This window comes from Frischella japonica, assembly GCF_014489845.1.
Classification (GTDB): Bacteria; Pseudomonadota; Gammaproteobacteria; order Enterobacterales; family Orbaceae; genus Frischella; species Frischella japonica.
On record NZ_JABURY010000010.1, the window covers coordinates 115343 to 219086 of the forward strand.

Genomic DNA, 103744 nt, shown 5'->3' on the forward strand with positions numbered 1-103744 from the left:
ATCACCATCCAAAAAATTTGAAAATACCACAAATTTATTTACATGCTTAATGTGTTGAATTCTGAACTCTGTAAAATATTTAAGTGAGATTTTATTAATTTTTCTCACTTTTAAAGTATTTTTAATGACAGAATATTTAGTACTATTAACTTAAGTCAGCTATTCGATATTCAATTAGGATTATGGTGCAGTAGACTGTTTTGGTTTATGGAGTTGTTTTAAATTAACGCCTTCAAGTGTTAATAATTGTATTTTAGTATCAATTCCCCCAGCATAACCCGTCAAATTGCCATCACTTCCCACTACGCGGTGGCAGGGAATAATGATGGAAATTGGATTATGTCCGACAGCACCACCAATGGCTTGAGCAGACATCCTTATTTTATTCATTTTTTGTGCCACTTGTTTTGCTATTTCACCATAGGTGATTATGTGTCCATAAGGGATTTGGCACAAAATTTGCCAGACAATTTGGCGAAATTCGCTACCGCTAGGAGCCAAAGCTAGTTGATTAGTAGAAGGAGATTTTCCAGCGAAATAATTATCTAACCACTTTTGAGTATGATTAAAAATTGGTAAATTAGCATTTCTAATTAACACTTGTGTAACTGTTTCACCAAAATATTTTTGATTTTTAATCCACAGTCCGACAAGTTTCTCTTGATGAGCCGCTATTGTAATTAGTCCCACTGGAGAGGGATATTCAGTGGTATAGAACATATTTTTCCTACTTATAAACGATTTTCTAAATAATCATTATTGGCATTTTTAAAACATTCAGTTAACAATTAATTTTATAATACATTTTATGCAAATTGTAAGATAGCCAAAAATGAAAAAGATAAATAGACATAATTAGGCTATTCAAACGTGTTAGCTCTGAATATTTATAAAGTTAAATAAAATGATGCAATAGTTATACCAAAAAAATGATAGTTCACTATTCGCTTTGAATAATAAATGGTAATTTTGTTAATCGCAATAAAATTAGTCTTAATTTAATAAGGTTAATTGATTTATTCAGTAATTAAGATCTATTATTAAGTTAACATAATCAAATTGATTTAGAGTGGGAATGGTTAAACGAAGGAGTTTACAGATATGTTAGCAAATCTAAAATCCAATCGTGCTTGGGATTCTCGTCTTAACGAGAAAAAAAGACGCTGCAATGCGGTAAATAAACTAGCAAATGGTAAAGTTCTTGCCACTGACAGTTTTGTTGAGGCTTTGGAAAAATTAATTGTTGCTGGTGATCGAGTTGTTTTAGAAGGTAATAATCAAAAGCAAGCCGATTTTTTAGCCAGAAAATTAAGCCAAGTTGATCCAAATATTATCCATAATTTACATATGTTAATGCCAAGCATCGGCTTACCTGAACATTTGGATATTTTCGAAAAAGGCATTGCCAAGAAGTTGGACTTTTCGTTTTCTGGTACACAAAGTTTACGAATTTCACAGTTGCTTGCTGATCATATATTAGAGATTGGTGCTATTCACACCTACATTGAACTCTACGCACGATTATTTGTTGATCTTATCCCAAATGTAGCATTAGTTGCTGCTTATAAAGCTGATCGTAATGGTAACCTCTATACAGGTCCAAGCACTGAAGATACGCCTTCAATTGTAGAAGCAACTGCCTTTAAAAATGGAATTGTTATCGCGCAGGTTAATGAATTAGTTGATGATGAAGCAGATTTACCACGGGTTGATATTCCAGCCTCATGGGTTGATTTTGTTGTTGTTGCGGATAAACCTTTTTTCATTGAACCTCTATTTACTCGTGATCCCCGCTTGATTAAACCAATTCATGTTTTAATGGGCATGATGGCTATTAAAGGAATTTATGCCAAGCATCAAGTGAAATCACTTAATCATGGAATAGGTTTTAATACTGCAGCTATTGAATTATTGTTGCCTACTTATGGCGAACAGTTAGGATTAAAAGGTAAAATCTGTCAACACTGGGCGTTAAATCCTCATCCGACGTTGATACCGGCTATCGAATGTGGATGGGTAGAAACCGTTCACTGTTTTGGTGGTGAATTAGGCATGGAGAAATATATGGCTGCCCGTCCTGATATCTTTTTTACTGGACATGATGGTAGTATGCGTTCAAATCGTACGTTGTGTCAATTAGCTGGTCAGTATGGTGTTGATATGTTTGTCGGTTCAACATTACAAGTTGATGGATTAGGTAACTCTTCCACAGTGACTCATGGTCGTTTGTCAGGTTTTGGTGGCGCGCCTAATATGGGACACGATCCTCATGGTCGACGACATGCTACATCAGCGTGGTTAGATATGATGCAAAGTCAAAATCCAGTCGATCGTGGTCATAAATTGGTTGTACAAATGGTTGAAACCTTTCAAGCTGGCGCAAAACCCACGTTTGTTGAACAGTTAGATGCGGTGGAAGTTGGTAAAGAATCAGACATGCCAATTGCGCCAGTGATGATTTATGGTGATGATATTACGCATGTATTAACTGAAGAAGGGATTGCTTATTTATATCAAGCCAAATCGCTGGAGGAGCGTCGGGCGATGGTGGCAGCTGTTGCGGGGATCACCGATATCGGTTTAGGCGTTGATAGTAAAAGGGTAGCGCAGTTCCGTAAAGAAGGTAAAGTGGCATTCCCACAAGATTTAGGCATTCAACCCACTCAGGCACAACGCTCTTTATTGGCGGCCAATAGTATTGCCGATTTAGTTGAATGGTCAGATGGTTTATATGATCCACCAGCAAGATTTAAGAGTTGGTAAGTTGGTTACTCAATAAGAACGAACACGATAAAAAGTAATGGTTATTTATAATGTTACATATGCTATACATAATAAATAGAATATAACGCATCAATTGATTGTAAATCATTTTCATGATTGAAGAGGATGTTATGGAACGAATAGAATTGACTTATCCCGCAACAGAAAAATTGCAACATAAAGCATTGGCTGGGGTTGTAGGATCCGGTGATCTTGAAGCGATGTTTATTCCACATCAAGAAAAAATGCTAAAAATTATCATTAAAACTTCAGTAGATGGCAGTAAGCATCGTTGGCAGAATCTTTTTAATCGCTTTGCATCATTGCATGCTTTGCCAATGGGAACCTTAGAAATAAATGATTTTGCATCAACTCCAGGTGTTGCGAAATTGCGTATTGAGCAAGTTTTTGAGGAGGCTAATTATGCCTAATCGTGATATGAGTTTTATCGAATTAAGTGCGCGGGAGCGTGCTCGTCGAATATTAGATCAAGGGAGTTTCCGTGAATTATTAGATCCCTTTGAAAAAATCACTTCACCTTGGCTTGAACCACAGGGTATTGTACCTGAGTTTGATGACGGTATGGTGGTAGCCAAAGGAAAATTTAATGGCAAGCCTACTGTGATTATAGCTATAGAAGGTGTCTTTCAGGGCGGCAGTATGGGAGAAGTTTCCGGCGCTAAAATGGCTGCCGCGTTGGAGTTAGCGGCAGAAGACAATCGCTCAGGAATTGCAACACAAGCATTATTACTTTTCGAAACGGGTGGGGTAAGGTTACAAGAAGCTAACTTAGGCTTAGCTGCCATTGCTGATATTCATTCCGCAATTGTAGATTTACGTCGTTATGTGCCAGTCATAGGTATCACGGCGGGAACTGTTGGTTGTTTTGGTGGTATGTCGATTGCTGCAGGGCTTTGCAGTTATTTAGTTGTGACACGTGAAGCAAGATTAGGACTGAATGGTCCGCAAGTCATTGAACAAGAAGCGGGCATTGAAGAGTATAATTCGCGCGATCGCCCATTTATATGGAGTATGACCGGGGGGGAAGTGCGTTACAAAAATGGTTTTGCAGATATCATAGTTAAAGATTCTGTGAATGATGTTAAAACAGCAATTATCCAATGTATGAATAAAGGTCTACCAGACACATTGCGTTCGGATGATTATGACTATTATTTGCAGAAATTAAATGCGATTGATACCAGCAAACAAGCTGATGCCACTTTGGTTAAAAATATATTTGGACGAGGAGACAGAAAATGAGTAATACGGTATTAAGTCGCGGTGACTACTGGTTTTCTTTGCTCACAAAGGGCGCAAAAATAAGACGAGGTCAATGTGCTTCAATTAAAGTAGCCGATGGTGATATTTTAGGACAAGTAGCTCGTTTTATTGCTGTTGTACCCGATGCGAAAAATAAATATCCACGAGCCGCACATGGGGAAGTTGGTTTATTAGAGGGTTGGACATTAGCACAAGTCGTTCACGAAGTGATTGAATCAGATAAGCTAAATTCAAATAAAACGGCGATTATTGCCATTATAGATGTCCCAAGTCAGGCTTATGGACGTAGAGAAGAAGCATTTGGTATTCATCAAGCGTTAGCTGGAGCTGCTGGAGCATATGCAAAAGCACGTCTTGCCGGACACCCGATTGTTGGACTTATTGTCGGCAAAGCGATGTCAGGTGCATTTTTGGCGCATGGTTATCAGGCTAATCGCTTGATTGCTTTTGATAATGATGAAGTGATGATTCATGCAATGGGTAAAGAATCAGCAGCGAGAATCACATTACGCTCTGTTACAGCATTGGAAAAATTAGCAGCTTCTATTCCGCCAATGGCGTATGATATTGATAATTATAATAAACTTGGTTTATTATATAAATTATTAACGATTACTAATCCCGATAACGCATCCGACAATGAAATAACACTAGTAAAACAAACTATTAACGATGCAATAACTGATATAATTAAGCATGGTGTAGATCTCAAGTGTCGTTTAGGTGGAAAAGATCGCCATACATCCGTAGTCGTTCGTGAAAAAATGCGTGCACATTGGTAAGCTCGATTTATTGATAATCAATTCAGTTGAAAATCGATAGACCTATTGTTTAAATACAATCTTAATTAGGTGGATGTATGACATATATCATTATCAAAGCGTTATCACCGATTTTTATTATTATGTTACTCGGTTTTTGGGCCGGTAAACGTAAAATGGTTGATAATCAAAACGTTTCTTTGTTGAATGTTTTTGTTATGGATTTTGCACTACCAGCAACGCTGTTTACCGCAACAGTACAGACCCCTTGGCAAGGGATCCTTCAACAATGGTATTTAGTCATCATCATTGTATTAGCAATGTGGATTACGTTTTTCGTCTTTTATTTCATCACTACCAAATATTTTAAAAAAAACGCATCAGATGCGGCGGTATTAACGTTGACCGTTGCTTTACCAAACTACGCTGCATTAGGTCTGCCTATTTTGAATAGTATTGTAGGAGAAACTTCAGCAACATTATTATCTGTAGCTATTTGTATTGCTTGTGGTTCGGTGTTCCTCACGCCATTGTGTCTATTAATTTTAGAACGGGAAAAGGCATTAGCTGACGGGTCTTCACATCATTCAACTTTAACAATGTTACCAAGTTTAATTTGGCGTTCAATGACGAAACCAATTGTACTTTGTCCATTGTTAGGGGTTATTTGCTCGGCATTTAATCTTATTATGCCAGAAATGGTTATTATGGCGATTAAACCTCTTGGATTAGCATCAACCGCCGCAGCTTTATTCTTAACTGGATTGATTTTATCAGCACGTAAGTTAAAAATAAATATGGTCGTTATCGTATCATGTAGTATCAAATTACTGGTTCAACCATTCATTGCTTGGGGGTTAGTTTTATTGTTTGGTGTTGAAGGGAGTTTAGCAATCACTGCTATTTTGGTGATTGCATTTGCCGCTGGTTTCTTTGGCGTGGTATTTGGAAATCGATTTGGTGTTGAGTCTCCCGATGCTGAAGCTACCTTGCTGTTAACATCTCTGCTTAATATTATTACATTACCGCTGTTTATTACATTAACCGTGGGATTATAAAAGGAAATAGCGCTATGGAAGTTCGTCCCCATGATTTAGTTTGGGTTAATGATCCGCAAGCGATAGTGATTGAGAGTGAACTGCCAGAATGGCTCAATCAGATAGATTACCATCAATTACCAATGGTGGTAAGGCGTGAGCAACTTCCCAGACAATTTGTTCCCGTTGGAATTAGGGGGCGGCAGCGAGCAGAGCGTTTAGCTGTTAAAATTAAGTTGCGTAATATTATTCAAGTAGTAACCCCTGAATCATTGATCAATCATGTCGCTATCGGGCAATTACCCTCTCATTTTCGAGATAGTTTGCAGGCTTTGAGAGACTATTTGTCTGGGTGGCAATGGGGTATTACTGGAAGTTGCGGTTATCAAATCGCCAGTGGTATTGTGTCATTATCGACTAAGAGTGATTTAGATTTATTAATACGCTGCCCAATATATACTGACTACAAACAATTAGTTGCAATAAATCAATTTGCGCAACATCAACCGTGTCGGATCGATATACAGATACAAACGCCATATGGTGGATTTGTTTTGAATGAATGGATTAGGGAACAACGTGTTTTGTTGCGTACAGCAACAGGTCCAATTTTAACTCATAATCCCTGGTGTATAGGTAAAGAATATTGAAAGTTTTATTTAGTTTTCCTGGTCAAGGGGCACAATTTGTCAATATGCTCCACCAATTGCCCACATGTGAAATAACGAGTTCTATATTAGATTGCGCTTGCGATACTTTGGATGAGGATGTTTTACTGCTAGATAGTGTCGAAGCGTTACAAACAACACGAGCTGTCCAACTTTGCATCCTGATTACAGGGGTCGTTTATGCGAATATTTTACAGCATAAGGGTGTTCATGCTGATTATAGCTGTGGTTTATCAATCGGTGCATTTTCGGCTGCAGTATTTGCCGGTGCATTAGACTTTAAAGATGCACTTAGATTGGTTTCATTGCGCGGTGAATTGATGCAGCGGGCTTATCCACATGGTTATGGTTTAACATCCATACAGGGTCTTTTACAGGCTCAAGTTAAATCGATTGTTAAACAAGTCAATAGTCAGCAATTTCCTGTTTTCATTGCTAATTATAACGATGAAGACCAATTTGTTATAGCCGGTAGCGAGCAAGCTATGCTAAAAGTTGCAACCATAGCAAAGCAATCAGGTGCACGCAAAGTGACAAAATTAGCGGTTAGTGTGCCATCTCATTGTGAATTAATGGCGAATGCTGCGCAACAATTAGCAAAAGCAATGCAGTCAATTAAATTTAAATTACCACAAATCAGTTATATTAGTAGCAATACTGCACGGTTGCTTACTCAACCCGATAAAATTGCTGAGGATTTAGCATACAATATGGCGCATAGTGTTTACTGGCATGAAACAATGGTTTCAGCTTATGAAAGAGGGGTAAAATTAGCCATTGAAATACCTCCAGGTGCTGTACTAACAGGTTTAACCAAAAAAGTGATGGAGCAAAGTGAAGTGGTTGGATTAAGTCAACTAGGAATTGAGCAAACTATACAATTATTTAATATACTCACTAAAAATTAAGATTGGTGAATTTTTATATTCAAAATATTCAATTAGATTAACTTAGTTGCATCGCTTACTTTGCTTTAATTAAATTATAATTTATCTCTAAACAGTTAAAGGTAAGATATTAGGTGTTTGAGAATACATTTTAATTATTTCCCGCTTATTAAATAAGCGATCAATCTTATCGATAAAATAAAATATTTAATATGTTAAATATTATTTTCGTCTAATTTAGTAAATGGTTTTTCTCAAATATATGATAAAAATAAGCATTTATTTTTTTGATAACTTATAAAGATTTTCACCAAAATATATTATATCAATTGATTTGAATCAAAATATTATATTTTTACCTTTTAAAGTACATAATTTCTTAATTATTCCAAATAAATCTAATTATTTTCTTATAATTGCTATTAATAATTTGTTTTTTAGTATTTTATGCTTTTTTAAAATTATTTAATGTATAAATAGTGATTTTTTTTCAATAGGTTACAGGGAAAAAACTTTTTAATTTCTTGGTAGGATTAACATTTGCTTATTATTTAAATGCATTTATAATTTCATTCAAAAATAAAAATAAATTATTCGAATAAGTATTAAAGGTTCGAATCAAATTTTTAAAATTATTATTAACAGTTGGATTGAAGGAAGTATATTATGATGAAGAGCATTATCTTGGATCGCAAAACCGGTCATGCGCAAGACATAGCCGATAATCTTTACAGCATCGGTAATTCAAAAATTGTGATATTAAATACCGCCCGAAATGATATTTTATCTACCTCTCAAAAAGGCGATCAATTAATTGTTAAATTAAAGTCAGGTCAATCAGTCGTCATAAATGATTTTTTTCATTCAAATAATAACGATAATCGGCTGGTAATTGATGATCAATCTACTGATACGACAGGGTATTGGTGGTTAGAACACCCGGCTCATGATCTAAATTGGGTACAGCTTGATGATCTTGAACCTTTAATGCTGACTTCCGACTCGGAAGGTCATTCCCCCTTGGTTTATTTGGCTGGAGCCGGACTTTTAGCAGCTGGTGGGGTGGCGCTTGGTAGTGGCGGTGGGGGTGGAGGAGGTCATCACCGCAACGATTCAACGCTTACGCCACCGTTGATCTCAACTAACAATTCTTCTGGAATTACGGGAACAGGTATACCAGGTATGGAAATTGTCCTCACTAAACCGGATAATACAACTGAAAGCACTACTGTTGGCACTGATGGAAAATGGGCATTTAATCAACAGGGTAACCCGTTAAACCATGGTGAAACAGGTAAATTTGTAACAAGGGATCCTAATAATATCAATAAAGTAAGTCAGGAAGTTACATCAACTGCAGATACACAAGCGCCGAATGCCCCGATAGTGGAAAGTAATAATGCAGCAGGATTATCAGGAACCGCGGAGCCGAATTCGGAGATCATCTTAACCAAACCAGATAATACAACGGTCTCCGTAAAAACAGATCAGAATGGTTCANNNGGAACCGCGGAGCCGAATTCGGAGATCATCTTAACCAAACCAGATAATACAACGGTCTCCGTAAAAACAGATCAGAATGGTCATTGGAAGTTTGATCCCAACCCATTAGACCATAATACCCAAGGGATTGTGACGGCGACGGATGCGGCGGGTAATACCAGTAACAATGCTGGTACGGGGATTGCCGATAAGATACCACCAACATTACCGACTATACATACGGCTAACATTGCTGGCGTAACAGGAATAGGAGAGCCTGGAACTACGGTCAAGTTAAAAGGGAGCAGCTCTAATATTGAACAAGAAGTTAGAGTTGATGATGATGGCAAGTGGGCACTTAGTTCAAATCCATTCGATGATGGTGAGTATATTTCTGCAAGTGCCGTTGATCAGGCAGGTAACGTAACAATTCCATCTCCAAATGATAGTAATGGAATATTTAATGATGTGACCGCTCCAAATGATCCAAGAATAGAGACTAATACTGACCAAACATTAATAATTGCTTCAACACCCGGTGCAACAATAGTATTAAAAGATTCGAATGGTAACATTATTGCGCAAGAGCAAACGGATAATCGTGGTAAGGCGACATTCGAGCCTAATCCATTCAATCATTCGGGTTCATCGACTGGAACAATAGTTGCGGTAGATGCTGCAGGCAATGAATCCGAAACAATAAGCTATCCTACTAATAATAGTAATCAACAATATTCATCGGCAATCTCTCAAACTATTGAAGGTGATACCGCTGATAATATAATCAATGAAAATGAACACATTAAGGATAAAAGTGATTCAAATGCTGATATGCTTGAAGCAAATAATACCGCGTTAGCGAATCATCATGAGGTTAAAGGTCAAAGTATGTCGATTGATGATTCAAATCCTAAAACTGAAGAATCTGTTGAAGATCCACAGCCCATCGATACGAACGCAAACAATATTGCTGTTGACAACGAACAAGCAATGGCTGACGTGGAAAATAATAAAATAACAACGACAGAGCAAGCACTTGAACAAACTGATGCTGACATGATGACGAATAACACAACTGAACCAAGTGATAAACCCGCAACTAACGCCGTAGTGAATCAACCTGTTATTGACAATATTCATGAAGGCACCGCTGCTGATGATATCTTTAATTTAATCGATGGTACTCAACAAACATTAATTTATAAATTGTTAGATGCAGTAGATGCAACGGGAGGAAATGGTCATGATGTGGTTAATAACTTTACGATAGGTGATGCAACTATTAATAAAGATGCTGATATTATCAATTTAAAAGAATTATTAAATTTCAAAGGTACGGTATCTTTTTATAATGATGATGGAGAACTAAAACTTGATGATAGTTCAAAAGAAATCTTGGACTATATTAGAGTTGATCATGAAGGTAATGATACGATTATTAGTATTGATCGTGATGGATTAGCTGATGGTTATGAATTTACCAAAATATTAACGTTGAAAGATACAGATACTGATTTGCTAACATTGTTGTCGAATCATCAAATTATCTTTTAGTATACTTAACCTATTGTAGATAAACCTTCTTGCCATTGTGAAAGCAAGAGGGTTTTTTTCATTATAATAATAAGAAGGATAAGATTTTGCTTTCTATAAAAAAAATAATGATATTGTTATCGATAGTATTGGTAACACCTTGTATAGCGCAAAAACCACAACTAATGAAAATATCTGGTGAAGAGCCATTTATTTTAGCTAATGAATGCCAAGCAGGTAAATCATCCACTTTAAAAGAACTCACTTTAGTTGATGTTGTTTGCATTGCCGTTCAGCGTTATCCAACAATTGCTTCTGCAATATCAGGTTATCAAGGGCAAATGGATATGATTGATGCTGCACAATCAGGTTATTATCCACAAATTAATTTTGAGATACAGACCAGCAAGTCCAGTGGCATTCGCGATGGCTATGCTAATACACCAAAATTAACTGTGCGCCAAAAACTATATGATTTTGGCAAACAGCATAGTTTTGTTGAGCAATCTAAGGCTGAAGTCGAACGGCAAAGAGGTTATTTACAGCAAGAAATTGATAATGTCATAATTAATTCCAGTAGTATAGCTCTAGAAATACAACGTTTAGAATATATTGAAATAAAAAGTAAATATTTGATACAAGAGATTAAAAAAATATTAGAAATAGCTGCATCACGTGCCAATTCTGGGATCAGTACACATTCGGATTATATTCAGGCAAAATCTCGTTTAGAAGCAGCTGAAGCAAATTTATTTGATATACAAACACAATTGCAAACTGCAAGACGAAAATTGGTGACATATTTAGGTCATAATTATCAAAATAGCAAGATAGTGACAATTGGGGATAAATTTTTCAACCGTACTATTTTAAAATATAAAATTAATGAACAAGAGATCCCTAACTTAATCATAAACCAGGCTTCCTATGCTCTGGCGCAGGCTCAATTGGATGGCGCAAATGCGGGATTACTGCCAACTATTTCAATGGTAGGGTCAATAGAAAAAACATTGCATGGCTATAATCCCAATAATGGTAAATATCACGGCAATTATAATTATGTCGGTTTATCGGTGGAACAAAGTATTTCAAGTGGCGGTGAAAATGTAGCCAAGATTAAATCAGCACAACGAATGCTAAATTCGGCTAGTTACAATATCAAAACTGCAAGATTAGAGTTAAATGATCAAATTGATTCATTGAAATTGAATATTTACGGTATCGAATCGCGTTTAAAAGTTTTAAACGATAGATTAAAAAGTATCAATGAAACACGGATTTTATATCGTGAACAGTATACCTTAGGAAGTCGGCCAATTTTAGATTTACTCAACTCAGAAGAAGAAACATTTCGGGCTGAAGAAAATTTAGTCAATGCTAATCATGACAAATGGTTATACTATCTTCAATATCTTGTTTATACAGGAAATGCACGACAAGTTTTCAAATTAAATTCAATCATTGATAAGATATTAGGGCAGAAGAATGCAGAATAATCCTTATAAGCAATGGTTGGCATGTTTTTTGATTGTAGCCAATCATTATGGTTTAGATGTATCAAAAGAGAGTGCAAAGACATTTGTTGATTGGGGTAATACACTCAATAAAAAACAATTTTTAGTACAGTTAGCAAAACAGTTGGGACTTTCTATTCGATTTCAATCAGTGACCAAAGCCATATTTGATCCCTGGCGGTTACCGTTAGTGATTGACATGGGAAACGACAATATTGGCGTGATCATTAAATCAGATAGCAACAATAAAGTATCGTTGATGATGGCGAACGATGATGGTTTATCGATAGATATCACTTTTAAAGAATTATTGGCTAAAGCCAAACAAGTCATCGTGTTGCGTCCAGAATCTTCAATTCCAGATGCCAGAGTTGACGAATATATCAAACGCCCAGAAAGAAATTGGTTCTGGCAAATCGTTTTAAAAGATTGGAAAAGTTATTTCCATATTATAATCGCTTCCCTATTCGCAAATTTATTAGCATTAGCATCCATTATTTTTTCAATGCAGGTTTATGATCGGGTGATTCCAGCCCAGTCACAATCGACATTATGGGTATTATTTAGTGGTGTGATGATGGCAATTATTTTTGAGTTTTTACTGCGTTTTTCAAGAACGCATGTTTCGGATGCAATTGGAAAAAAAATTGATTTGCAAATTTCTGATAAAGTATTTGGTCGAGCATTGCGGTTACGCAATGATCAGCGTTCTTCTTCGACAGGATCATTTGTTTCTCAATTACGCGAAATCGATCATCTTAGAGAAATAGTTACCTCTACGACAATTAGTGCTATTGCCGATGTGCCGTTTGTCATCGTATTTTTGGTGATTTTGTTTTTTATTGGTGGGCCGCTAACAGTAATAGCTTTGTTCATGATCCCTTTATTAATCTTACCGGGTCTTCTTGCTCAACGAACTTTGGGCAATTTAGCTAGAGAGGGAGTAAGGGAATCGGCTATTCGTAATGCAATCATTATCGAATCGGTTGAGGCGATTGAAGACATTAAATTAATGCGGGCGGAATATCGTTATCAAAACCAATGGAACCATGTCAATACCGTAGCTGCTAGCGTGAGTTTAAAACAACGACGAATTATAAGTTTTCTGGTTTCATGGTCGCATGAACTACAATCTTTAACTTATGCCGCTGTGTTATTAATTGGTGCATATTTAGTCATTCAAGGAGATATTACTACTGGTACATTAGTTGGCAGTTCGATTTTATCATCGCGTTTAATAGGGCCGTTAGGACAATGGACAGGCGTGTTATCGCGATTACAACACGCTAAAGCAGCTTATCATAGTATCAACGAATTGATGTCAAAATCTGTGGATTATCCCGAAAACAGTAATATGTTACATAAACCGAGTATAAAAGGTGATTACGAACTCAATTCGTTAGAGTTAACCTATAATATTAAAGATAAATCCCCTGCTTTAGATATAAAATCACTAAAGATTAATGCTGGTGAACGGATCGCCATTTTAGGTCGTATGGGATCTGGCAAGTCAACACTATTAAATTTATTATGTGGTATGAGTATTGCCAGTAAGGGGGCAGTATATGTTGATCATTCCAATATTCGTAATATTGATCCATCAGATGTGCGTCGTGATATCGCCTTACTGGGACAAAACTCAAGACTATTATTTGGTTCGATTCGCGATAATTTATTAATGGGAAATCCGCAAGCGACGGATCAAGAAATGATAGACGCCATTATGATTTCTGGTGCCTTTCCGGTTATTCAAAAGCATGGAATTGATTATTTAATTAAAGAAGGTGGTCATGGTTTATCCGGTGGACAAAAGCAAACATTATTGTTAGCCAGAATTCTATTAAAAAATCCTAACGTTTTGTTACTTGATGAACCAACTGCGGCAGTAGATGAACTTACTGAAGCGCATATTATTAATTCGTTAGAACAATGGTTAGCAAATCGCACCTTGATTTTATCAACCCATAAACCTGCCTTATTAAAATTGGTTAATCGTATTATTGTATTGGAGCAAGGGAAGATAGTGATCGACGGTTCAAAGGAAGCGGTTTTATCGTATCTAACTAAACAAGGACAAAAAAAGGCCGTAGATGCAGTTGAAGGAAATGAGTTATGAGCAGGAAATCTTTAAATAGTTGGGATATTGTAGAGGGTGGTGCAACAAAAACTAAAGTAATCATCTGGCTTATAACGTTTTTTTTAGTCTGTTTTTTTATTTGGGCCTCAAGTTTTAAATTAGTGGAAGTATCTTCAGGAATCGGTAAAGTGATTGCATCATCGAAAGAACAGGTAATTCAATCCTTAGAAGGGGGAGTTCTCAAACAATTAAACGTTAAAGAAGGGGATTTAGTCGAGCTTAATCAAGTTTTAGCTATTATCGATCCGACCCGAATGGAATCGAGTGTGGGAGAATCACAAGCAAAATTGAAAGCAGCTAAAGCAACGGTTGCTCGATTGCAAGCTGAAGTTAACGAAATGCCATTAGTATTCCCCGAAGATGTTATTAATGATAGCAATTTAGTCAAATATGAAAGTGATCTGTATGACTCCAGACGTAAAGCATTAACTGAATCGATCGAAGGATTACAACAATCACAACAATTAATCTTAGAAGAATTGGAATTAACTGAACCACTGGTGTTGAAAGGGGCGGCAAGCAATGTTGAGATTCTTAGATTGAAACGACAGTTAACTGAACTAAAATCCAAAGAAACTGATATTAAAGGTCAATATATAGTTAAAGCCCGTGAAGAATTAGCTAGAGCAACTGCTGAAGTTGAATCTCAAATGGAAATTTTACGCGGTCGCCAGGATGCTTTAATGAGAACTACAATAGAATCACCCGTTAGAGGTATTGTTAAAAATATCACTATATCGACTTTAGGTGGAGTTATTCCACCTGGTGGACGTTTAATGGAGATAATTCCAGTTGATGAGCGTTTACAGATTGAAGCTCGTATTTCACCAAGAGATATAGCTTATATCCGTGATGGTTTACCTGCTATTGTGCGTATAACTGCTTATGATTATTCAATTTATGGCGCCTTAAATGGCGTAGTTGAAACCATATCACCCGATACGATACAAGATGAGGTAAATCGGGATAATTACTATTATCGGGTTTACATTAAAACTGATAGCGACCAACTCGTCGACAAAAATGGTCGCAGTCATATTATTAAGCCTGGTATGATTGCAACCGTTGATATTCGTACGGGTGAAAAAACGGTTTTAGATTATTTAATCAAACCATTTAATAAAATGGGTGAGGCACTTAGGGAACGTTAATTTAAAATTAAAGGTATGTTAAATTTAGCACAATATTAGTCAAACCAGCCTAATACCCTCTTATATCATTCCTATATTACACAATTATAAAAACGACAGATCATAATACAATATTTATACCTATAGATAATAAGGTATAAATATTGCATAAGTTAATGTAGTGTCGCTAAGGCGATAACTAATTTTTTATAATTTTTATAATTGGGAATTTAAGTTAGCTTATATTTTATCTCAATAAGCAATTTGATTTAATAGCTAGTAGGGATGAATTTATATCACTATTGATGTCTATTTCTTGCTTAAAAGGAATAAATCACTAATAGGGTTATAATTTTTATTTAATAGAAATTCAATTCATCAACAATCACTTTAGTCAGTTATCAGTCTGATATACTGTAGATATTACCGATAACCATCAAGTAAATTAATCATCTAAATTGGAAACTTTATGATGATGAACAATAACGATCAGGGAAGATATAAAATATCTTTAGGTTTATAATGGCTTTTGTCGAAGTTATTACTTTAAGTTTTATGAGAGATTTAAGGGTAAATCTATAATAGGGTGTATTTAATTTTTGATAAATCATAAATGTTTTTAGTGTGACCAGTTAATATGTCGCTATTTCACTGATCACAGTTCATCAATAACGTTTATTTAAAGCTGACTGCATTAAGCAGTGAATGCGGATCTTTTAATAGTTTACCAACAGGGACTGCAAAAGATTCTGCTCGACCAGGTGATGGCGACCATATAACCGCTGTGATAGCATAAGCAATGGCCACGTCTTGCCAATTATCATAAGCATTTTGAACGGGCTCTTTTATTTGGCTAACATAATGCATAAATTCATCATGATTAATGTAGCCACAATTTAACGACCATCGACAAAGATTGACCAAACGTACAGCATCCCATGCCCACAAATTAGTGACAGCCATATAATCAGCAATGTGTTCTTTATAAAGTTCTGGACAATATGAAACGATATTAAGTAATTTTCCTAACATGGCCGGTTTTAGATCATTATCTTTCATAAACTGTTTCAAAATATTTTTATTTTTAAATTGGTAATAAACGATTCCAATATTAGGGATAGTTTCATAAATCGATTTAAAGAAATTATTGGCATGTTCAATTTCTAAATGGTAATGTTTAATTAAGTTTAGTCTTGGTAAATATTTTGTTCTATGACCTTCATTAATTAACCAATTTGCTGTGTCTTTAAAGGTTTCATTGTCGGTAACTCCCCACATGGTTTCAAGGCTTTGTTTTATCCAATCTATGTGAAGATTATTTTTGATATCATTGACATAATCACCGTTATAAGCACTGAGAATCGATCCTAATGCAAGATACCATTGATATTCTTTAGGATAATGACAATCTGTAGAAAAAAATAAATCTTCATTGTAAGGTTCAAAAATTGACATGCCTATTCCTTATTATTTTTTATATAATTTTTTTGATTAAATAATTCGGCAATTATAAAACATTAAATTTGTCGGCAATAGTGGAATTTTATAAAATTATTTTTATATACATTGAACTTATATTAAGTGATTTAATTGTATTAAATTATGCAATTACAGTGATCTACCAAGATGGTTAAAGTTTTTATCAGAAATCGCCCATATTTCCAAGTGCAACAATCTTATAACGGATAATTAATGATGCTAGAAATTTTATTGTACTCATTGGTTAGCCGATATTAAAAGCTACATCAATCTAATGTTTGGCTAATAAATAATAGGTTATTTGTTAAAGCCTGATATCAAGAAGATATAAAATACCGTTTGCCGCATGACGCTGTCTTAATCATCATTTGCCATTGATTAAAAAAAATCACACTATGATAGACAATAGACATTTTTCTTATGAGGGCGATTTATCGCCCATCTTTGTGTTTATTAACTTAAATTAAAATAACTTTATTTATATATCCCCTTCATACCTTCGGGTGTATAACGTTCACCTTTTATACAAATCTGATTTTTCAAATCATTCAGTATCATGACATCTTCTTTTGTTAGCTTAACCGAACAAGCATTGATATTTTCTAGCAAGAATTTTTCTTGTTTTGTTCCAGGAATGGGAACAATACAATCCCATTGCGCAAGTAACCATGCTAAAGCAATCTGACCACTAGTACATTGGTATTTTATGGTCATTGGTTTTATAGCGGTTAAAAGTTGTTTATTATGTTCGATATTGGTATCTAAAAACCTTGGATTAGATTTACGAAAATCACCATCGGCAAAGTCTTTAGCAGATTGATATTTACCGGTTAAAAAACCACGACCAAGCGGAGAATATGGTACTAAGCCAATATCTAACTCTTTTAATAATGGTAAAATATCATCCTCAATATCGCGTGTCCAAAGGGAATATTCGCTTTGGATTACATCGACAGGAAATGTCGAATGTGCACGAATTAATAAGTCGGCAGTTACTTCACAAAGTCCGATATGTTTAATTTTACCTTCTTGTACCAATTTAGCCAACGTTGCCATTGTTTCCTCAATTGGATTTTCAGTATTAATACGATGAATATAAAATAGATCAATTTGTTCAACCCCTAAGCGTTTTAGTGAGGCCTCGCAACAAGATTGTATATAATTAGGTGAATTATTGATGCTTCGTTCATACCCATTTGAATGACTTCTGTCTATACCACATTTTGTTGCGATAATTAATTGTTCTCGTTGGGATGGTGTTAATTGTTTAAGAAAGGAACCAATCAGTAATTCATTTTGACCACGACCATACATATCAGCCGTATCAATCAAGGTTACACCATTATTTATAGCGGTATGCAATAATTTTATTGATTGTTGTTCGTTTGTCGGACCATAGAATTCACTTAATCCCATCGCGCCATATCCTAAAGCGCTAACTTTAAGATTTCTACCTAATGCTCTTTGTGGTATTTTTTTCATCAATATTTCTCCATATTGTCGTTGTAAAAATTAATTTTAAGATTGTAAGTTAAACTTATTGCAACGCATTAATTGACAGGTGATTTGGGTAATATCAATATTTCGTGAATAAAGCCTTCATTATGGATGTAAAAAAAGAAACTAAGATTAACAATCACAAAACATGTTTGTGTACATCCTAATTATTCTTTGTGTATTGCCATATTCATTTCCAACACAAGCAAATTAAACTTATGGTATAAAAGATTATACAAAAAAGACTAAATCCCGAAATACTTATTTAGTGATAGGAAATTTATATCGAAGCATGTGGCAAAATATCATTTATGCCAAAATTAATTTATTATAGTTATGCTGTTTTTTATTTGCTAAGTTGTTATAAAAAAGAGTCAAATCATTTTTAAGAACAAAATAATTGGGATACAAAGTTACTCTCATATGTTATAAAAAGCAGTATTTATTAAAGATAACCAATTGAAATATTTACATATATTTTATTTAACTTTTTGTTATGATAATTAAATCATTAAAGGCTAGATTTAATCAAATAACGCGGCGATTAGCCGCATTATTTAAACAATAGCGAAATAATTATTTTTAATTAATTATTCATTTTAAATATTTTGTAGCCCCCAGTGGCATAAATCACACCACTTATCACCAAAATTGCTCCAATTAATTGTAATAAATCTGGAATTAAGCCAGTGATAAGAGTGAGTAACATAGTGAAAACGGGGACTAAATTAAAAAATATTGATGTATTAGCTGTACCAAGTTGTTTTACACCGACATTCCAAAATAAATATGCTAATACGGATCCGAAAATAGCCATATAAATAAGTATTATGTGGTGATAGAGAGTAATATCGGCAATTTCCTTCACTAAGGTTCCTTGATAAATCGAAAATATGACAATCCCTAATGTGCCAAATAACATCGTAAAACTGGTGGTTTGTAATGGTGTCGAATGGGATATAAATTTTCGACATCCAATAGTATAAATTGCCCAGACTATATTTCCTGACAGAATGATTATATCACCATAATTAAAACGTAATTTCATTATATTATTTATATCGCCATTACTAATCACAAATGCTACCCCGATTAAACTAATAAACATACCAACTCCTTGAGAGAATGAGATATGGTGCTTATTCGCAATTAAGGCTATTAATGCAGTTGTCACTGGGGATGTCGCCATAATGAGCGCGCCATTGATTGGTGAAGTAGTCTGTAATCCTATGAAAAAGGCTAAGTTGAATCCAGTGATGCCACATAAACCAAGTAAAATAAAGGGGAACCAATTCAGTTTAAATGTAATGATATTATCTTTATCCTTAATTATCATAAAAATAAAGATTATTAAAGTAGCAATAATAAAACGTTCTGATGCTGCAGTAAGAGGGGATATTACTGTAACAGCTTGTGCACCAACATTAAAATTAGATCCCCAAAAAAAGGCAGATAATGTCACAAGTAAAAGTGCTATTTTATTTTTTTTCATTTTCATCTCCATTTTGTAACAAAAAGTACCTATAGTTATCTAGGGAATCAATAATATTTTCTAGAGTTATTTTAACTACATAAATATGAATGTTTTTTCTTTTTAGATCAGATAATTAGTAATAAAACTAATTAACAGGCTATGATTTTATTTATATTTCATTTATAGTGCAATAAACAAAATTGTAATATCAAATTTCAAAAATGAAATTATCTATTGATGACTTAGTAATTTTTGTAAAGGTAATTAAAGAAGGAAGTATTGTTAAAGCTTCAGAAAAGCTTTCAATACCCTCACCTACTATAAGTCGACGCTTAACTCAATTGGAAAAAGCGATCGGTGGTCTTTTAATGTATAGAAGTCATCGAAAAATTATGTTGACTGCGTTAGGGCAAATGTATATCACTAAATTTACTAATTTAGTTGAAGAATTTATTGAGACAGCTGAAAATTTAGAGGATTATTATAAAAAATTGTCGGGAACGATTAGAATAACTGCACCAATAAGTTTAACTCATCAATGGTTTGGTAAATGCATTTTTTCATTCATGAGGCAATACCCTGATATCAAAATAGATTTAATAGCAACTAATAAAATTATTGATTTAGCGGATATGAATATTGATATTGCTATCAGAGTTGGGGATCTGAAGGATAGTGATTGGATAGCAAAAAAAATATTATTATCTAAAAATATACTGTGTTCATCAAAAGATTATTTAAATCAAATTCATAACTGTGTTAATCCGGCTGATCTATTGGATAAAAATTTACTTAATATTACCCAGAATTTAAGTTGGTCATTAACCAATACCAATTTACATGAATATTATGAAGTGCGAGCAAACCCATATTTAATTATGGATGATACTGATCTTATTATTGATGCAGCAAAGGAAGGAATGGGGATCTGCTTTGTACCATCTGAGTTTGTAAAAGAAAGTATATCTAATGGTGAATTAGTGCAAATTTTACCTGACTGGGTGGGTAATCCTAGACCTATCTCCCTCATATTTAAAGATAGAACCTACCTGCCAAATCGAGTTAGATTTTTTAAAGAATACATTGAAAATTATGTCAGTTTAAATAAATAGGCTTTTAGACATCGTGGATATTTATAACAAAAAGTTACCTACAGTTAAGCAATTACAGTATTTTGTCGCTGTGTGTGAAGAACGTAGCTTTAGAGGTGCGGCTGAAAAGTTAGGTGTTAGTCAACCGCCACTTTCTGTACAAATTAAGGAGTTAGAAGAAAAGTTAGATGTGATGTTATTTTTAAGAAATTCACATAATGTAGTTTTAACCACAGAAGGAGAAGCGCTTAAGTTAAGAGTAACACGGTTATTAAATGAACTTTGTACAATAACGCATGCGATTAAGACAAAAGATGTTGCAAAGCCCGTATTTGGCACAACTAAAACACTTAGTTTTGACTTTATTCCTAGTATTAAATTATTTTTCTCTAATTTTGGTGAGCAAATCGAAATTTATAAACATAACTACACATCCAAGGAACTTTTACTGGAATTACAAAAAGAAAATATTGATTTCGCGTTAGTTTCCGATTACCCAATGCGGAATCAAAATGACAATTCACTTTTAATACATCGAGAACCATTGCTCTTAGTACTACCAGAAAGCCATCCTTGTAGTCAACAAGAAAAAGTTGATCTTAATGACGTAACCGATTTACCGCTTTTTTGGTTCAGATCCTATTTGAATCCTGTTTTTTATCAGCAGTGTGAACACGTATTTAAAACACTCAATTTTCCACTTATTCGTCGTGCAGAATTACCGGATAGTTTATCTATGTTACTTGAAGTGTCGTTAGGTAAAGGTATGATGCTTTTACCACAGTCAATGGCACAAGCAAAAGTAACGGGTGTGGTATATAAGCAATTAATTAGAAATCAAGATAGAAAATTAAGCATTCCAGTATATCTTATGTGGCGCAAAAATTTGCCAAAAAATTCGCTAAATGATGTGATTATTACTTACTTTCAAGATAAATTATGTGATGTTTAATTTAAACATCGCCTTTTTCAAATGTTGCAAAAGAACAAGTTCAGGCGTCTATCAAATCGACATTAAATACGTGAGATATATAATCCGTATATAATAGTGTAAATTGTTTTTCATTGTCGTAAAGAAACAGCACATCGCTGTTATAACGTCACTATGAGTAATTAGTTTTTTTCTTATTAATTAATATTTAAAGTGTCATGCATTAAATCAATAAAGAATATAAAATTAACATCTCATTTATCATTCGGTACGATTCTATTATTTGATGACTTAGATAATGTTTTTTTGGGTTGGAAAAGCGTTAGATATATTAAGTTACTTGGATAGTAAATGTAGATATATTTAATGACTAGCTCATACATTATGGTATCATTTTTGGAAATTTTTAAAATTTGCAGTAGTTTCGCTATATAGCAAGTTAAAAAAGATTTGCTCATAAATAAGAACTGTTTTAATCAAATTAAAACAACATTAATCGTAAATATTTGCAATTCAAGGTTATCATATTAAGAACAATCATAACGGTAAAATAACATTAACTTAGCTGATGAAAATTATTTAATTTAGCTTTAAAATGATTCACGTTTGTTTAGTATAAAATTGTTCATCTTAACAAGCTTCATCCTTAATAAAAAGGCGATAAAAAATGTTGAAATATAATCTATTGTTTTTATCTTTATTAAGTAGTCTAAGTGCATCCTTATTTGCAGCACAGCAAGATCCTCTGCTAGAACGTTGTCAATCGTTAACCTCTTTGAAGTTTGATGATGCAAAAGTCGTTAAGACAGAATTTATTACCGACCAGTTTATTCCACCCACCGAGTTAGCAGATACTTTACGTGGTGCTAAATCCAATGTGATTGCAAATTTACCGCAAATTTGTCGAGTACAATTAACCATAGAACCGAAGAATAATATTGAAGTATGGTTGCCAATGGCATGGAATCATCGGCTACAAGCAATTGGTGGCGGTGGATTTGCTGGATTTATTCCATTTGATAAACTAGCTGTAGCTGCTAGAGATGGTTATGTTGCTGTAACTACTGATACAGGTCATGCAGGCAGTCTGATGGCAGGTAATTTTGTGCTTAAAGATGCGCAATTACAGGCTGAGTTGATTACAGATTTCGCTTATCGCAGTGTTCATGAAATGACGGTTAAAGCTAAACAAGTCATAGAAGCTTTTTATGGGCAAGGGCCAAGTTATTCGTATTGGAATGGCTGTTCAACCGGTGGGCGTCAAGGCTTGATGGAAGCACAAAGATTTCCAAATGATTATGACGGTTTGTATATTGTGGCACCAGCTATTCAGTGGGATAAATTTGTACCATCAGAATTATGGCCACAAGTAGTGATGCTAGAAGAGTTAGGGCAGCCGATTGATCCTGTCAAGTTAACAAAAGTTCGAGAAGCTATTATTGACTTAGTTGATGAACAGGACGGAATTAAAGATGGATTGGTCAATGATCCGTCAGCGGTAGTGATTAATGATGCTTTCTTACAACAGATAGGTCTTAATGATGCCGAAATTATAGCATTAAGAAAGATCTGGCAAGGTCCAACTAATCAAACCGGACAATCATTGTGGTTTGGACTTGAAACCACGGCGCCTCTTGATGCCTTGGCAGGTAAAGATCCTTTTCTCATAGCAGTTGATTATTTGAAATATTGGATAAAACAAGATATCAATTTCGATTGGAAGACATTGGGTTACGAAGGATTTGAAAATTATTTTAATGAATCGGTTGAGGTATTTAGACCAATAATGGGCACAGATAACGCTGATTTAAGTCAATTTAAAAAATCTGGCGGAAAAATGATTATTTGGCATGGTTGGGATGATCGTCTAATCGCCCCAAAGGGAACTATTCATTACTATAATCATATCGTAAAACTTATGGGTGACCAAAGAAATACTGATGAATTTGTTAGGCTTTATATGGCACCCGGTGTTGATCATTGTAATGGGGGGAGTGGGGCTGATACTATTAATGGATTTGAAGCGCTAGTTAATTGGGTTGAAAAACATCAGGCTCCGACAACACTCATTGCACAGAAGATAGAAAAAGATCAAGTGGTTTTACAACGCCCTATATGCCAATATCCACAACAGACTGTCTATAAAGGTGATGGCGATACCAATGTTCCGACTAACTTTGAATGTAAATAGTTAAAGTTTAAAAAGTTTACTTAGCCTAAATGGTTAGTATCAATTTAGGTTGTTTAATAGGGTGAGCTGTTAACTGTTTTCATGTTATGTTTGATTGACAGTGTGATATTTTTTCAAACCATCGCATTTGGGGATCTTTTCGGTGTTATAATGGTAGTATAAAGTTCATCAAATTAAAATGATAATATGAAAGAGATTAAACAATTACATCAACAAATCGGTTTATCGACGCTTAAGTTTGTTATTTTTTATATCCTTACATTAGGATTTTACGATATGGTTTGGCTTTATTCAGCCAATAATGCATTTGAGAAATGTTTAAATACCAAAGTTAAAAGTGCAACTTACCTAATCATGTATGTTATTGTTTGCGCATGGAGTAATTTTTTTCTGAGTTTTCCTGACGAAGAAAGTTATCAAATTTTTCTAGCTATCGGTGCTTGTTTAAATTTTGTTCAATTCGTTATGGGTTTTATATGGGCAAATTCGGCAAGGTATCAATTAACTTATCACTGTTTAGCAAAACATAATATCCAACTTAAAACTCATACGATTTATGTTTTATTATTCAATTATTTTTATATTAATTATCTAATAAATCACTTAGCTAAACTTGAGTTAACCGAATCGGCATAATATAAGTCAAAAATAACCTAATGACTCAGCATAACACTAAAATAAGTAATCCATAGTAGTGGATTACTTAATAAGGAAATTCCTGTTATAGTCAAATATTGACAAACAAGTATAAAATAAATTATTACCATTTCCCTGTGGTTGATCCTCCGTCAACCACCATGATGGTACCGGTTACAAATTGAGAATCCGTAAGATATAATACGGCATTCACAATATCATTAACATGACCAATCTGATAAGTGGGGGCTAAGGATTTTAATGCCGTTACGATTTCTTGTTCCTTAGAATGCATTGGTGTTTCAATGATGCCAGGCGCAATGCCATTTACCATAATATTATCGGCAGCCAGTTCTAAGGCTAATCCTCTAATAGCACTATTAATACCGCCTTTAATCATAATAGGTAACAAAGCCGGAATGGCAATATTAGGTTGCATTGCGAGTGCGGCTGTAATATTAATAATATGTCCTTGCCGATTTACCTTCATTTGCTTAGCTGCCATTTGAGCAGGATAAAAAAAGCCTTTTAAATTCGTATCGATAAGCCTATTAAGATCCTCAGTGGTATAATCCTGAATCGGTTTAGAAATAAATACTCCTGCATTGTTAACTAAAATATCAACTTTACCAAAATGCTCTTTAGCTTGAGCAAACAAATCACGTGCTGTTTCAGGTTTGGCAATATCTCCTGCAATTAATAGCAAATTAGCTGGATGTTTTAACTGTTTAGCAGCATACTCTAAGCGTATTTTATCTCTTCCATTAGCGATAACATTATATCCACGGTTCAAATAGGCTTGAGTAATTGCAAAACCGATGCCACTTGAGGCGCCAGTAACAATCACCGTTTTTTGGGTACCCATATGATGACTCCTTAATTATGAAGTGATAAATGAGTATAAATGAGATCTATTTTTTAAAAAATAGCGTATGATTTACTTCATTTGTAACACGCTGTAATAAATGAGAAAGAATATGGTTAATTTATTGGATGATGTTCAATTAGGAAGTATTAAATTATTTTGTTTAGTGGCTAAACTTGGCAGCTTTACTGCAGCCGCTCATGAATTAGGTATTACGCCTGCTGCTGTCAGTTTAGCTGTTTCAAGAATTGAGCAACGATTAGGCGTACGTTTATTTATTCGGACTACGCGACAAATACGCTTAACAGATATCGGTCAACAATACTTTGAGCATTGTCAGCGAGCTATCATGTATATCACGGCAGCCGAACAATTAATTGTTAATGAACAAGTCATTCCTTCAGGAACTTTACGGCTAAGTGTTCCAACGGTTTATGCTCATTATCGATTACTTGCTAAGTTACCACTATTTCAGCAAATTTATCCAGCGATTAAAGTCGAGCTTCATATTAGTGATCATAATATTGAATTTACCGATAGTCCATTCGATTTGGCGATCCGCGGAAATAACTTGCCCGATTCAGGATTGATTGCTCACAAACTCGAAGATGCGCAGTTAATTATTGTTGCCACACCAGAGTACCTTCATCGTTATGGTTGTCCGTCACATTATGATCAACTTATAAATCATAATTGTATTCAATATCAATTACCTAGTACTAACAAAAGAGTACCATGGCAATTTTTAGATCAAAATCGATATATTGAATTAGAAACTAATGGCTGCTATTGTTGCCAGGCTGATTTTTCAGCTACACATACCTTAGTTAAATATGGTGGTGGCTTAATGCAAGTATATCGATTTTGTGTCGAAAAAGAATTACAGTCTGGTGAATTGGTAGAAGTGCTAGCTGAATTTGCTGGTGTTACTCGGCCTTTTATGTTGATTTATCCCCATGCGAAGTATATTCCCCTTCGCATGCAAGTATTCATAGATTTTTTACTATCACAGCGAATTACTTTTAAATAATAAGAACTACAAAACTTTGATAAAAACTTATTTTACATTTCGCGATAAGTTGATAAAAACCACAAGTTAACCACTTGTGGTTTAATAACTTAATCAAATTTTTGACTATTTATTTTTTTCAATAGGTTTTAAAGTGTCATAAGTTTGTTTCTTTTGTGCGGGCGTCAATTCATGCGCTTTTTGTTGCGCTGCATGATAAGCATCTTGGGATTTTTCTTTGATGGCATCATATTTTTCATGCGCTTGTTCTTTTACCGAATTATAAGTGTCATTTAATTTTTGCTTATAATCTTGGTTTGTTTTGTTGATTGCATCATTGGTATTATTTGAATTGTTTTTATCACTAAGATTGGATTGTTCTTTTGTTACCGGCTGAACTTGTTGATTATTAGGCTGTTGATTAATAACTTTGTTTACCTCATTTTGTTGAGTAGCTGTATTATTAGAGGTTGGATTAATATTCGTGTTTGGTGTAATAGGCGGTTGTGAATTTGTATTAATACGGTTTGATGAATTATTATCATTAGTTAATTTATCATTACTGGATTTAGTAGCGTCATTATTAGTCTTATCTTTGCTTGAATCAATCATTTGATTAATTTTCTCTTTAGACGCATCATAGGCATCAGAACCAACTTGCTTAATATCTTCAAAGGCATGTTGAGTACTTTCCTTGGCTTTATCTAAAGATTGGTCTACTTTTGAATGATTACTATTATCACAAGCTACAAGTGTAAAAGTAGTAATAGCTAAAATAACAAATTTTTTCATGACGATATAACTCCAGTTTATTTCTTAAAACTTTGGATGAGTGTTTAAGTTCAATCCGCATAGCTTTACAGCTTTATTCATATTAACACTTTGTTTTTTTTAATAAAAGCTGAATAGCTTATCCAAAGTAATCAATTTCGCCTATCACTATAATTTGTTAAATATATGAAAAATATAAAGTTTTTTCTTTTTATGAAAGAAATTCAAGTAATAGCAATGAATTAAGATGGTTATAAAAATAACTAACTATTATTAATTAGATGATTATGTAAGATTTGAATGTTTACTAGCCGTTCAATTTATTGCTCATGATCACAACATGTTGATGGGGAATAATTAATTTTCTTATTCTTAATTATTTGCAAATAACAAAGTGAAAATGATTATTTCATTAATTAAAAAATTTTTGTTATTATAAAAATGATTATTAATCAAATGGTTAATTTAAAATAATAAAAATGATATATAAATCATGCGATCAAAGATTTGCCTCAATCATTTTCTAAAATTAACAATTAATTTAAAAAAAATGGTTAGAATTGCTGTAAAATTGCGTATTAGGAGAACGACATGAGTTTAGCAAATAAATATTTACAACCACTTGGTTGGGTAGCAACCATTACCGCTTTTTTCATGTATGTTTCATATATCCCTCAAATTATTGATAATCTTCATGGCATAAAAACTAATCCAACTCAGCCTTTAGCTGCAACGATAAACTGTTTGTTATGGGTCTGTTATGGTTTATTAAAAGAAAAAAAAGATTGGCCACTTTCGATCGCTAATGCACCAGGGGTTTTTTTTGGCTTATTAGCATTTATTACAGCTATATAGCTGATAATTCCGAGAATAGGGGGGTAAAAAAACTGAATTAATGCTTATAGATTAATTCAGTTTGATTTTTAGATATGTCAAATAACTAACAGGTTTTATGTTCGCTGGATTGAATAAAATTAGCCAAATTTTCTAAACCTATACGAACAAACTTTGGCATTGAATCTAAATCGATAGAGTCCATTAAATTCTTTACACAAAGTCCTAACTCAGTATCTCCTTCAACAAGTAATTTACGTTGGAAAAACAATGTATCAGGATCTTGTCGTCGAGTGGCAATCAAAACGAGATCATTCATATTACCGCTGAAACTCACATCAGCAATTTCTGCTCGGCTTACAATTAGCTTATTATCAATGTTACTAATAAACCAGACTAATTGTAAATCTCTTACTTCGATTTTGAGCCAGCGATTTTCCAAAAAATCTAAATCGCCTTCTTCCAGTGATTGTTGAAATTGTGTTTGTAATAGTTGCTCGATAATTTTTCTTTTTAAAGAAAACGGCACTAATTGTAACGGTTTACTCAATATAAACGGCGTATTTTCAACAACCATTGAATGTATTTTATTTAACATATCATTCCTTTAACAACAAACAATTAAACGCCTCAAACTTTAGTTGCTATCGGTTAGCATCGCTTCGTAGATATCTAAACCAGTACTTAATCGTTCAAATGTTTCTTCAGAAATTTCATTACGAATCTTCAGTTGATACAATGCTGCACGTTCGCTACCAATGGCAACTAGTCGCATACGTCTTTCAAGATTTTCCGCCTCTAAGGATTTTTGCTCAAGCTCTTTTAATCCTGTTCTGCGGCGCAACGATCCAATAACACGTGAACCAACTTCAATAACGATTTCACTATCGATTCCATCTGTATCTGCTAAGATGCTATTTTGCATTTTTTCTAGACTACCGATCGCTTCTTCAGCCATAAAACCTTTCGCATACATTGCTTCATTATCAACTTGGCTATTATTTAAAATCACCTTACCGTGTAGAAGTATTGGTAATACAAATACCGCGACAATTAAAGATAATAAGATCACACCGGTCGCAATGAAAACTAATTCGTAACGACCAATAACCTGAGCTGGGATAGATAGTACCCCAGCTAAGGTGATCGCACCACGAACACCGGCAAAGGTTGAAACCCATAAATCGCGTATAGTATAGTTTTTAAACTCAAGTGGTTTTCTTAGGATAATTGGTAAATTAGGTAATTTTTGCATTGCGAGCAACCATAGAAAACGGGTTGTCATTAAAACTAAATAAACAAAGATTACAATAAAACAGAGTTCCCAAAATTCAATTGCCGAACCATCCACAGTAGTGGCGATAAATGTATCAGAAATAATTTTTGGTAACTGAATACCTAAAAGAATAAAGACAAATCCATTGAATACGAAAGTTAACATTGACCATGTACTTTCAGATTGTAGGCGAATATTGAGTGGCGCATTACGCATAATGCCAGATTGTCTTACGGTCATACCAGCACTGACTGCCGCTAAAATGCCTGAAAAACCAATGTGCTCAGCTATTAAATAAACTGCAAATGGTAGTAAAAATAGTAATACAATCTGTATAGCAGGATCATTTTTAGTTAATAAATTAATTTTTCTTAATAATATTGTATAAATCCAAGTAACCAAAATCCCAGTGGCCAGTCCACCAATGGCAACGAATACAAAAGAAGCCGAAATTTGGAATAAATTGAATTCCATTGTTGGATCGCTTAAAAAAAGTATTGCGAAATTCAAGCAGACTAGACCTGATGCGTCATTCATTAACGCTTCACCTTCAATAATCTCCATTTTACTTTTTTCAATTCTTCCTTGTCCAACAATTCCACCTAAAGCCACAGCATCGGTCGGTGATAATACTGCTGCTAATGCTAATGCAGCGGCTAAAGCAAGATTTGGAACAGGTAAAATCCAATAAAGTATATAACCCAACGCGATTACCGTAATGACGACAAGAACCAACGCTAACCCAACGATTTCTCGTACATTGTGAATAAAGTCTTTTAATATGGTTTTACGACCATCAGCAAAAAGTAGTGGTGGTATGAATAGAACAAGAAAAAGTTCATGATCAAATTCAACATAAAAATTGAATGCAGCCAGAATGCAACCCAGAGCAATTTGCATTAAAGGCAAAGGCACCTGAACTGGCAAAAGTTTAACGACAATTCCTGATAATGAAACTAACAGAATTAAAATAAGAATAGTAGAAAATAGCTCCATGATATCTTTATACATTATTATTGAGGATAATTCATTATAACGTATATGTTAATAAAATTCAGTGAATATCTGATAAAAATTTCATTTTTTAATAAATAATAATCATTATTTTGTAAATTTTTTAACATAATGCTATTGACATTTAAAATATATTATTATGCAACATAAAAATGATGTATTTTCTAAGATTTAATCATAAAATACGTTATTGCAAAACGTCTTTTCATATATCGTAATGATTTCCGCTATTATCAAACCAAAAAATATTGAGTTTGATAATTTTTCAATATCATATGGTTATTATTTTTTAGTAAAAATGTATTTAGCATGAAGGATTGGCATAAAGCTTTTATTTTACATACACGACCTTATAGTGAAACTAGTTTATTAGTAGATTTGTTTGTAGAATCTATGGGGCGGGTAACGACGCTAGCAAAAGGAGCTAGACGTAAACGTTCTGTTCTTAAAGGGTTTTTACAACCATTTACGCCGTTAATTGTACAATTGTCAGGAACCGGTAATGTTAAAACACTTTTACATACCGAAGCCATTTCTTTATCCTTACCTTTATCAGGTGCTGCATTATATAGTGGTTTTTATCTAAATGAATTAATTCATCGTGTCATTATTTCTCAATCAGATACCAGTGAAATTTTTCAAGCTTATTTAGTAAGTTTACAAGAACTTGCACGTAAAATACCGCCGGAACATGTATTAAGAAAATTTGAATTAAATTTATTGGAATTTCTGGGTTATGGAATCGATTTTGAAACATGTTATGCGACGGGAGATAAAATTGTCGAAACGATGACTTATCAATATGTTGCCGAGAGTGGCTTTATCAGTAGTTTAATGCAAAATAGTACTAGTTTTACTGGTAAACATTTGAGAGCATTCGCTAAAAGATCATTTACTGATGAAGATTGCTTAAAAGCGGCTAAAAGATTCACTCGACTCGCATTAAAACCTTATGTTGGCTCTAAGCCATTTAAAAGTCGAGAACTCTTTATGAAATTATAAATTAAAAGCATACTCAAGATAAGTCAAAGTATGCTTAAATTAAATGTTAAAGATATTATTTAATTTCAAACGTTATTCACTATCAATGTCATCGAGTGAATCACCTAAAAGTTGTTCTCTTTGTTGTTGCCTTTTTTCATTAATTGTGCCGCCCGTTGCTAAAAAATCATTACGTTGAAAATAGGCGTTACGCATAAAATTATAGGGATCATTACTACTATTTAATAACTCTTCATATTGAATTGCTTGTGCTCTTGCCTCAATACCATCCAGTAAATAACGTGCAATCGACATTTCCACAGTGAGAGAACTTAATGGTGGATAAAGATAATCAACAAAACTTCCACCATCTTGCCGCAATGTAGCTTGACCATAAAATGGCAGTACGACATAAGGTCCATATGGTACGTCATAATGACCAAGTACTGAACCAAATGTATGTCTATTTCCTTTACTTAATTGTGGGTCTGCCATACTAGCAACATCTAATAATCCGCCAAAACCAAAGACAGTATTTAGCATAAATCGAGCCATATGTGTTCCCGCTTGATGAACATTGCCCTCTAATAAACTATTGACCATGGAAGCGGGTTCCGTAAGATTGCTTGAAACACCACTTATCCCACTTCGGATAGGGGAAGGAATATAATCTTTCCATGCAACGGCAACAGGTCGTAATAAATAAGGATCAAGTATATAGTAATTAAAATCAAACATCTTACTATTAAAGCCTGATAGTGGATCTGAATAATCATTAGATTCAGCATTATAGGTTGCACAACCATTAAGTGTGACTATAACTAATAGTAAACTTAAAATCTTTATTTTCTTCACGCTAACTATCTCATTGTTGCTTAGTTTATTTACATGTGATTTATATTGTAACATTGAGTATAAAATTAATCGAAAATTTTCTGCTATTTCCATCAAGAATAGGTGTTTCCTAACAAGAATAGTTAAATGATTTTTTAGTTAAAAAGTGTTATAGGTAGTCAATAATATAGAATCATTAAATAGATGACAGTAATCGCTTAAGTGATATATTTATTATTAACATCAATAAAAATGCAGTGTTTAAGCATTCAATACATTAAATTTGTTTCAAGTAAGGAAGTAATGATAATCAGCTAAAACTTAAATTTAGCTCGTTTATTTTAAGATGACCTGACGATACTAAACTGCTAAAAACGGGTATCGTTAGGTTATTTTTAAATCGAATTGTGGAAAATGAGAAACGATTTTTAAAATATATTTACTGATATTTTATTAATGAAATAGCTCTTCAACTATCAATAGTATGGTAGGAATAAATAACAAGTTGGGTTTCTACTTAGTTGATGAGCTCCAAGATAACATGAGTATCAATTATTTTAGTTCATATTATAGAAATTAAGAAATTAATGAAAAACTATAAATTATAATTTTTAACATGATTAATCGTAATAAATTGGCAGTGTGTTTTGACCCCAGCAGGAATCGAACCTGCAACTAGCCCTTAGGAGGGGCTCGTTATATCCATTTAACTATGAGGTCGTAGGCGCTCTATTGTAAAGGATTTTAAAAAAAATTCCATTATTTCTTTATCCAAATTAAAACCGATTTGATCTTTATAACGCATAACAAAAAGAGATCGTAAAGAACAATAATGTGTGAATTACCATTTTTCTTGATTTATCATAGGTTCTTTATTCTTCACAAATACTTCACAATATTTTCAATAGTCTTTCATACTTTTCTGATATTTTAGCTAAAAATAATGATGAAAAGGATGAAATGATGAATTCACGTTATAGTTTATTAATTAAAATTGTTACGTTATTTGTTTTGGTAATAGTGATGTTAATTCCGACCCGACTGATTATGGGAATTGTCGATGATCGATTCTATTATCAGAATGAGGTAATCGAATCGGTTAGCCGTAGTAGCAGTGGAGAACAAACTATTGTAGGACCAATTATCGCCATTCCCTATATTGAAACAAATATTTACTATGAAGATTCAAAACAAATAATAAAGCGCACCAGAAATATACACTACATCTTACCTAAGACATTAGATGTGAAAGCTAAAGTTGACGTCGCGCCACGTTATATAGGGATTTATCAAACCCAAAATTATCAATCAGATTTAGAATTTAAGGGAACGTTTGAAGCTACATCCTTTGTGCATGAAGAGAATATTGAACTGGATGAACCTTATGCAGTAGTGCTGATATCCGATACGCGTGGTATTATGCAGATTCCTGTCATGAACATCGATCAAAAAACAATTAACTTTGAGCCGGGAATTAAAGAAAATGGTTTTACGACCAGTTCCCAGCTAGGTGGTATTCATGTTCCAATAAGTTTTAAACAGTTAGAAAACAGCCTCAGTTATAATTTTTCCTTAAAATTACAAGGTATGAACCGATTAGCAATTGTACCGGTTGGACAATCAACGCAATATCAATTAGATGCAAATTGGCCACATCCTAACTTTTTAGGTTTTAGTTTACCAACCAAGCGTCAGATTAATGAAAAAGGGTTTTCTGCTGAATGGCAAAGTACTTGGTACGCAAACAATATCAATAGTTTATTTGCTGAAGATTCGCAAATAAGTGAAGAAAGATATAAAAACAAAGTCTGTGGTTCTTACGTCGACAGTTGCATGCCAATGTTTAAAGCCAGTTTTATTGAACCCGTCGATCAATATCAACTGACAAAACGGGCAATTAAATATGATATATTATTTACTGTGCTAATTTTTGTTAGTTTCTTTATCTTTGAGATTTTAAAACAAATTAAAATTCATCCTGTGCAATATTTACTTGTAGGTATGGCTTTAGCGATTTTCTATCTACTATTGTTAGCAGCTTCCGAGCATATAGGCTTTACGTTAGCTTATATAATAGGGGCATTGGCATGTAGTATATTAATAGGTTTTTATTTATCGGCAGTATTGAAAAGCATCAAATGGAGTTGTGGGTTCACGGTATTTTTACTAACTTTATATGCATGTCTGTACATTGTGATGAATTCTGAAGGTAATTCACTATTATTTGGTACTACTTTATTATTTTTGGTTTTAAGTGGCATCATGATCCTTACTCGCCATATTGATTGGTACTCTGTCGCTAAAATTGATTTAAATAATATTGACAAAGTAACACCTATAAATGAGCAAAGTAATACTAGTCCTGAAAGTAATTAAGGCTGCAATGATTGCCAAAATGAAATAATGATCTTTTCTGATAGGCGTCGTTTTTGCACACAGACGCCTATATCAAATGGTTCAATTAGATTCGATGACCACTCAATGATTCTTTCTCGAATTCTTTCAGGGCTATTTTCCATCACCACTTTTGGTAATAATGCTATCCCACAGCCAACAGCAACCATTGATACAATGGCTTCATGTCCAGCAACGGTAGCATAGATGTGTGGTGTGGTAATTTTGTTATGTTTAAACCATTGATCGATACGATGACGACTCGGTCCATGTTCAGGTAAAATAAATGGAATGTTATGCCAGTCTGGTTGTTTTTGATGCAACATTTCGCTAAATGAACATTTCAATCGAGGAATCAATAACACCATTTCGATTTCACCTAACTTAAAAAATTCAATACTATTTGGAAGCTGCTTAGGTCGACCAGCAATGGCTAAATCCGCATCATTCGATTGAATTTTATCAACCGCATCAGCGGCATCGCCAGTAATCAATTTAATTTCGACTAACGGGTAGAGAGCGCGAAATCTGTCCAAAATATCAGGTAGATGACTGTAAGCAGCCGTTACTGAACAAAATAAAGTTAATTCACCTGATAATTGTTGATTATTTTCTTCAAAGGTTTGCTGTAAATGTTGCAATTCAGTCAAAACATGCTTAGCGAAAATACGAAATTGTTGACCGGCAGGGGTGATTTCTACTGAACGATTATCGCGAATAAATAATTGTTGATTCAGCGATGATTCAATACGTTGAATTTGTCTAGATAAGGTCGAAGGTGTTATATGCATAGCTTTGGCTGCTAAGCCAAAATGCTTTGTGTCACATAAGGTTAGAAACGTTTTTAAATCATGAATATTCATAATCGACTTATTTTAATGTTGCGATAATTGCAATATATTATTCAAAATATATCAATTTTAGCAATAAAAAAATTTCGGTATAGTATGTTAAATTTTTACAACACAGTTAACCTATCTCTTAAATTAAATCATCGATAAGGTTAATGCAAAACAAACATATTGATAAAGGATATAACATGTCAAACTACTTTAACACCTTAAACTGGCGAGAAAAATTAGCGCAATTAGGCAAATGCCGATTTATGGGACGTGATGAATTTGCTTCTGAAGCTGATTTTCTAAAAGGTAAAAAAATTGTCATTGTTGGTTGTGGCGCACAAGGTTTAAACCAAGGTTTAAATATGCGTGATTCAGGTTTAGATATTGCTTATGCGTTACGTAAAGAAGCTATTGCCGAAAAACGAGCATCTTGGAAAAAAGCAACTGAAAATGGTTTTAAAGTAGGTAGTTATGAAGAGCTTATACCAACAGCAGATTTAGTTATTAACTTAACTCCAGATAAACAACATACTGCTGTTGTGCAAGCAGTGCAACCATTAATGAAACAAGGCGCGGCATTAGGTTATTCACATGGATTTAATATCGTTGAAGTTGGTGAAAAAATTCGTTCTGATATCACTGTCGTTATGGTTGCACCAAAATGCCCAGGTACAGAAGTTCGCGAAGAATATAAACGTGGATTTGGTGTTCCAACATTAATAGCTGTACATCCTGCTAATGATCCAAAAGGTGAAGGCTTGGCGATTGCTAAAGCATGGGCAGCAGCTACTGGTGGACATCGTGCAGGTGTATTAGAGTCGTCATTCGTTGCTGAAGTCAAATCGGATTTGATGGGCGAACAAACCATTCTATGTGGTATGTTACAAACTGGCTCATTATTATGTTTTGATAAATTAGTTTCGGAAGGTGTTGATCCTGCTTATGCCTGTAAGTTATTGCAATTTGGTTGGGAAACCATTACTGAAGCTTTAAAACAAGGTGGTATTACATTAATGATGGATCGCCTGTCTAATCCTGCTAAATTACGTGCGAATGCCTTGGCACAAGAGTTAAAAGTGATTATGACAGATCTTTATCGTAAACATATGGATGATATCATTTCTGGTGAATTCTCTCGAACTATGATGGAAGATTGGCATAATAATGATAAAAATTTACTTACCTGGCGTCAGCAAACTGGTGAAACAGGATTTGAAAAAGCGCCTGAATATCAAGGCAAAATTGAAGAACAAACTTATTTTGACCAAGGTGTTGTTCTGATTGCAATGGTAAAAGCAGGTGTTGAATTGGCATTTGAAACTATGACAGAAGCTGGCATTTTAGAAGAATCAGCTTATTATGAATCTTTACATGAATTACCATTAATTGCTAACACTATAGCACGTAAACGTCTTTATGAAATGAATGTGGTTATCTCAGACACTGCTGAATATGGCAACTATTTATTTTCTCATGCTGCTGTTCCATTATTAAAAGAGAAATTTATGCCATTATTACAACCCGGTGATCTAGGTAAAGCGATACCAGAAGGCAGTGTTGATAATGCGCAATTACGGGATGTTAATGAAGCTATCCGTAATCATCCGATTGAGAAAATTGGTCATACTTTACGAAGCTATATGAAAGATATGAAAAAAATTAATGTAGCAGGTTAATTTGATCTAAAAAATAAAAAGGCGTATTAAACGCCTTTTTTATTGCTAGTGATGCTCAATCAACTAAACGTCTGGTGGGGTTTCTACTTCGCTAAAAGTTGATAAAAGTTGTAACAAACGATATTTTGCTTGGACGGCTTTCCCTGATTGTAAATGTAAGCGATCTGCTGTCAGTGGCTCTAATGCTTCCAGACGTTTGAAACGTTGTTCTTTCAGTAAAGTTTCTGAAAGAATTTCGCTGTTCGGAGCTCTCGAATCCAAAGTTAATGCCGATTTACCAGCCAATGCTTTTTGGGGATCATAGCGATATAATGGCCAGAATCCTGATTTGACCAAATCTTTCATCTGTTCGTGTGATTTAGCAAGATCGTAACCATGCTCTTCACATGGACTATAAGCAATAACAAGTGACGGACCATTGTAAGCTTCAGCTTCCTGTAATGCTTTTATCGTTTGATTAAGTTGAGCACCGATAGCAATTTGTGCCACATAAACGTGCCCATACATCATTATACTCACCCCTAAATCTTTACGTGCTTTTTGTTTACCTAAATCAGCAAATTTAGATACTGCCCCCATCGGGGTCGATTTAGACTGTTGACCGCCAGTATTGGAGTAACATTGAGTATCTAATACTAAAATATTAACATTCTCAGTCAAACTCATTACATGATCTAGTCCACCAAAACCAATATCATACGCCCAGCCATCACCACCAATTGCCCAGACAGATTTATCAATCAAATAATCAGCGTGAACTAGTAATTCTCTTGCTTCAGGTGATGCTAATACTGACAATTGACGGCGTAACTGTTCAACTAATTGACGTTTCTCATTTAATGATGTTTCGTTAGATTTTAAGCCAACCACTAAATCAGGTGGAATTTCAGCTGCAACTTGATCTAATAAGCGTAGTACTCGTCGTTTATGTTGATTGTAGGTTAAGCGATAGCCCAAAGCAAATTCAGCATTATCTTCAAACAAGGAGTTTGCCCATGCAGGACCTCGTCCATTACTATCGGTAGTATAAGGGGTAGATGGCATATTCCCACCATAAATCGATGAGCAGCCAGTAGCATTAGCAATCGCCAAGTGATCGCCATATAATTGTGTTAATAATTTAATATAAGGGGTTTCGCCACAACCTGCACATGCACCGGAGTATTCAAATAATGGGGTTAATAATTGTGATGTACGGATATCAATGCGTTCCATGCTATTAGGATCGCGATCGGGAAGCGTAATAAAAAATTCATAATTCTTTTTCTGAGTGACTAAATTATCGATACGAGGAGCCATATTAATGGCTTTAATATCAAAATTATTACGATCACGAGAAGGGCAGACTTCAACACATAGATTACAGCCAGTACAATCTTCTGGGGCGACTTGTAATACATAACGTTGACCTTTCATATCACGCGCTTTCACTTCCAGTGAAGATAAAGTATCGGGTGCTTGTGTTAGTGCTTCCGGGGCTACAACTTTAGCGCGTATGGCGGCATGTGGGCATGCAACTACACAATGATTACATTGGGTACATAATTCTGGCTGCCAAAGTGGAATTGTTTCAGCAATGTTGCGTTTTTCCCATTTAGTTGTGCCGGTTGGCCATGTACCATCCGGCGGGAAGGCCGAAACGGGTAAACTATCGCCAACCCCAGCTAACATTGCCGCAGTCACTGTTTTAACAAAATCTGGAGCATGATCAGGAACAATAGGCGGACGTAATGGACTAGTATGATCTAAACAAGTTAGCGGAATTTGTTCTAACGAATCGACAGCCATATCAATCGCTTGCCAGTTGCGTTCAACTAAGTCCTGTCCCTTACTGCTATATGCTTTAGCTACAACATCTTTCAGTTTTTCAGCAGTAAAATCCTGTTTAAAAATTTCTGCTAAATAGAAGAATGTTGCTTGCATGACAGTATTGATCCGCGCTCCAAGCCCACATTCGCGAGCAATTTTTGCTGCATTTATAATGTAGAATTGGGCATTTTTCTTAATCAGTTCAGCTTGTACTTCTTTTGGCAATCGGTGCCAAACTTCATCTTTATTATAAGGGGTATTCAATAAGAAAATACCACCTTCCTTCAAATGCTCGACAATCTGATATTTATCGATAAATTGATCTTGATGGCAACCAATAAAGTGTGCGCTATCAATCAAGTAAGAAGATTCTATCGGATTTAAACTAACGCGCAAGTGAGAAACCGTTAAGCCACCTGCTTTTTTCGAATCATAAACAAAGTAACCTTGCACATTAAATGGAGTGCTATCACCAATAATTTTAATATTATTTTTAGTCGCAGAAACAGTACCATCACTACCCAATCCATAAAAAAGCGCTTCCAATGCAGATTTTTGGGGAATAGACTGTTTGGGTAACGGTAATGATAATCCTGTAATATCATCATAAATACCAACTGTAAAACGCGGTCGAGGAGAGGCTAATTTTAATTCATCATAAATAGCTAATACACAACGTGGATCAAATTCTTTACTTGATAATCCATATCGGCCACCAATAATTAACGGGAAACATTGCCGTTCATGACGCGAAATAGCTTCAGCAAACGCCGTCATAACATCCAAATATAATGGCTCAGCCAATGCCCCAGGTTCTTTTGTTCGATCCAACACCGCTACTTTTTTAACAGTCTGTGGTATCACGGCCAATAGATGGTGGGCTGAAAAAGGACGATAGAGTCTAACAACCACTACACCAACTTTTTCCTTTTGTGCCAATAAATGATCGACCACTTCATGACACGTACCGATTGCTGAACCCATTAATATAATAATTTGTTCCGCATCCGCCGCTCCATAATATTCAAATGGTTGATAGTTGCGACCGGTTTCTTTAGCAAAAGCTATCATAGCATTGACGACATGCATATAAGTCTGGTCATAATACCGATTCACCGCCTCGCGACATTGGAAAAAAGTATCTGGATTAGCTGATGTTCCTCGAATAAAAGGTTGATCAGGTGTCAAGGCTCTGGCTCGATGCGCGGCAATAGCATCATCAGGTAATAGATTTTTAATCGAATCATCACTTATTGGGGTAATTTTATTAATTTCATGTGAGGTTCGAAAACCATCGAAAAAATGGACAAAAGGGATACGGCTATTTAATGATGCTATTTGTGCAATTAATGCAAAATCTTGAGCTTCTTGTACCGAACTTGAACAAAGCATTGCACAACCTGTTTGACGCACAGCCATTACATCGGAATGATCACCAAAGATAGATAAAGCATGCGTCGCCACAGAACGAGCAGCCACGTGCAAAACAAATGGCGTGAGTTCCCCCGCAATTTTGTATAATGACGGAATCATCAACAATAAACCTTGCGAGGAAGTGAAGGATGTGGCTAGTGCCCCAGTCATCAGAGCGCCATGTACAGTTGAAATGGCACCGGCTTCTGATTGCATTTCGATAACTTTAGGTATATCTCCAAAGATATTTTTCTTGCTAAACTCTGACCATGTATTGGCTTGCTCCGCCATTGAAGAACTCGGGGTAATAGGATATATTGCAATTACTTCGTTAGCGCGATACGCAACCGAAGAAACTGCGCTATTGGCATCAGTTGTAATCATTAAAAAACCTTATATCTACTACTTTGACATTACTCTATAATTTTATCATCAAACATTGTAACAGAAACTCAAAAAACTTTATCTATTTTATCAATTAAAAGATGAATTAATTTTAATTAATCGAGTAGAATTCTAAAGATGTATGTTGAATTAATATTCTTAATAATTGTTAACAATGTCATAAACCCTGTTAATTTTTCGAAAATTAACAAAACTAATCAAGTTTCAAATGATTGTGACTTGATTATTAATTTATTTTATGGCAAAACGTCAATTGCTACTGGATAAATGGTGAGACATAAGTTAGCATTACACCAAAAATTTTTACTTAAAATGACATAATATATTGGGGTTGATATGCGTAGACAATCTTATTTATGGATAATGGCTTTTGCAGCCCTGTTTTTGCTTAATGCGTGTGATGACCAAACGAAGCAGAATCAGGTAAGTCAAAATGTCGAAGTTAAAAAACAAACTATTGTCATTGGATTAGATGATGATTTTCCACCTATGGGGTTTCGTGATCAGAACAATGAATTAGTTGGTTTTGATATTGATTTAGCTCGTGAAGCGGCAAAAAGAGCAGATTTAAATGTAGAATTTAAACCGATTGACTGGTCAGCAAAAGAAGCTGAGCTTAATAGTAAGCGTGTTGATGCATTATGGAATGGTTTAACAATAACTGATTATCGTAAAGAAAATATTCTATTTTCAAAACCTTACATGATTAATCATCAAATTATCGTAGTTAGAGCTGATAGTGATATTCAAACTAAAGCAGATTTAGTAGGAAAAGTAATTGGTTTACAAGATGGTAGCAGTGCATTAGATGCGGTAAATGCGGATCCTATTCATACTAATTTTGCCGAATTAAATCAATATGCCGACAATGTAACGGCATTGTTAGATTTGGCAAATCAACGTCTTGATGCTGTCGTCGTTGATGGAGTCGTTGGACATTATTACGTTGCTAAAAAACCCGATGAATATAGAGTATTAGAAGATAATTTTGGTGAAGAACAATATGGTGTAGGATTTGAGAAGGGTAATGTCGAACTACATCAGAAGATCCAACAAGCATTAACCAGCATGATTAATGACGGAACGGCGGCCCAAATTTCACAAAAATGGTTTGGTACCGACGTCACAAAATAAACCGAAAGTATGGTTTGTTTAAGCGCAGCCCTTATTGGACTGCGTTGTTTTTATAGGACTTTAGATGGATTACTTAGTAAATTTTATAGAACAATTTTGGATAACCCTTAAAGTTAGCACTTTTTATTGTATCGATATATCTCCGCAATTATGGGAAGGAACTAAACTTACCCTAGGGCTATTTATTGTGACTTTATTGTTATCTATTCCTTGTGGTTTAATATTAGCATTATTAAGACTATCGCGGTTAAAATTCATTAGCTTTTTGGTTAATGCTTATATCTGGTTGATGCGTGGCACTCCCTTAATGCTACAAATCTTTTTTATCTATTTTGCCTTGCCGATGTTAGGTATCCGTTTCCAAAGTTTTTCAACCGCTGTAATTGCCTTTACGCTAAATTATGCTGCTTATTTTGCTGAAATTTTCCGTGCTGGAATACAAGGTGTTAATAAAGGTCAGTACGAAGCGGCGAAAACGCTAGGTATGAGCTATGGTCAAACAATGTGGCGGATAGTTTTACCCCAAATGATCAAAAAGATTCTGCCACCCCTGTGTAATGAAACTATTACATTAATCAAAGATACCTCTTTAGTTTATGTTTTGGCTCTACAAGATCTGATGCGTATTGCTTATCAACTCGTGAAACGTGATTTTGATTTATCACCGTTTTTTATTGCCGCAGTATTTTATTTGGCAATGACTTTAATTTTAACGATGCTTTATCAAAGATTGGAGAAATATTATGCCCGTTATGACGACTGATATTATGATTAATGCACAGCAGATTTATAAGTCATTTGGAAATCTTTCAGTATTAAAAGGTGTTAATTTAACCGTAGAAAAATCAGAAGTCGTCGTAATAATCGGATCTTCTGGCTCGGGTAAATCTACTTTACTTCGTTGTATAAATCATTTGGAAAAAATTGATTCAGGATCTATTGCCATAGAGAATGAGCTTATGGTTAAAAATAACGAAGCTAATCAAGCTATTTATCAACCAGAGCAGGAAATTAAACGCATTTGTTCAAAAATGGGCATGGTGTTTCAGCATTTTAATCTTTTCCCGCATATGACTGTTTTGCAGAATATTATTGAAGCTCCGATGACAGTAAAAAAAATGAAGCGTGAAGAGATATTACCTTTAGCGCGTGAATTATTGCAAAAAGTTGGTCTGTCTAATAAAGAAGATAGTTATCCATCCCAACTGTCGGGTGGGCAAAAGCAACGTGTTGCTATTGCCCGAGCACTTGCAATGCAACCCGATATTATGTTATTTGATGAACCTACTTCGGCGCTTGATCCGGAATTAACCGGTGAGGTTTTAAAAACGATGCAAAACCTTGCTGAAGATAAAATCACTATGGTGGTAGTCACTCATGAAATGGGCTTTGCCAGAGCTGTGGCCGATAAAGTCGTGTTTATGGATGGTGGCGTAGTGATAGAGCAGGGCAAACCAGAAGAAGTTCTCGTTAATCCAAAACATCCAAGAACATGTGCATTTTTATCCCGATTTATTGATTAAATCCATCGATATTAAGCAAAATAAACGGAATTGTCTGCAAAAAATGATATTTATTTGCATTATTAAATTTTTATAAATGTTCAAAAAATTTAACAGTTCCTGTTTATTATGTAGACTGAGCTTGAAATAAATAGGCTGTCAGGATATTAATTTTTGAATTGTTTAACTCGCATCTATTTTAATTATTTTTTTTAATGAATCATTTTGCGCTTCTGATTTTATTTTATATTCATAAGTTGATGTAGCGGTTCAATGGGCTCTCAACACTAAAGATATTTAATGCTAAATACAGAACAATATTTGAAGCGAGTTATATCAATATTGTTCGCTATTTGGTTAATATCGTATAATTGAATGTAACTTAATCAGAAATTTTATCCCATCAGATAGATTGAAATAGAGAATAAATCTAGGGAGAATTTAAAATCACCAAAATAATCAAATTTACATCTTAACAATCACCATAATAGCAAAAACAATTATCTAAAAGACAACAATAGGTTTGCACATCAAACCTCTCTTTAGCTAACTATTCATGCCAAAATTTTATTAATTCAGCAAATAAAAAATAGGTTGTATGCTTAAGCGATCAAGGTTGTATTAATGCGAGGAGAATTTTTTATTTATGTAATAAGCAATAATTATTTGACTTAGATGGTGTGTTTAAAAATACACTGTCTTATGCAAGGAAAAAGTTAATTATTATGTATTGCTATGGCAATAAAGCTAATGGTTCATCGATTGTGTTGGTAAGTCATACGTTATCACTGAATATAATGAGGCTAATTATTGAATCAAACCGATTGAGATATTTATAATGCAGTATTTGGTTTGGTGATTAATCAAATAAGAAAGATAAAATACCTAAAGGTCCAAGGAAAAAAAAGATTAAAACAATTAAATTATATATAGCAAAAATGCGAATAAAATATGCCATGGGTGGTGATAGAATTGCTATAAATGAAATAATAAAGCCATATATTACCGAATTTAACAGAAAAGGCGTTCCATAAGATTTATCACGAAATAGCATAAACTCAACATTTGTTGCTATAAATGTCAGAATGAAACAAATTATAATAACCGAAATATGCTCTAATAAATCCCAAAAGGACCAATTTTTGGCTGAAAAATCAATCAAACCTGCCACTAAAAAACTAGGAATAATAATTAAAATCAATAGGATTATTTTTAAACTGACAAGTGACCATTGTTTCATAGGTAATTGAGTGTTTTTTATTTTAAGTTATCTAACAATCGTAATTATTGTACTATATGATACATTTTAAATAAATGTTAGTTGCATTTTTCAATTTATCTGATTAATAACATTAACCTGATTATTTTAAATAATATTAAAATAGTCAAAGTAAATAAACTGAGAAGAGCAGTTCAATGATAAAATTACCAACAGTTTGTATTAGGAGCATTTTAATAAATGCAATTAACAATGGTCGCAAATAAGTTATATACAGTTAGTTGCAAATAATAAACCTATAGCATCGATTATTAAACAGACACTTGTCATATCGATTTAAACTGAATTTAACAAAAATGTGTTTTAATCTTTTTATCAATATTACAAAATAATTCAATTTTTTTTAAATAAAAAAGTTTACACCTTGTTGTTATCATTTTGAGATTTATGATTAACCTATTAAATATAATTAAAAGTAAATAGCTTGATATTATAGCCATTTGAGGTTACAAGTCAGTGACTTTAGCAATACAATAAAAGGAATAAATAAATGCAACAACTTATCTCAGGTCAAAATACTTTATTGCAGAGCCAGCAATTTACGCTTACCGTCGATTATAAAACGAGTAATCAATGGCAACAAAGTAGTATCGATGCAGCAGTTTTTTTGCTTGATCAAAATGATAAAGTCCGTAATGATGAAGATTTTATCTTTTATAATCAACTTGATTCCAAAAATGGTAGTATTCGTTTAAAGAATCAAATGAATGGAGCCTCGATTGAGGTTAATTTAAATCTACTTGATAATACAACTAAAAAGGTTGCTTTTACTCTCGTTATTGATGGTAAAGATACATTAGCCAATCTGCAACAACTCACGCTGACTATCGCAAATCAGTACATTTTTGAGGTATTATTAGATAATCGAACAGAGAAAGCACTTATTCTTGGTCAATGCTATATGCATAATGGGGCATGGAAGTTTCGCGCCTTAGGGCAAGGTTTTAATGGTGGTTTGCGTCCATTAGCGGAGCAATATGGTGTAGAGATCATAGATGAACCGTCTGATGTTAATAGCCAAAGTAAGGCAAATCAAACTACTCCAATACCAAAATTAGAACAAACGTCACCTGTTGATCTCGCTAAAAAACTAGAGAAAAAAGCGCCACATTTGGTTTCATTAATCAAACCAATCACCATCAGCCTCGAAAAACATCAATTAACTCATGTGAAAGCAAGAGTTGCTTTTGTATTAGATGCATCAGGATCTATGCATAGTGAATTTAAAAAAGGTAATGTTCAACAAGTTCTCAATCGTATTGCAGTGCTGGCTGCTCAATTTGATGATGATGGCGCAATGGATTTATGGGGATTTGCCGAAAGACATAAAAAATATCATGATGTGACACTCGACAATGTTGATGGTTATATTGAACGAATTCAAACTGAAGATAGAAAAAAAGGTTTGAGGGGTTCTTTCACCGGAATATTACCTGGATTAGGTGGGGTTAATAACGAACCGCCTGTAATGGATGAGGTTCTTGATACTTTCAAATCGAGTAAAGAGCCAGCATTTATTGTATTTATTACTGATGGTGGTATTTCTAAAAATAGGCAAATAAAACAAATCCTTCAAAAATCCGCTCATTATCCTATTTTCTGGAAGTTTGTTGGTTTAGGTGGGCGGAGTTATGGTATTCTTGAAGATTTTGATGATTTTACCGATCGTATCGTGGATAATACTGATTTCTTTCCAATCGATAATTTCCGCGCTCTATCAGACGAAGAGCTATATGATAAATTGCTGGTCGAATTTAATGACTGGCTAAATAAAGCTAAACAGCTTGGTATACTTAAATAGAGTAACATTGATGTTTTTGTAAGTAGATATTATTTATTATTTAATGGGATAAATGATATCTAGTTTATTTTTAACATACTTGGCTGTCTAAGCTTTACTCGTTCAAAATGTCTATCCATCATAATAAATTGTGTCCGAAAAATATTATGAAATAGTTGCCTATTATTAAAAAATAAATATGCTATGTTAACTATTTTCATTCCGGCAAATTCAAAATATGATAATGAGTCCTTATAGTCTTACTCCTAAGATTGCACAGCAAATTGTAAAAAGAACCATGAAAATTATTGATTGTAATATCAATGTGATGGATGCGCATGGTTGTATTATCGGCAGTGGTGATTTAGAGCGTATTGGAGAATTACATGAAGGAGCGATGTTAGCCATATCTCAAAAACGCATTGTTTCTATTGATACTGCCATGGCAAAACGTTTACAAGGGGTTAAACCGGGGATTAACTTACCTCTAAAACTTAACGATCAAATTGTTGGCGTGATTGGATTAACGGGCGAACCATCTGATATTAGACAATTTGGTGAATTAGTTTGTATGTCAGCTGAAATGATGATGGAGCAAACGCAATTACTTCAAGAACTATCCTATGATAATCGCCTAAAAGAAGAATTAATTATCACGTTGATTGAAAAAGAGGTTTTGCCTGATAGTATGGTTCAGTGGGTAAAACGGTTAGATATTGATCTTGAATTACCTCGCGTTGTTGTAATTATTGAAGTCGATAGTGGACAGCTTGGGATTGGCACAGCAATGAGCGAATTACAGAATTTACAAACGCAAGTGCAGTTAACTAACAAACATTATTTAGTTGCAATAAAATCGATTACAGAATTGGTCATTTTAATTCCGGCACTTAACCGTTATGGTAGATGGGAATTAGAAGAACATAAGAAAAAGCTAGCTAATTTAATCACTATTATAAAAAATAGAACCCAATTAGACATCCGCATTTCTTTAGGCAATTATTTTGATCAACATCCCTATCCACTTGTAAAATCTTACCAAACAGCCAAAACGACCATGCTTATTGGTAAACAGCGTATGCCGGATATCCGTAATTATCATTATCAAGAGTTAATATTACCGGTTTTGTTACATGGTTTAAGTTATGACTGGCAAGCTGAAGAGTTATTATTACCACTTAAAAAATTAAAGATGGGTGATAATAATGGTGTCTTGCAACATACCTTACAGATTTGGTTTAACAATAATGTGCAAAGTGGTGAGACGGCTAATGAGCTGTTTATTCATCGAAATACTTTAGAGTATCGACTAAATAAAATTGCTAAATTGACAGGGTTAAATTTGGCCAAATTTGACGACAGATTGCTGTTATATATTGGCTTACAATTGGATCGAAATGCCTAATAGTTAATAACATTGTCCTTATACATCCCAATAAGAACAATGTTATGATAGAGTTTTATTGCCTACTTATTATAAAAATATTATTGATATTAGGTGATTGGTGCTGGATTGAAAATAGCTAATGGATTATATAATCTCCAATGATCCGACCATGGTTTTTTGCGTCCACTTGCTACGTCTAGAATTAAATGAAATAGTCGCCATCCAATATCTTCAATCGTTGCTTTACCTAAAGCAATATCACCGGCACTAATGTCAATTAAATCAAACCATTGTTCAGCAACAATATTACGACTAGACATTTTAATGACAGGGACCATTGCTAGACCATATGGTGTTCCGCGTCCAGTGGTAAAAACTTGTAGGGTTATTCCTGAGGCCACTTGCTGAGCGCCACAAACAAAATCGCTGGCTGGCGTTGCAGCAAAAATTAACCCTTTTTTAGTTGGACGTTGTCCAGGCGATAATACTTCAACGATAGAACTCGTACCTGATTTGGCAATTGAACCCATTGCTTTTTCGACGATGTTATTTAGACCACCTTTTTTATTTCCTGGCGTCGTGTTCGCACTACGATCAACTTTACCCGCAGCGAGGTAATCGTCATACCATTGCATCTCACGAATAAGTGCCTTACCTACTTCTTCATTAGCTGCTCTTGGCGTGAGTAAATGAATACCATCACGAACTTCAGTTACTTCGGAAAACATCACTGTCGCACCACATCTAACTAATAAATCAGATGCAAATCCAACTGAAGGATTAGATGTTACTCCGGAAAAGGCATCACTACCACCACATTGCATGCCGATGACCAATTCCGAAGCTGGTACTGTTTCTCTTTTACGTTGATTAAGACGTTGTAGATGTTTTTCTGCAACATTTAAGATATGATCAACCATTGCTTTAAAGCCGTGTTCATCTTGTAATGTGACTAAATCATCCTCCAATAATTTAATCGGAATTGTATCTTGAGTACCTTTCAGTAATCTCTCTGGTTGGAGTTTTTCACAACCTAAACTCACCACCATAATTTCTCCACCAAAATTAGGGTTTTTGGCTAGATTGTGAATCGACCGTATTGGTACTATCGCCGCTGGAGCATCAATTGCTACACCACAGCCATAAAGATGGGTTAAAGCTACAACTCCATCAACATTTGGATATTTAGGAAGTAAATCCTGTTCGATAATTTTTGCCACATATTCAACAACACCAGAAACACAGTTAACGCTCATTGTGATGCCCAATATATTACGCGTACCTACTGAACCGTCTGCATTGCGATAGCCTTCGAATGTATAACCATCTAATGGCGGAAGTTCTTGAACTTTCTTGGTTGCGATTGGTAATTCGTTTAACTCTGGAGCATTTGGCATTTCTGTCACGCTTTCATTAATCCAACTGCCTTTTTTAATATTTACTTTAGCATAACCAATGATTTCACCATATCGAATAATGGCATTACCTTGATCAATATTATTTAACGCAACTTTATGACCTTGAGGTATGTGTTCTATTAACTTCAATCCATCAGAAAAAACAGTACCTTTCGGTAATCCGTTGTCATTGACAACAATCGCCACGTTATCAATATCTTTTATTTTTATGTATAGCGGCTTACTGGTATGGCTTTCCATTGTATAACTCCCATTACATACTATAGCTTTTAATTAATTTTTGATCAGTTTCATTATGATAAGTATTACTGATAGATTAGCTATATATTAAATGTGAATAAAATAAATAGCATTGTGAAAAGTTCCAATTTTAATTTTAAAATAGGCTATAAATTTATGAAGTTGAACATAAAATGGTGGATTGCATCACAAAATTGATGCAGTTATCTAAATTTTTGTGAAGAACATAACATTTAATTGTGCATTTGCATATAAATAACTGCTATTTTATCGTTTGTTTTGGTTTTTTACCGATGAAATTTTTAGCATAACTCTCCATACTTATTCCCCATTAGTGGATTACATAGACATATTTGATATCTCTTTATTTTCTACCCAGCCATCTATAAAAAATCAAGATCAACTGTTTATAATCAGTTTAGGAGCTAAAAATGGAAATAAAAAATACAACTCATAGCCCAAAGAAGACCAATGCCAGATGGTTAACGGTCGTTTTTCTCTTTATTGTTACGGCCATTAACTATGGTGATAGAGCGACCTTAGGGATTGCTGGAAAAGCAATGTCAGGTGAACTAGGGTTCGATGCTGCCGCCATGGGATGGGTCATGTCATCATTTGGCATTGCTTATGTAATTGGGCAATTACCTGGTGGTTGGTTATTAGATCGATTCGGTTCGAAACGTGTCTATTTTTGTAGCATTTTATTTTGGTCTATATTTACTCTATTACAAGGAACAGTACATTTTTTTATTGGTGCATGGGCGCTAATTATGCTCTTTACATTCCGTTTTTTAATGGGGTTAGCCGAAGCGCCTTCTTTTCCTGGTAATAGTCGAATTACTGCTGCTTGGTTTCCGTCAAAAGAACGGGCAACAGCGGTAGCAATTTTCAACTCCGCTCAATATTTTGCAACGGTAATCTTTGCGCCAATAATGGGATGGTTAACACACGAATATGGTTGGCAATCTGTGTTCTTCTTTATGGGTGGATTAGGTATATTTATTAGTCTTGTTACGATAATTGCAATTCGTAACCCTAAAGATCATCCTTTAGCTAATCAAGCTGAAGTTGATTACATTGTAGAAGGCGGTGCACTGGTTGATATGGATCAAAAAAAATCTGATGGTAAACAAAGTGGACCAAAATTAACTTACCTAATGCAACTTCTAACTAACCGAATGTTACTTGGAGTCTATTTAGGACAATATTGCATTAACTGTTTAACATTTTTCTTTATCACATGGTTCCCTATTTATCTTAACACCGAACGAGGTATGAATATTAAAGAAGTTGGTTTTGCCGCAGCTATTCCAGCAATTTGTGGATTTGTTGGTGGAATCAGTGGTGGGATTTTTTCCGATTTTCTAATGCGAAAAACGGGTTCTCTCTCTATTGCCCGTAAAACACCGATTATTCTGGGTATGTTATTTTCGATGACTATGATTCTATGTAATTATGTTGATTCAATTGCATTGGTCATTTTATTTATGTCTATGGCTTTCTTCGGTAAGGGCGTGGGGGCATTAGGCTGGGCTGTAATGGCAGACACAGCACCAAAAGAGATGAGCGGTCTAGCCGGTGGATTATTCAACATGTTTGGTAATGCCTCAAGTATCATTTCTCCTATTATTATTGGTTATATCGTAGCTTGGACTGAGCGTTTTGAATGGGCATTAGTTTTTGTTGCCGGTCATGCTTTGGTGGCAGCATTTAGTTACCTTATTATTGTTGGTCCAATTAAACGTATGGAATTAAAGAAATAATAAAAAATTAATCTTTATTTAATATATAGGAGTACCGTCTTATGAATACACAGTCAGTTCCGATAATTAAGTCGATGCAAGTAATTCCGGTTGCTGGTCATGACAGTATGCTAATGAATATTGGCGGTGCCCATGGTCCTTACTTTACACGAAATATTGTTATTTTAACCGATAATGCGGGTCATATTGGTGTTGGGGAAGCGCCTGGCGGGGCAACCATTGAAAATGCGTTAAAAGAAGCGATACCACATGTTGAAGGTAGACCTATTTCAATACTTAACCGTATTGTTAATGATATGCATCAAGGTTACCTAGATGCAGATTATGACACCTTCGGTAAAGGTGCATGGACTTTTGAATTACGCGTCAATGCGGTTGCGGCCTTGGAATCTGCATTATTAGATTTGATGGGACAATTTTTAAATGTTCCAGTCGCCGAATTGCTTGGAGCGGGTAAACAACGTGATGAAGTGACTGTATTAGGCTATCTTTTTTATATCGGCGATGATAAAAAAACCGATCTTAATTATGATCAACCGCAACAACAAGGACATGAATGGTATAACATTCGACGCCGTCAAGCCATGACAGTGGAATCAGTAGTAGAGTTAGCTGAAGTAGCCAAAGATCGTTATGGATTTAAAGATTTCAAAATGAAAGGGGGCGTATTAGCAGGGGAGCAGGAAATTAAAACGGTTATTGAGCTTAAAAAACGTTTCCCTGATGCCAGAATTACGTTAGATCCAAATGGTGGTTGGTTACTAGATGATGCCATTAAATTATGTAAGGGACTCAATCACGTATTAACGTATGCAGAAGATCCCTGTGGGGCTGAACAAGGCTATTCAGGACGTGAAGTTATGGCTGAATTTCGTAGAGCTACAGGATTACCAACGGCAACCAATATGGTCGCCACTAATTGGCGCGAAATGTGTCATTCAATTATGTTACAAGCAGTTGATATCCCACTAGCAGATCCTCATTTTTGGACATTAACTGGCGCTAGTCGTGTTGCTCAACTTTGTGATGAATGGGGATTAACCTGGGGCTGCCATTCAAACAATCATTTTGATATTTCGTTAGCTATGTTTAGCCATGTTGGCGCATCAGCACCAGGTAATCCAACCGCATTAGATACACACTGGATTTGGCAAGAAGGCAAGGAACGTTTAACTAAAGAACCATTAAAAATCGTTAATGGCAAAATCAAATTACCTGATAAACCAGGTTTGGGAATTGAATTAGATATACAACAAGTAAAAAAAGCACACGAACTCTATAAAAAATTACCTAATAGTGCGCGAAATGATGGTATAGCAATGCAATATTTGATTCCCGGTTGGCAGTTTGATCGTAAACGACCTTGTATGATTCGTTAACACAGATTAAAAAAATAAAATTAAGAGGGAAGTATTATGAGTTCTACAACACCTATTGTCACAGAAATGCATGTCTATCCTGTTGCTGGTTATGATAGCATGCTATTAAATTTAAGTGGTGCCCATGCCCCTTACTTTACACGTAATATCGTTATTCTTAAAGATAATTCAGGAAATACCGGCGTAGGTGAAGTACCTTGTGTAGGTTCTGTCACGCAAACACTGCAAGATGCAAAACCATTAGTTATTGGTCAATCCATTGCACAATACAAAAAGGTTATGAATCAAGTCCGTAACCAATTTGCTGATCGAGATGTGGGGGGACGCGGTAATCAAACATTTGACCAACGATCCACTATTCATGTAGTGACAGCTATTGAAGCGGCAATGCTGGATTTATTAGGTAAACATCTTGGTGTTACTGTTGCATCATTATTGGGTGATGGTCAACAGCGTGATGAGGTAGAAATGCTTGGTTATCTATTTTATGTAGGGGACCGCAATAAAACCGATTTACCTTATCAAAGTCAACCTAATGAACAATGTGATTGGTATCGATTACGTCACGAAGAAGCACTAACACCGGAAAAAATCGCTCGATTAGCTGAAGCAACCTATGAAAAATATGGATTTAGAGATTTTAAATTAAAAGGTGGTGTTTTAACTGCTGAACAAGAAGCTGAAGCGGTGATTGCTATAAAGAAAAAATTCCCTGATGCGCGTGTGACCCTTGATCCAAATGGCGGTTGGTTATTAGATGAAGCTATTCGTATAGGTAAATACTTAAAACACACTTTGACTTATGCGGAAGATCCGTGTGGTGCAGAACAAGGCTATTCTGGCCGAGAAATTATGGCTGAATTCCGGAGAGCCACCGGCTTACCTACCGCAACCAATATGATCGCGACAGATTGGCGTCAAATGGCACATACTTTATCATTGCAATCCGTTGATATCCCATTAGCAGATCCTCATTTCTGGACGATGAATGGTTCTGTAAGAGTTGCGCAGTTGTGTCATGAATTTGGATTAACTTGGGGCTCACATTCCAATAATCATTTTGATATCTCTTTAGCCATGTTTACCCAAGTTGGTGCTGCTGCGCCGGGTAACCCAACTGCTCTTGATACCCATTGGATTTGGCAAGAAGGTAATCAAAGATTAACCAAAGAACCATTACAAATTGTTAATGGCAAAATTAAAGTACCTGAAAAACCAGGTTTAGGTATTGAAATTGATATGGAGCAAGTTATGAAAGCTCATGAACTTTTTAAAAGTATGGGACTGGGTAATCGTAATGATGCCATGGCTATGCAATACTTAATTCCTAACTGGAAATTTGACAACAAGAAACCGTGTTTAGTGAGATAGTCTAAAATGAAGTTCGAAACTGTATGAATACACATTATAAAGGTAAATTATGAAGAAAGTAACATGTCATAATCAATTTAAGCAAGATATGTTGGCACGAAAAACACTTATCGGTTGTTGGGCGGCATTAGGTAATCCAATCTCAACGGAAATACTTGGTTTAGCCGGTTTCGATTGGTTATTACTCGACGGTGAACATGCAATTAATGATGTAATGTCATTTGTGCCGCAATTGATGGCATTAAAAGACAGTGTCAGTGCGCCAGTCGTCCGTCCATCATGGAATGATCAAGTACAAATCAAACGATTATTAGATATAGGTTTTTATAACTTTTTGATCCCTTATGTTGAAACTGTTGAACAAGCAAAGCAGGCAGTATCTTTCACTCGATATCCACCAATGGGTGTTAGAGGTGTTTCGGTTGCACATCGTAGTAATGCATTTGGTGCAATCAGCGATTACTTTGAAAATATTAATCATAATATCTGTGTCATGGTACAAATTGAAACACAGCAAGCGGTAGATAATGTTGAAGCAATCACTGCTGTTGACGGTGTCGATGGTATTTTTGTTGGTCCAAGTGATCTATCGGCATCATTAGGTCATTTTGGCAATCCAAAACATCCTGATGTTCAAGCCGCCATAAGACATATTTTTGCTGTTGCTAACCAGCAGGGCAAAGCGTGCGGTATTTTGGCTCCGGTTGAAGCTGATGCGCGTCAATATATGGCAATGGGAGCAACATTTGTTGCAGTTGGTAATGATTTGGGCTTGTTAAGATATGCAACTCAAGCATTAGCAGATAAATATTTAAAATAACTAAGAGTATTTTAATCATAAAAAAGGAGAGTAAAATGAAAATTGGTTTTATTGGTTTAGGTATTATGGGTAAACCGATGAGCAAAAACCTGCTAAAATCTGGCTACTCACTAGTCGTTTGTGATAAAAACCAAATGGCAGTGGATGAAGTTGTCGCAGCAGGTGCACAAAGTGCAGCTAATGCAAAAGAAGTTGCTAAACTTTGTGATGTGATTATAACAATGCTACCAAATTCTCCGCATGTAAAAGAAGTGGTGTTGGGTGAAAATGGTGTCGTTGAAGGCGCAAAATTGGGCACAACCATTATTGATATGAGCTCTATCGCCCCGTTAGCTAGTCGTGAAATTCATGATGAAGTGGTTAAAAAAGGGCTATATATGTTAGATGCACCGGTTAGCGGTGGTGAGCCAAAAGCAATTGATGGCACCTTATCTGTAATGGTAGGTGGTGACAAAGCCATATTTGATAAACATTACGATTTAATGAAAGCTATGGCTGGTTCTGTTGTCTATACCGGTGATATTGGGGCGGGTAATGTCACAAAATTGGCGAATCAAGTGATTGTAGCTCTTAACATAGCAGCAATGTCTGAAGCGCTTGTTCTGGCAACCAAAGCTGGGGTCAATCCAGAATTAGTTTATCAGGCAATCCGCGGTGGACTTGCAGGTAGTACTGTTTTAGATGCTAAAGCTCCAATGGTATTGAATCGCAATTTTAAACCAGGCTTCAAAATCGATTTACATATTAAAGATTTACAAAATGCCTTAGATACATCCCACGGTGTTGGAACCTCATTACCATTGACGGCAATAGTAATGGAAATGATGCAGGCACTAAAAACAGATGGTATGGGTGGTTGTGATCATAGTGCCTTAGCTCGCTACTATGAAACATTAGCAAAAATAGAAATAAAATAATTAATATGCATATTGAGTATGGCAACATACTCAATAATTTAATTCGTTCTGTAAGGATATGTATGAAAATTGTCATTGCTCCTGATTCTTTTAAAGAAAGTCTAAGTGCTATTGAAGTTGCTGAAATGATAAAAGCAGGATTTTCACAAGTTTACCCTGATTCAGAATATGCTTTGTTACCGGTAGCCGATGGTGGGGAAGGTACTGTTAATGCGATGGTCGATGCATTAAATGGGCATAAAGTTACAGTTTCTATTACTGATCCATTAGGGGAGAGAGGACAGGCTTTCTATGGTATATCTGGGGATGGTCAAACAGCTGTAATCGAAATGGCAGCCGCCAGTGGGCTGGAACGTGTTCCCTTAGATAAAAGAGATGCCAAAATTACCACCTCATACGGTACCGGCGAATTAATCAAAGATGCGCTTGATCGAGGTTGTAAAAAATTTATTATTGGCATTGGTGGCAGTGCTACCAATGATGGTGGTGCTGGAATGTTACAGGCGCTGGGTGTGAAACTATTAGACAAAGCTGGCAACCAGATTGGTTATGGTGGGCGTTCTCTAGGTGAATTGGCTAAAATTGATATTAGCCAAATGGATTCTCGAATTCAGCAATGTGAATTTGAAGTAGCTTGTGACGTAACAAACCCACTTACAGGCACGAATGGTGCATCAGCCATTTTTGGACCACAAAAAGGTGCAACACCAGACGATGTAAAATTATTAGATGCTAATCTAAAACATTTTGCTAACCTTATCAAACAGTATTTTAATATGGACATTGAATATACGCCTGGAACCGGTGCAGCAGGAGGGATGGGCGCTGCATTATTAGCATTTATGAATGCTAAATTAAGACCAGGTATAAAAATTATAACCGAATTACTTAATTTAGATACTTTAGTGCGTGAGGCTGATATTGTTATCACTGGTGAGGGACGATTGGATTATCAAAGTGTTAATGGTAAAGTGCCCGTCGGAGTGGCACATATTGCAAAACAATATCAAAAACCAGTCATTGCGATTGTAGGAAGTTTAGGTGATAAAGCTGAAGCGGTTTATCCGTATGGTGTAACAGCTATGTTTAGTATTCTAACTAATATTTCTTCTTTATCTGAAGCATTAGATCCTCAAACGGCCCGTGCTAACTTATATAGTACAGCGATGAACATTGCTTATACTCTTAAAATTGGCAATACCCTTCAGCAATAAATCGATTAACCCTTTACCAGATAGGTATAAGGGTTTCATATGTTATTTAATCTAAATGTTATTGTATAACTTATCGTTGAATCTAAAATTATCTATACTAAAAAACATCGATTAGAAAGAATAACTTAATAACTCATACTTATTCAGCTCTGTCTGCTTTAATAAATAATCAAAGATTAAATGAGCATAATTAATGTATTGCAATTTTATTCAAATAATTGATATTGAACATAAGCAAGTTAACGATAAAGTAGTAATGATGGTTTCTTAAAAATATAGAGTTTTCATTATCGCTAATAATATAATATAGCTATTTTTTCTTTGTTTATCATACATAATATAGTTTTAGTAGTTGTATTTATATTATCTTTATCGTCTGATATTGTCTGGCAAATTTTTTATTTATCTTCATATTTTTTGTTGTTAGCGGTAATGACTGTGCTGAATTTGGTTTTGGATTATCTGTTAAGTTAAGCAATGTTGTTCATGATAATAAAGTGTTTTTTATAAAAAGTTAGGTAGTGTTATTCTGTTAACAGTTTTACTATGGATAGCATTAGTATATTTTACAATAAACAAAATTAAATCTTAATATTGTCATAGATAAACATTATTAATGTAGAAAAACGTATAACAATAAAAAGGATAATTGTAATGCGGAAATTAACTAGAAAAGACGGGCTATTATTGCTGATATCGCAATTACCAAGTATAACTTTTTCATTGATGCCGTTAATAAATTATTATGATAGTAATATTTTTTCAGGGTTATGTATCATTGCTAATATCATCTCCATAGTTTTTCTTTTCATCAGTTTATGTTGGTACGATAATTTTTTATTTTTATTTTTCATTTTAGTATTAATTACTTCGTCAGTGCTCGTTTATTGTATTAATTATTGGATAACGGTGCCGATAATACATGAAATACTACTCAATTTTTGCTTTTCAAATGTTGGTTTTTTACTTTTCTTTATAGTGATTGTGATTATAATTAAAACAGGTATATATCAATTCTTTGAATGAATATTAAATTGCCGAATCGCTAGCGATTCGGCAATTTAATATTAGATAAAATAATAACAATTATGAGATTAAGTGATTAATAGGCAGTTTATTATTCTTAATTTACATTAATCAATAACCTTGCTTTAGTATTATTTATCATACTTAATCATGGTGATTGATTATATGCATAAATCAATCGGTTGATAAGTTTTAACATCAAATAGTCCATTTGAGGTGAGCTTTAATTCTGGTATGACGGGTAACGTCATAAACACCAATGTCATTAATGGATGGGCTTTAGGATTGATACCAAAGGAATGTTTAGCAACCTCAATCATATGATGCAGTTGATCAGCAACCTGTTGCGCCGGCTGATCAGACATCAGACCAGCAATAGGTAACGGTAAATGCGCCAGAATTTTACCGTCTTGGCATAATGAGAAACCGCCCCCCATCGCTTCAACATCTTTTACGGCAACAAGCATATCAGCATCATTATCTCCCACTACGACTAGATTATGTGAATCATGGGCAACTGTGACAGCAATAGCACCATTTTTTAATCCGTAATTTGCTAAAATTCCTAGTCCCATATTACCCGTAGCATGATGTCGTTCAATCACTGCTAACTTATTCAATCCCGGATTGAGCTTACAATCAAAATGGTCATGAGCGTCTTTTTTGACATCAAGTTGTAAATGTGATGTTAGTACGCTACCTGGTTGAACACCAATCGCATTGACTTTTTCACTCGTCAAAGTCAATGTAAAATTTTGTTCGGTTAAAGTGGGCAAACGAACCGTATTGAGTACATTATCCGCTACATAATCATCCCATTGAACCAACAATTTACCGTCACGAGCAATCTCTTGGCCAGCAACAAAAACATGTTTCGGTTCAAAGGATTGCAAATCTTTTACAATCAGAAGATCGGCATCATAGTTTGGCGCAATAGCACCTTTACCTTTTAGCCGGTAACATTCAGCTGCATTTAAGGTGGCAAGTGTTATGGCTAATACTGGATCAAGTCCATGTTTCACCGCTAAGCGTAAACTTTTATTGATGTGTCCTGTAGTAAGGATATCGGCAGGTTCACGATCATCGGTACATAGTACACAACGACGAGCATTTGCTGGTGTAATTGCTGGAATAAGGTTAAGTAAATCTTTACAAGTTGATCCTTCACGTAATAATACATATTGACCCAACCGAATTCGTTCTAACATCTCTTTCTGGGTGCTGCATTCATGATCGGTCATAATGCCTGCCATAACATAAGCAGTAAGTGCTTTACCGGTTACCCCAGGACTATGGCCATCAATGATGCGATCATGATCTTTAGCCATCCAAAGTTTATTCATCATTTTTGCTTCATGATCAATTACACTGGGATAATCCATCACTTCCCCTAAACCTTTGACGCCTGGTTCATTGATTAACTGCACTAAATCTTCGGCTTCAAGCACACATCCCGCCTGTTCAAAAGGAGTAGCTGGCACGCAAGACGGTAACATAATTTGTACATTAAGCGGTGTTTTACGTGAAGCGTCAAGCATATAGCGTATACCATCTAATCCAGAAACATTTGCTATTTCATGGGGATCGGCAATTATCGTAGTGGTGCCAAAAGGTAAAATACAACGGGCAAATTGTGTGGGGATTAATGATGATGATTCGATATGGACATGACCATCAATTAAACCCGGCATCACATAACCCCCTTGGGCATCTATTGTTTGCTTGGCTTGATAGTCACACCCATAACCAACAATTTTACCATGACCAATAGCAAGTGGCCCGTCTACAATTAATTGATTAAAAACATCAATCACTTTACAGTTAGTAATCAATAGATCAACGACTTGACGGTTAGCCGCCATGTCAATTAAATCATTTAGTTGTTGTTTATCTGTCATAAACACCTCATTTATTAGTCATCTGTAGCTTGCGATAATCATTATTCATTTAATTGAACGATTTGCCTACTTTTAATCATATACTCGATCAGTCGTGGCATTTCGTTTGTAATTTACCGTGGCTACAGCCACACTTAAATACCGGATCCATAACCGCTTGTTTATGAAAATCAATGACACCTAAATCTGTAATGGCATAGTCAGGAATTGCTGTGATTTGTAAACAACACATATAAAATAATGGATCAGGTAAGTCACAACCTAACTCACGAGCAAGTAATAACAGTTTTTCCTCTTCTTGTGCCATTGTATGTGGATCGAGATCAGATACAATGCCACAAATTGGTAATGGTAAGAAACCAATAACTTTCCCTTGATTTACAATCACTTGGCCGCCACCGTGTTCAGCTAAATGGTTGATCGCTAATGCCATATCTTCAGAGTTAGTACCAATACAGACAACATTATTATCATCGGGGGCACAAGAACTTGCCATTGCACCAGATTTTAGTTTCCAGCCAGAGCAAAAACCAACTTTTGCAGTACCATCGGTTTTACCAAAGCGTTCAACAACGGTGACATAGAGTACATCATTTTGTATATCAGGTAACACCACGCCATCTTGCACATTTAATTCCACCTGACGCGCACGACGAACAAACGGAATGTTAAAATCAACATCTAACGATAAGGCCTTGACCTTGGTTTGTTTAATATTAGTAGTTACTTTAAGTGCTGAGGCCGTTACAGGTTTTAATTTCATACTTTGTAATAACACCGCACTGCGTTTTGGTGGGACAAAGTTGAATACTGTTGCTTGATTTTCAACAACTAACTGACCTTTGGCAATAACGGTATCAATATCAAATTTAACTAAATCAGAAACTAAAAGAATATCAGCAAAACGACCAGGAGAAACTGAACCAACTAAGTGATCAATACGATAAGCTTCAGCTGAATTGATGGATCCCATTTGTATAGCAGTTAAAGGATCGACACCTTTAGCAATTGCCATGCGAATTAATTTATCCATATGACCATTGGTCACAATATCGGAAGCAATAACATCATCGGTACAGAAACTGACGCGACGTGCTAATCTAGGGTTGAGATGCGTAATCACCTTAATGTTTTCAGCTAAAAAGTGGGAAATTGATGATTCGCGAATTAACACATTCATTCCTTTACGGATTTTTTCCATCATTTCGGTATGATCATAACTTTCGTGATCTAATCGAACACCGGCACAAAGAATAGCATTAAGTTTATTTCCGCGGGTCATTGGCGCACAACCGTAAATAGGGAGACGATGTAACCGAGCATATTCAATTGCTTTCATCACATCGCTGTGTTGATTTTCAATAAATTCACTGACTGTTTCCCAAATCCCGAATACTTCCGGCCATTTTTGTACTTCGGCATGGGTTTTGGCTGTAACATTAAAACCGACATGACTTTGTGGTAATGTGTATGGCGTTAAGAATGGTAGACCCCAGAATACCTTTAATGGCGTACCGTCAATCTCGTGTAAAATTTCTCTAATGCCATCTAAGCCAGCAGTGACAATATATTGATCTAAACCAGAAATAATGCTGGTAGTGCCGTGTGGTAATACTGCTTTAGCAAAGCTAGTCATCGATAATTTACTGCATTCAATATGTAAATGACCATCAATTAGTCCTGGAACAATATATTTACCTTTAGCGTCAATTGTTTTGGTGTTTTCACCGATATAACTTGCTACATCTCCGGTTGCGACAATACGTGATTTATAAATTGCTACATCAGCGGGGTAAATCTCACTAGAGTTTACATTGACTAATAGACCATTAGTAATAATTAAATCAGCAGGCAGCTTGGCTAATCCTGCATCAATCATTTCACAAATTGCTTCTTTATACATTGAAGTCATAATTATATTCCTTGTTTATCTTGTATGCGTTATTCTTTTTAATTAACTTGATTATGTTATTGATAAATAAGCAGGCTTTAAATAAATATGTAACGAGCTAAAAATAGTATAGCCATGATTACTGAACATACGGTTAAGTCTTTAAATTTGCCGCAACAAACTTTCATAATCACAAAAGTAATAAATCCCGTAGCAATACCTTCGGTAATGGTAAAGCTAAATGGCATCATTATCATAGCAACGAATGCAGGTACAGCTTCAGTCAAATCATTCCATTTCACTCGGGCTAAATCAGATGCCATTAAAACGCCTATATAAATTAGTGCTCCGGTAGTTGCATAAAGAGGGACCATTTTTTCCAGTGGAGATAAGAAAACTGAACATAAAAACAAAATACCAACGCCCAAAGCCATCATACCCGTACGTCCACCGACAGCGACGCCGGAAGCACTTTCGACATAAGCTGTAACAGCTGATGTTCCCATTGCTGAACCTAAAGCAGAGCTTGCACTATCGATATAAAGTGAAAGTTGTTGATTAGGGTATCGGCCATTTTCGTCAGCAAGTCCTGCTTTATCTGTTACAGCTATAAATGTACCTGAAGATTCAAACAAGTTAATCAACATTACGGATAATATGATACCGACTAATGAAATTTCAAAAATATGATTAAAATCTAGTTGACCAACAACCCCGGAAATATCGGGTGGTAGGCTAATTATGCCATGATAAACCACTTCAGGATCAATTACCCAACCAACTAACGTTACCAGTACAAATGAAATTAAGATTGAAGAGTTCCAACCACGTTGGGCCAAAATAGCCACAATAAGGAAGCTTAAACAACCTAACATAAATGGAACAGAGGTTGGATCACCTAACCGCACCATTGTATCAGGATCGGCAATAATAATATGGGCATTATGTAAACCAATTAATGTAATTAATAATCCACAGCCACTGCTCACACCTATACGAATTGAAAAAGGAATATTGGCGATCATCCAATAACGTAGACGAAATATCGAGAGTAAAAATAATCCTGTAGCACCCATGAAGATCAGCGTCATGGCAGTTTGCCAAGTTAGTCCCATAGAACCAACCAGCACATAAGCAAAATAGGCATTAATCCCCATGCCTGGTGCTAGCGCGATAGGTAATCTGGCGATAATCCCCATTGCCATACAAGCGATGCCGGTGATTAGAGCTGTTGTTACAAAAACCGCTTGCGAATCCATTGCTGCATCACCAAGTATTTTAGGATTCACAAAAATAATGTAAACCATGGTAATAAAAGTGGTAAAACTGGCAATAAGTTCGGTTTTCAATGAAGTTTTATTTTCCTGAAAATGAAAATAGCGATCTAATAACGATCGTTTTGTCGTTGAAGGATATGTAGTCACGAGAGAACTCCAAAGAATGGAAAAAAAGAAATGTTTATTGAATTATTATTATAAGAGTGATTAATCATGCGAAAAATCTCAATACACATCAGTCACTTTGGCGCGGAGTGCGCTAATAATAGTTACTGATGCTTTGGCGTCATATTATATCCATAACGATTAAAATCAGGCAATTAAAAAAATGTATTAATGTTAATTAATAGCAATATTATTTTTCTGTTAAATAAAAATCAATATGTTATGGTTTCTAACTAGGAATTAATCCTAAATTTATATTCATTAAGCTTGTGGTGACGGAATAAAATTTATGAATTTTGTCATCAATATACTCTGCATAACAAATTGAAATTTAGATTATCTGGTTGTTGATTATTAGTATTGTAGTATGACAATATTTACTGATCCAAACCCTTTAAATGAGGATCAATTAAGCGACATAATCAATGCATAAAAATCGATCTAACTCGTTATAAAATTGAAATAAATCAACATTATTTTACTTAGTGATTAAGTAAATCTGGTAACAAATTTGATTATCTATTAAAATTAATTCATTACAACTGATGAGGTAGTCGATATGCGATGGCGTGACCAGAGAGAGAGCGACAATATTGAAGATCGTCGTTCACAATCAGGGAGTAGTACAGGAATAAACATTCCAATGGGTGGTAAAGGTAGATTGATATTATTTATCATTGTGCTGGTCGCCGGTTATTATGGTGTCGATTTAACCGGCTTGCTGAATTCCGATCTCATTGAGCAAAATAATTCGCAACAAACCGCCACGCCATATTATGATGAAGATCCTGATGCGGCAAAATTCACCTCGGTTATTTTGGCCAGTACCGAAGATTATTGGCGTCAAGCATTTCAACGTTTAGGGAAAACCTATATTCCGCCTAAATTAGTACTCTATACTGGTTCTACGCGCACTTCTTGCGGTACTGGTCAAACCTATATGGGGCCCTTTTATTGCAGTGTAGACAAAACGGTTTATCTTGATATCTCATTTTATCAAGAGATGAAACGGAGGTTGGGTGGTGGTGGTGATTTTGCTCAAGGCTATGTCATCGCACATGAAATTGGTCATCATGTACAAAATTTATTAGGTACATTTAACCAAATTCAACATCAACAACAAAATTCTAGATTTAGCAAAAATCAATTATCAGTTAAATTAGAATTGCAGGCGGATTGTTATGCGGGTTTGTGGGGAAATGCCATGCAGAAAAAAAATATTTTAGAAGTTGGTGATATCGAACAGGCGTTAAAAACGGCCGAAGCCATTGGTGATGATCGTTTACAACGTCAAAGTAATGGCTATATAGTGCCAGATAGTTTTACCCATGGATCATCCCAGCAACGTTATACGTGGTTTAAACGAGGATTTGATAGTGGTATTATTGAACAATGTAATACATTTATCGAATGAAAAAACAATTAAAAGCCCAATCTTATATAAAGCCTAGTTGAATAAAACAGATATCGCGTATTTGTTAGTGCAATTTTATATAGTGAAAATGAATGGGAAACACAATTTCCTATGGTTAATAAGTAACTAAAAAAGAGGATTGACTAATGATATCAATCCTGTAGGGTGAATTAAATTATCGAATTAATTTTAGGTTAGAATCCAAAACATGTAGCGCTGACAAGGTGAGCGACTTCAGCTAATGAAATAGCGATAATGTTCAATTATTTTAAATATGATAATTTGATTGCTAATATCACTATAAACAGACATTGTAATAATGTTGTAAAAAGGGAAATAGTTTGAATAATCAAAAAGAACAATTATGTAATATTATTCTGCCAAAAAATCAACCCATCTTAGATCGTTGTTTACCACTAAGTTTTCGGCAGTGTTTGCAACAAAACTTGGATAAACAATTAGCGATTTTAGAACAAAAAGTTGCAGACGAAATTGCCCTTAATAGCACGTATCACTGTCAATATACCCATCAACAGCAGCGTTATCAAAAATTAAAAGCGATTAAACCCGGTGATCTTGATCAAGTATTTGCTTATCTAAACGGTCAGGCAATAATTCCGAAAATCGATTTAGGGAAAAACCAAAGCATTTTCGTTGATCATAATGATTTACTCTTACTTGCCTTGTATCAAGAATCATTGCAAAACTTACCAGAATGCAATTTATGGCACTTATTGCGGGCATATTATCTTGAAAGATCTGAGCTAATTACCCAACACCTCGCTACTCTCTTTGAAAATGAGTTACTTATTTGTCAAGCTGATTTAAGACAAGTTGCAACCATACTTAGTCAAATTACGGGTGATCATCAAGTAGTGTCATGGATAGCGAATGCCTTTTTGAGTTATTTTACTTTGCCGATGCTTCAACGTTATATTGTAGGTAGAGAAAATAAGGTTTGGCCTTTTTTTGCCGAAAATTTGCAATTTATTGATCAAGCATTGGGTTTGACCAATGATACTAAAGGCTTCAAAGTCGCCAATGCACTCGCTATAGTTTCCCTGTTTCCTGAAGTTCCAGCTAAATATATTTCTCACCTTTTGGCGCTAGCATTAGGCACAAATCAAAATTTACGTGTGCAGGCTCAACTAATTCTGAATAAAATTGAAAATATCCATCTTGAGGTTGAAAAAGCCTTAATTGCTAGCAAACAAGAAATACGGATTATTGCTATCAATTGGTTGGCATTGTTAGGAGCAACATCATCTGTTGAACGATTATATCAGGTGTTAGCGGTTGAAAAAAAAGCCTTAGTACAGGCAACAATTCTCAGTGCTTTGAATCAGCTTGGTCAAGATATTTCTTATTATCTATCACACGAATATTTATTGCAGGATGCACAAAAAGGTTTATTGGCCAAAAAACCGATTAGTATTGAGTGGTTAGATCCTAACATTTTACCTAATTTATTTTGGCAAAATGGTGACAGCGTAGCAGTAGAGATTCTTTACTGGTGGATCGTTTCAGCGGTTAAATTAAAGCAACCAATGGGCAATGCATTAATTGATCTCTATTTAGGTTTATTGGATGCTAAAAGTCAAAAAAATATTGGTCAATTTATTTTGCAAATGTTTATACAGCAAGATATTAAAACAATTTCAGATTTGACTGATGAATATCAAAGTACAGTGATAGAAGCAAAAGGAGTTTTAGCACTTATTAAATATATAGATGCCTATCAAGCGGTGCAAATTGTACGCCCTTATCTTAAACAGTACACTAGCAGAAGGTCAGAGATATGTGCTATTTTGGAAGCTTTAGCTACCATTTATCATCCTGAAATTATTCAACTATTATTGTCGATTTCAGCCGGATATAGTTCAAATATTGTCCGTAAAAAAGCGGCAAATTTGTTGGGGCAAATTGCAGATAATCGGGCTTGTTCAGTTCAAGAACTATCAGAACGAATGGTGCCAACGGCTAATTTGAATAGCAATGGGGAGATAATACTTAATTATGGAGATCGTATTTTCAAAGCATTACTAGATGAAACGTTACAATTAATTGTCAAAAATGTTGATGGTAAAACTATAAAATCTTTACCAGCGGCAAACAAAAATGATAATGAGGAATACGTTAAAGCGTGTAAAAAATTGCTGACTAATAGTAAGAAGGCTTTAAAGTTAGTAATTGACAATCAAACACAACGTCTATATTCAATGATGTGCATAACAGAACAGTGGTCGTATACAGATTGGCATCATTATTTATATCAACATCCGATAATGAATCGATTAATACAACGTTTGGTCTGGCTGGAAATGGATCAAAATGGGCAACTTATTCATGCTTTTCGACCAACGGAAGAGGGTGCGTTCATCAATATTGATGATCAAGAAATTACGCTAAACACCAATCATCAATTGCAGTTAGCCCATGGCATCCATTTGCCAGAACATGCGATATCAAGCTGGTTGATCCACTTTGAAGATTACAAAATCAAACCTTTATTCAACCAGTTCGCACATCCAAAACCGAATATTAGCCATCAGGTTGAGAATAAAATCGCTGATTATTTTGGACAGAATATCGCTGTGATGACATTAAAAAATCGGCTGCATAGCCGTGGATATCAGCCGATTACTGATTGGGATCGAATTGAAGGTTATAGTAAAAGTTTTCCAAAACTAGCGATACAAGCATGTATTACAATAAGTAATTATTATCGTCAGATGAGCACAGCCAACGAAACCGTAAAGCTTTACCATTTGTACTTTAAACAACGTATTGGACTTATTGATAAAATTATGCATATTGAAAATGTGCCACCTATTATTTTAGCGGAATGTTATGGCGATTATCAATCATTGATAACTGTGTAATTATTTCAAAATTATCACTGACATTGTTAAGGCAGCAAAATAGCTGAGCTGCTAAATGTTATCGCTAAATAAATGAAACCAGCGTAGGAATAAATAGGCGTAAAAATGAATAACTACATCCGAAATATTTTGTGTTTTTTTATCTATTTGATGATTTCTTTTAATAGTTATGTAACAGGGATTGAAAAAACAACCTATTCAATAAGACGTGATATGCAACTTTTTTCAGTGGCTAAGATTGATTATCTTGCTCAAACTGATCCTTTTCTCTTTGTTTCTTTGTCGGATGTCATTCCTTATGGCGGTAATAATGAAAATATTCAATACATACCAGAAAAAAATTTAGCCGACTCGCATCAATATCAATATAGTAAAAGGCAATATCTTATCACCAAACCATATCGCGCTAATCTTATGAAGGATCTTGGCTTATCAGAAAATGATCAGGTTTTTATCTACGATTATGCGCTGAATCGGTTAATTATGTTTAAAATAAGCGAACTTAAAGCATTAGCGGTGATTGATTTACTTAGTTATCAGCAAAATGGTCCTTTTTATGGTTACCAATATATGCTTGGATTTGCCATTACACCACCAAAAGCCTTTGATCCTGCTACCACATTAGTCTATTTCGGTAAACAAAATCCATTTGCGCAACAAAAATTGACACTGTTGAAATGGGAAAAAATTGATAATCAGCGATTTCCTAAAACGAATGACTTTGAAGTTGACTACTCCAAACCTATCAAATACTTATTAGATCGAATTACATTTTTAGCTAATGCAAATGGTTTACGTTATTTAGTACAATACTATCAAAATAGCCAGCGATTAATTATAGAAGATTCTAAGGCTAATATTATTGCTGATTTTATTCATGTTGTAGACGAAAATAATGATTTATGGTTTTTAAATGGTAACTACAATGGTATTTATTATACCAAACAATGGTCCGGTTATTTATTTGAAAATCAGTCGCTAGTCGTTTTTGGATTTGAGCGACCTTTATCGGGTTGTCCAACCATTAATTTTATTAATCCATCTTATGATAGATTAGTAATAAATTGTGATTATCGCCACTTGCAACCTATGAAGGATCTGAAATTTAAAAAAACAGATCAATAAAAAGGATTTCAAAATCATAAAATTTCAGTTCATCGAGTAAACAATATATATTTCTAAAAAATATAATTTTTAGTAAATTTATTTTTAATAAGGACAAACAATACCCACAGAACCGTGAGCAGAAGGTTATGCTGAATATATGGCAATGTTAGTGTAATGAGTTGCAATGATTCAGAATGGTAATAAAAACGATTTAGATGAAATAGTGCAAGTTTAAATTATTGCCATCAAAGATAAAATTACAATCATCAATACTTGAAATATTAAAATAAGATTGGAGAAAGGGATGTTTAAAACGTTAAAAAGTAAAATTTTGAATAATAATTCTAAAGAAGGGCAATTATTATTAGACATATTTGAACCATTGGATTCATTAGAAAAAAATATATCAAAGCAAATTACAAATTTTATTTTAAAAGGGGATGATATCGAGGTACTAAACCGTGTATATCAATTAGCAAGTAATCAACCCTTACATCAATTATTGGCCTATCCATGTAGCTCTGATAGGTATTATCTTGATAGAGATCTAAAGAAAAATGTTAAAGCCAGAATAAGATTCTATAAGGACTGGACCAATGTTTATTCATTGCAGCAAATTACGCGTTTTGGTAAAGTTTTAGCCGCTACCGATAGACCTGATAATCATATTAATGTTATCACACCAAAGCTACCATTATGGTTTCTATATTTGTTATTAGATGGATTGGTTACCACCCTCCCTAGGGGGGATATGGTGACAATTTTAGCTACTGAACGTAAAGCTTGGTCAATTAGTCAATTACATGATCTGCTTGAATTAGAAGAAGCGGGTTTGGGGCAAAAATTGCTATTTGCGATTTTTGATCGTCAAAACATCAAAGAATATTACCTCAGTGATTTTAAACATTTTTATCATTTTCAAGATTTATTACCTTATATAAACAAACATCTGGATATATTTAAATCTTTACCGGAGCAAGGTCTTTCGCTGTCAGGGGAAATAGAACAATTAAACTATATCGCCTGTCATCCAGAGCTATCTGTATTGACAATCGATTTGCTAGCTGAGCAATCAGTCAGCGAATTAAAGCGAATTAATGAAGTAGCAGCGACAATTTTAGTTAGTTCTCCGCAAGAAAGAGTACTAACCGAATTACAAACCATCTTAACCCAAGGGACTGCTAAGCAGCGTAGTAGGGCAGTAACCATACTGGCCAGATTATCTGCTGATCGAGAAATTTTTGACAATGCTCTACAGAAAGAAACCAATAAAACGGTAATTAAAGCACTGGAAAAGGCACTGTCGGCGCTAGAAAGTACTCAACAAGCTAAATTGCATGAGCTGGAATTAATTATTCCGCCTTACCAAACTATTACTGAAGTTGCATTGCCAGCTAGTGCACGAGAAATCATAAAGCAGAATTTTGTTGAACAGTTGGCAAAATGTGAGCAAAACGTGCTATATGAAATCGAAATGAATAAAAAAAATAACAGTAATTATCGCTATCAGCAATCTCATTTTGCCGAACTAAAAAAAGTCACTGAAACTAATCTCGATTCAATTTTTGATTATATCAATGGTAAGACAGAATTGTCGCAAAGTTTACTAAAAAAGAAAATCGATGAGAATTTCGACTTTATTTTAATAAAAGGTCGCTTACAAGCATTACCTGAATTTAACCTGTTTCACTTACTACGGATTCATAAACTTTATTCTTCTGGAACATCACTTTATTCTTTATTTACACTATTTGAAGAAAATACATTATTGTTACAGAGTGATTTACGACAAATTGTCGATGTGTTAAATAAAATAGGTTATTGTTCTGATGCAAGTCGCTCTGTAGCGTACCTTTTTTTGGCTAATTCTTATTTTAATCTTACTTGGCACGTTGATTCGCATTATATTTGGCCATTTTTCGCAGAAAATTTAGTGTATATAGATGAGAGCTTGGGATTATTACCCCCACACGTTGATCAAGACTATGATAGTATTTGTTTAGATAAAGCTAATGCAATTGAAATTTTAAGTTTTTTCCCTAATATTCCAGCAAAATATGTTAGTTATTTACTCGAAATTGCTTTTGGCGATAATAAATCATTGCGAGTTTTAGCGCAAAAGGCTTTGGGTTCTTTACCAGACATTCATTATCGAGCAGAAGAAGCACTTTTATCCGCTAAACAGGATGTGCGAATTAATGCTGCACAATGGCTTGCCAAGCTCGGTCAAACTTCCTCGATTAAACCCCTTAAAGAGGCATTAAAAAAAGAAAAACGTGAAACCGTTCAAGCGGTCTTTCTAGTTGTGCTTGAAGATTTAGGAGAAGACATTAGCCAACATTTAACGAGTAAAAAATTATTAGATGATGCTCGTAAAGGATTAAAAGGTAAAAAACCTGCCGACTTAGAGTGGTTCGATGAAACACAATTACCGCCATTAACTTGGAAAACGGGGGAGACGGTAGAACCAGAAATTATTAAATGGTGGATATGGTTAGCTGTGAAATTAAAAGAGCCAGCTAACCCCTTATTATTCATATACACTCGCCTTTTGAGTCCACAAAGCCAACATCACCTGGGACTATTTGTGTTACAGTCTTTTATCCATAAAGATACCCTAGCACCGACCATACAAGAGGCAGAAAGAGAAGCCAAACGAGGTGCGTTACGGCGTCAACAAGATTATTTAAACTACGCTAAACGTTATCCCGAATACTATGGACAATATGCAAATATGACACTGGAAGATGCTTTCGAGATGATCAAGAAGGAAGAGCTTGCACGATTAATTGGGTCAGCTATTAAATTTAAAGGTTTACTCGCTTTAACCAGTGGCATTGAAGGTTCTTCCGTCGTGCCGATTTTGTATAACTACATGAAAGTGTTTTATAAACGACGTGCGCAAATTGAGGCAATGTTGGAATCGATAGCGAACAGCGATGACCCTCTCATCATACAGTTATTATTGTCAATTGCGCGTCGTTATCGAACCTCTTCTATACAAGAAAAAGCGAAATTATTGGTTAATAATATTGCTGAACGCAATCACTGGACACCTGATGAGCTGGCTGATCGAACGATTTCGACGGCTGGTTTAGATGAATCAGGCATACTTCATTTAGATTACGGTGAACGTGAATTCACGGCTATTTTAGATCACAATTTTAAATGGATCTTAAAAAATCCCGAAGGTAAAGTGATTAAAGCCTTACCAGAAGGACGTAAAACTGAAGATGAAGAATTAGTGAAAGAAGCGAAAAAACAGTTTAGTAATAGCAAAAAAGAAGTTAAACAAATTCTTGATTTACAGATATCACGCCTATATGAAGCTATGTGTATCCAGCGCTATTGGACAATAGCGGATTGGCAAAAATATTTACAAGGTCATCCGATCATGAACCGCTTAATTCAGCGTCTTGTTTGGTTAGTGATTGATCAGCAAGGTAATATTTGTCAAAGTTTCCGACCAACCGAAGATGGCAGCTTGATTGATTTCGAAGATGATGAGTTAACGCTGAACGAAGACTGTAAAATCATACTGGCTCATGGCGCACTATTGACTCAAGAAATGGTTGAAAAATGGCAAACCCACTTCAAAGATTACAAAATTAAATCACTGTTTACTCAATTTGATCATCCTTTACCTGATCTCTCAGCGGTGAAAGATGGGATCATTAATGACTATAAAGGCTGGGTAACCGATACCTTTACCTTACGCGGTATTTTAACTAAATTAGGGTATAAACGTGATGATATCGGAGATGCTGGAAGTTTTGATGGTTATTATAAATATTTTAGTGGTAGTGAATTATATATTAATATTCAATTTAGTGGTAGTTATGTTCCTGAAGATAATATTCCTGCCGTGCTATATAGTCTGTACTTTAGTAAACAACATGGTTGGAATGATAAAGCAATTGATATCAATGAAATACCGCCGGTGCTATTAGCTGAAGGTTATGCGGATTATACGGCAGTAGCCAATGCATCAAGTGGCTATGATCCTGAGTGGGAGAAGAAAGCATTATGGTAAAAGTAACACAAGCAATTCGGTTAAGTGCTGAAGAACGTTATCGTGAAGAATTAAATCGATTAACCCAAATTGATAGCCAAAATAATAAGCCAGAAGGCTGGTTATTATCGCCGAAATCGGTACGGCAGTTTATATTAGGTGATGAAAATTTAGCTGTAAGCCGTAAATTTTTTGGTGATGATCCGTTGGTTGATAGGGCGATAGTTTCTCTACTTGGTAAGCAAGGCTTAATGCTCGTTGGGCAACCCGGCACAGCTAAATCGATGTTATCAGAATTGTTAGCGGCGGCGATAAGTGGTGACTCAAATCTAACTATTCAAGGTACGGCTGGTACAAGCGAAGATCATATTCGTTATTCATGGAATTATGCATTATTACTGGCTGAAGGACCAACTGAACGCGCATTAATAGGATCACCTATCTATCAAGGAATGAAGCAAGGAAAGATCGTTCGTTTTGAAGAAATAACCCGTTGCCAACCAGAAGTACAAGACATGTTAGTATCTTTAATGTCAGAAAAGAAAATGATGATCCCTGAAATGGGATCTAATAGTATGATCAGTGCCAAGCCTGGCTTTAATTTAATTGGCACGGCGAACTTGCAAGATCGTGGCGTACATGAAATGTCAGCCGCTTTAAAACGACGTTTTAATTTCGAAACCGTTAATCCAATTACAGATCAAAAATTTGAAATTGAATTGATCCAAAAACAGCTTACACAAGAGCTAGGTGATTTGATTACTCAGATCACTATTCCGATCGATGTGATTGAACTTTTAGTCACAACCTTTCAGGAACTTCGGGAAGGCGAAACTAGCCAAGGTACAAAAATCAAAACACCTGATGCTGTTATGTCAACCGCTGAAGCAGTTAACGTGGCCTATGCTTCGGCATTAGATGCCTACTATTTAGGAGATGGTACGTTAACGGGTGGACAAATCGCTAAACAACTTATTGGTGTGGTTTTAAAAGATAATGCTGATGATATTAAACGTATTCAATTCTATATGGATAATGTGGTACGTGAGCGTGCAAAAAAATCAGATAGTTGGCATTCATTTTATCAGGTATCAAAAACCTTCTGGAAATAATAGTGGATGAATATGACCAATAGTGAAACACGACTACCTGAGCGTTTGTTAAAAGCATTAGCTAATCAGCAGGCTTTACAGCAAGAACAAATCTACTTTGCACCGGTACGTCACCATAGTCCCGCTTGTAGTTATGCCGTTAGGCAGTTGATTAAACAAGTGAAACCGACACATGTTCTAATTGAGGCGCCGGCCAGCTTTTCTACTATGCTGGAAGTTTTATATGACAGCAGTATCCAACCCCCTATTGCCATACTCTGTCAAACAAAACTTAGTGCTAAAGCAGGAGCAGAAAAAATACAGCAGAATAATGTATTAACCGAGCAGAGGACGCATTCGGCATTTTATCCGTTTTGTGATTATTCACCAGAGTGGCAAGCAATGCGGATGGCAAAAGAACAGCATGCTATCGTTCAATTCATTGATTTACCTTGGTCTGAACAAATTCTTTGTGAAAAAAATACTGAACAAAGTCACTCATTACTTTCTGAAGTCTATTTAAAACATAGCCAATATATTAAACAGCTCCAGCAAAAATTGCATTGCCGAGATCATGATGAAGTTTGGGAACATCTTTTCGAATTAAGACAATATGATGATATTGCTAATTGGCAAAAATTTTTCTTAGATACATTTATTTGGTGTGCCATGGCACGCTTGGATTATGAACCTGAATCACTTGAAGCAGAGGGTACATCGCAACGTGAACAATATATGTTAACTGCGATAGCACAATTAAAACAAGCTCAGCCGGATGTGAGTATTGTAGTGGTAACAGGAGGATTTCATACATTAGGACTTCTGGAAGGATTGTGGCAAAATCAACTCGTTTTTCCAACAAAATCATCCATAACCCAATTTGAGCGTCAACAAAAAAGTGCTGAACAAGATCAATCATGGCTTATCCGCTATAGTTATGATCGATTAGATGCTTTAAATGGTTATGCATCAGGGATGTTATCACCTGCATTTTATCAAGCTTCTTGGCTATCTATGCTCGATTATGAACAAAATCCGCAGCAATATGGCACGAGTAAATCTAATCGACAAAAGCATGTATTACAGTTTTTATCAATAATTGCTGGTCAACTACGGAAGCGATCACAATTTGATGATGTGGTTGGGTTTGTTCCATTACGATCTGCAATCGAACAAGCTTGTTTATTGGCTGAGCTGCGTGGGCATGATGGTCCAGGACGTTTTGATCTACTTGATGCCATTCAATCGGCATTTATCAAAGGTAGTGTTCACGATATGCGAAGTGAGTTTTGGCAAATAGTTATCAATTGTTTATCAGGTAATCAATTGGGACATATTCCAGATGGTACAGTATTGCCGCCATTAATTCATCATGTTTATACAACATTGAAAACATATCGTTTTAAATTAGAAGATACCCAACCGAAATTGTCTCATATCGATATTTATCGCAAACCTGAGCATCGGCAACGTAGTCGTTTTTTACATTTAATGGCTTTTTTAGAAATTGGTTTTGCCAAACGTCTTGATGGTCCCGATTATATACATGGTCAGCGATTATCGATTATGTTTGAAGATTGGCAATATGCTTGGACCCCAATGGTTGAAGCCAATTTGATCGAATTATCTGACCAAGGTACTGAGCTAAAGCAGATCGCTATAAAAAAATTGCATTGGCAGACAGAACAATTAGCGCAAAAAGGTTTATCACAATCAAGTGGTCATGCAGTGAGCAGTGTAGTTCAAGCCGCGTTAATGGGACTTCAATCCTATTTTAGACAGGTGTTAAACGATCTGAGATATTTTATTGAAAGTGATAATGATTTAGATTCGTTAATCAGTTGTGGTGACCAGCTTCTTTATTTATGGCAGGGGCGAACTTTCTTAGAACTTAATGCTAATGATACATTATTGACGCTATTAGCTAAAATTCCTGCACAAGCCTTCTTTTTGTTTGAACGTTTTAAACAATCTGAAGAAGAGCAACAACAGCAAAATCTAAAGTTATTACTATCATTACGAGATTTTATCACTAATTTACCTGAACCGCTGGATAAGAAACAGCTTAAACAAGATTTTTATCAAAATCTATATCGTATACGCCAAGGTTTAAATTCAGCGCCGTTATTGCGAGGTGCAATCGATGGTATCAGTTACATAGATTCTTATCTTAGTGAAGTAGAATTAGAGAACGCGATAAAAACGGCATTTGCTATTGGTGCAGAGGGCGAACAAGCGACTAATTATTTCCTTGGAATCATGCAAAGTGCGCCGGAATTAATTCTTTACTCGACTATCTTAATTGATAGTTTGGATCATTTAGTCAAAACTTGGCAAGTTGAGAACTTTATCACAATGCTGCCTAATTTACGCTGTGCATTTAGTCAACTCACACCTAAACAAAATGTTATTTTAGCTGAGAAAATTGCCAGAAAATATGGTATTGAACATGAGGGTTTAGATCTTCAACCATCTGAATTTACCGAAAATGATCTTAAAACAGCTATTTCTTTAGAGTTATTGATCACGGATCATATTAAAGAACAGCATTTACAAAACTGGTTTAAACAATAGAGGTTTAACATGACAAATCATGATTCAGCCAGTGAGATAACTAACGCTGAACATCTAAAGCGCTGGCGACTGATTTTGGGCAAATATGCTGAAGAACATTTAAATCAAAATCAATTTAATTCAACCGATAAACAAATTTCACAGTCGTTGGATTATCTTTACCAACACGAATATCGTCGTCGCGGATTGCTCACTGAAAAAGAAGGGCAGGAGAAAAGCCAAGCAGGGGGGAAAGAAAGCTCAATTTATAATACGGTTAATTGGCTTAATCAATCACGTAAGTTATTTCCCCAAAGTACCTTTGAACGGATGCAATCACAGGCGATTGAGCGATATGGATTACAAGAAATTTTAAACGATCCCAAAGCAGTCCGATCGTTAGAACCCAATATTAATTCACTTCGTTTGTTGATGAATCTACGTGGTAAATTAAACAATGAAATGCATAGTGCAATAAAAGATGTATGCCAAAAAGTTGTCGATGAAATTTTACAAAAGATTCGCTCGCATTTCATCAGAGCGATAACCGGTAAAAAAAATCGTTTTAACCGATCGCAGATTAAAATTAATCAAAATTTTGATTGGCGTGCTACGATTAAAACAAATTTAAAACATTATGATCAGGTTAAGCAACGAATCACAATCGAGAAAGCCATTTTTAATTCACGTTCAAATCGACAGTTGGCTTGGGATATTATTTTATGTGTTGATCAAAGTGGTTCAATGGACAGTTCGATCATCTATTCGGCGGTTTGTGCTAGCATTATTGCTAAATTACCGGCGGTAAATTTAAAGTTATTTGTATTTGATACTCAAATCGTTGATTTGACTCATTTAGCACATGATCCGGTTGAAGTATTAATGACCGTACAACTTGGCGGTGGTACTGATATTGCTAAAGCGCTTGACTATGCTGAACAAAGAATAACCAATCCACTAAGAACAGTATTAGTATTGATTAGTGATTTTTGTGAAGGAGGAGCCCTAAATCATTTATATAATACCGTTGCAAGAATCAACAGCGAACGGGTTAAGATGCTAGGTTTAGCCGCATTAGATGAGAATGCTGAGCCTGTCTACGACACGCAAATATCTCAACAATTGGTTAACCGCGGTATGCATGTTGCTGCCTTAACACCAGAACATTTTGCTAATTGGTTAGCAGAGGTAATGCAATGAATAACTATCAAGTTTATCTAAGTTTTGACAATGCTATGTTGAAACAATACACCAATACCGAACAATTACTACGAGCACATAAAGATATTGCCGCAAATAAAATAATCTTGCTTGAAAAGCAGCAAGATGCAATAACGTTTAAAATAGGAAGTCAGCAAGTGAAACTTTCATCGCAAGGGATTCACATGGCCAGTTGTAGCTGTCAAGCCCATGGTCATTGTGCACATATAATTGGCGCTATATTATGGTTACAAGCCAATGCAGCTAGCTTGGACATTCAATTTACCCCTATAAATCAATCAGATCACTATTTCAATGAACAATCCTATTTAGACATTGATTTTATAGCGCATTTATTTTCAATCGTAACTTGGATATTCAAATGAGTTGGTACAAAGTCTATTTAAATTATGACCAAGATGCACTGGCAATGTATGCCAATATCGGACTAATTCGTCGGGCACGTAAAGATATCGAGGCAAATAAAATCACCTTGATTGAACAACAACATGAGGCTATGACTTTTGCTGTGGATGGACAAAATGTTACACTTTCATCGCAGGGTATCCATAATGCCAGTTGTGACTGTCCGGCTCATGGTCATTGTAAACATATCATTGGTGCTGTGTTATGGTTACAAGCAAATACTGATCGTTTAGCTCTAGAATCACAATCGGCTATTGATGTTATATCTAATGATCAGCAACCTAGCCAACAAGTTCGTGCTACAGTCGATGTCATATCTGAAATACTCTCTTTAGATGTCAAAAAACTATTAAAAAATTTTGGTAAAGCTGATATACGTTTAGCTTATCAATTGGTTTTTGATTGGCAGGAGCAAAATAGTATTAGCATACAGCAACAAGATGGGCAATTACGTTTTAGTATAGCAGAAAGTAGCACTCCTATAATCTATATGGCTGGGGCAGGTTTTAATGGTATGATTTCTGAGTTGCCGGCAAAACAAAAAAAAGCGGTGCATTTAGCGCTGATTGCTTATCTATTCCAACAACATCAACAAGCATGGGCTTGGCCCGAAGATTTGGCTAACACGCAAAATGACATTGGCAGACTTTCGTCTGATGAAATGGCATTGTTAGAACAAATTGAATCCTATATTCATGCGTTAATTCACCATGGATTGTTCCATGTTACACATAGCCAAGCTAAACAAATACAACTGCTTAATATGTCGGCGCGATCGCAAGGTCTCCCCAGATTAGCTGCTATGCTCAGGCATCTCTGTAAATTAGTGGAACTTATGGCAGATCGCCATTTTTCGGTAGATGAGCAAGATATTTTGCTTTTTTTAGCGCAGCTAAGTGGTTATATCAATATGTTATTAAATCATCAAGGTCAACAATTATCGGTGCTACGTGGGCAATTAAAACGTAACTATCAAACAGAAAAACAAACATTAGATTTATTACCATTGGGGGGTAATTGGTGGCAAAGTAGAACCGGCTCATTGGGAGCAACGTTTTATTTTTGGGATAAGAAACAACAACAATATTATGAAACAACCATAGCCAGAACTAATAGAAGCGAAAGTAATTTTAATCAGCACTCAATATGGGATACGGCATCGCTTTGGCAAATGATGCCAAGTGCATTAATGACACACGCTTTTACACTTGATCATCCACGTTTATCAGTAGAAGGGAAACTTGCTAGCAGTGGTTCGAAAGTAACATTACAAAAAACCAGCTGGCAGCATCAAGATTATGAACAATTTAAAGCTAAGGTTGGTTTTAACAATTGGTCAGAATTAAGTCATTATTTACAAAAAAACACGGTGGATAATACATTATTAAATGAAGTCATTTTTATACATATTACTAATTTTGAGCAACCAAAGTTTGATGAAGTTGCGCAAAGCTTAATTTGGTGTGTTGAAGATAATCAACAAAATCAGCTTTTATTAAGAATATTTTGGTATGGGCAACAACAAAAACGTTTGGATCTCTTACATATATTTCTAAAAGCAGGTAATCGACCATTGACGGTACTAGTAAAATGCATAAGGAATGACAATTGCTTAGATCTCGAACCCTTTGCCTTACTTTATAAACCGTCGTTAGATGGGGATATCAATACGTTCAGTTTAGACTTCAACAATATTGAACAAGTACAAAAGGATAAATCAATACTGAGTAAACTGTTAGCTCGTTTCAAATTATCCGCGGCATCAAACACAAAATTTAAGCCAACGCATTACATGCAAAATACCTTATCAACAATGATAATCCAACCTCTTTTAAATTTACTCCAAAGCTTGACTTGTTCAGGTCGATTGGAACTAGCAACTTACCATAAATCGCGATTGATTCAGTTGAAAAATGATTGTAATACTTTAGGGTTAACAACACTCAGCGAAGTGTTAGACAAAATCGGACAAAACCAACAAGTAAACATAGATCATATCCTTCAAGCGGTTTATCTATGTAATTTAATAAGTCGATCTCATTATGAGCTCCCTATAAAGTTAAATGTATAATCATAATACATCCCGTGAGAGTTTACTGTTAACAACGTTCTAACAATATGCAAGTTTAAGCGTTGTTACCAGTTTTAATATAATATTATTATGCTAATTCAAAATAAGTTTGATATGACCGAAAAATAGCTAAATTTGCTCAAAAACTTAACGCTTAAATGCGCGTTGTTTATGATAAATATTTTTAAATACTAAATGGATATTATTTACGGTTAAAGATAGATATATTATTAATTACAAACCGATTTATTTAAAATCCTTTTACTTTGTTAATATGCAAAAAATATGGGAAAATTTCTATTAAATAGACTCACTTCGCAACAGTATTATTAATTTATGTTTAAGACAACATTCAATTAATATCTTTTTATAGTAACCCTTACTGAACAATAGTGTACTAAATGAAACCCTTTATTTGATAGCAATGAAATTTAAAACAGTTGGAATGTTTAAAGGCTTGATATGTTAATTGTATGCATTAGTGTATGAATAATATGCTGACAACAAATTGCGTTTTTTTATTAATTAATAAGCCAGCCTATGGAAATTATGGTCCATCGATAAGATAACAATTAATGATATTGGGAGTGTAGAAAATGATATTTGAACTAAAGATTTTTAAGAACATTCTAAAAGCGCTTTCATACTAATAAACTATTTTACAGAATGAAAAAAAATTCAAGATAAGAAAAAAGTTGCTGAGCTTCATGGAATTTAAAAGAAAGCTTAGATTAAGAGGTTAATTTCAAAAAATTAAAATCATTTGTCAACTAATTTGATTTATTTATATTACTTTAGGTTAAGCATAAATGTTTAAATAGAAATAATGATAACGATATGTGAAATACTAATTAATTGACTTTATGTGATTTTTAATATAATATTTGATTTAAAACTTGTTTTATATATTATTAATTTTGTATGTAAAATTAATTAAGTCTTTAGCCAAACTGTCGGTTGTCAGTTTATTTAAGTTCATACATCAGAAGTTTCTATCGATTAAACTAATTGGTATTAACTAATTAGTTAATAAGTTTTTAACGTAGACATAATTTTGTCTTTTGTTATAATTTAAAATTATTTTTCAATAAAAACATGATGTTATAATAAATACCGCGTCGTTTAGCAAGAGATATCTCAATTTAGAGATACTTCTTGTGTAAAATTATTATTAAGAAAAATTCGAAATAGCTTGCTATCTGTCATGTTATGTGCGTTAATATGCACAGCATACGACGTGCAGCTCTATTAAAGCATTAGAATTTGAAAATAATTCGTTAATAGTATACTTACCATTGTTTGTTTTTATTAGCTTTAGCTTCTTTCTAAGTGTTATAAATAAGATTTGTAAGTTTTATGTCAATCCACATATTTTTGATATGTGTTTATTTTGTTTATATATTTAGGATATTGTTAAATGACTAAAAAAACTGGCCAAGTTAAATGGTTCAATGAAAGTAAAGGTTTTGGATTTATCACTCCTGCTGATGGAAGTAAAGACGTATTTGTTCACTTTTCTGCAATTGTTAATGATGGTTTCAAAACTTTAGCAGAAGGTCAAAATGTTGAATTTTCAATTCAAGACAGTGCTCGCGGACCAGCTGCTGCGGACGTAAAAGTAATCTAAATAACCGATTACACCGAATATTTAAGAACCCTATTTATAATAGGGTTTTTTATTTTTTGTGTGACTGCTTATATACCCATGGTTCAATTGGCTGTTTATCTTGCCATAATCCTAATTTTTTTTGCCTTGCATTTGCTTCAATTTTTAGAAATTTTTGATTGGTTGCATTATTTTTAAAGCGATAAGCCCAAGCATAGCCACTTTTTACCATTTCTTGATTAATATTCATCTGATGATACAAAATAATAGCCAATGTTCTTTTATAAATATCCTTGCCTTTATCTATAATTAAAACCTGTTTTTGATCTATCAATGACGCTAGGTATTGTTTTGACTTATGAGAATAGGGTTGACCATGTTCTGGTGCATCAATATCTATTAAGCGTACTTTTATTTTATTATTTTTCGTGGTTAGAACCTCAACTGTATCACCATCAATAACTTTAATTACTTTTGCTGAAAAATTAGCAAATGCATTAATACTAAAAAAAATAAAAACAATAATCCATTTTTTCATAATGTGGCCTCTAAATTTTATTTAATTACTATAATCGAATTTAGCGTAGATTAACTGAAAGGCATGGCATTTCTCTTATGGTAATAAAATCTATGTGGAAGTTAATTTAATTTTAATGCTAAGTAGCGTTTTTGTGATTTATGTACCAATTTTCTTTAAATGATTTTCATCCGATTTTCGCGTTTATTTATTAAATAAAAATATTTAATCATAACAAAATCTCTATTAAAGCATACTCATTAGCATTAATCAGTTGCATTTTTGGTATAATTATTAATAGTAACAGTATTAAAAGGTGATTAATATGTATTTGGTATCATTTAAACATGCACAATATGCTCAAACTTTTGTGGATTATATGAAAACTAAGGGAATTATTGTGCGGATGGAATCCGATGCAGAAGGAAATTATGCATTATTTCTCGATAGTGATGATGAAAATACTCTTATAACCGTTAAATCAGCATTAAATGCTTACTTAGAAAATCCGCTTGATCCTCACTATACCAATGCAAGTTGGCAAATTGGTAGTAACCTTCCTCATCGTCCCAGTAAATTATTTACCCTTAGTTTACCCAACATTATTTCAGTTGGGGGATTAACAAAATTGATCACAGCGACTTGTATATTTTGTTATATGCTACTATTACTTTTTGGTAAAAATATACTTTTAGCCTATTTAGGTTATCCAATTGATGCTAATTATACTCAATTTTGGCGATATTTCACACCAGTATTCATGCATTTTTCATTATTGCATCTAGTTTCGAACTTGGTTTGGTGGTGGTATTTAGGGGGAATGATTGAAAAATATCGAGGAATATATAAACTGCTTGAAATATTAATTCTAGCAGCTATTCTTGGCAATTATGCGACAGCAGAAGTATCAGGTCCCTATTTTGGTGGTTTATCTGGGGTAGTATATGCTTTGATGGGATATGTATGGTTATATGGTGAGAATGTTAAAACTTCAACCATAAGATTTGATCGCGGAATGCTTATTATAGCTATCGTTTGGTTGATTGCTGGTTATTCTGGCTGGCTAGGAGCAATTGCTAATACTGCACATTTAGTCGGTTTAATGATTGGCTTGTTATTAGCAGCTAAAGATATTTGGATTTTAAAAAAATAATCAATAACTATTTAAGGGTTGCAAAATAGCTTATTGATTATTTATGGCTAATAACTTGTCACGGTGATTAATTTGCTGTCTTATTTACGAAAAAGCTTATCAAAATCATGCAAACCATTTTTTGCATATGGATCACCAATCCAGCGGGTTGTTTCAACAAAGGCTGGATTAACTAGACTTTTACTTGGTTCATAGAGATTATAGTTTAATCCAGCAAGATCGGACCAAGTATGAATAAAGTCTGCCGTACTATATTTTCGATTAGTATATTGTTGATAATTTACGGCATGAGTCTGTTGCCATTGTGGAGAAATCCAAAGTAAAAATGGAATGGTATACATAGGTTCAGTTGGGGCTTTTTCATTTCGGCCTAATACATCATGACTTGGACTTTCATAGACATCTTCACCATGATCAGAAAAATAAAGTAAAAACCCATTTGGTTTCGAATCGGCAAAAGTATGAATTAATTGACTTACCACAAAATCATTATAGCTTTCTGCATTATCATAATTATTGAAATGTTCTAACTCCTTATTATCCAAATTGAAATTTTTTGGTGCAGATGTAAACCGTTTGTATTGTTCAGGGAAACGGTAGCGATAATTCATGTGAGTTCCTAACAAATGAACAATAATGAATTTCTTTTCATCTTGATCATTAAGTACTTGCTTAAATGGCTCTAGCACCACTTCATCATATTGACGTGAATTTTGATTACGATCATTATTTAAATAAAATTGTTTATCGGCTTGTTGCGAAAACATGGTCAACATGGTATTGCGTGCCGTCATGGTTTGTTGATTCGTAATCCAATAGGTTTTATAGCCAGCTTGTTTCATAATTTGTATTATTGATGGCGATTGCAAATATAAATCAGGATGCTGCTCATCAGCAAATGTTAAAACTTGTTGTAACACCTCAATCGTATAAGGTCTGGATGTAATAACATCATTGAACTTGATCAAGTTTTTATCTTGTTGATAAAGTTGATCTAATAATGGGGTAGTATTACGTTCATAGCCGTAAAGGCTCATGCGTGTTCTCGTTGTGGATTCACCAATTACTAATACTAAAGTTCTGGGCATATTGCCATTGCTATCACTAAGATTAAGAATGGGGGGAACAGATTCATAATGTTTCAATAATGCATGCATATTAGTTAATTGTTGATGATATTTATTAAAACTAATCAATAATTGCCATGGTAACGTGGTTTCCATTTTAGACACAATATATTTGACACTGCCATCAACATTTTTATTTTTAATTAATAAGCAATTAAAAAATGGTAAAATCACCGTTAGAAAGATGATTAGCAAACCAAGCAGCAAACGTTTAGTATATTTGACATGAAAAGGGCGAACATGGGTCCACAACCAAAAGGCGATTAAACTATAAATAATTAACGTGATTAGCAAGGTTATACTAAAATATTGTTGTAGATATTCAGATGTTTCTTGCAAGTTTGATTCAGACATCACAAAAAATACACTTTGAGAAAATTCTTGTCTATAAATACAAAAGTAACTAATTGGAATTAATGAAGTCAGCCATAATATAATCCCCAATATTAAGGCAATTTTTTTGCAATATTTGGGAAATATTAATCCAGGAATTAAACATAAGAGTGTATAGATTAACGAATCACGTAATCCACCAATCATGCTATGCTTAGTTATCACTAACACGAGCTGCAATCCACATGAAAAGTAAGCATAAAAGAGATATTGCCAAAAAAAGGTTTGCCAAAAATTGATTTTTTTCTGATCCATGATTTAAAGAAATAAACATAAGGGTTAATCAAGTTTAGCAAATAAAAATTAAGAAAACCTTAAATCAAATTAATTTCTTAAAGTTTTCTTTCAAGCCGTTAGGTGAGATTTATTCTTGTGTTCGATAGAGATTAATTAATTCTTCTGTGCTATCCGCATAAATGATGCCAATACGAAGTGCTTTAAAATGCCATGATTAAATGATTGTATTTAGAATTAGCTTAATTCTTGCTCGACTGAGTATTGCAATAAAATTAATTAGCTTAATCTAAAATAATTATCTGTTCACGTCCTCGGGTCAGGTTGGTTACCGTTTGATTAAGGTTGGCTAAGTTTTCTTCGGTAATCGCAAAAATGATGTCTGTACCAAGCGCATTAAAGTCTTGTGATTCAATGACTGCATTAGCTTCTTTAAGCCGGTTCTCCAACACGGGCCATTCAGCATATAAACATGACAAAGCACATTTTATACGAATTACAATGGGTTGTAATGGTGCTTGTTGTAGGCAATGGCTGGCAGTACTTCCATAAGCTCTAATTAATCCACCTGTTCCTAATTTTATACCACCAAAGAAACGTGTTATCACCACAATAGTCTGATCACAATCTTGTCCTTCAATAGCAGCTAAAATAGGGCGGCCAGCAGTACTGGTGGGTTCACCATCATCATTAAAACGATATTGATTACCGATTTTCCATGCCCAACAATTATGAGTAGCAGTAAGATCACTGACTTTTTCAATAAATTCACTTGCTTCCTGAACAGTATTAATTGACGCTGCATTGACAATAAAGCGACTTTTTTTAATTTCTTCAGTAAGACAAAAGGGGGTAATCAGTGTAAATGCCATGAAATAATCTGCTAAAATAGTGAAACAGCTTAATAATACGATACTAAAAAAAAATGTCTATCAATTTAGAGCAATTAAAGCAACAACAACTGGATTATGCTTGTCGTATAATCACCCAAGATGATTTTGATTTTGATTTTTCTGAACCACGCTATATTGGTGGTACTGATGTGGGATTTGAAAATGGTGGTGAAATAACTCGAGCGGCGATTGTTGTGTTGTCATATCCTGATTTAGCACTGGTTGAATATAAAATTGCTAAAATTAAGACAGCCTTTCCCTATATTCCAGGATATTTATCATTTCGGGAATATCCAGCTTTGCTTCAAGCATGGCAACAAATTGATCATAAACCAGATCTCTTGTTAGTGGATGGTCAAGGTGTTGCGCACCCAAGAGGTATCGGTATTGCCAGTCATCTTGGTCTATTATTAAATATGCCAACGATTGGTGTTGCCAAAAAAAGGCTTTATGGTCAACATGCAGAACTTGCTGGTACGCCATTAGCTTATGAAAAATTAATGGACAAATCAGCGGAACAGCAAATCGGTTGGGTATTACGTAGTAAACTTCGCTGTAATCCGTTATTTATATCGACCGGTCATCGAGTGAGTCAACAAACTGCATTAAAATGGGTCATCAACTGTTTGCAAGGTTATCGTTTGCCTGAACCAACTCGTTTTGCTGATGCCGTGGCATCTAATAAACCCTTGTTTGTCCGTCGTTTGCAAAGGTAGTTAAATGCAGAAATTAAAAAAAGGTGGTTTTACGTTTAAACATTTTTTTGTTGCTCATGATCGAAGCCCAATGAAAGTTACTACCGACAGCTGTCTATTAGGTGCCTGGGCACCAATTGATACTAAGGTTAGGCGAGTATTAGATATCGGTACTGGTTGTGGCGTTATTGCTTTAATGCTTGCTCAGCGTTTAGCACAACAGCCTTGTCAAATTGATGCAGTGGATATTAATGAGCAAGCCATTTTGCAATGTCAACAAAACATTCAAGAGGCACCTTTTAACAATATTACCACCTATTTACAAGATATTAATCAATTTAATACCAGTAAGTCAGGCTACTATGATCTTATTGTTACCAATCCACCTTATTTTGAACCGGCAGTCAGTTGTCGCAATCAACAGCGTCAACAAGCACGTTATACGGAAAGTTTAAATTTCCAACAGCTGATAACGACAGTAAAGCGCTTATTAACATCTGATGGTAAATTTTGTTTAGTATTACCTTATCATTTAGCTGAGTTATTTAAACAACTGTGTGAAAATAATCAACTTCTACTGTGCAATAGATTAAATCTACGTTATACAGTGGCGAAACCATATTCGCTTACTTTAATGTGTTTTTCTCCCTGTCAGCAAATAACTAGTGAATCTGAGCTTTATCTACGCGAAGAAAATGGAAAGTATAGTGATGATTTTAAACAATTGTTAGCCGATTTTTATTTATTTAGATCATCAGCAACGAATAATTAATTTAATTGACTAATCGTTACTGACCCGTTCTAATTATCTTATTACAGATAAAAATACCCTAACGCACTTATGGCCAATAGCACGATAATTGTGGCATAAACCTTATCATGAAAATAATTGAATACCATTAATCCTCTTTGCTTACGGGCATAGCGGTAAAAAAACAGCCCTAAGCTGTAAAGGATCATAGAAAGCAATAAATAGCTTAAACCACCTGCGTAGATCAGCCATAATCCGTATATTGTGCCACTAAGGCCAATGATAATTAAATATATTTTACCCTGTGCTAAGGCAAGTTTAAACACAAAAGCGGCTGAAAGTAGGTAAGGGATTAATACCATTGAGGTAGAGAGCTGAATCAAGGTATTATAACCAGATTGATAAAAATGAGCCATAATTAGCAAAATACTAATGAGTAGACTTGTTAGCCATAAGGCATTTGCCGGCGTACCTGCTTTATTTACTATACCAAAACAGCGAGGAACAGTATGTTGTTCACCATGACCACTTAAGAATAACATTTCGGCCGCTAACATTATCCACGATAATAAACCTCCACTGACCGAAACAATTAAACCAAGATTGATAAAAGTAGCTCCCCAGCTTCCAACAACGCGTTCAATCACTAATGCCATTGACGGATTTTTCATGGCGGCTAATTCGTGTTGTGGTACGATCCCTAATGATAAAACTGATACACATACTAATAATAAGCTGGTAATAGCAAAGCCGAAAAAGGTTGCACGGCTTATCGTAAGGATATTTTTAGCTCTGGCTGCATAAACAGTGGCACTTTCAATACCTAAATAGACCCATACGGTATATAACATGGTATGTTTAACTTGTTGTACAATCGATCCTAGCTGGGGAGAGCCCCAAAAATCAATATTAAATGTTGTGACATTAAAAGCCAGAATGATACAAACAATAAACAGTCCAATCGGAATAATTTTAGCTAAGGTAACTATACAGTTTAACAGGAATGCTTGATAAATACCTTTTAATACAAAAAAATGCACCAGCCATAGAAAACACAGTCCGAAGATGAGTGAGGCAAGGGTGGTACCATCGCCAAAAAAACGCAAATATTGAAAGGAGCCAAGTGCGCTACATAATATGACTAAATAACTTGCGCATGACATCCATGCAGATATCCAATACCCCCATGCGGCATTAAAACCAATATAATCACCAAATCCCTCCCGAACATAGCCATACAAACCGTCGTTAATCTTATAAAATCGCACTGATAAATATTGAAAAATACGCGTTAGCATGAACATGCCTAATAAGGTAATTATCCAGGCAATTAATATCGAGCCAGCTCCAGCACCTTCAGCCATATTTTGTGGCAAGCTAAATATACCACTCCCGACAATACTTCCTACCACTAAAAGAGTTAATGGCAATAAGCCGAGCTTTTTTTTCACTGATTTATTCATTCTCGATTCTTAATGTTAGTTTGTTAGACGATTAATATTTTGTATAACGTTAAATTAGTATTAAAATCTTAATGACATACAACTAACGCCACCATCAATTTTTCGATATTCGGAGGTATCAACTTCAATAACCTGATAACCTAAAGCTGCAATTTTTGCTTGAGTTATTGGATATCCTGCAGGCATAATAACTTTGCCATTTACCCATATACAATTAGCAGCATAGCTTTCAGATTCTGGAATTTCAATTATGTTAAGATGTTGAAACTCGGGTTTAGTAATAAATTCTCCAGCTGCTAATAGATTATTATTTTCTAAATAAGCCAGACCTGTTTTGAGATGTAATACTTTTTCTAAAGTAACGATGGATCCCGTCATACCATATTGATTTAAGATTGCAATTATTTGTTCCGCACCTTGCTGATTCGTTCTGGCGGATAAACCAATATAATAATGATTATCTACCATCATGATATCGCCTGCTTCTACTGTTCCTGGGGCGGTAATTTTTTGTACTTTATCGGGATAAAAACGTTTAATAGTCTCTTCTATGATTTGGGTTTCACCTCGGCGGCTTTCTGCACCTGGTCGCGTAATAATGGCACAATGTGGTGTACACAATACCGGATCTTCAACAAAGACAGAATCGGGAAAATTTTCATCAGCGGGGAGAATTGTAATATCAACATCACATTTTTGTAATGCGCGGATATAATTATTATGTTGATCTAAAGCTTTTTGATAATCAGGTTTACCTAAATTGGCTGAAGTCAATCCATTGATAAGTGATTTGGCAGGAGTTCTAGTAATAATGTGGTTGAATTTTGTCATTTTCATTCCTTAATAATTATGCTTTATTAATGAATAATAATTCACATTATTTGCTTAATCAAGCACTAAATTGATTTTTTATGCTGTTTTTATTGTATATTAATACAATAAATAAAAATAATTTCATAACTATTGGTTAATCGGATTGAAAAAAGTAGGGAGATTAGGGAAACGTTTCATGAAAATTAAAGCAGGGCAATAATCATATTGCCCGAGTTTAAAATTATTCACCAGCAAATTCGACTAATGTAAAACAATTTACTCCCATTTCAGTAAGTTTGGTTTTACCACCTAAATCAGGTAGGTCAATTACAAAAGCAGCATCTTCAACGATTCCACCTGCTTTACGAATTAAATTTGTAGTGGCAGCGATGGTTCCACCAGTCGCTAATAAATCATCGATCATCAGTACCCGTTCACCAGGATTAATGGCATCGGTATGGATCTCTAATGCATCTTTACCATATTCTAATTGATATTCTTCTTTAAAAACATGGCGAGGTAACTTGTGTGGTTTACGAACAGGAATAAAACCCGCATTAAGAGCTAAAGCGACAGGTGCAGCAAAAATAAATCCTCTGGCTTCTGTACCAACAACTTTATCTATTTTTTTATTACGGTAGTGTGCAACGAGTAATTCAACCGTTGTTTTAAAAGCCTCTGGATTTTCCAATAAACTGGTAATATCCCTAAATAGAATTCCTTTTTTCGGATAATCAGGAATAGTAATAATACTATTTTTAATAAAATCTAATTGTGCTTGGTTGTTTGGCATAACTCATGTTCCTTAATTGCAAAAATTTTTTTCTGGGTGGTATACTTAGCAACAATGTAGCCCAGTATACCACCAATAATCGCTGGTGTGATCCACCCAATTCCTTGTTGATATAAAGGCATGTAATCGATAAATCTATTATGGAGTAGATTAACAAGTTGAGCGATAGTTGGTAGATATTCGTATAATGTTGTATCTGGTAAAAGCATAGTATTGAGTTCAGATAGAATACTGGTAAAAAGCGTAAAATAGATCGCACCAATATAAACTAACTTATAACCATCAAATAGTCGATGAATAAAAGTTAGTGCGATGAACACAATGGTTACAGGATAGATGACAGATAATACCGGAACCGAAAATGCTATCAGGGCATTAAGCCCAATATTGGCAAATAACGCACTGATAATAGTAAATAAAATCGCATAATGACGATAAGTCAATTTAGGATATAGTGAAACAAGATAATTGGCACAGGCATGCGTCAAACCAATGTTGGTTGTCATACAGGCAACTATCACCATTAGACCTAATATCAGATTACCCCAAGTACCAAAATAATAATTTGATGCATGTGCCAGCACTTGTCCACCATTTTTAAGTATCCCTAATTGAGAAACACTACTTGCGCCCATATAAGCTAAAGCGATGTAGAAAAAAGCTAAAATAGCGCCAGCTATCAAAGTAGCTTTAAAGCAACCAAGCATAATTTTATGTTTATCCTCTATGCCAGACTGTACAATACCTTGTACAACAATTATACCAAATACTAAAGATGCTAAAGTATCCATAGTTAAATAACCTTGTGAAAAACCGGTAAAAAAAGGTATTTGTTGATAGTCTATGTTAACAGGTGGTAATGGTATGCCCATAGGAAAACATAACGCAGCCAAAATTAAGATCAGAATAAAGCCGATTTTGATGGGTGTTAAAAATTTACCAACGATATCGATAAATTTATGCGGGCGTAAAGATAGAAAGCAGCATAACCCATAAAACAAGATTGAAAAAATGGCTAAAGTTAACGAGCTATGATTTTCACTAACAAATGGTTTTATGCCAATTTCATATGATACACTTCCTGTTCTTGGCATAGCAAATAGCGGACCAATGGTAAGATAAAGGGTTGTGGCAAAAATAAAACCAAATATCGTTCCCGCACGTTGGGTAATTTTCAGACAATCTTGCTCACCGGAAAATCCTACCGCAATCACACCTAATAAGGGTAGTATAACCCCAGTAATAATAAATCCCCATGAGGCCAACGCAAAATGATCGCCCGACAATTGTCCTAGCATCACTGGAAAAATAAGATTGCCTGCACCAAAATACAGTGCAAACAATGTTATCCCAATTACAAAAATCCGCATATTATCCCTTTATAATTTAGATCGAAACTCAAAAACTGACTATTATATACTTTACTGAGTGTTTTTGGCAAAATTAGATGTATTTCCTAGACTTATATAATGTAATAACCTTGAAATAATCATTTAAAAATTAGTATCACATATTTTAATGATGCATAGTGAATATTTTTCTGTTTTATTATGATCAAAGAAGTGTTTTTCTAGATTGGTGGATTCGATATTAAATAGCTAAAGTTAACATAATAACAATAATCAATTTTAAGCGAATTAGTGAAATATCATTACTCATAAAATAAATATAGAGAACGAAATGAAGATCCGTAGTTTGATATATTGACATTTTAGTAACGGTGATATCGCCTAAGTAGGCTATGGTTGCTGTTATGGAGTTAAATTTTTACAAAATAAAATCTTAGCAGATTGAATTCATAAAGGCTATGACAACTAGAAGGTACATAGTCCGGTGATGCTTAATATCACCGGATAGAGATTAATCTTTAAGGAAAATTACATCTTTTCAACTGTCTTAATGCCTAACATATCTAAACCTATTTTTAATGTTCTCGCGGTTAGAGCAGCTAGTTTTAAGCGACTTTGTTTTTGTAAATCATTATCAGCGGATAAAATTGGACAGTTTTCATAAAAACTTGAGAATAAAGTAGCAATATCATATAAATAATTACATAAAATATGTGGTAAACCATCTTTAGCGACTGTAGCGATAGTTTCATCAAATTGCGCTAGACGAATGGCTAATGCTCGCTCTTTGTCTTGCGTTAGCAAGATATTACCGCGCAATGCTGCGTTTATCGCCAGCTCGGCTTTTCTAAATACTGATAGTACACGGGTATAAGCATATTGTAAGTAAGGCGCAGTGTTACCTTCAAAAGAGAGCATGTTATCCCAGTCGAATATATAGTCAGTAGTCCGGTTTTTAGAAAGGTCAGCATATTTGACTGCACCTATCGCTACCGCATCGACAACTTCAGCTAACTCTTGGGCAGTAAGTTCTGGATTTTTGGTTTTTATTAAATTAGTTGCACGCTCGCAAGCTTCATCTAAAAGATCGTTGAGTTTAACTGTATCACCGGAGCGAGTCTTAAATGGTCGACCATCTTTTCCTAACATCATGCCAAACATATGATGTTCTAATGCTAAAGTTTCTGGAATGTAATGTGCTTTTTGGGCAATCAACCATACTTGTTGCAAGTGTTGATGTTGGCGTGAATCAGTATAATACAATATCCGATCGGCATGTAATCGTTCATAACGATACTTTAGGGCCGCAATATCCGTGGTGGCATATAAAAAACCGCCATCACGTTTTTGAATGATGATACCCATCGGATCGCCTTCTTTGTTTTTAAATTCATCTAAAAACACGACTAAAGCACCTTCACTAACCACGGCTAAGCCTTTAGATTTAAGATCAGCAACAATGTCTGGTAATAGGGCATTATAAATACTTTCACCCATGGTATCTTCAAGTGATAAAGTGACATTTAAACGTTGATAGGTAGCGACATTTTGTGTCATAGTTATATCAACTAGCTTACGCCACATATTACGGCAATATTCATCACCACCTTGTAATTTGACAACATAATTTCGCGCTTTTTCAGCAAATATCTCATCTTCATCGTAATGTTTTTTTGCAGCACGATAAAATGATTCTAAATCAGCTAATGCCATATCATTAGCATTTTCGTTTTGCATCTTTTCCAGATAAGCTATCAGCATTCCAAATTGTGTTCCCCAGTCACCAACATGGTTTGCACGAATAACATGATGACCCAAAAATTCCAGTACTCGGACAGTTGCATCGCCAATAATCGTCGATCGTAAATGGCCAACATGCATTTCTTTGGCAACATTTGGTGCTGAATAATCGACGACTACATTTTGGGGGTGACTGGCTAAAGTCAGATTTAATTTGTTATCATTCAATGCCGCTTCATTTAGCTGAGCAATAAAGTCAGTTTTGAGAAAAATATTAATAAATCCAGGACCGGCAATTTCGATCTTTTCTGCAACATCGGTAAGTTCTAATTCAGCAACCACTTTTTCGGCTAATTGGCGTGGATTAATAGCCATTTTTTTGGCTACAGCCATAATACCATTTGCTTGATAGTCACCAAATTGGACTTTTGTTGATTGCTTAATTAAGGCGTCACAGTCATGTGGAGCACCCGCTGCAATCATGGCTTGTTTAATTTTGTCAGATAATAAATTTTGAATATTCACAGAAATGTACCTAATTATTGCGCAATAAATTGGGCAATATAATACCTGTAAAGGAGACAATTGTCATGTTAACAATGTGATATGCATTTACTTTATTAATAATTCAGTTAAGATAATTATTGTTCTCAACGGGGAGCAAAAGGCGAAAGCCAAGCTGAGAGTTGCGCTTCATGGACTATGGAAAGCATGACCCGTCGAACCTGAACCGGCTAATACCGGCGGAGGGATTGAGCCTATCAAAGATGTCTTATGCATCATCTTGTGTCAACTCAAACCTTTTGTCTTTTTTCTTACTTTTTGACATTGGAGGCAAAATGTTTCGTCATTTATTGATTATTGGCTTTATGTTAGCCATAACTCCTTTAGCGATGGCAAAGGATAAACCAGTTTTAACTATCTATAGTTATAGTTCATTCCAATCTAAATGGGGAGCAGGAGATGAAATAAAACAAGGCTTTGAGGAGCAATGTGACTGTACCGTCAAGATTGTTGGTGTAGGTGATGCAGTAACGATCCTTAATCGATTACGATTAGAAGGCTCAAACACCAAAGCCGATATTATTTTGGGGTTGGATACGAATTTAATCAGTGCGGCAAAAAAAGCGCGATTAGTGCAACCGCATCAATTAACGAAACCGGCTGATTTAGCTGTTAATTGGTGGGATGATGATTTTATTCCTTATGATTATGGTTATTTTGCATTTATATACAATCAAAATAACATCACCAATCCGCCGACGAGCTTAGATGATTTGATTCATAACCAACATAATTGGAAAATTGTTTATCAAGATCCACGAACTAGCTCACCTGGATTAGGTTTTTTATTATGGATGAATAAAGTCTATGGTGCCAAGATTGACCAAGCCTGGCAAGATCTAGCGAAGAATACGTTAACCGTTACTAAAGGATGGAGTGAGGCATATGGTTTGTTTTTAAAAGGGGAAGCTGATTTTGTATTAAGTTATAGTACGTCGCCAACAGTACACATTATTAATGATAACGATTATCAATATAAAGCTGCAATCTTCCAAGACGGTCATTACCAACAAATCGAAGTAGCAGCGATGACACGTTATACCAAACAACAAGCTTTAGCGCAGCAATTTTTAGCATTCTTGTTAACGCCTAACGTTCAACATCAATTTGTCGAAAAGAATTACATGTATCCGTCGATTAAGATTGATTTACCTAAAGCATACAGTGAAATTGATTCGGTCACCCATTCATTATCGTTTACGGCTGATGAGGTTGAAAAATATCAAAAATCATGGATCACCCAATGGCAAAATTCCGTCAGTCAGTAACCGATTATCTACCCGGTACCTTAGCGGTTTTATTTGTCGCTGTGGTGGTGGTCAGTGCTTTAATGACGTTATGGTTGTTTGCTTATGAACAGGGCGAAGAGGGAATGTATTTTGACAGTTACCTGCAACATGTGGTTACCTTTACCTTGTTTCAGGCTGTTATATCAACCTTGATATCACTTATATTTGCGATGTTTGTGGCTAAAGCACTGGATATAGTCAATTTTCGTTGTAAATCCTTTTTGCTCAGTTTTTTTTCGGTAACCTTTGCTTTACCTTCGTTAGTCGTCGTTACGGGTTTGTTATCTGTTTATGGTTCACAGGGTATGGTAGCGCAGCTTTGTCGTTATTGGGGGATGAACTATTCATTTTCAATTTTTGGTTTAAATGGCATTTTATTAGCCCACGTATTTTTTAATTTCCCTTTTGCCACAAAAGTTTATTATCAAGCTTTACAACTCATTCCTAATGAACAAAAAAAATTAGCCCAGCAGCTTGGTTTTAATGCCTGGCAATCATTCAAATATCTTGAATTACCGATAATAGCTAAACAGTTATTGCCAATAGGTGGATTAATTTTCATGTACTGCTTTTCAAGCTTTGCCACGGTATTAACGTTAAGCGGTAGCCCCAAATATACAACGATTGAAGTGGCGATTTATCAAGCAATCCGGGATTTTGAATTATCTCAAGCAGTAGTATTATCATTAATTCAATTGTTATTTTGTATTGGCTTTATGATTATATTAAGGTTATTCATCCCCAGACATACTCCACAATTGACCTTCAATTATGCGGTTTATCGACCACAAGCTACGATTTTGACTAAAAGTCTGGCAAGCTTGGTTATTGTTGTTAGTGGGTTATTTATAATTAGTCCATTATTTGCCATTGTTATCGATACTATACAGTATTTTGCAATGTCTTTTGTAACACCGACGTTAATTCGGTCATTGATCACTTCGCTTTCGGTGGCGTTCTGCTCTGCATTGTTAGCTATGATATTCGCTGTTTCTATTTTGTGGACGCATAGTCGATTGCGTTTAATGGGCAAAGTCATTGTTAGTGATTATCTAATGTTTCTTGGTTCATTGATTCTGGCTATACCAAATATGGTATTGTCGGTCGGTTTTTTTTTACTATTTTTTAATTTGGTAGAGATGCACGGTTTTATTTTTTTGTTGGTAGTGTTAAGTAATGCTATGTTGGCGTTACCATTTATCCTACGTCATTTAGCTACCCCCCTCAGCGATTTAACTAAACGATATCATTGGTTAGCATTATCATTGAATATATCAGGAATACGATATTTATATTTAATTGAATATAAAGCATTAAAACGCTTATTTGCCTATAGTTTTGCATTTGCTTGCGTGATGTCAATGGGTGATTTTGGCATTATTGCTTTATTTGGTAGTCAAGACTTTATGACGTTACCTTATTATCTTTTTGAGTTAGTTTCTCATTATCGTTATCAGGAAGCATCATTATCAGCATTGATATTATTAATGATCAGTTATTTATTAATCAATTTATTCGAGAGTACTCACCATGATTGAATTACATCAAGTGAGCTATGCTTACCAAAATCAATCTATGATGTTCAATTTTTCTGTCGCTAAAGGAGAAATTGTGACGTTATTAGGACCAAGTGGCGCAGGTAAAAGTACCTTGTTAAATATCATTGCTGGATTTATTGCGCCTAACCATGGACAAATTATACTAAACGGCAAAGATGTAACGACAACACCGCCTGCTAAACGGCCAGTATCAATACTATTTCAGGATAACAATCTTTTCACTCATTTAACAGTTGAGCAAAATTTAGCACTAGGAATCAGTCCTGGCATGAAGTTAACGCCAGAACAACGGACAAATTTACATCATATTGCTAAACGGATAGGATTGATTGATTATCTTGATAAGCATCCTGCACAATTGTCTGGTGGTCAACGGCAAAGAGTCGCTATCGGTCGCTGTTTGTTGATACGTCGCCCCATTTTGTTATTAGATGAACCCTTTTCTTCTTTGGATCCAAAACTTAAAAATGAAATGTTCTGTTTACTTAAGGAGATTCATGCTGAATACCAGTTAACAATCGTAATGGTGACTCATCAGTTAGATGATATTGATATTAGTCATAATCGTTGTTTGGTGCTAATTGATGGGAAAATTGCGTATGATGGCGATTTTAAAAAAATCCAACAATACCCGGATGTTGCCTTACATTTAGGAATAGCATCTTATAAAATAAACAAAAGATGGCAAAACAATAGCTAATATTAGGGTAATTATTTGTATCTTTTTATCCTTGTTTAATCATTTATTGCTACCTTGTTAAAATGCTTGTTCTTTTAAGAAAGTGAAATCGATCCTATGAATGTCGGTTCACATAACTAAAACCAGTTAATCACACTGTGGTGAGTGTTTAATGGCGAAAGTATTTACTAGGTGTGAGTTAATCTTAAAATTTGCCATAAAACTGAATAAATATCTTTTGCTATTTATCCTAAATCGTTATATAACTTTTAATCTAAATCTATTTAATAATCAAAGAGGAACCTCATGGAACAACGTATCGGATTTATTGGGCTGGGAAATATGGGGTGTGCAATCTTACAAGGGATTATAGCTAGCCAATCTGTTCCCGCATCACAATTCTATGTTTATGATATTCATCCAGAAAATGGTGAAAAATTAAAAGCGAATTATGAAGTTTATGTGATGGAGTCGGCAAAAGAAGTTGCAAAAGAAGCCGATATCGTATTTATTGCTGTCAAACCAAACAATATTAATGATGTTTTGAGTGAAATACAGAAAGAGCTCAAAAAGTCGACAGTGGTAGTGTCAGTCGCTGCTGGTATTACAATTAAAATGATTGAAGCCGTGATTGGTTATGATCAAAAAATTATCCGAGTTATGCCAAATACACCAGCTTTAGTCAACTCTGCGATGTGCTCATTAACGCCAAATACGGAAGTGACTCCAGAAGAGCTGTTAGCTGTCAGAGCCTTATTAAATTGTATTGGCTTAACTGAGGTCTTACCTGAATATCAAGTCCATTCTGCAACTGGAGTAGGAGGAAGTGGTCCAGCATTTGTCTTTATGTTTATTGAAGCACTGGCTGATGGCGCGGTGAAAGGCGGTATGACCCGTCGACAAGCTTATAAATTTGCGGCGCAAACCGTTATGGGATCAGCGAAACTGATGTTAGAAACAGGTAAGCACCCTGGTGAATTAAAAGATATGGTGTGCTCACCCGGCGGTATTACCATTGAAGGCGTACAGGAGTTAGAACAAAATACTTTTAGAGCTGCCGTTATGGATGCAGTAGAAGCGTGTATCAACCGTTCAAAACAGTTGTCAGGTGAAAAATAGTTTTCATCATGTTCATAATTTTTTTATTTGATAAATTTAATGAATGTTGAAAATAAACAATTACGAGTTGGTTAAATTTAGCAATATATGTAACATATTCGATATGAATCTCTTTTTATAAGTTTAAAACCAGATATTGAGTATACAGATATCTGGTTTTTCCATGTTAAAGCTTAATTTTAGCGATAAGTTCCCTTTTTTTAAATTTAAATATGCTGGTGTACATTTATACGAAAAAGTACGTAGTATCATCATAGCAAGGCTTCAAATTATCTTAAAAGTATAATTCTTACTCTTTTACAGTCATTTTTGGAAAATTTTCTCTTTTTATTCAGTAATTTAATAGACATCTGAGTAAAATAATCTATTATACTTAAGTTATCGCTACCGCTAATTAAGCGGTAATTTAATTAATATTAAATTAATTTGTAATGATCTAATTTTTATAACTTATAATTCATCAACAGATTATCGGTATAGCTTTTATGAAAGCACCTTATTTACATAAATCGTCACAACACAACAGTAAGCTAATTATAATAAAGCATTTTGTTTAGAATCACCCTTTTTACAAGAAATCAAGTAGTAGCATAAGAAATTGATATTAGCGATATTTTGCTAAATGCACCCTGTAATTTATTCATTGATTAATGTGATTGTTATTCACAGCGCATTAATTAGTGATGAATTTTACAGGGTTCAATATTCATGTTAAACGTCAAATATTATGAGAAGGAAAAACAATGAATAAATACTTTTATCGTGTTGTCTTTAATCGTGTGCGTGGCATGCTAATGGTGGTGTCGGAAATTACCAAAAATCATCAGGGTAATGCGCGCAGTAGTCAAAAAGTGAAATCCGTTCACAAACTAAGTAATAAAGCATTTACTTTAAAACCAATAATTTTTATGTCATATCTGGCATTAGGATTAGTCAGTGTGATAACCCCAAGCTATGCTGGCACCATCATTGTAGATAAAAATGCCGAAAGTCATCAACGGCCGATAATTGCGCAAACCGACAAAGGCGCAACACAAGTCAATATTGCTGCACCGAATAAAAATGGTGTTTCACATAATAAATATAATCAATTTGATGTTGATAAAAATGGTGTCATTTTAAATAACACAAAATTGGATAGTAGGAGTAGACTTGGCGGTAATATCAAAGGTAATGCATTATTGCAGGAAACCGGTAGTGCGAAAATCATTTTAAATGAAGTCAATTCAAAAGATCCGAGTAAACTCAATGGCTATATTGAAGTCGCCGGAAAAAAAGCTCAGGTGATCATTGCCAACCCAGCTGGAATAACCTGTGATGGGTGTGGTTTCATTAATGCCGATCGGGCTACGTTAACGACAGGTAAAGCCCTATTCGAGAATGATCAATTAGTTGGCTATCGGGTTGAAGGCGGTAATATCACAATTGCAGGAGATGGATTAGATAGTTCAGCACAGGATTACACTGATATTATTACACGAAGTGCCAACATAAATGGTGAATTATGGGCTAATAATCTTAAGGTTATTACTGGATTGAATGAAGTAACTGTTGATGGCAGTGTGACAAAATCAGACCAAACGTCAGGAGCTCCTGAGTTTGCTATTGATGTCTCTGCTTTAGGTGGAATGTATGCGGGTAAAATTGAGTTGATCGGCACTGAATCTGGTGTTGGTGTGCATAATGCTGGGTACTTAGGGGCGAGTTCAGGTGAGTTAACTATTACAACCGATGGTAAAATTATTAATGGAGGTACTATTCAAGCTGCTAGTAATTTAACCTTAACAAGTCAGGAGCTTGAGAATCGTAAAGCCAAATTAACAACCGAACAAAATTTAGTAATTAAGGCTAATAATATTGTTAATGAAAACGCTGAACTTAAAGCTGAATCTAAAATTGTGATTAATGCGGAGAATATTAAATCTAATTATTCTGATTTAGTAAGCGATAATATTAATATCAATGCCAATGTTGTCAATAATGAACATTCAAAATTTAATGCCAAGCATAAACTAAGTGTTAAAAGTAATGAAATACATAACCAAGAATCAAAATTCGAAGCAGATGATATTAACCTAACAACTTCAAAGCAGCAAAATATTGCTTCAGAGATAAATGGTGATAACATTGGTATATATGCTGATACGCTAAATAATAAAGATACTGTATTCAAAGCAAAAAATGAACTAACTGTACGAGCTAACAACATTGAAAATATTAGTTCAATCTATAATGCAAATAATATTATCGTAGAGGCACAAAATATACATAATTTACTTTCTGATTTTCATAGCCTTCAACAGATTGATATGAAAGGGGAAGGAATCATAAATCATGGTGCCAATTTCACTGCAGATTCCATATACCTTCATGGATACGATATTGATAATGGTACTACATTAATTACAGGAAATAAGATCAGATTTCAAGCTTATTACTTACGTAATTATTCAGGATATATGAATGCTTTTGATATTGTGTTCGATACAAATAAGCTTTATAACGATTATCTTAGTTTAGTCGCTTATAATAATATGACAATGTATGGTAATAACATCAGTAACAATTCATTAACTATTGAAGTTATTAATGGCAATTTGATAATGGCAGGTGGAATAATAAGAAATCAAATTACCGCACTAACCGCGCATGGTGATATAACAATAAAAGGTACTGACGATTCAAATGATATTTTCCCAGCAAATTCTTTTCATTCATCAACACCGTTAAAATATTTAACTAATGAGGCCTCTAAAATAGTAAGTGGAGGTAATATTTTAATTAAAGCAGAAAGTTATATTAATAATCATAAAGCTATAATAACTTCTGGTCAAAATACTGTTTTAACAGCCAAAAGTATCAATAATACCTTAGCGACTATTTTGAGTGAAAATTCAATAATTATACGCAGTAATAATATCAATAATAGTTTTGGTAACTTAAAAGCAATTGATATTGATATCACTTCAGATGATCTTCATAACAATGGTACAGAAATTATAGCCGATAATAAATTTAATCTTGTTGCTAAAAATATTTCCAACAAAAATGGTAGTATCACAGCGAAAAATATTCGTATTAGTGCAGATAAATTTACTCATGAAGCAGGCAATATTAAAGCGAATGAAGTTTTTATTTACGGAAATAATTTAAATAATTATAGCGATATTGAAGCTGATAATATTCATATTGAATTGAATCAAGATCTTAAAAATTTTCAAACTGGTTTTATAAAGGGTAATAATCTTTTCATAAAAGCTTCAGAAATTGACAATTTTGGTGAAGACTCAATATTGAATCGTCGAATTTATGGTTTATTCGCTGAAAATTCCCTGATTATCAAGGCAAACACAATTAATAATTATCCAAATGCATCAATATTAAGCAATAATGAATTAGAGATTTTTGCTAAAACAATCAATAATTATAATGGAAGGATTTACGGTAAAGGATCTGAATATTTCCTTGTTGATGAATATAATAAATATGATGATAACTGGTTTTAATTAAACTTAACTTTTGGGGTATAGTAAATATGTTTATGCATATTTACTATTTTTTAGGTGTTTTGGCTAGTATTTGGTTTCAATTTACTATAATAATTTTAATTTACGAAATTTAGCTTTTGAACGGTAATGTTATAAATTAATTAAATAATTAAATAATTAAATAATTAAATAATTAAATAATTAAATATTTAATCAAAATATTATGATAAAGTGTTGTGAAACACTAAAAATTATTAGTAGAACTAATAGCCAGTTTTTTACTTTATTTGACATTCAGACTGCTATTCAAAATAACTTATCATGTTCTGCTTATTGAAAGCGATAGTTAATAACTAAAATAATAAATGGACATATTAAACATTTCAAAATTTATACAAATTTAAACCGATTATCGTTATAAGTGTGTTTATAAGATGCAGATTTAATAAATTTTTTTACGATAAAAAATACCACTAATTGTGTTAGTAAGTTTGATTAGAAATCGTCTTTTCACAAAAATTGAAGTTGTACCATAAGGAATTGATATTAGCTATATTTTGCTAAATTCACCCTGTAATTTATTCATTGATTAACGTGAAAGTTATTCACAGCGCGTTAATTAGTGATGAACTTTACAGCGTTTAATATTTTGTTAAACGTTAAATATTAATAGAAGGAAAAAACAATGAATAAATACTTTTATCGTGTTGTCTTTAATCGTGTGCGTGGCATGCTAATGGTGGTGTCGGAAATTACCAAAAATCATCAGGGTAATGCGCGCAGTAGTCAAAAAGTGAAATCCGTTCACAAGCTAAGTAATAAAGCTTTTACTTTAAAACCAATGGTTTTTATGTCATATCTGGCATTAGGATTAGTCAGTGTGATAACCCCAAGCTATGCTGGCACCATCATTGTAGATAAAAATGCCGAAAATCATCAACGGCCGATAATTGCGCAAACCGACAAAGGCGCAACACAAGTCAATATTGCTGCACCGAATAAAAATGGCGTTTCACATAATAAATATAATCAATTTGATGTCGATAAAAATGGTGTCATTTTAAATAACACAAAATCGGATAGTAAGAGTAAACTTGGTGGTAATATCAAAGGTAATGCATTATTGCAGGACACCGGTAGCGCGAAAATCATTTTAAATGAAGTCAATTCAAAAGATCCGAGTAAACTCAATGGCTATATTGAAGTCGCCGGAAAAAAAGCTCAGGTGATCATTGCCAACCCAGCTGGAATAACCTGTGATGGGTGTGGTTTCATTAATGCCGATCGGGCTACGCTAACGACAGGTAAAGCCCTATTCGAGAATGATCAATTAGTTGGCTATCGGGTTGAAGGCGGTAATATCACAATTACTGGAGATGGATTAGATAGTTCAGCACAGGATTACACTGATATTATTGCACGCAGCGTTAATGTCAATGCTGAATTATGGGCCAGTGATTTAAAAGTTATAACTGGATTAAATGAAGTTACTGTTGATGGTAAAATTACTCAACTTGATCAACATGACCTAGACCTACAAGAACATACTCCGGAATTTGCTATTGATGTCTCTGCTTTAGGTGGAATGTATGCGGGTAAAATTCAAATGATCGGCACTGAATCTGGTGTTGGTGTGCATAATGCTGGGCAACTAGGGGCAAGTGCTGGCGGTTTAACTATTACA

Annotated in this window: 75 protein-coding genes, 1 tRNA gene and 1 riboswitch (1 of these 77 only partly in view); of the genes, 51 read left to right on the forward strand and 25 right to left on the reverse strand. The window is 34.6% G+C overall.

The genetic code is table 11. From position 1 onward, the window contains the following. Positions 1 to 50, forward strand: partial view of a heme ABC transporter ATP-binding protein gene (locus FcAc13_RS04545; protein WP_187755018.1) — the end only. It extends 724 nt beyond the left edge of the window; the window shows 50 of its 774 coding nt (coding positions 725-774); its start codon lies beyond the left edge, outside the window; its stop codon occupies positions 48 to 50. Between the two features lie 130 nt (positions 51 to 180). On the opposite strand, the gene FcAc13_RS04550 is transcribed toward FcAc13_RS04545, so the two are convergent. Then, positions 181 to 720: a methylated-DNA--[protein]-cysteine S-methyltransferase gene (locus tag FcAc13_RS04550; RefSeq protein WP_187755019.1), complete on the reverse strand. Its 540-nt coding sequence runs from the start codon at positions 718 to 720 to the stop codon at positions 181 to 183. Positions 721 to 1101: 381 nt separating this feature from the next. On the opposite strand from FcAc13_RS04550, the gene mdcA reads away from it, so the two are divergent. The 11 genes from mdcA (at position 1102) to FcAc13_RS04605 (ending at position 15217) form a co-directional block, all read left to right on the forward strand. Beyond that, positions 1102 to 2763, forward strand: coding sequence for a malonate decarboxylase subunit alpha (gene mdcA / locus FcAc13_RS04555; protein ID WP_187755020.1), 1662 nt, complete (start codon positions 1102 to 1104; stop codon positions 2761 to 2763). Between the two features lie 131 nt (positions 2764 to 2894). Further along, complete coding sequence (mdcC, locus tag FcAc13_RS04560) at positions 2895 to 3194, forward strand: malonate decarboxylase acyl carrier protein (protein WP_187755021.1); 300 nt, start codon at positions 2895 to 2897, stop codon at positions 3192 to 3194. Beyond that, positions 3187 to 4026 carry a biotin-independent malonate decarboxylase subunit beta gene (locus tag FcAc13_RS04565; RefSeq protein ID WP_187755022.1) on the forward strand — a complete coding sequence of 280 codons (840 nt, stop codon included), beginning with the start codon at positions 3187 to 3189 and terminating at the stop codon, positions 4024 to 4026. The genes mdcC and FcAc13_RS04565 overlap by 8 nt, the downstream gene beginning before the upstream one ends. Continuing rightward, the gene (gene mdcE, locus FcAc13_RS04570; RefSeq protein WP_187755023.1) at positions 4023 to 4829 is read left to right on the forward strand and encodes a biotin-independent malonate decarboxylase subunit gamma; all 807 of its coding nucleotides are present in this window, start codon (positions 4023 to 4025) and stop codon (positions 4827 to 4829) included. The genes FcAc13_RS04565 and mdcE overlap by 4 nt, the downstream gene beginning before the upstream one ends. Positions 4830 to 4906: 77 nt before the next feature. Then, positions 4907 to 5866: an AEC family transporter gene (locus tag FcAc13_RS04575; RefSeq protein WP_187755024.1), complete on the forward strand. Its 960-nt coding sequence runs from the start codon at positions 4907 to 4909 to the stop codon at positions 5864 to 5866. Between the two features lie 14 nt (positions 5867 to 5880). Then, positions 5881 to 6495, forward strand: coding sequence for a malonate decarboxylase holo-ACP synthase (locus FcAc13_RS04580; protein WP_187755025.1), 615 nt, complete (start codon positions 5881 to 5883; stop codon positions 6493 to 6495). Further along, positions 6492 to 7421: a malonate decarboxylase subunit epsilon gene (gene mdcH, locus FcAc13_RS04585; RefSeq protein ID WP_187755026.1), complete on the forward strand. Its 930-nt coding sequence runs from the start codon at positions 6492 to 6494 to the stop codon at positions 7419 to 7421. The genes FcAc13_RS04580 and mdcH overlap by 4 nt, the downstream gene beginning before the upstream one ends. 648 nt (positions 7422 to 8069) lie before the next feature. Then, positions 8070 to 10436, forward strand: coding sequence for an Ig-like domain-containing protein (locus FcAc13_RS04590; protein ID WP_425499463.1), 2367 nt, complete (start codon positions 8070 to 8072; stop codon positions 10434 to 10436). Positions 10437 to 10522: 86 nt separating this feature from the next. Continuing rightward, a complete protein-coding gene (locus FcAc13_RS04595; RefSeq protein WP_187755028.1) occupies positions 10523 to 11911 on the forward strand; it encodes a TolC family protein in 1389 nt (462 codons plus the stop codon). Continuing rightward, positions 11901 to 14045 carry a type I secretion system permease/ATPase gene (locus FcAc13_RS04600; protein ID WP_187755029.1) on the forward strand — a complete coding sequence of 715 codons (2145 nt, stop codon included), beginning with the start codon at positions 11901 to 11903 and terminating at the stop codon, positions 14043 to 14045. The genes FcAc13_RS04595 and FcAc13_RS04600 overlap by 11 nt, the downstream gene beginning before the upstream one ends. After that, a complete protein-coding gene (locus FcAc13_RS04605) occupies positions 14042 to 15217 on the forward strand; it encodes a beta-barrel domain-containing protein (protein WP_187755030.1) in 1176 nt (391 codons plus the stop codon). Before FcAc13_RS04600 ends, FcAc13_RS04605 begins: the two co-directional genes overlap by 4 nt. Positions 15218 to 15871: 654 nt before the next feature. Here FcAc13_RS04605 and FcAc13_RS04610 read toward each other — a convergent pair. From FcAc13_RS04610 to FcAc13_RS04620, 3 genes are all read right to left on the reverse strand, one after another. Continuing rightward, positions 15872 to 16651 (reverse strand): DUF1266 domain-containing protein, encoded by a 780-nt coding sequence (locus FcAc13_RS04610; protein WP_187755031.1) that lies wholly within the window; start codon positions 16649 to 16651, stop codon positions 15872 to 15874. A 498-nt stretch (positions 16652 to 17149) separates the two neighbouring features. Continuing rightward, entirely contained in the window at positions 17150 to 18157 is a 1008-nt protein-coding gene (locus FcAc13_RS04615; RefSeq protein WP_187755032.1) for an aldo/keto reductase, read from the reverse strand. A gap of 601 nt (positions 18158 to 18758) precedes the next feature. Continuing rightward, the gene (locus tag FcAc13_RS04620) at positions 18759 to 19664 is read right to left on the reverse strand and encodes a DMT family transporter (RefSeq protein WP_187755033.1); all 906 of its coding nucleotides are present in this window, start codon (positions 19662 to 19664) and stop codon (positions 18759 to 18761) included. Positions 19665 to 19867: 203 nt separating this feature from the next. Here FcAc13_RS04620 and FcAc13_RS04625 point away from each other — a divergent pair, with 203 nt between their 5' ends. The 4 genes from FcAc13_RS04625 (at position 19868) to FcAc13_RS04640 (ending at position 24495) form a co-directional block, all read left to right on the forward strand. Next, positions 19868 to 20758, forward strand: coding sequence for a LysR family transcriptional regulator (locus FcAc13_RS04625; protein WP_187755034.1), 891 nt, complete (start codon positions 19868 to 19870; stop codon positions 20756 to 20758). Between the two features lie 13 nt (positions 20759 to 20771). Further along, entirely contained in the window at positions 20772 to 21689 is a 918-nt protein-coding gene (locus tag FcAc13_RS04630) for a LysR family transcriptional regulator (protein WP_187755035.1), read from the forward strand. 646 nt (positions 21690 to 22335) lie between these two features. Beyond that, the gene (locus FcAc13_RS04635) at positions 22336 to 23859 is read left to right on the forward strand and encodes a tannase/feruloyl esterase family alpha/beta hydrolase (protein ID WP_187755036.1); all 1524 of its coding nucleotides are present in this window, start codon (positions 22336 to 22338) and stop codon (positions 23857 to 23859) included. A gap of 186 nt (positions 23860 to 24045) precedes the next feature. Further along, entirely contained in the window at positions 24046 to 24495 is a 450-nt protein-coding gene (locus FcAc13_RS04640) for a DUF4234 domain-containing protein (RefSeq protein WP_187755037.1), read from the forward strand. A gap of 124 nt (positions 24496 to 24619) precedes the next feature. On the opposite strand, the gene FcAc13_RS04645 is transcribed toward FcAc13_RS04640, so the two are convergent. After that, on the reverse strand, positions 24620 to 25360 hold the full coding sequence (locus FcAc13_RS04645) for an SDR family NAD(P)-dependent oxidoreductase (protein WP_187755038.1): 741 nt from the start codon (positions 25358 to 25360) through the stop codon (positions 24620 to 24622). Between the two features lie 112 nt (positions 25361 to 25472). Between FcAc13_RS04645 and FcAc13_RS04650 the strand changes: the two genes are divergently transcribed. Then, positions 25473 to 26390: a LysR family transcriptional regulator gene (locus tag FcAc13_RS04650; protein ID WP_223064529.1), complete on the forward strand. Its 918-nt coding sequence runs from the start codon at positions 25473 to 25475 to the stop codon at positions 26388 to 26390. A 105-nt stretch (positions 26391 to 26495) separates the two neighbouring features. Here the strand turns inward: FcAc13_RS04650 and FcAc13_RS04655 are convergent, their stop codons facing one another. Beyond that, positions 26496 to 27161 carry a hypothetical protein gene (locus tag FcAc13_RS04655; RefSeq protein ID WP_187755040.1) on the reverse strand — a complete coding sequence of 222 codons (666 nt, stop codon included), beginning with the start codon at positions 27159 to 27161 and terminating at the stop codon, positions 26496 to 26498. 570 nt (positions 27162 to 27731) lie between these two features. Here FcAc13_RS04655 and FcAc13_RS04660 point away from each other — a divergent pair. Then, positions 27732 to 27995 carry a SemiSWEET family transporter gene (locus tag FcAc13_RS04660; protein WP_187755041.1) on the forward strand — a complete coding sequence of 88 codons (264 nt, stop codon included), beginning with the start codon at positions 27732 to 27734 and terminating at the stop codon, positions 27993 to 27995. Positions 27996 to 28080: 85 nt separating this feature from the next. On the opposite strand, the gene ubiT is transcribed toward FcAc13_RS04660, so the two are convergent. Continuing rightward, positions 28081 to 28572 (reverse strand): ubiquinone anaerobic biosynthesis accessory factor UbiT, encoded by a 492-nt coding sequence (gene ubiT / locus FcAc13_RS04665; RefSeq protein ID WP_187755042.1) that lies wholly within the window; start codon positions 28570 to 28572, stop codon positions 28081 to 28083. 39 nt (positions 28573 to 28611) lie between these two features. Next, positions 28612 to 30246 (reverse strand): Na+/H+ antiporter, encoded by a 1635-nt coding sequence (locus FcAc13_RS04670; protein WP_187755043.1) that lies wholly within the window; start codon positions 30244 to 30246, stop codon positions 28612 to 28614. Positions 30247 to 30573: 327 nt separating this feature from the next. On the opposite strand from FcAc13_RS04670, the gene recO reads away from it, so the two are divergent. Further along, positions 30574 to 31266 carry a DNA repair protein RecO gene (recO, locus tag FcAc13_RS04675; protein ID WP_187755044.1) on the forward strand — a complete coding sequence of 231 codons (693 nt, stop codon included), beginning with the start codon at positions 30574 to 30576 and terminating at the stop codon, positions 31264 to 31266. Positions 31267 to 31338: 72 nt separating this feature from the next. Here recO and FcAc13_RS04680 read toward each other — a convergent pair whose 3' ends face one another. Beyond that, positions 31339 to 32100 carry an MlaA family lipoprotein gene (locus FcAc13_RS04680; protein ID WP_220679729.1) on the reverse strand — a complete coding sequence of 254 codons (762 nt, stop codon included), beginning with the start codon at positions 32098 to 32100 and terminating at the stop codon, positions 31339 to 31341. Between the two features lie 627 nt (positions 32101 to 32727). Next, positions 32728 to 32799, reverse strand: a tRNA-Arg gene (locus tag FcAc13_RS04685). 243 nt (positions 32800 to 33042) lie between these two features. On the opposite strand from FcAc13_RS04685, the gene creD reads away from it, so the two are divergent. Next, a complete protein-coding gene (creD, locus tag FcAc13_RS04690) occupies positions 33043 to 34455 on the forward strand; it encodes a cell envelope integrity protein CreD (protein ID WP_187755045.1) in 1413 nt (470 codons plus the stop codon). Here the strand turns inward: creD and ilvY are convergent. Then, positions 34452 to 35336, reverse strand: a complete 885-nt coding sequence (gene ilvY / locus FcAc13_RS04695) for an HTH-type transcriptional activator IlvY (RefSeq protein ID WP_187755046.1) — start codon at positions 35334 to 35336, stop codon at positions 34452 to 34454. The genes creD and ilvY overlap by 4 nt on opposite strands. 176 nt (positions 35337 to 35512) lie before the next feature. Between ilvY and ilvC the strand changes: the two genes are divergently transcribed. Further along, positions 35513 to 36991, forward strand: a complete 1479-nt coding sequence (gene ilvC / locus FcAc13_RS04700) for a ketol-acid reductoisomerase (RefSeq protein ID WP_187755047.1) — start codon at positions 35513 to 35515, stop codon at positions 36989 to 36991. 63 nt (positions 36992 to 37054) lie between these two features. On the opposite strand, the gene nifJ is transcribed toward ilvC, so the two are convergent. Further along, positions 37055 to 40597: a pyruvate:ferredoxin (flavodoxin) oxidoreductase gene (gene nifJ, locus FcAc13_RS04705; RefSeq protein WP_187755048.1), complete on the reverse strand. Its 3543-nt coding sequence runs from the start codon at positions 40595 to 40597 to the stop codon at positions 37055 to 37057. A gap of 357 nt (positions 40598 to 40954) precedes the next feature. On the opposite strand from nifJ, the gene FcAc13_RS04710 reads away from it, so the two are divergent. The 3 genes from FcAc13_RS04710 to FcAc13_RS04720 all read left to right on the forward strand — a co-directional run bounded on the left by FcAc13_RS04710 (position 40955) and on the right by FcAc13_RS04720 (position 43275). Next, the gene (locus FcAc13_RS04710; RefSeq protein WP_187755049.1) at positions 40955 to 41752 is read left to right on the forward strand and encodes an amino acid ABC transporter substrate-binding protein; all 798 of its coding nucleotides are present in this window, start codon (positions 40955 to 40957) and stop codon (positions 41750 to 41752) included. Between the two features lie 64 nt (positions 41753 to 41816). Continuing rightward, complete coding sequence (locus FcAc13_RS04715) at positions 41817 to 42515, forward strand: amino acid ABC transporter permease (RefSeq protein ID WP_187755050.1); 699 nt, start codon at positions 41817 to 41819, stop codon at positions 42513 to 42515. Further along, a complete protein-coding gene (locus FcAc13_RS04720) occupies positions 42496 to 43275 on the forward strand; it encodes an amino acid ABC transporter ATP-binding protein (protein ID WP_281382606.1) in 780 nt (259 codons plus the stop codon). The genes FcAc13_RS04715 and FcAc13_RS04720 overlap by 20 nt, the downstream gene beginning before the upstream one ends. Before the next feature lie 838 nt (positions 43276 to 44113). On the opposite strand, the gene FcAc13_RS04725 is transcribed toward FcAc13_RS04720, so the two are convergent. After that, the gene (locus FcAc13_RS04725) at positions 44114 to 44494 is read right to left on the reverse strand and encodes a hypothetical protein (protein WP_187755051.1); all 381 of its coding nucleotides are present in this window, start codon (positions 44492 to 44494) and stop codon (positions 44114 to 44116) included. A 529-nt stretch (positions 44495 to 45023) separates the two neighbouring features. Here FcAc13_RS04725 and FcAc13_RS04730 point away from each other — a divergent pair. Next, positions 45024 to 46334, forward strand: coding sequence for a VWA domain-containing protein (locus FcAc13_RS04730; RefSeq protein WP_187755052.1), 1311 nt, complete (start codon positions 45024 to 45026; stop codon positions 46332 to 46334). Positions 46335 to 46557: 223 nt separating this feature from the next. Continuing rightward, a complete protein-coding gene (locus FcAc13_RS04735) occupies positions 46558 to 47718 on the forward strand; it encodes a sugar diacid recognition domain-containing protein (protein WP_187755098.1) in 1161 nt (386 codons plus the stop codon). 89 nt (positions 47719 to 47807) lie between these two features. On the opposite strand, the gene garD is transcribed toward FcAc13_RS04735, so the two are convergent. Next, positions 47808 to 49358 (reverse strand): galactarate dehydratase, encoded by a 1551-nt coding sequence (garD, locus tag FcAc13_RS04740; RefSeq protein ID WP_187755053.1) that lies wholly within the window; start codon positions 49356 to 49358, stop codon positions 47808 to 47810. A gap of 431 nt (positions 49359 to 49789) precedes the next feature. On the opposite strand from garD, the gene FcAc13_RS04745 reads away from it, so the two are divergent. The 6 genes from FcAc13_RS04745 to FcAc13_RS04770 all read left to right on the forward strand — a co-directional run bounded on the left by FcAc13_RS04745 (position 49790) and on the right by FcAc13_RS04770 (position 56822). Further along, positions 49790 to 51121, forward strand: a complete 1332-nt coding sequence (locus tag FcAc13_RS04745) for an MFS transporter (protein WP_187755054.1) — start codon at positions 49790 to 49792, stop codon at positions 51119 to 51121. Between the two features lie 41 nt (positions 51122 to 51162). Continuing rightward, positions 51163 to 52500 carry an enolase C-terminal domain-like protein gene (locus FcAc13_RS04750; protein ID WP_187755055.1) on the forward strand — a complete coding sequence of 446 codons (1338 nt, stop codon included), beginning with the start codon at positions 51163 to 51165 and terminating at the stop codon, positions 52498 to 52500. A 36-nt stretch (positions 52501 to 52536) separates the two neighbouring features. Further along, the gene (gudD, locus tag FcAc13_RS04755) at positions 52537 to 53871 is read left to right on the forward strand and encodes a glucarate dehydratase (protein WP_187755056.1); all 1335 of its coding nucleotides are present in this window, start codon (positions 52537 to 52539) and stop codon (positions 53869 to 53871) included. A 49-nt stretch (positions 53872 to 53920) separates the two neighbouring features. After that, positions 53921 to 54691, forward strand: a complete 771-nt coding sequence (gene garL / locus FcAc13_RS04760) for a 2-dehydro-3-deoxyglucarate aldolase (protein WP_187755057.1) — start codon at positions 53921 to 53923, stop codon at positions 54689 to 54691. A 35-nt stretch (positions 54692 to 54726) separates the two neighbouring features. Further along, on the forward strand, positions 54727 to 55608 hold the full coding sequence (garR, locus tag FcAc13_RS04765) for a 2-hydroxy-3-oxopropionate reductase (protein WP_187755058.1): 882 nt from the start codon (positions 54727 to 54729) through the stop codon (positions 55606 to 55608). 62 nt (positions 55609 to 55670) lie between these two features. Continuing rightward, positions 55671 to 56822: a glycerate kinase gene (locus FcAc13_RS04770; protein ID WP_187755059.1), complete on the forward strand. Its 1152-nt coding sequence runs from the start codon at positions 55671 to 55673 to the stop codon at positions 56820 to 56822. Between the two features lie 1187 nt (positions 56823 to 58009). On the opposite strand, the gene ade is transcribed toward FcAc13_RS04770, so the two are convergent. The 3 genes from ade to FcAc13_RS04785 form a co-directional block, all read right to left on the reverse strand. Then, positions 58010 to 59746, reverse strand: coding sequence for an adenine deaminase (gene ade, locus FcAc13_RS04775; RefSeq protein ID WP_187755060.1), 1737 nt, complete (start codon positions 59744 to 59746; stop codon positions 58010 to 58012). A gap of 88 nt (positions 59747 to 59834) precedes the next feature. Continuing rightward, positions 59835 to 61649 carry an adenine deaminase C-terminal domain-containing protein gene (locus FcAc13_RS04780; protein WP_187755099.1) on the reverse strand — a complete coding sequence of 605 codons (1815 nt, stop codon included), beginning with the start codon at positions 61647 to 61649 and terminating at the stop codon, positions 59835 to 59837. An 86-nt stretch (positions 61650 to 61735) separates the two neighbouring features. Further along, positions 61736 to 63061, reverse strand: coding sequence for a solute carrier family 23 protein (locus FcAc13_RS04785; protein WP_187755061.1), 1326 nt, complete (start codon positions 63059 to 63061; stop codon positions 61736 to 61738). A 577-nt stretch (positions 63062 to 63638) separates the two neighbouring features. Here FcAc13_RS04785 and ypfJ point away from each other — a divergent pair. The 10 genes from ypfJ to cspE all read left to right on the forward strand — a co-directional run bounded on the left by ypfJ (position 63639) and on the right by cspE (position 81462). Beyond that, the gene (gene ypfJ, locus FcAc13_RS04790; RefSeq protein ID WP_187755062.1) at positions 63639 to 64493 is read left to right on the forward strand and encodes a KPN_02809 family neutral zinc metallopeptidase; all 855 of its coding nucleotides are present in this window, start codon (positions 63639 to 63641) and stop codon (positions 64491 to 64493) included. A 341-nt stretch (positions 64494 to 64834) separates the two neighbouring features. Continuing rightward, on the forward strand, positions 64835 to 67375 hold the full coding sequence (locus FcAc13_RS04795; protein WP_187755063.1) for a DUF4132 domain-containing protein: 2541 nt from the start codon (positions 64835 to 64837) through the stop codon (positions 67373 to 67375). A 105-nt stretch (positions 67376 to 67480) separates the two neighbouring features. Continuing rightward, the gene (locus FcAc13_RS04800; RefSeq protein WP_187755064.1) at positions 67481 to 68500 is read left to right on the forward strand and encodes a hypothetical protein; all 1020 of its coding nucleotides are present in this window, start codon (positions 67481 to 67483) and stop codon (positions 68498 to 68500) included. Positions 68501 to 68786: 286 nt separating this feature from the next. After that, a complete protein-coding gene (locus tag FcAc13_RS04805) occupies positions 68787 to 72515 on the forward strand; it encodes a DUF4132 domain-containing protein (RefSeq protein ID WP_187755065.1) in 3729 nt (1242 codons plus the stop codon). Further along, complete coding sequence (locus FcAc13_RS04810) at positions 72509 to 73606, forward strand: ATP-binding protein (RefSeq protein WP_187755066.1); 1098 nt, start codon at positions 72509 to 72511, stop codon at positions 73604 to 73606. The genes FcAc13_RS04805 and FcAc13_RS04810 overlap by 7 nt, the downstream gene beginning before the upstream one ends. 12 nt (positions 73607 to 73618) lie before the next feature. After that, positions 73619 to 76159 carry a DUF5682 family protein gene (locus FcAc13_RS04815; RefSeq protein ID WP_187755067.1) on the forward strand — a complete coding sequence of 847 codons (2541 nt, stop codon included), beginning with the start codon at positions 73619 to 73621 and terminating at the stop codon, positions 76157 to 76159. A gap of 9 nt (positions 76160 to 76168) precedes the next feature. Beyond that, positions 76169 to 77338 (forward strand): VWA domain-containing protein, encoded by a 1170-nt coding sequence (locus tag FcAc13_RS04820; protein WP_187755068.1) that lies wholly within the window; start codon positions 76169 to 76171, stop codon positions 77336 to 77338. Next, positions 77335 to 77724 (forward strand): hypothetical protein, encoded by a 390-nt coding sequence (locus FcAc13_RS04825; protein ID WP_187755069.1) that lies wholly within the window; start codon positions 77335 to 77337, stop codon positions 77722 to 77724. The genes FcAc13_RS04820 and FcAc13_RS04825 overlap by 4 nt, the downstream gene beginning before the upstream one ends. After that, the gene (locus tag FcAc13_RS04830) at positions 77721 to 79835 is read left to right on the forward strand and encodes a hypothetical protein (protein WP_187755070.1); all 2115 of its coding nucleotides are present in this window, start codon (positions 77721 to 77723) and stop codon (positions 79833 to 79835) included. Before FcAc13_RS04825 ends, FcAc13_RS04830 begins: the two co-directional genes overlap by 4 nt. A 1417-nt stretch (positions 79836 to 81252) precedes the next feature. Beyond that, positions 81253 to 81462, forward strand: a complete 210-nt coding sequence (gene cspE, locus FcAc13_RS04835) for a transcription antiterminator/RNA stability regulator CspE (RefSeq protein ID WP_187755071.1) — start codon at positions 81253 to 81255, stop codon at positions 81460 to 81462. A 49-nt stretch (positions 81463 to 81511) separates the two neighbouring features. On the opposite strand, the gene FcAc13_RS04840 is transcribed toward cspE, so the two are convergent. Beyond that, on the reverse strand, positions 81512 to 81979 hold the full coding sequence (locus FcAc13_RS04840; protein ID WP_187755072.1) for a thermonuclease family protein: 468 nt from the start codon (positions 81977 to 81979) through the stop codon (positions 81512 to 81514). 304 nt (positions 81980 to 82283) lie between these two features. Between FcAc13_RS04840 and glpG the strand changes: the two genes are divergently transcribed. Beyond that, a complete protein-coding gene (glpG, locus tag FcAc13_RS04845; protein WP_187755073.1) occupies positions 82284 to 83111 on the forward strand; it encodes a rhomboid family intramembrane serine protease GlpG in 828 nt (275 codons plus the stop codon). Positions 83112 to 83191: 80 nt separating this feature from the next. Here glpG and cptA read toward each other — a convergent pair whose 3' ends face one another. Further along, positions 83192 to 84886, reverse strand: coding sequence for a phosphoethanolamine transferase CptA (gene cptA, locus FcAc13_RS04850; protein WP_187755074.1), 1695 nt, complete (start codon positions 84884 to 84886; stop codon positions 83192 to 83194). A gap of 263 nt (positions 84887 to 85149) precedes the next feature. Next, positions 85150 to 85737: an IMPACT family protein gene (locus tag FcAc13_RS04855; protein WP_187755075.1), complete on the reverse strand. Its 588-nt coding sequence runs from the start codon at positions 85735 to 85737 to the stop codon at positions 85150 to 85152. A 59-nt stretch (positions 85738 to 85796) separates the two neighbouring features. Between FcAc13_RS04855 and nfi the strand changes: the two genes are divergently transcribed. Beyond that, the gene (gene nfi / locus FcAc13_RS04860; RefSeq protein ID WP_187755100.1) at positions 85797 to 86474 is read left to right on the forward strand and encodes a deoxyribonuclease V; all 678 of its coding nucleotides are present in this window, start codon (positions 85797 to 85799) and stop codon (positions 86472 to 86474) included. Positions 86475 to 86478: 4 nt separating this feature from the next. Beyond that, positions 86479 to 87225 (forward strand): tRNA1(Val) (adenine(37)-N6)-methyltransferase, encoded by a 747-nt coding sequence (locus tag FcAc13_RS04865; RefSeq protein WP_187755076.1) that lies wholly within the window; start codon positions 86479 to 86481, stop codon positions 87223 to 87225. A 41-nt stretch (positions 87226 to 87266) separates the two neighbouring features. On the opposite strand, the gene FcAc13_RS04870 is transcribed toward FcAc13_RS04865, so the two are convergent. The 5 genes from FcAc13_RS04870 to argS all read right to left on the reverse strand — a co-directional run bounded on the left by FcAc13_RS04870 (position 87267) and on the right by argS (position 93887). Further along, positions 87267 to 88667 carry a basic amino acid/polyamine antiporter gene (locus FcAc13_RS04870; protein ID WP_187755077.1) on the reverse strand — a complete coding sequence of 467 codons (1401 nt, stop codon included), beginning with the start codon at positions 88665 to 88667 and terminating at the stop codon, positions 87267 to 87269. A 60-nt stretch (positions 88668 to 88727) separates the two neighbouring features. Next, entirely contained in the window at positions 88728 to 89498 is a 771-nt protein-coding gene (gene ddaH, locus FcAc13_RS04875; RefSeq protein WP_187755078.1) for a dimethylargininase, read from the reverse strand. Positions 89499 to 89721: 223 nt separating this feature from the next. Next, positions 89722 to 90273 carry an adenine phosphoribosyltransferase gene (gene apt, locus FcAc13_RS04880; protein ID WP_187755079.1) on the reverse strand — a complete coding sequence of 184 codons (552 nt, stop codon included), beginning with the start codon at positions 90271 to 90273 and terminating at the stop codon, positions 89722 to 89724. Beyond that, a complete protein-coding gene (gene brnQ, locus FcAc13_RS04885; RefSeq protein ID WP_187755080.1) occupies positions 90249 to 91643 on the reverse strand; it encodes a branched-chain amino acid transport system II carrier protein in 1395 nt (464 codons plus the stop codon). The genes apt and brnQ overlap by 25 nt, the downstream gene beginning before the upstream one ends. A gap of 507 nt (positions 91644 to 92150) precedes the next feature. Next, the gene (argS, locus tag FcAc13_RS04890) at positions 92151 to 93887 is read right to left on the reverse strand and encodes an arginine--tRNA ligase (RefSeq protein ID WP_187755081.1); all 1737 of its coding nucleotides are present in this window, start codon (positions 93885 to 93887) and stop codon (positions 92151 to 92153) included. 119 nt (positions 93888 to 94006) lie between these two features. Continuing rightward, positions 94007 to 94131, forward strand: a riboswitch (TPP riboswitch). Positions 94132 to 94201: 70 nt separating this feature from the next. Here argS and thiB point away from each other — a divergent pair. The 6 genes from thiB to FcAc13_RS04920 form a co-directional block, all read left to right on the forward strand. Next, the gene (gene thiB / locus FcAc13_RS04895) at positions 94202 to 95194 is read left to right on the forward strand and encodes a thiamine ABC transporter substrate binding subunit (RefSeq protein ID WP_187755082.1); all 993 of its coding nucleotides are present in this window, start codon (positions 94202 to 94204) and stop codon (positions 95192 to 95194) included. Beyond that, on the forward strand, positions 95170 to 96753 hold the full coding sequence (gene thiP, locus FcAc13_RS04900; protein WP_187755083.1) for a thiamine/thiamine pyrophosphate ABC transporter permease: 1584 nt from the start codon (positions 95170 to 95172) through the stop codon (positions 96751 to 96753). Before thiB ends, thiP begins: the two co-directional genes overlap by 25 nt. After that, positions 96746 to 97474: a thiamine ABC transporter ATP-binding protein ThiQ gene (gene thiQ / locus FcAc13_RS04905; protein ID WP_187755084.1), complete on the forward strand. Its 729-nt coding sequence runs from the start codon at positions 96746 to 96748 to the stop codon at positions 97472 to 97474. Before thiP ends, thiQ begins: the two co-directional genes overlap by 8 nt. 285 nt (positions 97475 to 97759) lie before the next feature. After that, positions 97760 to 98572, forward strand: coding sequence for a pyrroline-5-carboxylate reductase (proC, locus tag FcAc13_RS04910; protein WP_187755085.1), 813 nt, complete (start codon positions 97760 to 97762; stop codon positions 98570 to 98572). Positions 98573 to 99315: 743 nt separating this feature from the next. Further along, entirely contained in the window at positions 99316 to 102078 is a 2763-nt protein-coding gene (locus FcAc13_RS04915) for a two-partner secretion domain-containing protein (RefSeq protein WP_187755086.1), read from the forward strand. A 667-nt stretch (positions 102079 to 102745) separates the two neighbouring features. Further along, on the forward strand, positions 102746 to 103744 hold a 999-nt coding region (locus tag FcAc13_RS04920), incomplete at its 3' end, for a two-partner secretion domain-containing protein (protein WP_187755087.1).

Coding starts and splice junctions, on each gene's coding strand:
- FcAc13_RS04870 (WP_187755077.1), bottom strand. CDS start 88,667: ATGAATAAATCAGTGAAAAAAAAGCTCGGCTTATTGCCATTAACTCTT.
- garD (WP_187755053.1), bottom strand. CDS start 49,358: ATGGAAAGCCATACCAGTAAGCCGCTATACATAAAAATAAAAGATATT.
- FcAc13_RS04735 (WP_187755098.1), top strand. CDS start 46,558: ATGAGTCCTTATAGTCTTACTCCTAAGATTGCACAGCAAATTGTAAAA.
- FcAc13_RS04720 (WP_281382606.1), top strand. CDS start 42,496: ATGCCCGTTATGACGACTGATATTATGATTAATGCACAGCAGATTTAT.
- cptA (WP_187755074.1), bottom strand. CDS start 84,886: ATGGATCAGAAAAAAATCAATTTTTGGCAAACCTTTTTTTGGCAATAT.
- FcAc13_RS04625 (WP_187755034.1), top strand. CDS start 19,868: ATGAAATTATCTATTGATGACTTAGTAATTTTTGTAAAGGTAATTAAA.
- FcAc13_RS04610 (WP_187755031.1), bottom strand. CDS start 16,651: ATGTCAATTTTTGAACCTTACAATGAAGATTTATTTTTTTCTACAGAT.
- FcAc13_RS04825 (WP_187755069.1), top strand. CDS start 77,335: ATGAATAACTATCAAGTTTATCTAAGTTTTGACAATGCTATGTTGAAA.
- FcAc13_RS04815 (WP_187755067.1), top strand. CDS start 73,619: ATGACCAATAGTGAAACACGACTACCTGAGCGTTTGTTAAAAGCATTA.
- creD (WP_187755045.1), top strand. CDS start 33,043: ATGAATTCACGTTATAGTTTATTAATTAAAATTGTTACGTTATTTGTT.
- FcAc13_RS04650 (WP_223064529.1), top strand. CDS start 25,473: ATGGTTAATTTATTGGATGATGTTCAATTAGGAAGTATTAAATTATTT.
- FcAc13_RS04565 (WP_187755022.1), top strand. CDS start 3,187: ATGCCTAATCGTGATATGAGTTTTATCGAATTAAGTGCGCGGGAGCGT.
- mdcC (WP_187755021.1), top strand. CDS start 2,895: ATGGAACGAATAGAATTGACTTATCCCGCAACAGAAAAATTGCAACAT.
- FcAc13_RS04770 (WP_187755059.1), top strand. CDS start 55,671: ATGAAAATTGTCATTGCTCCTGATTCTTTTAAAGAAAGTCTAAGTGCT.
- thiQ (WP_187755084.1), top strand. CDS start 96,746: ATGATTGAATTACATCAAGTGAGCTATGCTTACCAAAATCAATCTATG.
- FcAc13_RS04605 (WP_187755030.1), top strand. CDS start 14,042: ATGAGCAGGAAATCTTTAAATAGTTGGGATATTGTAGAGGGTGGTGCA.
- FcAc13_RS04640 (WP_187755037.1), top strand. CDS start 24,046: ATGAAAGAGATTAAACAATTACATCAACAAATCGGTTTATCGACGCTT.
- FcAc13_RS04670 (WP_187755043.1), bottom strand. CDS start 30,246: ATGGAGCTATTTTCTACTATTCTTATTTTAATTCTGTTAGTTTCATTA.
- FcAc13_RS04855 (WP_187755075.1), bottom strand. CDS start 85,737: ATGGCATTTACACTGATTACCCCCTTTTGTCTTACTGAAGAAATTAAA.
- FcAc13_RS04820 (WP_187755068.1), top strand. CDS start 76,169: ATGACAAATCATGATTCAGCCAGTGAGATAACTAACGCTGAACATCTA.
- FcAc13_RS04615 (WP_187755032.1), bottom strand. CDS start 18,157: ATGAAAAAAATACCACAAAGAGCATTAGGTAGAAATCTTAAAGTTAGC.
- recO (WP_187755044.1), top strand. CDS start 30,574: ATGAAGGATTGGCATAAAGCTTTTATTTTACATACACGACCTTATAGT.
- FcAc13_RS04745 (WP_187755054.1), top strand. CDS start 49,790: ATGGAAATAAAAAATACAACTCATAGCCCAAAGAAGACCAATGCCAGA.
- FcAc13_RS04800 (WP_187755064.1), top strand. CDS start 67,481: ATGAATAACTACATCCGAAATATTTTGTGTTTTTTTATCTATTTGATG.
- FcAc13_RS04655 (WP_187755040.1), bottom strand. CDS start 27,161: ATGAAAAAATTTGTTATTTTAGCTATTACTACTTTTACACTTGTAGCT.
- ubiT (WP_187755042.1), bottom strand. CDS start 28,572: ATGTTAAATAAAATACATTCAATGGTTGTTGAAAATACGCCGTTTATA.
- FcAc13_RS04635 (WP_187755036.1), top strand. CDS start 22,336: ATGTTGAAATATAATCTATTGTTTTTATCTTTATTAAGTAGTCTAAGT.
- FcAc13_RS04620 (WP_187755033.1), bottom strand. CDS start 19,664: ATGAAAAAAAATAAAATAGCACTTTTACTTGTGACATTATCTGCCTTT.
- FcAc13_RS04730 (WP_187755052.1), top strand. CDS start 45,024: ATGCAACAACTTATCTCAGGTCAAAATACTTTATTGCAGAGCCAGCAA.
- garR (WP_187755058.1), top strand. CDS start 54,727: ATGAAAATTGGTTTTATTGGTTTAGGTATTATGGGTAAACCGATGAGC.
- cspE (WP_187755071.1), top strand. CDS start 81,253: ATGACTAAAAAAACTGGCCAAGTTAAATGGTTCAATGAAAGTAAAGGT.
- FcAc13_RS04550 (WP_187755019.1), bottom strand. CDS start 720: ATGTTCTATACCACTGAATATCCCTCTCCAGTGGGACTAATTACAATA.
- FcAc13_RS04600 (WP_187755029.1), top strand. CDS start 11,901: ATGCAGAATAATCCTTATAAGCAATGGTTGGCATGTTTTTTGATTGTA.
- proC (WP_187755085.1), top strand. CDS start 97,760: ATGGAACAACGTATCGGATTTATTGGGCTGGGAAATATGGGGTGTGCA.
- ade (WP_187755060.1), bottom strand. CDS start 59,746: ATGACAGATAAACAACAACTAAATGATTTAATTGACATGGCGGCTAAC.
- FcAc13_RS04805 (WP_187755065.1), top strand. CDS start 68,787: ATGTTTAAAACGTTAAAAAGTAAAATTTTGAATAATAATTCTAAAGAA.
- FcAc13_RS04830 (WP_187755070.1), top strand. CDS start 77,721: ATGAGTTGGTACAAAGTCTATTTAAATTATGACCAAGATGCACTGGCA.
- apt (WP_187755079.1), bottom strand. CDS start 90,273: ATGCCAAACAACCAAGCACAATTAGATTTTATTAAAAATAGTATTATT.
- FcAc13_RS04715 (WP_187755050.1), top strand. CDS start 41,817: ATGGATTACTTAGTAAATTTTATAGAACAATTTTGGATAACCCTTAAA.
- FcAc13_RS04840 (WP_187755072.1), bottom strand. CDS start 81,979: ATGAAAAAATGGATTATTGTTTTTATTTTTTTTAGTATTAATGCATTT.
- thiB (WP_187755082.1), top strand. CDS start 94,202: ATGTTTCGTCATTTATTGATTATTGGCTTTATGTTAGCCATAACTCCT.
- glpG (WP_187755073.1), top strand. CDS start 82,284: ATGTATTTGGTATCATTTAAACATGCACAATATGCTCAAACTTTTGTG.
- thiP (WP_187755083.1), top strand. CDS start 95,170: ATGGCAAAATTCCGTCAGTCAGTAACCGATTATCTACCCGGTACCTTA.
- ilvY (WP_187755046.1), bottom strand. CDS start 35,336: ATGAATATTCATGATTTAAAAACGTTTCTAACCTTATGTGACACAAAG.
- brnQ (WP_187755080.1), bottom strand. CDS start 91,643: ATGCGGATTTTTGTAATTGGGATAACATTGTTTGCACTGTATTTTGGT.
- FcAc13_RS04710 (WP_187755049.1), top strand. CDS start 40,955: ATGCGTAGACAATCTTATTTATGGATAATGGCTTTTGCAGCCCTGTTT.
- FcAc13_RS04810 (WP_187755066.1), top strand. CDS start 72,509: ATGGTAAAAGTAACACAAGCAATTCGGTTAAGTGCTGAAGAACGTTAT.
- FcAc13_RS04645 (WP_187755038.1), bottom strand. CDS start 25,360: ATGGGTACCCAAAAAACGGTGATTGTTACTGGCGCCTCAAGTGGCATC.
- mdcA (WP_187755020.1), top strand. CDS start 1,102: ATGTTAGCAAATCTAAAATCCAATCGTGCTTGGGATTCTCGTCTTAAC.
- ypfJ (WP_187755062.1), top strand. CDS start 63,639: ATGCGATGGCGTGACCAGAGAGAGAGCGACAATATTGAAGATCGTCGT.
- nifJ (WP_187755048.1), bottom strand. CDS start 40,597: ATGATTACAACTGATGCCAATAGCGCAGTTTCTTCGGTTGCGTATCGC.
- FcAc13_RS04750 (WP_187755055.1), top strand. CDS start 51,163: ATGAATACACAGTCAGTTCCGATAATTAAGTCGATGCAAGTAATTCCG.
- FcAc13_RS04915 (WP_187755086.1), top strand. CDS start 99,316: ATGAATAAATACTTTTATCGTGTTGTCTTTAATCGTGTGCGTGGCATG.
- FcAc13_RS04780 (WP_187755099.1), bottom strand. CDS start 61,649: ATGTATAAAGAAGCAATTTGTGAAATGATTGATGCAGGATTAGCCAAG.
- garL (WP_187755057.1), top strand. CDS start 53,921: ATGAAGAAAGTAACATGTCATAATCAATTTAAGCAAGATATGTTGGCA.
- gudD (WP_187755056.1), top strand. CDS start 52,537: ATGAGTTCTACAACACCTATTGTCACAGAAATGCATGTCTATCCTGTT.
- FcAc13_RS04660 (WP_187755041.1), top strand. CDS start 27,732: ATGAGTTTAGCAAATAAATATTTACAACCACTTGGTTGGGTAGCAACC.
- FcAc13_RS04580 (WP_187755025.1), top strand. CDS start 5,881: ATGGAAGTTCGTCCCCATGATTTAGTTTGGGTTAATGATCCGCAAGCG.
- FcAc13_RS04575 (WP_187755024.1), top strand. CDS start 4,907: ATGACATATATCATTATCAAAGCGTTATCACCGATTTTTATTATTATG.
- ddaH (WP_187755078.1), bottom strand. CDS start 89,498: ATGACAAAATTCAACCACATTATTACTAGAACTCCTGCCAAATCACTT.
- mdcE (WP_187755023.1), top strand. CDS start 4,023: ATGAGTAATACGGTATTAAGTCGCGGTGACTACTGGTTTTCTTTGCTC.
- FcAc13_RS04725 (WP_187755051.1), bottom strand. CDS start 44,494: ATGAAACAATGGTCACTTGTCAGTTTAAAAATAATCCTATTGATTTTA.
- FcAc13_RS04865 (WP_187755076.1), top strand. CDS start 86,479: ATGCAGAAATTAAAAAAAGGTGGTTTTACGTTTAAACATTTTTTTGTT.
- ilvC (WP_187755047.1), top strand. CDS start 35,513: ATGTCAAACTACTTTAACACCTTAAACTGGCGAGAAAAATTAGCGCAA.